Origin of the sequence: Kitasatospora sp. SC0581, assembly GCF_048159585.1 — a bacterium.
GTDB lineage: Bacteria > Actinomycetota > Actinomycetes > Streptomycetales > Streptomycetaceae > Kitasatospora.
In genome coordinates, this window is the sequence record NZ_JBLRWA010000032.1 from 1 (window position 1) to 87034 (window position 87034).

General features: G+C 74.5%; 54 protein-coding genes, 3 pseudogenes and 1 riboswitch. Of the genes and pseudogenes, 33 read left to right on the top strand and 24 right to left on the bottom strand.

Annotation, left to right across the window (positions count from 1 at the left end; all coding sequences use genetic code 11):
- A partial coding sequence (locus ACLWS4_RS31735) for an AAA family ATPase (protein WP_416875929.1) occupies positions 1-2808 on the bottom strand: 2808 nt, incomplete at its 3' end.
- Positions 2809-2824: 16 nt separating this feature from the next.
- Complete coding sequence (locus ACLWS4_RS31740; RefSeq protein ID WP_416875930.1) at positions 2825-4249, bottom strand: esterase/lipase family protein; 1425 nt, start codon at positions 4247-4249, stop codon at positions 2825-2827.
- A 460-nt stretch (positions 4250-4709) separates the two neighbouring features.
- Here ACLWS4_RS31740 and ACLWS4_RS31745 point away from each other — a divergent pair, with 460 nt between their 5' ends.
- On the top strand, positions 4710-6017 hold the full coding sequence (locus ACLWS4_RS31745; RefSeq protein WP_416875931.1) for a helix-turn-helix domain-containing protein: 1308 nt from the start codon (positions 4710-4712) through the stop codon (positions 6015-6017).
- Here the strand turns inward: ACLWS4_RS31745 and ACLWS4_RS31750 are convergent.
- Positions 5997-6635: an HAD family hydrolase gene (locus tag ACLWS4_RS31750; RefSeq protein WP_388046840.1), complete on the bottom strand. Its 639-nt coding sequence runs from the start codon at positions 6633-6635 to the stop codon at positions 5997-5999. The genes ACLWS4_RS31745 and ACLWS4_RS31750 overlap by 21 nt on opposite strands.
- A gap of 129 nt (positions 6636-6764) precedes the next feature.
- Here ACLWS4_RS31750 and ACLWS4_RS31755 point away from each other — a divergent pair.
- The 3 genes and pseudogenes from ACLWS4_RS31755 to ACLWS4_RS31765 all read left to right on the top strand — a co-directional run.
- Positions 6765-7256, top strand: a pseudogene (locus ACLWS4_RS31755) (transposase); the annotation flags it as partial.
- Positions 7257-7375: 119 nt separating this feature from the next.
- Complete coding sequence (locus ACLWS4_RS31760) at positions 7376-7648, top strand: transposase (protein WP_416875932.1); 273 nt, start codon at positions 7376-7378, stop codon at positions 7646-7648.
- A 130-nt stretch (positions 7649-7778) separates the two neighbouring features.
- A complete protein-coding gene (locus tag ACLWS4_RS31765) occupies positions 7779-8324 on the top strand; it encodes an HD domain-containing protein (RefSeq protein ID WP_416875933.1) in 546 nt (181 codons plus the stop codon).
- Between the two features lies 1 nt (position 8325).
- Here ACLWS4_RS31765 and ACLWS4_RS31770 read toward each other — a convergent pair whose 3' ends face one another.
- Both ACLWS4_RS31770 and ACLWS4_RS31775 read right to left on the bottom strand, forming a co-directional pair.
- On the bottom strand, positions 8326-8796 hold the full coding sequence (locus ACLWS4_RS31770) for an NUDIX domain-containing protein (RefSeq protein WP_416875934.1): 471 nt from the start codon (positions 8794-8796) through the stop codon (positions 8326-8328).
- On the bottom strand, positions 8793-9542 hold the full coding sequence (locus ACLWS4_RS31775) for an XRE family transcriptional regulator (protein WP_387973318.1): 750 nt from the start codon (positions 9540-9542) through the stop codon (positions 8793-8795). Before ACLWS4_RS31775 ends, ACLWS4_RS31770 begins: the two co-directional genes overlap by 4 nt.
- A gap of 289 nt (positions 9543-9831) precedes the next feature.
- On the opposite strand from ACLWS4_RS31775, the gene ACLWS4_RS31780 reads away from it, so the two are divergent.
- Genes ACLWS4_RS31780 through ACLWS4_RS31790 form a run of 3 tightly spaced genes read left to right on the top strand, consistent with a single transcriptional unit; the run spans position 9832 to position 13310 of the window.
- A complete protein-coding gene (locus ACLWS4_RS31780; protein WP_416875935.1) occupies positions 9832-11286 on the top strand; it encodes a hypothetical protein in 1455 nt (484 codons plus the stop codon).
- Positions 11287-11322: 36 nt separating this feature from the next.
- Entirely contained in the window at positions 11323-11829 is a 507-nt protein-coding gene (locus ACLWS4_RS31785; protein ID WP_416875936.1) for a LuxR C-terminal-related transcriptional regulator, read from the top strand.
- Positions 11829-13310 (top strand): LuxR C-terminal-related transcriptional regulator, encoded by a 1482-nt coding sequence (locus ACLWS4_RS31790; RefSeq protein ID WP_416875937.1) that lies wholly within the window; start codon positions 11829-11831, stop codon positions 13308-13310. Before ACLWS4_RS31785 ends, ACLWS4_RS31790 begins: the two co-directional genes overlap by 1 nt.
- 191 nt (positions 13311-13501) lie before the next feature.
- On the opposite strand, the gene ACLWS4_RS31795 is transcribed toward ACLWS4_RS31790, so the two are convergent.
- Positions 13502-14650, bottom strand: coding sequence for a helix-turn-helix domain-containing protein (locus ACLWS4_RS31795; protein WP_416875938.1), 1149 nt, complete (start codon positions 14648-14650; stop codon positions 13502-13504).
- 3 nt (positions 14651-14653) lie between these two features.
- Positions 14654-15058, bottom strand: a complete 405-nt coding sequence (locus ACLWS4_RS31800; protein WP_416875939.1) for an NUDIX hydrolase — start codon at positions 15056-15058, stop codon at positions 14654-14656.
- Positions 15059-15262: 204 nt separating this feature from the next.
- Between ACLWS4_RS31800 and ACLWS4_RS31805 the strand changes: the two genes are divergently transcribed.
- From ACLWS4_RS31805 to ACLWS4_RS31835, 7 genes are all read left to right on the top strand, one after another.
- The gene (locus tag ACLWS4_RS31805; protein ID WP_416875940.1) at positions 15263-16108 is read left to right on the top strand and encodes a TauD/TfdA family dioxygenase; all 846 of its coding nucleotides are present in this window, start codon (positions 15263-15265) and stop codon (positions 16106-16108) included.
- Positions 16109-16172: 64 nt separating this feature from the next.
- Positions 16173-16343, top strand: a complete 171-nt coding sequence (locus ACLWS4_RS31810) for an FxLD family lanthipeptide (RefSeq protein WP_387824863.1) — start codon at positions 16173-16175, stop codon at positions 16341-16343.
- 90 nt (positions 16344-16433) lie between these two features.
- The gene (locus ACLWS4_RS31815; protein WP_416875941.1) at positions 16434-19451 is read left to right on the top strand and encodes a lantibiotic dehydratase; all 3018 of its coding nucleotides are present in this window, start codon (positions 16434-16436) and stop codon (positions 19449-19451) included.
- Positions 19448-20707, top strand: coding sequence for a lanthionine synthetase C family protein (locus ACLWS4_RS31820; RefSeq protein ID WP_416875942.1), 1260 nt, complete (start codon positions 19448-19450; stop codon positions 20705-20707). Before ACLWS4_RS31815 ends, ACLWS4_RS31820 begins: the two co-directional genes overlap by 4 nt.
- Positions 20708-20722: 15 nt before the next feature.
- Complete coding sequence (gene fxlM, locus ACLWS4_RS31825) at positions 20723-22801, top strand: methyltransferase, FxLD system (protein ID WP_416875943.1); 2079 nt, start codon at positions 20723-20725, stop codon at positions 22799-22801.
- A gap of 5 nt (positions 22802-22806) precedes the next feature.
- Entirely contained in the window at positions 22807-23946 is a 1140-nt protein-coding gene (locus ACLWS4_RS31830) for a hypothetical protein (protein ID WP_416875944.1), read from the top strand.
- Positions 23947-24417: 471 nt separating this feature from the next.
- Positions 24418-24996, top strand: a complete 579-nt coding sequence (locus ACLWS4_RS31835) for a hypothetical protein (protein ID WP_416875945.1) — start codon at positions 24418-24420, stop codon at positions 24994-24996.
- Positions 24997-25196: 200 nt separating this feature from the next.
- On the opposite strand, the gene ACLWS4_RS31840 is transcribed toward ACLWS4_RS31835, so the two are convergent.
- Positions 25197-25631: a winged helix-turn-helix transcriptional regulator gene (locus ACLWS4_RS31840; RefSeq protein ID WP_416875946.1), complete on the bottom strand. Its 435-nt coding sequence runs from the start codon at positions 25629-25631 to the stop codon at positions 25197-25199.
- 125 nt (positions 25632-25756) lie between these two features.
- Between ACLWS4_RS31840 and ACLWS4_RS31845 the strand changes: the two genes are divergently transcribed.
- The 7 genes from ACLWS4_RS31845 to ACLWS4_RS31875 all read left to right on the top strand — a co-directional run bounded on the left by ACLWS4_RS31845 (position 25757) and on the right by ACLWS4_RS31875 (position 35180).
- The gene (locus tag ACLWS4_RS31845; RefSeq protein WP_416875947.1) at positions 25757-27241 is read left to right on the top strand and encodes an MFS transporter; all 1485 of its coding nucleotides are present in this window, start codon (positions 25757-25759) and stop codon (positions 27239-27241) included.
- Between the two features lie 359 nt (positions 27242-27600).
- Positions 27601-29250 (top strand): ABC transporter substrate-binding protein, encoded by a 1650-nt coding sequence (locus ACLWS4_RS31850; protein ID WP_388046822.1) that lies wholly within the window; start codon positions 27601-27603, stop codon positions 29248-29250.
- 1 nt (position 29251) lies between these two features.
- Positions 29252-30214 carry an ABC transporter permease gene (locus ACLWS4_RS31855; protein ID WP_241852957.1) on the top strand — a complete coding sequence of 321 codons (963 nt, stop codon included), beginning with the start codon at positions 29252-29254 and terminating at the stop codon, positions 30212-30214.
- Positions 30211-31068, top strand: coding sequence for an ABC transporter permease (locus tag ACLWS4_RS31860; protein ID WP_416875948.1), 858 nt, complete (start codon positions 30211-30213; stop codon positions 31066-31068). Before ACLWS4_RS31855 ends, ACLWS4_RS31860 begins: the two co-directional genes overlap by 4 nt.
- Positions 31065-32930 carry a dipeptide ABC transporter ATP-binding protein gene (locus ACLWS4_RS31865; protein ID WP_416875949.1) on the top strand — a complete coding sequence of 622 codons (1866 nt, stop codon included), beginning with the start codon at positions 31065-31067 and terminating at the stop codon, positions 32928-32930. The genes ACLWS4_RS31860 and ACLWS4_RS31865 overlap by 4 nt, the downstream gene beginning before the upstream one ends.
- Positions 32927-34117: an acyl-CoA dehydrogenase family protein gene (locus ACLWS4_RS31870; RefSeq protein WP_416875950.1), complete on the top strand. Its 1191-nt coding sequence runs from the start codon at positions 32927-32929 to the stop codon at positions 34115-34117. Before ACLWS4_RS31865 ends, ACLWS4_RS31870 begins: the two co-directional genes overlap by 4 nt.
- A 25-nt stretch (positions 34118-34142) precedes the next feature.
- Entirely contained in the window at positions 34143-35180 is a 1038-nt protein-coding gene (locus tag ACLWS4_RS31875; protein ID WP_416875951.1) for an LLM class flavin-dependent oxidoreductase, read from the top strand.
- On the opposite strand, the gene ACLWS4_RS31880 is transcribed toward ACLWS4_RS31875, so the two are convergent.
- Complete coding sequence (locus ACLWS4_RS31880; protein WP_416875952.1) at positions 35170-37878, bottom strand: BTAD domain-containing putative transcriptional regulator; 2709 nt, start codon at positions 37876-37878, stop codon at positions 35170-35172. The genes ACLWS4_RS31875 and ACLWS4_RS31880 overlap by 11 nt on opposite strands.
- 12 nt (positions 37879-37890) lie before the next feature.
- On the opposite strand from ACLWS4_RS31880, the gene ACLWS4_RS31885 reads away from it, so the two are divergent.
- The 3 genes from ACLWS4_RS31885 to ACLWS4_RS31895 all read left to right on the top strand — a co-directional run bounded on the left by ACLWS4_RS31885 (position 37891) and on the right by ACLWS4_RS31895 (position 43047).
- Entirely contained in the window at positions 37891-38397 is a 507-nt protein-coding gene (locus tag ACLWS4_RS31885; RefSeq protein ID WP_387976108.1) for a hypothetical protein, read from the top strand.
- A gap of 553 nt (positions 38398-38950) precedes the next feature.
- Positions 38951-41809 (top strand): AAA family ATPase, encoded by a 2859-nt coding sequence (locus ACLWS4_RS31890; protein WP_416875953.1) that lies wholly within the window; start codon positions 38951-38953, stop codon positions 41807-41809.
- Positions 41806-43047 (top strand): 3-deoxy-7-phosphoheptulonate synthase, encoded by a 1242-nt coding sequence (locus ACLWS4_RS31895; protein WP_416875954.1) that lies wholly within the window; start codon positions 41806-41808, stop codon positions 43045-43047. The genes ACLWS4_RS31890 and ACLWS4_RS31895 overlap by 4 nt, the downstream gene beginning before the upstream one ends.
- Positions 43048-43169: 122 nt before the next feature.
- Here the strand turns inward: ACLWS4_RS31895 and ACLWS4_RS31900 are convergent, their stop codons facing one another.
- The 9 genes and pseudogenes from ACLWS4_RS31900 to ACLWS4_RS31940 all read right to left on the bottom strand — a co-directional run bounded on the left by ACLWS4_RS31900 (position 43170) and on the right by ACLWS4_RS31940 (position 71672).
- The gene (locus ACLWS4_RS31900; RefSeq protein ID WP_416875955.1) at positions 43170-44795 is read right to left on the bottom strand and encodes a bifunctional 3-(3-hydroxy-phenyl)propionate/3-hydroxycinnamic acid hydroxylase; all 1626 of its coding nucleotides are present in this window, start codon (positions 44793-44795) and stop codon (positions 43170-43172) included.
- Positions 44792-45580 (bottom strand): arylamine N-acetyltransferase family protein, encoded by a 789-nt coding sequence (locus ACLWS4_RS31905; RefSeq protein WP_375875173.1) that lies wholly within the window; start codon positions 45578-45580, stop codon positions 44792-44794. Before ACLWS4_RS31905 ends, ACLWS4_RS31900 begins: the two co-directional genes overlap by 4 nt.
- 5 nt (positions 45581-45585) lie before the next feature.
- A pseudogene (locus tag ACLWS4_RS31910) lies at positions 45586-48786 on the bottom strand (type I polyketide synthase); the annotation flags it as partial.
- Between the two features lie 194 nt (positions 48787-48980).
- Entirely contained in the window at positions 48981-50717 is a 1737-nt protein-coding gene (locus ACLWS4_RS31915; RefSeq protein ID WP_416875969.1) for a type I polyketide synthase, read from the bottom strand.
- A pseudogene (locus ACLWS4_RS31920) lies at positions 50715-54338 on the bottom strand (type I polyketide synthase); the annotation flags it as partial. The pseudogene ACLWS4_RS31920 and the gene ACLWS4_RS31915, both read right to left, overlap by 3 nt.
- Complete coding sequence (locus ACLWS4_RS31925; RefSeq protein WP_416875956.1) at positions 54335-68044, bottom strand: SDR family NAD(P)-dependent oxidoreductase; 13710 nt, start codon at positions 68042-68044, stop codon at positions 54335-54337. The gene ACLWS4_RS31925 and the pseudogene ACLWS4_RS31920, both read right to left, overlap by 4 nt.
- A 458-nt stretch (positions 68045-68502) precedes the next feature.
- A complete protein-coding gene (locus ACLWS4_RS31930; RefSeq protein WP_416875957.1) occupies positions 68503-69219 on the bottom strand; it encodes an HAD-IA family hydrolase in 717 nt (238 codons plus the stop codon).
- Between the two features lie 171 nt (positions 69220-69390).
- Positions 69391-70497: a Gfo/Idh/MocA family protein gene (locus ACLWS4_RS31935; RefSeq protein WP_107418813.1), complete on the bottom strand. Its 1107-nt coding sequence runs from the start codon at positions 70495-70497 to the stop codon at positions 69391-69393.
- A gap of 8 nt (positions 70498-70505) precedes the next feature.
- A complete protein-coding gene (locus ACLWS4_RS31940; RefSeq protein WP_416875958.1) occupies positions 70506-71672 on the bottom strand; it encodes a DegT/DnrJ/EryC1/StrS family aminotransferase in 1167 nt (388 codons plus the stop codon).
- Between the two features lie 162 nt (positions 71673-71834).
- Here ACLWS4_RS31940 and ACLWS4_RS31945 point away from each other — a divergent pair, with 162 nt between their 5' ends.
- From ACLWS4_RS31945 to ACLWS4_RS31980, 8 genes are all read left to right on the top strand, one after another.
- Positions 71835-72275: a type II 3-dehydroquinate dehydratase gene (locus tag ACLWS4_RS31945; protein WP_074003444.1), complete on the top strand. Its 441-nt coding sequence runs from the start codon at positions 71835-71837 to the stop codon at positions 72273-72275.
- 143 nt (positions 72276-72418) lie between these two features.
- Entirely contained in the window at positions 72419-73324 is a 906-nt protein-coding gene (locus tag ACLWS4_RS31950; protein ID WP_241852958.1) for an ROK family protein, read from the top strand.
- A 76-nt stretch (positions 73325-73400) separates the two neighbouring features.
- Complete coding sequence (locus ACLWS4_RS31955; RefSeq protein ID WP_241852959.1) at positions 73401-74465, top strand: 3-dehydroquinate synthase family protein; 1065 nt, start codon at positions 73401-73403, stop codon at positions 74463-74465.
- Between the two features lies 1 nt (position 74466).
- Positions 74467-75321 carry a shikimate dehydrogenase family protein gene (locus ACLWS4_RS31960; RefSeq protein WP_416875959.1) on the top strand — a complete coding sequence of 285 codons (855 nt, stop codon included), beginning with the start codon at positions 74467-74469 and terminating at the stop codon, positions 75319-75321.
- Positions 75322-75433: 112 nt separating this feature from the next.
- A riboswitch (cobalamin riboswitch) is annotated at positions 75434-75640 on the top strand.
- Positions 75641-75716: 76 nt separating this feature from the next.
- Complete coding sequence (locus ACLWS4_RS31965; protein WP_416875960.1) at positions 75717-76739, top strand: ABC transporter substrate-binding protein; 1023 nt, start codon at positions 75717-75719, stop codon at positions 76737-76739.
- Positions 76736-77815: a FecCD family ABC transporter permease gene (locus tag ACLWS4_RS31970; RefSeq protein WP_074003446.1), complete on the top strand. Its 1080-nt coding sequence runs from the start codon at positions 76736-76738 to the stop codon at positions 77813-77815. Before ACLWS4_RS31965 ends, ACLWS4_RS31970 begins: the two co-directional genes overlap by 4 nt.
- A complete protein-coding gene (locus tag ACLWS4_RS31975; protein ID WP_416875961.1) occupies positions 77812-78627 on the top strand; it encodes an ABC transporter ATP-binding protein in 816 nt (271 codons plus the stop codon). Before ACLWS4_RS31970 ends, ACLWS4_RS31975 begins: the two co-directional genes overlap by 4 nt.
- Positions 78624-79367, top strand: coding sequence for a (2Fe-2S) ferredoxin domain-containing protein (locus tag ACLWS4_RS31980; RefSeq protein WP_416875962.1), 744 nt, complete (start codon positions 78624-78626; stop codon positions 79365-79367). Before ACLWS4_RS31975 ends, ACLWS4_RS31980 begins: the two co-directional genes overlap by 4 nt.
- Before the next feature lie 294 nt (positions 79368-79661).
- Here ACLWS4_RS31980 and ltrA read toward each other — a convergent pair whose 3' ends face one another.
- Entirely contained in the window at positions 79662-80942 is a 1281-nt protein-coding gene (gene ltrA / locus ACLWS4_RS31985) for a group II intron reverse transcriptase/maturase (protein WP_416875963.1), read from the bottom strand.
- A 628-nt stretch (positions 80943-81570) separates the two neighbouring features.
- Between ltrA and ACLWS4_RS31990 the strand changes: the two genes are divergently transcribed.
- Complete coding sequence (locus ACLWS4_RS31990; RefSeq protein WP_416875970.1) at positions 81571-81990, top strand: tyrosine-type recombinase/integrase; 420 nt, start codon at positions 81571-81573, stop codon at positions 81988-81990.
- Between the two features lie 24 nt (positions 81991-82014).
- Here the strand turns inward: ACLWS4_RS31990 and ACLWS4_RS31995 are convergent, their stop codons facing one another.
- The 5 genes from ACLWS4_RS31995 to ACLWS4_RS32015 form a co-directional block, all read right to left on the bottom strand.
- On the bottom strand, positions 82015-82395 hold the full coding sequence (locus ACLWS4_RS31995; protein WP_416875964.1) for a hypothetical protein: 381 nt from the start codon (positions 82393-82395) through the stop codon (positions 82015-82017).
- 87 nt (positions 82396-82482) lie between these two features.
- A complete protein-coding gene (locus ACLWS4_RS32000) occupies positions 82483-83844 on the bottom strand; it encodes a hypothetical protein (protein WP_416875965.1) in 1362 nt (453 codons plus the stop codon).
- A gap of 459 nt (positions 83845-84303) precedes the next feature.
- Positions 84304-84567: a hypothetical protein gene (locus tag ACLWS4_RS32005; protein ID WP_416875966.1), complete on the bottom strand. Its 264-nt coding sequence runs from the start codon at positions 84565-84567 to the stop codon at positions 84304-84306.
- Between the two features lie 5 nt (positions 84568-84572).
- Complete coding sequence (locus ACLWS4_RS32010; RefSeq protein ID WP_416875967.1) at positions 84573-85163, bottom strand: hypothetical protein; 591 nt, start codon at positions 85161-85163, stop codon at positions 84573-84575.
- A gap of 278 nt (positions 85164-85441) precedes the next feature.
- A partial coding sequence (locus ACLWS4_RS32015; protein ID WP_416875968.1) for a protein kinase domain-containing protein occupies positions 85442-87034 on the bottom strand: 1593 nt, incomplete at its 5' end.

Here is an 87034-nt window from a genome sequence, read left to right on the forward strand (position 1 = left end):
CGCCCCCACCGCACCGTCATGGCCGGTGAGGAACTCGCCGTCCTGGGTGCCGGTGGCGGGGTTCCAGATCCGCACCGCCCGGTCGTACCCGCCGGTGGCGAGGCGGGGGGTCCCGTCCGGCGCGGCGAACACCGCCACCGCCCCCACCCCGCCGTACCCGTATCCGGTGAGGAACTCGCCGTCCTGGGTGCCGGTGGCGGGGTTCCAGATCCGCACCGTCCCGTCGTTGCCGCCGGTGACGAGGCGGGGGGTCCCGTCCGGCGCAGCGAACACCGCCACCGCCCCCACCGCACCGTCATGGCCAACGAGTTGGAGGTGGAGCTGCCGTCGGCGGACTGCGCCGCCGACCAGTCTGGGCGGCCATGTCGCGGGACTGTGGGCGTGGGTTTCGGCGGGGGGCGGGGTGCCTTGGATGTAGGCGGTGCCCAGTCGGCGCCACCATCGGCGCCACCCGATCATGTCGTGGTCGTACTGGTCGGCGCCGGTCTCGTGGATGTGGTTCTGGAAGAGGACGGTTCCGGCGATGGCGGGCGGCACTTCGTTCGGGGGCAGACCGCGATACAGGGTGGCGGCGGTGATGCCGGCGAGGTCGAGGGTGTCAAGGACATCGGGGTGGTCGGCGAGCGTCTGCAGGGCTCCGGCGGTGTGGCCGAGCCGTGCGTGGGTGATGAGGTGGTGGCGGATATAGGGGCTGACGTCCCCGGGCCGCACGGCACCGCCGCTGGAAGTCCGGGTGGCGAGGCTGTGGCGGGCCTGCCGGGCCAGGGCGGTGGTGATGGCGGCATGGGCGGCAGGGCTGTCGGGGGTGGTGGTGAAGTGTTCGGTGAACGTGCGGTGGGCGAGGCGGTAGACGCTCTGGCCGTGTTCCTGGTCGAGGGCGAGGTAGGGCGCGGCGTCGCGGACCAGGCCGGGGATGCCGGCGCCGGTGTGGCCCGCGCCTTCGGGGGTGAGGGCGTCGGCGGTGCGGGCCCAGATGCCGTCCTGGTCGGGCAGGCCTCGGCCCTGGGCGAGGCCGAGGGAGCGTAGCAGGGGGGTGTAGTGGGGGTTGGTGTGGTGGAGGCGTTGCAGGGCTTGGGTGAAGAGTTGGCGGTGGGTGCGGCCGGTCAGCGCGGTGGGGTCGGCCAGGAGGGTGGGGTTGTTGAGGAGTTCGTGGGCGGCGAGGCGGACGTAGAGGAACTGCTGCGGTTCGGTGCCGTCCTGCTGCTGGTCGGTGACGAGTCGGCGGACGGCGGCCTCGATGGTCGCCTCGTCGGCGTCCAGGGTGCGCTGTTGCCGGGCGGCGTGGAGTTTGGCCCGCAGGTATCCGGCGAGGGCGTCCTGATTCTGCGTCACTTCGACGTACTCCAGGCCGGTCCCGTGAGAGTGGGAGCGGGGGCGGAGGGCGTCGAGGATGTCGGTGTCGTCGGGGGCTGGCTGGTCGGGGCCTTCCTTGGTGGAGCTACGGGTGCCGATGACGATCCGGACCCGGGGCAGGTCCGCGAGGTGGCGCAGGAGGGTGTCGGCGAGGACGAGGGGCTGTTCGGCCTCGTCGAGGGCGTCGAAGAGCAGGGTCAGTGGTGCCTGCCGGTCGCGGAGGCGTCCGAGGAGCCGGGCGACGAGGTCGGAGGGTGGCTGGCCGTCGGCCGCTTGCCGGGCGAGGTCGGGCAGGCCGGCTGCCTGGGCGACGAGTTGGACGGTGTGGGTGAGGGTGAGGCCGGAGAGGTGGACAGTGAGGTCGAACGGGTCGTCCGGGCAGGGGACTTCGGATGGCAGGGGCGTCAGGTGGCCGTGCCGGATCAGGACGTCGCGCAGCTGGGGGTTGGTGTGGTGGAGGATGTGGCCGAGGAGGGCTGATTTGCCGGAGCCGGCGGGGCCGGTGACGACGAGGGAGCCGCTTGCGGTGGTGGTGAGCCAGCGGAGGATCGTGTCGCGTTCCTCGGTGCGGCCGTGGAAGTACCAGGCGAGTTCGCCGAGTTCGGCACCGGAGGCCTTGGGGAGGAAGTGGCGCTGTTCGTCGGCGGGCAGGCGGTCGATGACGGCCTGGAGTTCGGCGATCTGGTCCAGGGGCGCGGAGACGGCGGAGGCGACGTCGGGGAGTGTGCGGACCAGTCGGTCGCGGTGGTCGTCGACGTTGATGGCGCGGTAGCCGCGGAGTTCGCGGGCGAGCTGGCTGCCGAGTTCGGCGAGGCCGATGGTCTTCTGTCCGAGGAAGGTGATGGTCAGGGCGTGTTCCAGGGCCCGGGTGAAGTCGCCGAGTTCGGCGTGGCCCTCGGCGGCGGTGGACAGCAGCAGGAACCGGTCGGCGTCGCCGTACTCGCTGATGAGGGTGCCGTGCACTTTGCGGGCGAAGTCCTTGGAGAAGCAGGCGTCCAGGACGACGACGGCCCAGCTGTCCTCCGCGTCGGGGTGCAGTCGCCGGCGGCCGATGGCGCGGGCGACGTCCTCCGGGTGGACGCCGTCGTCGATGGGGGCCGGGGTGCGGTGGTGGGCGAGGTGTTCGGCGCTGCCGTGGCCGACCCAGTAGAGCACCGTGTTGCCGCGGTGGGAGGCGGTGAGGCGTTTCCAGTCGCCGAGCCGGTCCTCGACCGCCTGCCGGTCCCGTTCCTTCTCCGGGGCCGCCCAGTGGTTGACGTGCAGGCCGTAGGGGGCGAGCAGGTCGGCGATCGCCCGCACGTGCTGCTCGGTGTCGAGTTCCACGTGGTTCCGGTAGGCGGTGAAGTTGACCGGGAACAGCTCGACGCCCCCGTCCTCGGGGACCGGTCCGGCCGTCGTGCGGCCCGGGCCGGGGGGCAGCTGGGAGGGCGGGGTGTTCGCGTGGGGAGTGGTCATGGGCGGATCTCTGGGGTCAGGCGTCGGGAGGGGTGACGAGGACGAGCTGGGTCAGGGGCGCGTGCCGGCCGGTGTTCAGGGCCACCCTGTACAGGTCCGGCGCGTCTGCGGTGAACCGCGCCGACAGGGCCCCGTCCGTGCGGTCCGGGTCGCGGCGCAGGGTCAGGGGGTGGCCGGGGCGGCCGGTGGTCGCCGAGCGCACGCTCAGGCTCGCCCCGGCCGGGGTGTCGAGGCCGGTGACGGTGAGGGTGAGCGGCTGTCCGAGCGTCCCGCCGAGGTGAGGGGTCTCCAGGCCCGGCCCGTCGCCGGTGCCGTCACCGAGGTCGGTGCCCTGCGGGCGCTCCAGCGCGATGCGGCGGATCTGCCGCAGGACCTCGTCGTGGGACATCAGTGTGCCGTGCTGGCCGAACACGTAGTGGACGGCCTCGGTGCCGGCCCGGGCGGAGGGCATGTGGACGGTGCCGTCACCGGAGGCGTCGCGGCGGGCGGGGATGCCGGTGGCCGGATCGCGGACGAGTTCGCCGTCGTCGCCGACGTCGAAGGCGTGGTGGCGGCCCGCGACGACCGAGAGGCCGGCGCGCTGTTCCTCCAGGGTCTGCACGGTCGGCTGGGCCTCACCGACGACCGCCCGGTGCCCCGGCAGCACGAACCCGCTCCCACGGTGGCGTGCGCGCTCGGCCAGGGAACGGGCGGCCAGGTCCCGGTCGCCGCCGAACCGGGCGACATCACCCGCGGTGAGGCGCTCCACCTCCAGACCCCGGTCCAGGCAGCGGTAGCCGGGCAGCAGGTCGTGGACACCGGGCAGGGTCGCCGCCATCGCCTGCACTCGCCGCACCAGCCGGCCCGGTTCGGCCTCGGCGTGCAGAGCGTTGAGCGCCAGGACGGACTTCGCCGAGCCCAGGAACGGCGTCCCGACGGTGACCACCGCCCGGGTGTCGGCCGCGAGTTCCACGTCTTGCTCCAGCGCGGCCCGCACCACCAGCCCGCCCATCGAGTGCGCCACGAACACCAGCCGCGGCCGCGCCGCGCCGGCCGCCCGCCACCCGGGCACCGCCGCCACCCGCTCCCGCCACGACTCCAGGTGCGCACGGGCCCTCCGGGCCAGCAGCGCGCCGTTGTAGGCGACCGCCAGCCGCCAGTCGTAGGGGAACGGCTCCACCGCCTCCGGCGCCAGCGTGACCTTCCGCAGGGCCTCGACCGCCCTGCCGTAGGGGTCAAGCCCCTGGAAGACGGGCAGCCACCACGGTTTGGCGAGCAGGCCGGTCGCACGGACGCGGGTCAGCGGTGCCCGCCGGGCGGTGTCGGCATCGGCTTCCCGCTCCTGGGCGTCCGCCCGCAGGGCAGCGAACAGGGCATCGCCGCTCAGCGCGTCGGTGAGCGTCGCCAGGTTGACACCCCACAACGGGCGGCCCATAGCGGTGTCCTCAAGGACGCTGCCCATGATGCCGGGCACCACCACGCACGCGTCCCGGGTCCGGTCGCCGAACACAGGCGGTGCCCCCGTGAACGGCGCCCCGCGCCCCAACCCGTCAGCCCCTGCCATCCCCATGCCGTCCGACGATAGAGCAGCGCACCCGCCCGGGTGCAGGCTTCACCGAAGAATCGCGCTGTCCGGCGTCGGCCGTTGGCAGTGCTGTGGAATGCAGGAGGTTCTGGCCGCTGCCCAGTGGGCGCGGTTCGAGTCGCTGCTGCCGGTGAGCAGCAGCCGGTACGGGATCTCCGGCGGGTGGTGAACGGGTGCTGCGGGCGATATCCCACACGTCATTCCTGAACGGGCCGGGGCCCAGCTCCGACCAGGCGGAAGTGGCAATCTGTGCTGAACCGAGCACACACCGCCAGCGTCCCGGGAACAATGGCTGGGGCCGATCCACAAGCGATCCCAAATCCCGAGGAGCGTCGCGATGTCCGAGCGACTACGGAACGACCTACGGCAGGCGCGCCGGGACTCCGGGATGTCCTGGGCGCACTTCTCCCAGGCAACGAGCTTCACACCGGCGTATCTGCGTAACGTGGAGAACGGGAACAGATCGTTGACCATCGACGTGGCCGCGGCCTACGACCGCGCGCTGCGAACCGACGGCAAGTTCGAGAAGGAGCTGGCCAACGCCAAGACTGCGCCGTCCGCCGTTCCGTGGGGTCAGGACGGAACGGCACTGACGGTCCTCGCCGACCTCGTGGACGGGAGAGCAGGCCGAGTGGATCGCCGGGGGTTCGTCAAGGCCGGTGCCGCAATGTCGGCATCAGCGGGAGGATGGGCCGGCGCTCTGGGCATCGCCCGCCCCAGCGCACCCGTCGAGAGCGCGCAGAGCGCCGGGGGCACGGCCCTGTTGGTCAACATGGCCGGCCGACTCGAGCTCCTGCGCAGGTTGGACGACGAGCTCGGCAGCGGGGAGGTCCGCAGGCAGGCCTCCGGGGAACTGTCGCTCGCGGTGACCCTCCTCAAGGCCGGCCGCTACCGGGGCACTGCCGCGAACCGCCTCCTCCGGCTCGCGGGTGAAGCCGCACGGCAGGTCGCCTGGTACACCTTCGACCAAGGCCGCCCCGATGTTGCCCAGCGGTACTTCGACGCGTCCCTCCGCGCCTCCGCCGAAGCAGGCGACGCAACCGGGGGCATCTACACCATCTCGTTCGCAGCCGTCCAGCTCTACTCCACCGGCCAGGCCGACCGCGCGGTGGCCCTCCTGGAGACCGCCCGCTCGCAGCTGCGGCGACACAGCACCCCCCGCATGGAGGCGATGCTGGCCGCCCGCACCGCCCGTGCGATGTCGAAGACCACTGCCAAGGCGGCAACCGGCCGCCAACTCCGCCTGGCACACGACATGCTGGACAGAGGCCCACAGGACGACGAACCCGAGTTCCTCTACTGGGTGACCAGGTCGGAGGTGGAGATGATCGCCGGTTCGTGCGCGCTCGACCTCGGCGACCCGGCCGAGGCGTTGCGCCGCTTCGAGGCCGGCATGCGGGCACACCCCAGCGTCGACGAAGAATTTCCCCGCAGCCATGCCATCTACCTGGCCCGCGCCGCCGAGGCCCACCTCGTCCTGAACGACCTCGATGCGGCCGTCGCCGCCGCCTGGCAGGCGGCCGCTTGCCTCGGTTCCGTCGACTCCGCCCGCTCCTCCTCCCAGCTCAAGGGACTGCGGGTCAAACTCGCCCCGCACGCCGCCTACCGGCCCATCGCGGACTTCCTACAGGCCGCTGCCGGGTAGGTGCAGCAGCTCGCGCAGACGCCGGGCCACCACGTCCTCGTCCAACCCGAGCAACGGCGTGAACCCGAGTCCGGCGGCGGCCTCAAGGTTCGACTCACTGTCGTCAACGAACAGGCACTCATCCGCGCCCACACCGAGCTGGTCCAACACGATCCGGAAGATCGCCGGATCCGGCTTGCGTACGCCGACGTCGGCGGAGAGCACCACCGCATCGAACGTACCGGCGAGGTCGAATCCGGAGTACGGGTCGAACGGCTGGCGGCCGAGCGAGTTCGACAGCACCGCCGTCCTGATCCCGGCTGCACGCGCCTGGCGAGCAACGCGGAGCACCGGGTAGGCGGGGAAGGCGTCGTGGAGGTACCGCGCCATCAAGCCGGCAGGCTCGACGCCGATCAGGCCGCCGAACCTCGAGTTCCACTCCTCCTGGGTGATCTGGCCGAGCTCGAGCCGACGGAACAGCTCCTGTCCCTCCGGTGAAGCCCACCCGCGAAGGAACGTCCCGCGGACGATCTTCTCCCGATCCTCGAACGCCTGGATCACCTCGACCATGTTGAAAGTCAGGACACCGAAGAAGTCGAATACCACCGCGCCGAACCCGGTCGCCGGAGATGTCGTCATCCCGGCAGCCTAGGCCGCCCGCCAGGCTCCGGGAACAAGCCCCCGTCAAACCCACGCAACGACTCGCCAACTCTGCGGCCAGTAAGTGTTGCTGACGCCTTGGCCGGGTGACCGCGAAACCTCCAGTCGATGCCCTCGAGGGTTGCGCGCGCGGGACTCGACCTGGTCGCGCTCATTGTCCACGGTGAACTTCGGCCACGGGCGCCCGGCGCGCGGGCCGCCGCCGAAGGTGCGGAACAGCTAGTAGTGCCTTGTCACGCGCTGCGCAGGGCTTGGGCAGGTCGGGTGTTCGGCGTTGCCGGTGTGAATCCGGACGAACTAACAGCGTTACACGATGAGTTGGAGGAGTTCGCGGCGGAGATACTCGCTCCGCTGCAGCGCTCGGACCAGCAGGACAAGGACTTGAGCCATCCGCGTGGTCTGTTGCTGGACGGACGGCACAAGTCGATGCAGCCGATGGCTGAGCGCCTCGGCATCGACCACCAGCGCCTGCAGCAGTTCATCACCACCTCGACCTGGCCCCTGGACGAGGTCCGCGCCCGTATCGCCTGCCGGGCCGTGCAGTCGCTGAAACCGGCTGCCTGGGTGATCCACGAGACCGGGTCCCGAAGGACGGCACGAGCTCGCCCGGGGTGGCCCGCCGGTACTCCGGGACACTCGGCCAGGTCGGGAACTGCCAGATCATACGGGCCGCCAGCCGGGCGGCGGCCCCAGCTTAAGGAAGACGGCACCCTGCCCACGTGCTGGCTGCCAATGGCCCGCCCACCTGGCCGAGCCTTCCCACTACTGGGTGTCCGACCTTCCCGCCGACACCGGTCGAGGATGTCGTCCGCCTGGCCAAGATCCGCTGGCGGATCGAGCACGACTACCGCGAGCTGAAGACTCCCCTGGGCCTGGACCACTTCGACGGACGCTCGTGGGCCGGCCGGCACCGCCACGTCACCCTCGTCACCGCCACCCACCTCTTCGTGACCCTGGTCCGGATTCGCCCAGAAGTGCCTGCTCGGGCATGACCCCCTACCAGGCCGTCAGAGCCCTCCAACAGCTCCTGGCGACCTGGAACGGCATATGCCCGACCTGCCACCAAACGATATCCAGGCCAATGCCAGCCCCGACCTGACAAAGCACTACTAGCCTTGAGCGATGAACCTGAGCCTTGCGTACCGGACCGCCGAATCGCTGCTCACGGACATCCCCCTGCGCTGGGCGCACTCCCGTCAGGTATTCGAGCAGGCCCGGCTCCTCGGCCCGACGCTCGGGGGCGACGAGGAGCTGGTGCGTGTCGCCGCAGTTCTTCACGATGTCGGGTACGCGCCCTCGGCGGTCGACACCGGCCAGCACATGATCGACGGCGCCCGGTACCTGCGTCGGATCGGTGTCCATGCCGAGGTCTGCTCGCTCGTCGCCTACCACTCGTCCTCGGAGTGGGAAGCGGCCGAACTGGGACTGTCGGCCGCGCTCGCGGAGTTTCGCCGACCGCCGTCGGACCTGCTGGACGCGATCACGTACTGCGATCTCACGAGCGGACCCGACGGCACCGTGGTCGACCCGGTGTCCCGGCTCGACGAGGTCCTTCACCGGTACGGCACCGGCCACGTCGTCCACCGTGCCGTCTCCGCGGCTCGCCCGGCGCTGCTGGCCATGGTCGACCGGGTCGCGAAGCGGCTGGCCGAGTCCGCCAGCGCCTGAGTCAGCCGAGGTGTGGGGCCGGCTCGTTCCGGAAGCCGTGGTCGAGGCGGAGCCTGGTCGTCGGGGCGATGTCCATCCCTTCGAGTTCCGCTCGCGGAACCCAGCGGACCTCGAAGGACTCGGAGCTGGCCGTGAGGCGGCCGCCGACCGGCCGCGCCCGGAAGCACAGGGAGAACTCCTGGCGCACTTCCCCGTCGGAGAACTCGATCACGTGCCCGGGGTCGCTGTACGTGCCGACGAGGCCGGTGACCTCGACCTCGATACCGGTCTCCTCCCGCACCTCGCGCACGACGGCCCCTGGAAGGTTCTCGCCGATCTCCAGAACCCCGCCGGGCATACCCCAGCGGCCGTTGTCGGAGCGCCGCTCCAACAGGAGATCGCCGCGCTCGTTCACCACGAACGCGGTGACGGCGGGCACGATTCGCTGGGCTTCCGGGGCCTTCGGATCGTCGAAGTAGTCGGTCCGGCTCACGATTCCTGCCTTGGTAGCGGAACAGCACCGGCCCAGACCTTCTCGAAGCTCTGCCGGTAGGTCGAGACCAGCTGGGCGCCGACGACGCGGCGCAGGTGGAGCACCGGGGTGAGCGGTGCGCTCACCCCGTAGATCTGGGTGTTCACCAGCATCTCGTCGTCGAACCAGTACAAGGAGTTGTGCAGCGTGGACCGGTGCGTCCGGAACTCGATGCCGGGCGTTCCGTAGAGCGGCCGGTAGAGCTTGATGACCTCGCGCACCTTGTACGCGACGCCCTCGCCGAGTTCCTCCTCCTCGCCCCGTCGCGCGACCTCCGTACTCTCCGGGTCACCGAGCAGCAGACGGACCCGGACGCCCGCCCGAGCCCGTTCGGCGAGCGCCCGGTGCCAGCGCGGGTTCTCGGCGAGATGGACGCCGGCATGGACGAGCACGCCGATGTCGGCAGCCGAGCGCTGGGCGAACTGCAACCACAACTCCGGTGGCACGGAGGAGCGGTGGGGGTATACATGGACGATCTCGGCGTCGGCCTCGTCCAGGCGCCGGGTCTCCGACTTCGCGTCCGGCCAGAGGTAGTCCTCGTCGGTCTGCAGCTTGGCCGCCGCCGCTTGGCGATGCCGCCTGTACGGTTCACGGCTTTTGAGGATCCAGCGCTCCACCGTCTTGGCATCGACTCCGCAGTGCTCCGCCAGTTCCCGCTCGGTGACTCCGCGGACGACCAGCGCGGACCGAAGGCGTTCGTTCGCCATGGCACCCCCGGATGGGACGTCTTGGGACGTATTGAGACTCCAGGAGAATACCGAGGACGTCCCAAGACGTCCAGCTCAGGCCTGATCATGTCCCCCTCCCCACCGGCATTCTGAGTCTCCGCCGGTTCGACCGGATCGAATCGGCCGGCTCGAATCCACCCGCTCATCTGCGGAGACTCGCCATGATCCCGTGCATCCTCAGCGCCGTCGTCAGCGACCTGATCGGCACCGCCGGCGTCCTCGCCGACATCCACGTCAGCCCCAAGGGGCTCGCTCTGACGGAGGCGGCGTGAACGCGACCGCCGACGCGAACAGCACCGAGGCGCCTCGACGGCCCCTGCCGCTGCCCGGCCTCCTCTCGGCCGTCCACATCCTCGACCCCCACACCCCCGGCATCGCGGGCCTGGCCTCCTACCTGGCCCGGAGGCACGCTCGGGTGACGGTCTCGCCGCCGCGCCCCGATTCCCGCCCCGACCTGCTCCAAAGGCTCGAACGGTGCGGTGTCGGCCTTCGGGCGGCCACTCCCGGGACGGCCTCGCTGATCTGGGGCGGGGACAACACCGTGGTGCACGAGGTCCTGGACCACGCCGTCGGCCGAGGCCTTCCGATACTGGGCTACGGGCGGGCCGTCGAGCTGCTGGCCGCGACGGCGCCGACCACGGTCGCCGTCGCCGGCAGCCACTCCACCACCATGGCCGCCGCCGCGCTCACCTGCGCGCTCGTCAGCCGCGACCCCGGGTGGATCCTCGCCGAGGCACCCAAAGGGGACTCCGCCGGCTACGACGGCGGCGGAGAGCTCCTGGTGGTGGACCTGTGCCCGGACAGCTCCGGCCACGACGCCTCGCCGCCCGGTTGGCGCTTCCGCTCCCTGGGCGAAGGCCTCACCCCCGCCGTGACTCTGGTCACCGCCGCGGACGCCGCACCGCCGAGCTGGTGGAACCAGCAGGAGGCGCTGGACCAGATGGAGGCCCTCGCCCGACGGAGCGAGACGGTGGTGCTGTGGGCCGCCCAGCCCGGTTGCCTGGAGCTCGCGGACCGGCTGCGCCGGCGCCGGGGCCCGAGCGTGGTGACCGTCGGCCGCGGCGCCGACATGGACGTGCAGGTCCTCGGGAGCTTCTGGACCGGTGAGGAGCACCGCGTCACCGTCCAGGCCGGCGGCGAGCGTCACACCTTCACCGTGCCGGTCGCGGGGACGAACTCCGCCATGGCCGTGGCAACGGCCTGGGCCGCGGGCTGGGCGCTCGGTGTCCCCGGCCACGAACTCGTCGACGGGCTCGGCGCGTTCGCCGGCGTCGAGAGGTCGCTGACCCGGCTCGGCACGAGCGGTGGAATCGACGTCGTGGAATCCATCGCCGTGCACCCGAGGGAGATCGAGGCCGACCTCCAGGGCGCGCGGATGCTCACCGAGGGTGCGGTGGTGGCCGTGTACGAGCCCTCCGGGCATCTGCGGTCGAACACGCTCGCCGGCCTGATCGCCGACGCCCTGACGGCCGCCGACCGGACGGTGCTGCTGCCCGTCCACTCGACGTTCCCCCGTCACCACAACCGCATCGACGGCGGCGAGAGCATCCTCACCGCCAGTCCCGCGGGCACGGTGATCCGCTACGAGCCCGGCCTGGACCAGCCGGGCCCCGAGTCGCTGGTCGCCTCCCTCGTCCGACGGGGCGACCTGGTCCTGACCATCGGCCCCCACGCCGCCCGCCGGATCGGGCCCTCCCTGCTGGCCGCCCTCGACCGCTCGTAGCCTCCCCTCCTCCCCCGCTTCTGCTGGAGATCCGCCATGCCCACCTCCCGCCCCGTCAAGCCCGACCTGTCCGAGGCCGACGTCCTCCTCCTGCAACAGCTGGCCCGCGGCGCCCTGTACGGGGCGATCAGCCGGGCCACCGGGATCGAGCGGGCCAGGGTCGGCGCTGCCATCCTCACTCTGCTGCCGAAGATCGGAGCGAAGTCGCGCTTCCACGCCACCGCCCTGGGCGCGGGATGGGGCCTGGTGCAGGAGGTGCACCTGATGAACCCCATCGGCAACCCGCTGTCGGCGCAGCACATCGCCGTCCTCGCCGGGCTGGTGGGCGGCGAGGACGCGACCGTCACCGCCGAGCGCCTGGGCCTGGCCGTGAACACGGTGAAGACCTACACCCAGACCGTCCTGAGGACGCTCGGGGCCCGGTCGCGGGAGCAGGCGAGCGCCGCGGCCGTTCTCGGCGACCTGGTACCGCTGCGGGCACTCGGCGTCGGTTGGCCGGCCGTGAAGCTCAGCAGGCTTCGGCAGCGGGCGAAGGCGTGCTGATGCGTACGGAAGTGGCGTCCACGGCGCCGGCCGCGCAGTTCGTCGCGGTGTTGGACAGGGTCGGTCTCGGGATGACGAACGCGGCGATCGGCACGGCCATGGATCTGAGTGTCGACACCGTCAAGTACCACCTGCGCCAGGCGTACGACCGGTTGGGGACGGCGAACCGGGTCCAGGCCTTCGCCTGGGCGTGGCAGTCCGGTCTGCTCACGCGTTCGGCCCCGACGGGTGCTCCGCCGGCCCTCACGGACGAGCAGACGCTGATCCTGCGGATCTGGGCGGCGGGCGGGAACCGCCTCGACGTCGCCCGCGCGCTGGAGGTCCGGGAGCGCGCGGCGGAGCTCTACGAGGACGCCGTGCTGGACGTCTTCGGCACGCGCAAGCGCGTTGTCGCCGTCCGCCGAGCACTGGAACACCAGCTGATCGACCCGGCCGGGGACACCCTGGCCGGGCTCACCACACCCATGGCGGCCGATTCGGGCCAGGGCCGCACCAGGCACCACCGGACGAAGGGAGCGGCCGGTGCGTCCGGACCCGTAGCGACGACCCCGGCAGAGCTCTGCCACCGTTCCGATCCGGTGGAGCGCGCCGTCGCGATGCTCCGGTCCACGCGCGGTCTGGTCGTACACCTCGGCGCACTTGCCGCCCTTCCGGAAGTGCCGTCGCTGGCGGAGGTCCTGGCCGGGGCCGCACCTCGCGGGGCCGCGCCGACCGTCGTCCGGCTGGTGCACCAGGCGCTGGCCCTCGGCCTCCCGTGCGCTCTGGTGCTTCCTTCAGTAGCGGTCGATCCGGACCGTGCCGTCGAAGTGGTCGGGCTGAGAGCGGCCTGGTCCTGCGCCGTACGCCAGGGCGCGCACAACGGCACCGCCGCCTACGTGGCCGCCGCCCACCGCCTCGGCGCCCCGGCCGACGACCTCCTGCTCGCGTGCACCGCCGATCAAGTACCCGTGGCCGGGGAAGCCGGCTTCCGCCGGGTCCTGGCGACCACGAGCTTCGTTCCGCGGACGGAGCCACGACGTGCCCCTGCGCCCGAGCTGAACGGGCTGGAGCGGCGGATCGCCGAACTCGCCGCCGAGGGGCTGACCATCGCCGAGATCAGCGGCCGGGTCCATGCCGGGGAGTACCTGGTCCGTCACCGCCTGGCCGACCTGCGCCGACGCGCCGGCGCCGTGGACGACGCGCACCTGGCCGTCCGCCTGATCACGACGGAGCTGATCGGCACCGAGCGGCTGCGCGCCGGGCTGCCCGACCGCGTGCCCGAGCTGGATCAGGCGGGGCGAGCCGTGCTCACGCTGATCTGCACCGGGACGATGAGCGAGGCCGGGGCGAACGCCGCCGGGCTGAGCCTGCGCGAGGCCCGCACCGTCGAGGCCAGGGTCGTCCGTGCGCTCTCGTGGCGCGGCAGCCGCACCCACGCCGCTGCCGTCGCCCTCGTCACCGGCCTCGTCGCCCTGCCTCCAACACCTCTATGGGTTGGCTGATCCGGACCGCCTCCGTCGCTGAGAGCCTCCCGATCCGGGCGGCTTCCGGCCAGTGATCCCGGTGGGGTGCCGCTCCGCACGCTGGGCGGCACCCCACCCCCGCCACCTCACGCTCTCGCTCCGGGCGTCTGCCCACCAGTCAAGGGATGTGGTCCGCCGTGCTCATCGCCGTCCCGCCGCCGGGCTGGAGATCAGGCCGCTATCTCGGCTCGCAGCCGTTCCAGGGCACCGCCCGCCCGCTCCTTGACTTCGGGCAGACGGCGGCCGGCCCGGACGGCGCGCTGGAGCTGGTGCGGCAGACGGTGGAGGGCCGCCCCGTCGACCGCGGCGCTGAGCTGTTGCGCCGCGCCGATCGGATCTCCCTTCCGCAGCAGCACCTCGCCGGCGGTGATCGCCGCGATGATCCGCCACTGGGCGGTCGCTCCGAGTCCGGCGGCCGGTGCCCGGTCCAACTGCCGGACCGCTTCGGCGACCCGGCCGGTGTTCATGAGACCGCGAAGGCGGACCTCGTGGAGGGTGAACTCCGAGAACAGAGCGGTGGGTGCCACGTCGTGCAGAAGCCGGCAGCCGTCGTCGATCGCGGCGTCGAAGACGGCGGCGTTCCCGGCGGCTCCGGCGGCGCGGGCGAGCAGGACGACGGCCTCGGCTCGTTCCGTGGCGGTGCGGGCGGTATCACGGGCCTGGCCGAGCCGGTCCAATGCGCGAAGGTGCAGGCCGGACTTGCGCAGTTCGTTGCCATGGTGGCGCAGCGCGTGGGCGTGCAGCGCCGGATCGCCGACCCGTCGGGCGACGCTGAGTCCCTTGCCGGTCCAGCGGGCCGCGGTGGCGAGGCGCTCCTCGGGCAGCACGTGTCCCAGCGCGACGCCGAGGCCGACCCGGGCCCTGGCGAGCAGGCGCAGGGTGTCGAGGTCCGCATGGCCGTCCGCGGTACGGGCCTCCAGTCGGGCGACCAGTGGCCACAGCTCGGCGACCGCGGTGGTGGCCTGGCCGGCCTGGCGGGCGATCTCGGCCAGGCGCAGCACGGAGTCGGCGAGCTGGATCACGAGTTGGTGGTCCGCGTCGGTGTCGTCGGTGATGCCGAGGCAGTGCGGCGGGAGGCCCAGGCGTTCGGCGATGTGACGCAGGGCGGCGATGTCGGTGATGGTGCGCGAGCCGGTCTCGATGCGGGAGACGTAGCTGGTGGAGTAGCCGAGGAGGTCCGCGAGTTCCTGTTGCGGCAGGCCGTGGAGTTCGCGGTAGAGCTGGAGGATCTCGGGCAGGGCTCGGCGGCGCAGGATGTCCTGGGCTCTGGGCGTGGTCCAGTGCCAGCGGATGCCACCGTGGGGGTCGATCCCGGCCACGGGTCAGGCCTGGTCGTGCAGTTCGTACCAGCGGGTGATGGAGTCCTTGTAGCCCTGCGGCATGACCAGGCCGGACACCTCGTCTCGGTGGAAAAGGCCGGCTTCCTTGTGCTCGTGGCTCACGACCGGGGGTCGGTGTGCGTCGGTGGCTGTGCACCCGTAGGTGACGATGAAGACCTTGCGACCGGGGATCGGCTCGTACATCCACACGTCGAGCAGCGGGCCGGCGGCCGCCGTCCAGCCGCTCTCCTCCTGGATCTCCGTGACCACCCGCTGCTCGGGCGTCTCCGTCCCCTCCAACTTCCCGCCTGGCAGCTCCCACTCCTGGCGCTCGTTCTTCAGCAGCAGTACCCGTTGCCGCGGGTCGAGCACGACGCCCTTGACGGAGATCGGGAACGTCGTTGGCACGTAAGGCTGTTCGGTCTGTCCGGGCATCGCTTCTTCCGGGGCGCTCAGGTGGTCACGGGCCCGTCGAAGGTAGCAGTCGCGCGGCTGGGCGGTGCCCCGCTGCCCGGTGATCCAGCTTTGACAATCTGTCACTTCCCATCCGGGCGATGGGGCGTGAAGAGTGTGTCGCCTCCCACCCACTCGGTCCCACGAGGGAGATCCACCATGCCGTCTTCCGACACCAACGTCACCAACGGCACCAACGGCGAGGAGTTCACCGCACGCCTGCTGGACGGAGCAGCCCACGAGCGCGCCGGAGCACTGCTGCGCGAGCACGGGATGCTGCGACTCGCCAGGCTGGGCGGGCGCGACGACGTGCTCCTCGCCGCCGGCCGGGTGATGTCCTCGCTGTGGAAGCACCGGGATGCCGACCCGGACGGGTTGACCGTCATCCGCGACACCGGGCGCCACGACGGACGACCGGGATTCGCCGGCCTCGGGCGTGGTGCCCTGGCCCTGCACACCGAGTGCGCGCAGCACCCGGATCCGCCCCGACTGCTTCTCCTGGCGTGCGCGCGGGCCGGTGCCGTCGGCGGCGAGAGCCTGCTGGTGGACGGCCAGGCCGTCTTGGCCGAGCTGGCCGCGTACCGCCCGGCCGTCATCGAGGTGCTCTCCACGGAACGATCCGCCTACTTCGGGGGATCAAACGGTCTGTTCGCCCCGGTTCTTCAGCAACTGCCCGGCGGCCGCTGGCGGTTGCGGCTGAGGCAAGACGACCTCGCCCGCTTCTCACCCGACGCCGAGGCGCACCTGCCCGCCCTGCGCCAGGCCATCGACCGGAACACCCGCCGGCTGCGCCTCACCCCCGGACAGGGCGTCGTGCTGGACAACCACCGCCTGCTGCACGGCCGCACCGCCTTCACGGGCGAGCGGCTGATACTGCGCGCACTGGGCGAACCGCACCCCGCGCTCGGCCTCCGGTCGGGCTTCCCCGCGCCATGGTCCATCGCAGGCCGCGCGGCTCAGCCGGCCCTCGACACCCGACACTGCCACCCCACCATCTCCTGGTGACGCGGGGCGCGTCCCGCGCCCCGGCTCCAGGTCCCACAAGGGAAACCCTCAAGGAGGAGCCATCATGGCTCAGAAGATCACGGCCGATTCCAGGGCCGCCGCGCCCGACGCCGTCGGCGACGAGTTCGACCTCGACGTCCGCACCGTCGAGACCACCGACACGGCCAGCCTGCAGGTCCTCACCGACGACGGCTGCGGCAGCACCTGCGGCGCCTGCACCACCGGCCTGCACTGACCCGACCGGCCGGTGCCCTGGGCGACGACGTCCCCGGGCACCGGCCGCCACCGCCATCTCATCCTGTCTCCGACTGCGAGGTTCGCGGCCATGCGCCCTCCCACTTCCTCGGTTCCCTACCGCGCCGCCGGCGTGGCGCTCGTGCGCGCCGTCGCCCGCCCCGATCTGCGGGTTCCCGCGTGGCCGGACCTTGACGGCGACGGCCCCTCGGCAACGGGCCGCCGCACGCGATGGTTGCGCGCGGTGTGGGCGGACCAGCAACTCGCCCAGGCCCTCGCAGTGGCCAGCCCGGTCCTCGCCCGTCGCGTCGCCCAGCTGACCGCCACCCCGTCGCCCGAGCCACGGGACGTACGGCGTGCCGCTCTCTCCACCGCCCGCTATCTGGCTCGCGCAACCGGCCGTCCCACCCCGTTCGGCTACTTCGCCGGCGTGCAGGCAGCGTCGTTCGGCCCGACCTGCGAACTGCGTTGGGGCCACGAGCACCACGTGGTCACCCGCCCCTCGGCCGCCCGGCTCGCCCGGGCGATCGGGCAGCTCGAGCGCTGTCCCACCCTGCTGGCCCGTCTGGACGTGACGGCGAACTCCACCGTCCAGGTACGCGGTGATCGTCTCGTCGTCCCCCACCGGCCGCTCGACCGCCCGGACGGCGGCACGGCTGCGGCCGAGACGACCCTGCGCCACACCCGTCCCGTCTCCTTCGCCCTCGCCGCCGCCCGCCGACCGATTCGCTTCCAGGAGCTGGCCGACAAGGTCCAGGCCGAGTTCCCCACCACGACCGTCGAGCAGATCACCGGCCTCCTGTCCGAACTCGTCGCCCACCAAGTGCTCATCACGAACCTTCACAGGCCGGCGACCGACACCGACCCGGCCTGTCGTCTCCTGGTCACCCTGGAAAACGCAGGCGCCGACGAGGTCGCCGAAGCGGCCGAGCCCCTGGCGGACCTACGCGCCGCTGCTGCCCCTGGGCACGGCATTCTCTCGTCGGCCGTGGACTTGCGGCTGGACGCCGACCTCGTCCTCCCGCGCGCCGTGGCCGACGAGGCCGCACGCGCAGCCCACCTGCTCGCCCGACTCAGCCCCGCTCCCAACGGCACCGCGGCCTGGCGGGCCTACCACCAGCGGTTCTACGAGCGCTACGGCCGCGGCACGCTGGTTCCGCTGCTCGACGTGGTGGCGGACAGCGGGATCGGCTGGCCCGACGGCTACCCCGGCGCCCGGCCCGCCGAGAAGCCGCGCTTCGACAAGCGCGACGAGGCCCTGGCCTCCCTCGCCCAACGGGCCGCTCTCGACAACGCTCGCGAGACTGTCCTCGACGAGGCACTGCTGGCCACTCTCGACCGGGGCCCGGACGCACCCCGCCTGCCTCCGCACCTGGAGATCGTCGCCCGTGTCCACGCCCTCAGCCAGGAAGCGGTCGAGAAGGGCGAGTTCCGGCTGGAGGTGGTCTCGGCGTCCCGGGCCGCCGGCGTCTCGGTCGGCCGCTTCCTCCACTTCCTCGAACCCGGGCACCGGGCGGTGTTCACCGATCTGCTGAGGAACCTGCCGACGCTGGACGAGCACGCCGTCACCGCGCAGCTCTCGTTCCGGCCGCTGGACGCGGCGACCGGACACGTCGCCCGCAGCGTGGCGACCGGCCAGCTGGTGATCAGTCTCGCCGAGCACCGCCGCGCTGCCGACGGCGTCCTCTGCCCCGAAGACCTGGCGGTGGGCTGCGACGGACGGCGCATGTACCTGACAGCACCGGAGCTCGGTGTGCGAATCGAGGCCGCCCCCACCCACGCCCTCAACCTTCACCACCACACCCCGCCGCTCGCCCGGCTGATCACCGAACTGTCCCGCGCCCAGACGGCGCAGGTCACCCGCTTCGACTGGGGCGCTCTCCACGCGCTACCGTTCCGGCCGCGGTTGCGACACCGGCGCGTCGTCCTCTCCCCCGCTGCCTGGCGGCTCACCGCCACCGAACTCCCCGCCGACGACGTCCCGCAGCGATTGTGGGACGGAGCCCTCGCCTCGTGGGCGGAGCTGCGTCGCGCCCCGCGGCACGTGCTGCTGGCCGCCGACAGCCAGGGCCTGCCCCTTGACCTCGACCGCCCCGGCCACCGCGTCCTGCTGCGTGACCGCCTGCGCTCCGTCCGGCACGCGGTCCTCATCGAGGAACCCGACCCGGCCGACCTCGGCTGGGCCGGCGGACGGGCTCACGAGATCGTGGTCCCCGTCACCGCCACCCACGCCCCGGCCTGGCCGTGCCTGCCCAAGCCCACCCCTGCCCGCGTCCTGAAGCGGGGCCACGGCGACGCCCCCGGCGCCTCCCGCGTGCTCCTCGCCTCCCTCTACGGCGACCTGGAACGCCAGAACACCGTCCTCGCCCGGCACCTGCCCGACCTCCTGAAGCGACTCGGGCACCCGGAGTGGTGGTTCGTGCGCTTCCGTGACCCGCGCCAGCACCTGCGGTTGCGCGTCGCCCTGCCCGACCCAAGCGACTTCGGCTCCAGCGACAGCGTGATCAGCACCTGGACCGCCGAACTCCACCAGGCCGGGCTGCTGTCCGAGGTCGTGTACCCGACCTCGTACACGGAGACCGGACGCTGGGGCGAGGGCCCGGCATGGGCCGCGGCGGAAGAGGTGTTCCGCGCCGACTCCGCCGCCGTCCTCACCCAACTGTCCCAGCCCGCAGGGCCCGGTCGGCAGGCGCTGCTCGCCGCCCACGCGGTCGCCGTGGCCACCGGGTTCACCGGTTCCGCCGCCGCCGGGCTGCGCTGGCTCGTCGACAACGTCCCCGCCCAGGCGCCGGCCCCCGTGCCCAGGCCGGTCTTCCGTGAAGCCGTGCGCCTGGCCGACCCGGCCCACGACTGGGCTGCGCTACGCACGGCGCCCGGCGGTGCCGCGATCGTGGATGCCTGGTCCGTACGCCACCGGGCGCTCGACTCCTACCGCTGCTTCTTCCCCGGCTCGCACACCGAAGGCGTGCTGGCGGACGACGTGCTCGGCTCCCTGCTGCACTGCAGCTTCGTCCGCGCGCACCGCATCGACTTCGACGACGAGGCCCAGGTCCTCTACCTGGCCCGCGCCGCCGCCCTCGCCCGCCTGTCGCGGGACGGTGACCGGTGACCATCCCTCACCCCTCTCTGCGGTTGTCCGACCGGATCGCCGAACTCCTCGCCGACCCCGAGGCCGTAGCGTCCGCCTGGTCGTCCCGCCCGCAGTGGCGCCAGTCCCTCGCCCACGGCGCCCCCGGCGTCGCCCTGCTCCACATCGAACGCGCCGCCACCGGCCGGGGCCCGTGGGAACCGGTACGCGCCTGGCTCGCGGTCGCCGCCGACGCTCCGGTCACGAACGGAGCTGACAGCTACCTGTACTACGGTGCTCCCGCACTCGCGCACACCCTCGCCTGCGCTGCCCAGGCCCGCCCCTGCTCCTACCAGCGCGCCCTCGCCCACCTCGACCAGGCTGTGGCGGCCGATGCCACCAGGCGCTGCGACGAAGCCCTCACCCGGCTCGATCGCGGCGACTTGCCGGCGCTGGCCGAGTTCGACGCGATCCGCGGACTGGCCGGCATCGGCGCCGTCCTCCTACGCCGTACCCCCGACGGCGAGACCGTCCGGCGGGTCCTCAGCTGCCTGGTCCGCCTGACCGATGACGTCGAGCACGACGGCAGGTTGCTGCCCGGCTGGTGGACCCCGCACGGCCCCTCCGGCAGGCCCGACGAGCGGTTCCCTGGAGGGCACGCCAACAACGGCCTCGCACACGGCGTCGCGGGTCCCCTCGCCCTGCTCGCCCTGGCTCTACGCCGCGGTGTGCAGGTCGACGGCCAGCGCCAGGCGATCGGCACGATCACCGCCTGGCTGGAGCGCTGGCGCGACGGCCACGCCTGGCCGCACTGGATCACCCGCGGCCAGCTGGACGCCGTCGCCCGCGGCCCGTTGCCCCCGCAGCGCCCGAGCTGGTGCTACGGCACCGCCGGCCTCGCCCGCGTCCAGCAGCTCGCCGCCCTCGCCCTCGGCGACCAACGCCTGCGCCACCAGGCCGAAACCGACCTCGCCAGCGCGCTCGCGGACCCGAAGGCGCTCGCCGCGACCACCGACCTGTCCGTCTGCCACGGCTACGCCGGGCTCGCCCACATCGCCCACCGCGCTGCCGACGACGCCCTCCCACACAACGCAGTCCGGCTGCGCTCGGCCGCCGCCCTGCTCCTCGACACCGCCCACCCGCCCCGTACCGACCCCGACACGCAGGCACGCCGGCTCCTGGCGACGGCGGGCCCCGCCTTCCTCGAAGGCGCGGCCGGCACGGCCCTCGCCCTGCTCGCCCCCGCCACCGGCGCCGCGCCTGCGACCCGCTGGGACGCCTGTCTCCTGACCGCCTGACCAAGGACCGTTTCGATGACCACCGGCTGGATCCAGCACGACCTCACCTTCCCCGACCTTGCCACCGTCGAACAGATCACCGCCCACCGCCTGGCCCCCGTCCTCACCTACGGCCAGAACTCCGGCGCGCTGAACGGCTGGTGGTACATCCGCAAAAAGGGGCTGCGACTGCGCTACCGCGCCGCCGACCCCGCCCTCGTCATCACCGCGCTCCTCGACGTGCTCGCCGAGGAGGGACTCCTCACGGGCTGGGCCACCGTGATCTACGAACCGGAAACCGAGGCGTTCGGCGGCCCCGACGCCATGGAGATCGCCCACCGGCTCTTCCACACCGACAGCCGGCACCTGATGGCCCGTACCGCCGAGCCCGACCCGCCCGCACTCGGCCGGACCGAGACCCTCGTCGTCCTCGTCTCCGCCATGCTCCGCTCCGCCGGCCTCGACTGGTACGAACAGGGCGACGTCTGGGCCAAGTTCGCCGAACTGCGACCCGAGCCGCCCGCCCTCGCACCCGTACGGGCAGCCCCCCTGACCGCCGCGATGCGCCGCCTGATGACCCTCGACACCCGCCGACTCACCCACCCTGGTGAACCGCTCGCCGGCCAATCCGACTGGGTCGACGCCTTCGAGAAGGCCGGACAGGACCTCGTCCGCCTGGCGCGCGACGGCCGCCTCACCCGCGGGCTACGCGCCGTCCTCACCCACCTGATGATCTTCCACGCCAACCGCGCCGGCCTGCCGGTCGAGCACCAATCCGCCACTGCTGCACGCGCGTTGGAAACCGTCTTCCATTCCGGCGAGGGCCCCACGCCCTCGCAGCCCACCATCCGCACAACCACTAGGGTCGCCGACGTGACTACTCTCAGCAACAGCGCCGTCACCTCCGCGGAGCAGCTGCGCAACAGCCTCACCGACCGTCTGCTCGCCCAGAAGCACATCACCAGCACCTCGGTGGAGCGTGCCTTCCGCACCGTTCCCCGCGAGCACTTCCTGCCCGGCTTCCCTCTGGAGGCCGCCTACGCCGACAACCCCACCTACATCAAGACCGACGGGTCCGGCACCCGGATCAGCGCCGCCTCCCAGCCCGCCATCGTCGCCCTGATGCTGGAGCAGCTCGACGCCCGGCCCGGCCAGCGCGTCTTCGAGGCCGGGGCCGGGACCGGCGTCAACGCCGCCTACCTGGCCACCATCGTCGGCCCCGACGGACACGTGGTCGCCGTGGACGTGGACGACGACCTCGTCGACGGCGCCCGCCGGCATCTCGGCGATGCCGGGATCACCAACACCGACGTGGTCCTCGGCGACGGCGCCCTCGGCCACCCCGACGGCGCCCCGTTCGACCGACTGATCGCCACCGTGAGCACCAGCGAGGTGCCCACCGCCTGGCTCCGGCAGGTCAAGCCCACCGGACGGATCGTCCTGCCGCTGCGTCTGCGCGGCACCGCCTCGCGCACCATCGCCTTCGAGCGCGGCGAGAACGGCTGGGTGTCCGTCGACGACCAGCTCGCCGTCTTCATGCCGCTGCGCGGCAGCATGGACGACGCCCGCCGCACCGTCGCCCTGACCCACCAGGGCGACGTCACCCTCCAGGTTCACAAGGACCAGAGCGACGCGGTCCACGCCGACCTGCTGCTCGGCGTCCTCGACACCGAGCGCCACGACGTCTGGACCGGCGTCACCATCCCGGCCGGCACCACCTACGAGTACCAGGACCTGTGGCTCGCCCTCACCCTCCCGAACTCCGTGATGCGGATGAGCGTCACCGGCACCGCCCGCGAACGCGGCGTGAACCCCATGTTCGGCTGGGGCGCCATGGCCACCGTGGACGCCGCTTCCATCGCCTACCTCACTCTGCGCCCCGGCCCACCCGACACCGACGGCCGCAAGACCTACGAGACCGGCGTCATCGGCCACGGCCCGACGGGCGCCGCCCTCGCCGACCTCGTCACCGACCAGATCCGCACCTGGAACACCGGCTACCGCAGCCGGAAACCGCGCTTCGAACTCCCTGACTCCCCCGCCACCACTGCCCCGGCCGCCGGCCGCTTCTTCCTGGACCGCCCCCACCACCCGATCACCGTCATCTGGGAGTAACCCGCATGCACCCGACCGGACCGATCGCCCGGCGGTTCCCGCTGGTCGCACGCCACCGGCCCGCGTGCCTGCCCCTGACCGCCCGTGTCGGCCGGCTCACCGAGCTGGCCGACACAGCCTCCCGGCAGGACGATCCCAGCCTCGCCTCCGCCGTCTTCAACCAGGCGGCCCTCCTCGCCTCCGACCTCGCCCTGCCCGGCTACGCCCGCGAGCTCTGCCACCGCCACGCCGCCCTCCACCTCACCCGCGGCCTGCTCCCCGCGACCAGCGCCATCCACTTCCTCGAACCCGTCGTCAACCTCGCCCGCCTCCACATCCGCGCCGGCCACCACCAGCACGGCCACCAGCTCCTCCTCGACCTCTACCGAGCCGTCACCACCGCCACCGAGACCACCCTCGACGGCATCACCATCCCCACCCGCCTCACCCAGACCACCGAGCAACAGCATGAAGTCCGCCGGTGGCTGTGGCGCGTCCTCATCGCCGACGGCACCCGCGCCCTCACCACCGCCGGCCGCTGGACGGACGCCCTGCGCCACATCGAGCAGCACCGCGGCATCGGCCGGCGCATCCTCGACGGCCGCCAAGTCGCCGTCCTCGCCCACGCCACCGCCAGCGACCTCCCCGGCGCCCTCGCCCTGCTGGCCGACACCGAGCCGGGCGCGCCCTGGGAGAACGCCGTCACCGCCGTCCTCACCGCCCTGTGCCGCCCCGGCGACCGGCCCGCCGTCGAAACCGCGATCGACCACTGCCTCGCCCTCGAACCCGATGAGGGCCTGGCCGTCTTCACCACCCGCCTCGCCCTGACCGCGATCGACACCGCCGGCCCGGACACCCCCGCCTCCCGAGACCTGATCGAGCAGCTCTCCCACCGAGCGGGTGAAACGGGCGACGGCTACGCACTGCGCGACCTCCTCACCCACCCCGGTGTCCGTGACCGCCTCGGACCCGGCCGGACAGCCGAACTCGCACAGACCCTCGCCGCCTGCGCACTCGGCTCCGCCACCCTCTCCGAGCCCCTCCGCGACCAGCTGGAGGCCGCCCTCGCCGCCGCCCAAGCGGTACTCGAAGCCTCCCCTCCGGACCCGGTCCCACCCGCAGGAAACCCGTTCGGGAAGCACACCCCCAGAACAGCACACAGCTGAAGCAGCCTTCGGAGCTGCATCAAACGGGCGAGAGTCACAGGACAGCAACTCACGGGACGGGCGCGAGGCTCTCACGAGCTACTACACATCGACGGTCTGACCAGGCATGCTGCCGAGTCGATCCCCGCTGGCGCCTGATCGTCCCTCCAGAAGGGACGGTTGAGGACCGGGAAGGGCTGATCCGCCGCGCCCCGGACGGCACCCGACCGGCCGGATCCGCGGGGCCGGCCCCGCCGCGGTAGGTGTAGGAGACGTACTCGGCGACGCCCTCCCGTACGCGAACCGGCCTCGGTCGTCGCGTGGCTGGAGGCCCTCATGGAACGGACGGTGTTTGGTCCGGAGCCTCGGGCGCGCGACGAAGACCCATTCCGGCACCCGGCACCTCCCGCTCCAGGGCCTCCTAAGTACATTTCATACATTGGGAGTTGATGCTACTTTCCATGTACTGATGCAACTCAGGGAGGGGTTGAAGTGAAGGTCACGTTCATCCAGGTGGAGGGCACGGCAGAAGAGCTGGACGCGTCCGACGTGGGAAGGCAGCTCATCGCCGCGATGGGAGTGAGCCCGACGCCCGCCAGCCGTCCCAGCGCAGGGGAGGACGCGCCGGTCGGGGGCAGCTGGCAGTCGCTGCCGATTCCCGGCCTCGCGGCCGAGGGCCAGGCGGAGGTGAGGAAGATGCTGACCCGGAACCCCGCCGCGGAGCAGTTCGTCGCGTTCCTCGAGGAGACGACGTCGTGGCCCAACGCCGCGCTGCACGGGGTCAAGCGGAAGACCCACCAGGAGGGAGAACCCCTCGACTACAGCGACTACCTGCGCCTGCGACGGCAGGGAAGCCAGCTCGGCGGGTTCGCGTACGTCTACGCCGACACCGGCGTGGTCAACCTGCGGCTCAACTACGACAGCGACGCCGCGATCCTTCACGGCATCGCACCGGACGCCTATCTCGTCCCCAAGGGCCACCGGGCCTACCGGGTGAGCGTGCAGATCACGGACGAGAACACGCTCCGCCAGGCACTCGAGCTCGCCGAGATGGCCTACAAGCTGACGTAGCCCAGGATCGTGGCGGTCAGGCCGAGCCCTGATCCGCCACCAACGTCCGTGTCCTATCCGGCAGTTCTTCGGGCGCCGCCGCGCCGAACGGCTGGGGTCAGGACCCGGCGGGCCGCCTCCTGCCGGTCGACGTGCAGTACCCGGGCGAGCCCGTCGAGCATGATGACGGGCTCGCCCTTCGCATAGTGGAGGGCCTGGCCTCAGAGGTCCCCGGCGCCCGCCGCCAGCTGCTCCCGGTCGTAGGAGTCGCGCGAGCGGGCGATGGCGTCGCGGTGGCGTTCCGCCCAGGCGGTGAGGCCCTTGAGGGAGGCGTAGAGTTCGGCGGCCATCTCGGTGCCGCGGTACTCCACCTTGGGCGGCACGGTCGCGTAGACGGTGCGTTCGATCAGTCCGTCGCGTTCGAGGTTCCGCAGTGTCAGGGTGAGCATGCGGCGGCTGATTCCGGGTACGGACCGTTCGAGTTCGGTGAAGCGGACCGGGCCGTGGCTGAGGTTGAGCAGGATCCCGATCGCCCACTTGCCGCTGATCCGGTTGAGCGCCTCCAGGACGGTGCACGCCTCGCGGGCGGGGGCCGGGTCGTCGAGGCCGCCGGTCTCGTCGATGTCCTCGATCACATCGTTGTTCCCCAGGAACATGAAAGTGCCTCCTTACGGTGGACTTGATGGTCACACATGATGGTCGCTGTAACAAGAAGTGCCCTCAGGGAGCGCGGGCGCCACCGGGCGCCCCTCCCGGGCCATTCCCCCGAAGGACTGCTCCGATGACCACGCAAGCCCCGCCGTCCCTCCAGCCTTCCAGGTCACGCTGGTTGGCACTGGGGCTCCTCTGCACCGGCAACCTGATGATCATCCTCGACGGTTCGATCGTGACCGTCGCCCTCCCGACCATCCAGACCGACCTCGGCTTCACCCAGTCCGGCCTGGCCTGGGTGGTCAACGCCTACCTCATCGCCTTCGCCGGGCTGCTGCTGCTCTCCGGCCGGCTGGGCGACCTGCTGGGCGGCAAGCGCGTCTTCAGCGCGGGCCTGGGCCTGTTCACGGTGGCCTCGCTGGCCTGCGGCCTGTCCTCCTCCTCGACGGCGCTGGTGGTGTTCCGGTTCGTCCAGGGGGTCGGCGGGGCGCTCGCCTCGGCCGTCGTCCTGGGCATGATCATCACCCTGTTCCCCGACGCCGGCGAGCGCGCCAAGGCACTGGCGGCGTACGCGTTCGTCTCCGCGGCCGGCGCCTCGCTGGGCCTGATCCTGGGCGGCGTGCTGACGCAGAGCTTCAGCTGGCCGTGGGTGTTCTACGTCAACGTGCCGATCGGCCTGGTGGCGCTCGTGCTGACGCAGAGCGTGGTGCCCGGTGGGAAGGGAGCGGGGCTGCGCGAGGGCGCCGACCTGATCGGTTCGGTGCTCGCCACCGGCGGTCTGATGCTGCTGGTCTACACGATCATCAAGGCCGAGGAGTACACCTGGGGCGACGCCCGCACGCTGGGCCTGCTGGCCGGCTCGCTGGTACTGCTGGTCGGTTTCGTGGTCCGCCAGGCGTACGCGGCCAAGCCGCTGCTGCCGCTGCACATCTTCCGCTCCCGGGCGGTCTCCGGCGCCAACGGCATCATGGTCCTGATGGTCGCCGGCCTGTTCGGCTACCAGTTCTGCACCGCGCTCTACTTCCAGAACGTCCTGGGCTACGACGCCCTGAAGACCGGGCTCGCCTTCCTGCCCGCGCCGGTCACCATCGCGATCGTCTCGCTGGGCTTCGCGGTCAAGCTGAACCAGAAGTTCGGGCCCCGCCGGGTGCTGGTCGTCGGCCTGCTGCTGGTGGCCGCGGCGCTCGCGCTGCTGGCCCGGGTGCCGAGCGACGGAAGCTTCCTCGCCGACATCGTGCCGCCGTTCGTGCTGCTCGGCCTCGGCTTCGGCGCGGCCATGCCGGCGCTGATCGGCCAGGCCATGTCGGTCACCTCGCCCAACGACGCCGGCATCGCCTCCGGCCTGGTGAACACCACCCAGCAGGTCGGCGCCTCGATCGGCACCGCCGTGCTCGCCACGGTGGCCGCCTCCCGCACCGCGACGCTGCTCGGCGAGGGCGACAGCAAGGTGGCGGCGCTCACCGGCGGCTTCCACCTCTCCTACGGGCTCAGCGCCCTGTTCGTGGCGGTCGGCGTCCTGGTGGCCGCCTTCGTCCTGCGCAGCCCCGCGGACGGCGCCGAGAACGCCCCCGAGTCGGACCTCAAGTCTGCGGACACCCCCGTACCGCACGTTTGACGGTCCCCGTGCGGCCGTTCCGGAGGGCCTCCCGGAACGGCCGCACCACCCTGACGGCGCGCACCGCCGCCGGGGCCGCACCGCACTCCGCACCACGTCGGAGCACCGTGTCGGAGCACCGCGTCGGAGCACGCCGGCCGAGCACGTCGGCCGAGCACACCCACGAGGATCCCGCCGCGAAACCCGCGGGCCCCGGGAAAGGGCCCGCTTAGGGGGACGGTCAGGGGGGTCGGATCCGGACGGAGCCAGCAGACTCGTCGCATCGTCCGCGGCCGGGTCCATCAGCGTCTCCCCCGCGGGGTGGGCGGGCCTCACGCCGCCCACCGTTCCCCGCCTCGCGCAGGATCGAGAAAGAACCCATGTACACCAGACGCCGTTTCCTCCGTCTCCCGGTCACCCTGACCGCCGCCGCCGTCATCGGCCCCGCCGTCCTCACGGCCTGCTCCGACTCCTCCGCCCCGCCCTCCGCGAAGAGCGCCGGCGGCGGCACCCTGCGCTACGGCGCCGCCGTCGAACCCGACAGCTGGGACCCGCACGCCGCGTCCACCGCCGTCACCGGGCGGCTGCTGCGCCCGGTGCTGGAGTCGCTGGTCGCGATCGCTCCGGACGGGACCGTCAAGCCGTGGCTGGCCGAGTCGTGGACGGTCTCGCCCGACGGCCTCACCTACACCTTCACCCTGCGCAGCGGCGTGACCTTCAGCGACGGCACCCCGTTCGACGCGGCGGCGGTGAAGGCGAACTTCGAGCACGTCACGGCGGCGAAGACGGCGTCCAAGCGGGCGGCCGGCCTGCTCGGCCCGTACAAGGAGACCGAGGTGGTCGACCCGCGCACGGTGGCCGTGCACCTGACGGCCCCCCACGCCTCGTTCCTCAACTCGGCGGGGAGCACCTTCCTCGGCTTCCACTCCCCCGTCGCGCTGCGCGACCACGCGGGCGACCTCTCCTCCGGCGGCGCGTTCGTCGTCGGCACCGGCCCGTTCACCTTCGAGTCGGTGACGCCGGGTCAGCAGGCGGTGTTCAAGCGCCGCTCCGACTACGACTGGGCCCCGCCGACCGCCGCCCACCAGGGGCCGGCGAAGCTGGAGAGCATCGTCGTGCTGCTGCTGAAGGAGGACGCCTCCCGGGTCGGCGCCCTGACGTCCGGTCAGGTCGACGCCGCCGAGCTGATCCCCGCCAACCGGCTGGCCGGCCTGCGCGGCCGCAACGGCGTCGAAGTGGTCCGCAAGGCGGTCCCCGGCGTCCCCTACACCTACTACCTCAACACCGCCCGCGCGCCGTTCGACGACCCGCGCACCCGGCAGGCCGTCCGGCACGCCATCGACTTCGCCGGGATCGTCAAGGGCGTCTTCCAGGGCGAGTACGAGCAGGCCTGGGGGCCGCTGGCGCCCTCCACCCCCGGCGCCGAGCCGTCGTTCGCCAAGCCGGCCTGGGAGTACAGCAAGGAGAAGGCGGAGAAACTGCTGGACGAGGCCGGCTGGACCGGGCGGGACGCCGACGGCTACCGCACCAGGGACGGCAAGCGCCTCAGCGCCGAGCAGCCGTACGTGCAGACCTTCGTCTCGGCCCAGAACCACACCTTCGACGTGGGCGTGCAGGACGCGCTGAAGCAGGTCGGCATCGAGCTGAAGCTGGTGCCGCTGGACTCCGCGGGCTCCATCGGGCGCACCGGCAAGGGCGACTACGACGTGTTCGCCTTCGCCTGGCAGGGCTCCGACCCGGTCCTGCTGGGCAGCCTCTACCACTCCAAGTCCCAGTTCGGGGGCGGCGGGGCGAACGGCAGCCGGGTCAAGGACGCCGAGATCGACGGCTGGCTGGACGAGGCCGAGGCGACCGTGGACGCCGAGCGGCGCGCCGAGCTGTACCGCAAGGTCCAGCGGAAGATCGTCGAGCAGGCGTACTCCTTCCCGGCCTACATCGCCACCATGGACGTCGCCCGGCACGGCAAGGTGAACGGGCTGGTCCTGGACGTCGACGCCAACACCGACTTCTACGGCATCGGGGTGGCCTGAGGTGTCGAACAGTGCCCGGCACGTGCCGCCCTGGGCCAGGTTCGTCGCCCGGCGGCTCGCGGCGGGGCTGGTGGTGGTGTGGGGGACGCTCACGGTGACGTTCTTCGCCCTCCACCTCGCCCCCGGCGACATCGTGGACGGACTGATCGGGCCGGGCGCCGCCGGCACCCCGGCCCTGCGTGACCAGGTGATCGCCGAGAACGGCCTGAACGACCCGCTGCTCGTCCAGTACGGCCGCCAGCTCGCCCGGTTGGCGAGCGGCGGCCTCGGCTGGTCGTACCAGCTCAACGAGCCGATCGAGCGGCTGCTCGGCAGCCAGCTCGGCCCGACCGTCGAGCTGGCGGTGTCCGCGCTGGTCACCGCGCTGGTGCTGGCGGTGCTGGCGGCCACCCTGACGGCCGGCCGGGGCCGGGCGGTGCGCGCCGCCGCCGGTGTCGCCGAGCTGCTGATGGTGTCGATGCCGTCGTTCTGGCTGGGCATCATCCTGCTGACGGTGTTCTCCTACCGGCTGCACGCGCTGCCCTCGATCGGGGCGGACGGGCCGGCGGCGCTGGTGCTGCCGACGCTGGCGCTGGCGCTGCCGCTGGCCGGAGTGCTCGCCCAGGTGATCCGCCAGGAGCTGGAGAGCGCCGACGGCCGTCCGTTCGTGCTGACCGCGCGCTCGCGCGGCCTGGGCGCGACGGCGGTGCTGCTGCGGCACACCCTGCGGCACGCGCTGCTGCCGCTGACCACGCTGGCCGGCTTCGTGCTGGGCAGCCTGTTCGGCGGCGCGGTGCTGGTGGAGAACATCTTCACCCGGCCCGGCCTGGGCCGGGTGCTGGCCAACGCGGTCGGCTCGCGCGACCTGCCGGTGGTCAGCGCCCTGGTGGTCATCTCCAGCGCGGCGTTCGTGGTCATCAACACCCTGGTGGACGTGCTCCACCCGCTGATCGACCCCCGGCTGCGCGAGGGAGGAGCGGCATGAGCACCGTGACCGCCCTCCTCGACCAGCCGGCCGCGGCCGCCGCCCGCCGGGGTGCGCTGCTGCGCTCGCCCGCCCGCCTGGCGCCGCTGGTCCTGCTGGCCGCGGTGGCGCTCGTCCTGGCCTTCCCCGGGGTGTTCGCCACCCACTCCCCCGCGGCGACGGACGTCGCGGCGGCGCTGCGCCCGCCCGGTGCCGAGCACTGGCTGGGCACCGACCAACTCGGCCGGGACGTCTGGTCGCGGCTGGTGCACGGCACCCGGCTGTCGCTGCTGATCGCGGTCGGCGCGACGCTGATCGGGGTGGGCGGCGGCGCGCTGCTCGGCCTGGTCGCCGGCTGCGGCGGACGGCGCGTCGACTTCGTCCTGATGCGGGTGGTGGACGTGCTGCTGGGCTTCCCCGAACTGCTGCTCGCGCTGGTGGTGGTGGCGGTTCTGGGCGGCGGCACGGTCAACGTGGCGATCGCCATCGGCATCGCCGGGGTGCCCCACTACGCCCGGCTGGTGCGCGGCCAGGCACGGCTGGTGCTGCGCTCGGAGTACGTGGAGGCGGCGCGGGTGCTGGGGGTGCCGGCCTGGCGGTCGGTGCTGCGGCACGTGCTGCCGAACGTCGGCGGCCCGCTGGTGGTGCTGGCCTCCATCGGGCTGGGCTCGGCCATCATCTCGGGCTCCGGGCTCAGCCTGCTCGGCCTGGGCCCCGTCCCGCCGGAGGCGGACTGGGGCTCGATGGTCGCCGACGGCAAGGACTTCCTCCAGACGGCCTGGTGGATCTCGATCTCACCCGGCCTGGCCGTCTCGGTCGTGGTGGTCTGCACCACGCTGATCGGCCGTTCGCTGCAGCTGAGGGCGGTGCGATGACGACGACAACGACAACGGAAGCGACCGGTGCGGAGGCGACGGCCGGGGACACCGGTGCGCCGGTGCCGGGCCCGCTCGTGCGGGTGGAGGGGCTGCGGGTGTCGTTCCCCGGCGCGCCGCGGCCCGCCGTGGACGGGGTGTCACTGGCCATCGGCCCCGGGGAGTGCGTGGCGCTGGTCGGCGAGTCCGGCTCGGGCAAGTCCGTCACCTCGCGTTCCCTCATCGGGCTGGCGGGCGCCAGGGCCAGGGTCTCCGCCCGGACCCTGGAGGTCGCCAGGGCGGACACCGCCGGCTTCGGCGAACGGCAGTGGCGCGCGGTGCGCGGCCGGCGGGTCGCCGTGGTCTTCCAGGACGCGCTGACCGCGCTGGACCCGCTGCGCACCGTCGGCGCCGAGATCGCCGAGGCGGCCCGTCTCGGCGGCACCGCCGGCCCGGACGTCGGCGCCCGGGTGGTGGAACTGCTCACGGCGGTGGGCGTGCCGGAGCCGGAGGCCCGGCGCACCCAGTACCCGCACCAGCTCTCCGGCGGGCTGCGCCAGCGCGCGCTGATCGCCTCGGCGCTGGCCGCCGACGCGCCGCTGCTGATCGCCGACGAGCCGACCACGGCGCTGGACGCGATCGTCCAGGCGCAGATCCTGGCGCTGCTCGGCCGGCTCAAGGCCGAGGGCCGGGGACTCCTGCTGGTCAGTCACGACCTGGCGGTGGTGGCGCAGTTGGCGGACCGGGTGCTGGTGCTGCGGCGGGGCGAGGTGGTGGAGAGCGGGCCGACCGGCCGGGTGCTGTCCGCCCCGGAGCACCCGTACACCCGGATGCTGCTGGACGCGGTGCCCTCGGGCCGCCCGCCGGCCCGTCCCGCCCAGGCCTCGGCCCCGGCCGAGGCTCCGGACACCGGGGCACCGGACGCCGAGGAGGCGGCCCCGGTGCTGACCGGGCGCGGGCTGGTCAAGTCCTTCGCCCCGGGCGGGCCGAGGGCCCTCGACGAGGTCGGGTTCACCCTGCGGGCGGGCGAGGCGCTGGGCGTGGTCGGCGAGTCCGGCTCGGGCAAGACCACGCTGGCACGGGTCGCGATGGGCCTGTCCCGTCCCGACGCCGGGGAGGTGCTGCTGCACGGGCGGCCCTGGTCGGCGCTGCCGGAGCGGCGGCGCCGGGCCGGGCGCTCGGCGATCCAGTTCGTCCAGCAGGACCCGTACGCCTCGGCGGACCCCCGGTTCACCGTGGCGCGGATCATCGGCGAGGCGCTGCCGGGACTGCGGCGCGCCGAGCGGGCCCGGCGGTGCGCGGAACTCCTCGACCAGGTCGGCCTGCCGGCCGAGCTGCTCTCCCGCCGGCCGCACCAGCTGTCCGGCGGTCAGCGCCAGCGGGTGGCCATCGCCCGGGCGCTGGCGGGCCGTCCGCGGGTGCTGGTCTGCGACGAGCCGGTCTCGGCGCTGGACGTCTCGGTGCAGGCGCAGGTGCTGGAGCTGCTGGACCGGCTGCGGCGCGAGCGGGGCATCGCCCTGCTGTTCATCACCCACGACCTGGCCGTGGTGCGGCAGGTCGCCGACCGGGTGCTGATCATGCGCGGCGGGTCGGTCGTCGAGGAGGGCGAGACCGAGCGGATCTTCGAGGCCCCCGCTCACCCGTACACCCGGGCCCTGCTGGACGCCGTCCTGCGGCTGCCCGGCGCGGACGGTGCGGACGGCGCGGGCAGTACGGGCAGTGCGGGCAGTACGGACGGCTCGGGCAGGACGCACGGCGCCGACGTCACGGGCCGCGACGACCCGGAGCAGGACACGGAGCAGGCCCCGGAGCGGAACACCGAGCAGGACACCGAACACGTCGCCGGGCAGGACGGCGAGCACGTCACGAAGTGGGAGACATGACTGACACGACGACGGACGCCGTCCCCGAGGCCGCCGAGGCGTGGCTGCGGCGGGCCGAGGAGGTCGCGGCGCTGCTGGCACCCGGCGCCGCCCGGCGCGACCGCGAGGGCACCCCGCCGGTGCGGGAGATCCGGCTGCTGAAGGAGTCCGGCCTGGTGACCCTGCTGGGGCCGGTCGAGTACGGCGGGGCCGGCCAGGACTGGTCCACCGCGTTCCGGGTGGTGCGCACCGTCGCGGCGGCCGACGCCTCGGTCGGCGAGCTGCTGGCCCACCACTACGTGTGGGTGTCGATCGCCGAGTTCATCGGCACCGACGAGAAGATCCAGCACATCGCCGAGGTGTCGGCCCGGGCCCGGTGGTTCTACAGCGGGTCCTCGAAGCCCCGCTCGGCGCCCCTGGTGATCCAGGACACCGGCCGCGAGATGCTGTTCCACGGGCGGCTGGAGCGCGTCCTGGGCCACCCGGTGTCGGACATCACCATCCTGGAGGGCTTCCTGGAGGACGGCGACACCCCGATCAGCGCGCTCGCGATGAGCGACCACCTGGGGCTGTCCTTCGAGCCCGGCGCCGAGGAGTTCGGGCTGCGGTCGCTGGCCGCCGGGACGGTGGTCGCCGACGGCGCGAACATCCCGTGGACCGGGGCGCTCGGCCACGTCGACAAGACCTTCGTGCCCCGGGTCTACAACACCTTCCTCACTCCGGCCTTCCAGCTCGCCCAGGCCAACGCGCTGATCGGCGCGGCCCGGGGCGCGCTGGACGCCGCCGCCCGGCACGCCCGCGAGCAGTGGTCGGAGGCGCCGCTGACCGAGGCCGCCGCCGCGGACGCGGCCCGGCACTACGGCGCCCTGGCCTCCGCGCTGTGGGCGGTGGAGGCGTTCGCCGACGCCGTCGGCGCCGAGGCGGACGCCCTGCACGCCCGGCGCCGCACGGTGACCGAGGAGGAGCGCGGCCGGCACGCCGTCCGGGTCGCGGCGCTGGCCGCGCAGGCCGGCGCGGCGGCCGACGCGGTCACCGCCGGCGTGCTCGGGGCGGCCTGCCCCGGCGGCGCCGAGGCCGCGGCCGGGCTGGACCGCTACTGGCGGGACACCCGGGCGCGGCGGGTGCACGAGGACGACCCGGGGCGCGCCCGCGTGGTGGGGCGCCACCTCCTGCACGGCGAAGTCCCCCGCCCCACCTGGTACGCGTGACACCCCGAGTAAGGAGCACCCCCGCATGACCAGCAGTTCCCCGACCGTCCCGCTGTCCGTCCTCGACATATCGTCCATCGACTCCGCCGGCAGCCCCGCCGAGACCCTGGTCGGCACCCGCCGGCTGGTGGCGGCCGCCGACGAGCTGGGCTACACCCGGTTCTGGGTGGCCGAGCACCACAACTCGCGCGGGATCGCCGGCTCCGTGCCGGCCGTCCTGCTGGCCGCGCTCGGCGAGCGGACCAGCCGGATCCGGATCGGCGCGGGCGGGGTGATCCTGCCCAACCACCCGCCGTACGCCGTCGCGGAGTCCTTCCGGACGCTGGCCGCGCTGTTCCCCGGCCGGGTGGACCTGGGCATCGGCCGCTCGGGCGCGGACCCGCTGCTCTCCCACGCGCTGCGCCGGGCGCCCGACGAGGACTTCCCGGCGGCGCTGGAGGAGCTGCTCGCCTTCGTCGACGGCGGCTTCCCGGACGGGCACGTCTACCAGCGGCTGGAGGCCCTGCCGGAGCCGCCGCAGCCGCCGCGGCCGTGGCTGCTGGGCGCCAGTGTGCGCAGCGCCGTGGACGCGGGCCGGCGCGGGCTGCCGTACGCGTTCGCCCACCACTTCTTCAACTCGCGCGGCACCGAGGAGGCGCTGCGGGCGTACCGGCAGAGCTTCCGGCCCTCGGCCCGGGCCGAGCGGCCGCACGCGATCGTCACCGCCTACACGGTGTGCGGGGAGACCACGGAGCACGCGCGCCGGCTGACGGCGCCGGCGCTGTTCCCGGTGCTGCGGCTGAACGGCGCCTCGCCGATCGCGCCGCTGCCCACCGTCGAGGAGGCGGCGGCGTACCCGTGGACGGAGGCCGAGCTGGCCTCCGCCGACGCGCTGCTCAGCACCCAGGCGGTCGGCGACGCCGAGGAGGTCCGCCGGGCGCTGACGGACCTGCTGGAGCGCACCGGCGCGGACGAGCTGATGGTGACCAACAACGTCACCGACGTCGAGGAGAAGATCCGCTCGCTGGAACGCGTGCGGGACCTCGCCCCGGCGCTGCCCGTCCCCGCCGGGGTCAGCCGGTAACGGCCGGGCGGCGGCGATGGGCGCGGGCGCCGAGGCTGTCGCGGATGCGGCGGTGGTGGGTGACCAGCCAGACCCGCTCGGGCTCCCCGGGCGGGCAGCGGTCCAGGGCGTGGTCGAGACAGCTGACCGCGAGCGCGTCGTCGCCCGCGGCGGCGGCCCGGGCGGACGCCCCGACCAGGGCTTCCCAGGCACGGCGCTCCATCGCCTCCACCGGGGTGCCGTCCGCCTCGGCGAGCGCGATGGCGCGGTCGTGGTGGAAGGCCAGCAGCCCGGGGCGGGGCACGTCCAGCAGGGCGGCCCAGTCCGCCGCCCGCAGATGGCGTTCGACCAGGACGCGGCCGGGCAGCTGGGCGAGCGCGACATCACGGCTGACGGCGTACCGGAAGGCGTACTCGACGTCTCCGGGGACGCCGCTGCGGCGCACCCGGCGCAGCAGTTCGCGCGACTCCAGGAGCTCCAGGCTGCGGCCGACCTCCTCGGGGTCGCGCTGGCTGACGGCCTCGACCGCGCCGCGCCACAGCGTGCCGCCGACGACGGCGGCGTCGCGCAGCACCGAGCGGGTGGTGCGGTCGAGGCCGTCGAGCTGGGCGGCGGCGACGGCGAGGACGGCCGGCGGGTGGTCGGCGCCGGCGTCCGCCGCCCGCGCGTAGGCCTGGGCGAACAGCGGGTTGCCGTCGGCGAGGGCCGCGCGGCGGTCGTCGGCGGGCGTCGGGTGGCGGCGGCCGGAGGCGGCACCGATCACGGTGGCGGTGGCCGCGGTGGACAGCGGTGCCACGTGCAGCAGGACCGAGCGGCGCTTGGCGCACCCCCAGGAGGGCCTGGTGTGGAGCAGTTCGGAACGGGCTCCGACGATCAGCAGCAGGGCGACCGGGCCGAGCCGGACGGTGAGGTCCTCGACGAAGGAGCGGACGAAGTCGGCGGCGCGGTGGAGGTCGTCCAGGACGACCACCAGCGGGCGCTCGGCGGCCGCCTCCTCCAGGAACTGCCGCAGCGCGCCGAGGACTTCCTCCCGTGGGACGGCGCCGCCGTCCGGCCCCTCGGCGGAGGCGGCCGGGGCGGGCAGGCCGAGGCAGGCGGCGAGCGCGGTGACGATCGGTCCGGTGTCGGCGTGCGGGAGGAGCCCGCGCACGACGTTGGTCAGTGCGGGCAGGACGACGGCCGCCGGGGCTCCGGCGCGGATGCCCGTGTAGGCGCGGACCAGGCCGGCCAGCGGTTCGTAGGGGGTGTGGGCGTCGAAGGCCGGGGTGCCCGCGTGGAGCACCCGGGGCGCCGGCGGTCCGGCGCCGTCGCGCAGCGCGGCGGCGAACTCCCCGATCAGCCGGGTCTTGCCGATGCCGGGCTCGCCCAGCACCGTGACCAGGTACGGCAGTTGGCGGCGGACGCTGTCCTGGTAGGCGCCGCGCAGCAGGTTCAGCTCGTGGGTGCGCTCCAGGAACGGCGGTTCGGCGGGGTGCCCGGACGGCCCGCGGCCGTCGCGGCGGGCGGGCGCGGGGCGGTGGACGCCGGGGACGCCGGGGACCGGGGCGAAGCCGAGGCCGGCGCCGCCGGTCTCGACGGTGGCGTCGGCGGCCCACAGTTCCCCGCGGGGGACCTGCAGCAGCAGGTGGTGGCAGGCGTCCAGGACCTCGCCGGTGACCTCCACGGGCTCGGGCGCGCTGTCGTCGTAGGTGACCACCACCTCGCCGGTGCCGACCACGAGGTGGGTGACCGGCCGGGTGGCGGCGGCCCCGCTGCCGGGCACCGGTCCGGCAGCGGTGGCCCCGGGGGCGGCCGGTCCGGGCGCCTCGAAGTGGCGGTGCAGGGCGAGGGCGGCGCGCAGGGCCCGCTCGGCGTCGTCCTCGTGGGCCCGGGGGACGCCGAAGACGACCAGCCACACCGAACCGAAGGCGCGGCGCACGTGTCCGCCGAAGGGCGCCATCTCGCGCCGGATGTCGGCGGTCAGCTCCTTGACGGCGTGGTCGACGCGCTCGGGGGCGAGGGCGCCGCCGTCGGCCGTCCACTGGGCGCGGACCATGACGACGCTGGCCGCGCGCCGCTCGACCCGTTCCCAGGACGCGCGGAAGGCGTGCTCGGCGGCCGGGGCGGCGGCGGTCCCGGCGCGGCCGGCGCCGCGGTCGTCGGCGCGGCTGTCGTCGGCGCGGTCGTCGGCGCGCGCGGGCGGGGCGGGGGCCGGCCGGGGGCGCGGCGGCTGCGGGGCGGCTGCGGCCGCAGGGCGGGGTCCGACCGGGGGCGGGAAGTCCGCCGCGCCGCCCGGGGCGGTGGTGAGCCGCAGCGCCAGGGCCGGGTCGTGGCTGAGGATCGCGCGCTGGAGGCGTCGCAGGTCGCGGCCGGGCTCCAGGCCGAAGCGGTCGGCGAGCAGGTCCCGGGTGCGCCGGTAGCGGTCCAGCGCCTCGGACTGGCGCCCGCAGTTGTAGAGGACGACCATCAGCTGGGCGACCAGGCGTTCCCGGGTCGGCTCGGCCTCCAGCATGGACTCCAGTTCGCCGATCAGCTCGCGGTCCCGCCCCATCGCCAACTCGGCCTGGATGCAGTCCTCGTGGACGGCGAGCCGGGTGCCCTGGAGGGCGGCCAGCTCGGGCCAGGTGAGCCCGGCGTCGCTCACGTCGGCGAGCACCGGGCCGCGCCACAGGCCGAGGGCGCGGCGCAGCAGTTCCGAGGCCCGCGTCCAGTCGCCGGCCGCCAGTCGGGCCCGGCCCAATGTGACAAGCTCATGAAATTCCGTGAGATCGAGCTGTTCAGGCTCGATTCTGAGCACGTATCCGGGCACAGTGGTATTCAGCGCGGGTTTCCCGTCCGCCGGCTCCCCGACCGCCTGGAATGCGCGGCGCAGCCCGGCCACCGAGTTCTGCACCATTTTCCGCGCCGTGGACGGACGGTCATCGCCCCAGAGTGCGGCGACTATCTCGTTGATACCCACCACGCTATTCGCGCGGAGCAGCAGAACACCGAGCAGGGCCCTCTGCTGCAGGCCGCGAATGGGCACGTCGGTGCCGTCGGAGAGCACTTCAAGCGGCCCCAGAACGTTGAATCGCACCCCTACCCCCTTGATTCCCTGCGATTCCGGAGAAAGCCATTCCGGAGAATGTGCCCGATGGTACATCAGATCGATCCGGGGCCTTCCGTTGACCGCACGTCGACTTCGATCTACGCTATCGATGGCGACCCCCCTGCCGGTATTCCCCGAGGCAAATTCGCCGCCGCCGACCGGCCGGGTTGATTCGACGTCGCGGTGATCGGGCAGGCGTGCGGGCCATGGGGGCGTCGTAACGGCGCCGGCCCGGTGGACCGGCCGGCGTCACCAGTGGATCCCCGTGGTCCGCATGGTCGAGACCCCGGCTCCGCTCCGTCCGCGACACCGCCTTCCGCGAGGACGCCCCCCGGGATCAGCACCGGCCACGGGCCCGGGAACACGGCGACCCCGCGCGACCCCGCGATCAACGCCGTCCGCGATCAACACCCTCCGCGACCACGGCCGCACCGGCATCGCGGCCGGCCTCCGCCACGCCTCCGGTCGGCCCCTCACCCGCCCACTCGTCCTCCTCCACGCCCCTGAGCAGGGACGATGAAAGATCGTCAGGACCCTGGACCAGCCCTGCCCACCCGGCCGCCCCGGCGCAGTGGCCCGCCCATGAGCGATCAGTTCCCGGGCGATGGGCGGGGTGTCCCCATGATGGGTTCGACCGGGAGCGGGTGGCCGTCGCCACCGCCCCGGGGGAGCCGCCGAGGACCGGCGGCCGGACGCCTACAAGAGACGAGGTCGGGGGTACCCGGTGCCTTCCCTGCTGGAACGTGACGCGCACATCGACAGACTCGACCACCTGCTCGCCGAATGTCTCGGCCGCGCGGGCCGGGTGGCACTGGTCGACGGACCCCTCGGCAGCGGCAAGAGCGAGCTGCTGCGGGTGTTCACCGCCCGGGCCGCCGAGCGCGGAGTCCTGGTCGTGGGCGCGGGCTGTTCCGCCCAGGAGCGGGACCTGCCCTTCGGGATCGCCGACCGGATCGCCCACTCCCCCGGCTGGCCCGCCAAGCACGCCGAGCGGCTGGCCGCGCTGGCCGACCCGGCCGTCCTCGCCGACCCGGCCGACAGTGCCGGCGGCACCGCCCTCAACGGCGCCGCCCTCAACGGCAGCAGCGCGGTCGGCGACCCGGCCGGCCCGCCGTCGCCGGCGCTGCTGCGCGCCTGCCGCGACCTGACCACCGCCCTGCTCGCGGCCGCCGCCGACACCCCGGTGCTGCTCTGCGTCGAGGACATCGGCCACGCCGACGAGGCGTCCCTGCACTTCCTGCGCCACCTCGTCCGCCACCTGCCGCAGAGCCGGGTGCTGCTGGTCCTCACCGACGGCAGCACCCCGTGGCCCGCGCGGCGCCGGCTGCACGCCGAACTGCTGCGCCACCCGCACGCGCACCGCCTCGCACTGGCCCCGCTGTCCCGGGCCGGCGCGCTGCGCCTGGTCACCGAGGGCCTGGGCGAGGAGGACGCCCGGCACCGCGGCCCCGGCCTGGTGGACGTGGCCGGCGGCAACCCGCTGCTGCTGCACGCCCTCGTCGAGGAGCACCTCGACCGCGCCGACGAGCCCGAACCGCGCTACGGCCCGGCCCTGCTGAGCTGCCTCCACCGGGCCGGCCCCGGCGTGCTGCGGGTCGTCCAGGCCCAGGCCGTGCTCGGCGAGGAGGCCCCGGCCGAGGACGTGGCCCGGCTGCTGGGCGAGCGGGAGAGCGCCGACGCGGTCGCCCGGACCCGCGCCACGCTCACCGCCGCCGGACTGCTGGACGGCGAGGGACGGCTGCGCACCGCGGCCGCCCGCGCCGCCGTCCTGGAGGACCTCGCCCCGCACGAGCGCACCGAACTGCGGCTGCGGGCCGCCCAGTTGGCCCACGAGACGGGCAGCCCCGCCGCCGAGGTGGCCCGGCACCTGGTCGAGGCCGGGCGGGCGCCCGCGCCGTGGGCGGTCGCCGCGCTGACCGAGGCGGCCGAGCACGCCCTGCTCGACCACCGTCACCGCACCGCCGTCGCCTGCCTGAGCCTGGCCCACAAGGAGGCCGCCGAGGAGAACGACCGGGCGGTGCTCCGGCACCGGCTGGCGCAGGCCGAGTGGCAGCTCAACCCCTCGGCGGCGGCCCGGCACCTGGTGCCGCTCACCGCCGCGGTCCGGGCCGGGCACCTCGGGCTCGCCGAGGCGCTCGTCCTCGTCCGGTACCTGCTGTGGCACGGCCGCGGCGAGGAGGCGCTGGCCGTCCTGGACCTGCTGCGCGCCCGGACCGGACCGGCCGGACCGGCCTCCCCCGCCGAGACGGGCGCGCTGCGCGACGTCGAAACCTGGCTCGCCTACACCCACCCGGGCCTGGCCCGGGGCCGCCGCGTCCCGGTGCTGCCCGCCGACCTGCGGCACACGGTCGCCCCGGACGTCGACCCGCAGCTGCGGGCCGCCGCCGCACTCGCCGGGGCGCTCACCCGGGGACGGGCCACGGAGACCGTCGACCACGCCCAGCAGGTGCTGCACGACGCCCACCTGCACGGCCGCACCGCGTGGGCCGAGGAGGCCGCGCTGCTCGCGCTGCGGGTGCTGCTCCAGGCCGGGCGCGCCGACACCGCGGCGGTCTGGAGCCAACGGCTGCTCGGCACCGCCGCGCGCCGCGAGGCCCCGACCGCGACGGCCCTGTACTCGGCGGCGCACGCCGAGGCGGCCCTGCGGCTCGGCGAGCCGACCACGGCGGCCGAGCACAGCCGGGCCGCGCTGACCCACCTCAGCCCCACCTCCTGGGGCATCGCGGTGGGCCTGCCGCTGGGCACGCTGGTCATCGCCGAGAGCCGCACCGGCGAGCACCGCTCGGCCGCCAAGCACCTCACCCACGCCGTCGGTGAGGCGATGTTCCAGAGCCTGTACGGGCTGCACTACCTGTTCGCCCGCGGCGAGCACTACCAGGCGACCCGGCACGGCCACGCGGCACTCGCCGACTTCCTGTCCTGCGGCGAACTGCTGCGCACCTGGGGCCTGGACGGCGCCGGGGTGGTGCCCTGGCGCACCCAGGCCGCCGACGCCTGGCTGCGGCTGGACAACCGGGACCGCGCCTGGCGGCTGATCCACGAACAGCTCAGCCGGGCCGACGCCGACCTGCCGCACAACCGCGGCCCGGCGCTGCGGCTGCTCGCCGCGGCCGGGCCGGCCGGGCGGCGCGGCCCCCTGCTCACCGAGGCCGTCGACCTCACCGAGGCCTCCGGCGACCGCTACGAGCAGGTGCGGGTGCTCACCGACCTGAGCCGGGTGCACCAGGGCTCCGGCAACAGGCGCCGGGCCCGGCTGCTGCTGCGCCAGGCCCTGCACGTGGCGAACATGTGCGCCCTGCAGCCGCTCGTCCAGGAGCTGCTGTCGGTCTCGGCGGACCTCGGCGAGAGCGGCCCCGCCGCCGACGCACGGGAGCCGGGCGGGGTCGACGCGCTCACCGAGTCCGAGCGGCGGGTCGCCTCGCTCGCCGTACTCGGCTACACCAACCGCGAGATCGCCGGACGCCTGTACGTCACGGCGAGCACCGTGGAACAGCACCTCACCCGGGTCTACCGCAAGCTCGGGGTACGCCGACGCAAGGACCTGCCCGCCGATCTGTGGGCCAACCTGAGGAAGACGGGATGACGACGCCGATGACCACGCCGACCGCCACCAGCCTGACGGTGCACGACGGCACCGGGCCCGACCTCGCCCGGGCCCTGGCGGGCCTGACCGCCGGCCAGCAACCGCAGTGGCCCGATCAGGAACGGGTGCGCGAGGTGCGCGCCGCGCTCGGCGCCCTGCCGCCCCTGGTGGAGCCCGCCGCCGTGGACCGGCTCCGGGAGCGCCTGGCCGAGGCCGCGCTCGGCCGGGCCCTGGTCGTCCAGGGCGGGGACTGCGCCGAGACCTTCGCTGGCAACACCCCCGAGCACGTGCGCGCCAACCTGCACGCCCTGCTGCACTGCGCGACCCTGTTCGAGGTCGCCTCCGGCCTGCCGGTGGTGCCGGTCGGACGCGTCGCCGGGCAGTACGCCAAGCCGCGCTCCAGCCCGACGGGCCCGGACGGGCTGCCCTCCTACCGGGGCGACATCGTCAACGGCCTCGCGGCGACGGCCGAGGCCCGCACACCGGACCCGCGGCGGATGCTCACCGCGTACGACGGCGCCGGCGCCGCGCTCGACGTGCTGGACTCGGTGGCCGACGCGACCCGCACCGAGCTGTTCGCCAGTCACGAGGCCCTGCTGCTCGACTACGAGGTGCCGCTGGTGCGCGACGGGTACGCGCTGTCCGGCCACTTCCTGTGGATCGGCGAGCGGACCCGCGAACTCGACGGCGCGCACGTCGCCCTGGCCCGCCGGATCGCCAACCCGCTGGGCCTCAAGCTGGGCCCGTCCACCACCCCGGAGCAGGCCGTCGCCTACGCCGAGGCGCTGGACCCGGACCGCGTCCCCGGCCGGCTGACGCTGATCAGCCGGATGGGCGCGGACCGGGTGTCCGACGTGCTGCCGCCGCTGGTGGAGGCGGTGGCGGACGCGGGACACCCGGTGGTCTGGCTCTGCGACCCGATGCACGGCAACACCGAGACGGCGGCCGGCGGGCTGAAGACCCGCCGCTTCGACCGGATCGCCGCCGAGGTGAGCGGGTACTTCGCCGTGCACCGGGCGATAGGCAGCCACCCCGGCGGCCTGCACCTGGAACTGACCGGCGACGACGTGACCGAGTGCCTCGGCGGTCGCGAGGACCTGCGCGAGGAGCAGCTCCCCGAGCGCTACCTGACCGGCTGCGACCCGCGGCTGAACGGGCGCCAGACCCTCGACCTGGCGCGCGTGGTGGCGGAGATCCTGCTGGAGCACTCCGCCCGGCGGGCGCCCGTGGCGGTCTGAGGACCGCCCACCCGGACCGACGGCCCGCTCCTCCACGCGGAGGGGGAGCGGGCCGTCAGCACGTGCGCGGGAGGGGGCGGGCAACTCCCCACGGGTTCAGGCAGGTTCAGGCGGACGGGCCGTCAGGCGGCGAGGTCGGTGCGGAGCGCTTCGAGGAGCGCGGCCAGCTCCGTCCGGTCCGCCGCCGCGCCGTAGACGTAGAAGTCCGGCCGGACCAGCACCGCGACCGCCCCGGCCTCGGCCAGGTACGGCAGGTACACCCCGTCGGTGTCGCCCACCGCGCCCGCCGGGGGCTCCTCGTCGGTGGCCGCGAGCACCCTCACCGCGTGGCCGCCGAGGTCGGCCAGCCAGGCGCGGTCCCCGGCGGTGAGCAGGCTCTCCGGCGGCTCGGTGGTGAGCAGCACGAAGCCGCGCCCCACCACGTCGTCGAAGAGCCCGGCGGGCCGGCCGGCCGCCGTCACCCGCCCCTGGACGACCAGGTCGCCGGCCGGGCCGCCGCCGTGCCGCAGGCCCGCCGTGAGCGGCTGGACCGGGGTGCGCGGCCGGGCCGCGCCGACCTCCGCGCCGCGCCGGGCCCGCTCCTGGGCGGCCAGCATGACGGTGTCGCGGTCGCGGGCCGCGGCCGGGTCGGTCTGGCAGATGACCCGGCCCAGGTCCATCGACATGGTGAGCGCGTGCCGCACGTGCTCGCGCCGCTCGGCGGTGTAGCTGTCGAGCAGCCCTTCGCCGGCCCGGCCGGTGAGCACCAGGTCCAGCTTCCAGGCGAGGTTGGCGGCGTCCCGGAGGCCCGAGCACATGCCCTGCCCGGCGAACGGCGGCATCAGGTGGGCGGCGTCCCCGGCGATCAGCACCCGGCCGCGCCGCCACTGGTCCGCGTAGCGCGCCTGGAAGGTGTAGACGGCGTGCCGCAGCAGGGTGGCGTTGCCGGGGTCGATGTCGAACAGCGAGAGCAGCTTCCAGACGTTGGCCTCGCCGCCGAACTCCTCGGGCGACTCGTGGTCGAGCCGCATGAACTCCCAGCGCCGGTGGCCCGGCCCGGCGGAGACGGCGGTGCGCGGCCGGGCCGGGTCGCAGACCTGGAGGTTGTTGGGGACGAACTCCCGGCCGTCGTGCGGGACGACGTCGCAGGTCAGCCAGTCGTTGAAGAACGCGAAGTCGGTGGCGGTCAGCCCGGCCTCCTCGCGCACCACGCTGTTGGCGCCGTCGCAGCCGATCACCCAGCGGGCGGTGAGCGGGCCGCCCGACGGGCCGGTCCGCGGTCCTTCGACCGTGAGCGTGACCGCGTCGCCGCGGTCGGCGAGCGCCGTCACCCGGTGGCCGCGCAGGACGCGCAGCGTGGGGTACCGCTCGCCGTGGGCGGCCAACGCGGCCTCCAGGCCCGGCTGGTAGACGGCGCTGGAGTCGGGCCAGCCGGAGCGGCCGGCGTCCTCGACGTCCACCCGGAAGAGGGTCTGCCCGTCGGCGTTGTGCCAGACGTAGTCCCGGGAGGACTCGACGTGCTCGTCCAGGGCCGCGCCCACGCCGGTGGCGGCGAGGATGCGGGCGGACTCGCCGTCGAAGGAGACCGCCCGCGGCATCGGGTACGGCCGGGGGAAGCGCTCCAGGACGGTGACCCGGTGGCCGCGGGCGGCCAGCAGCAGGGCGGCGGTCTGGCCGACCGGCCCGTAGCCGACGATCGCGACGTCGGTGTCGAAGCCGTCGCCGTCTCCCACAGCGGCGGCGGTCTCGGTGTGGACGGGGGTGCTCATGCGGTGGCCGCGTCCTTCCGCAGGATCTCGGCGAGCACCCGGGCGTGCTCCTCCGGGTCGGCGAGGCCGCGCAGCCGCTCGGTGCCGTCCTCGACGACGACCAGGCGGGTGCCGATCAGGATCCGCTGGCCGCCCTCGAAGGCCCGGCCGCGCACCACGATGCCGGAGCCGGCCAGGGCCCGGGCGAACCGGTCCAGCTCCGGTGAGGGGACCAGCCAGTCCGCAAAGGCGCGCGGCCGCGCGTGGAACCGGTAGACGGCGCGCCAGTCGCCGACCCGGCCCCGGCGCTGCACCACGTGGTGGCCGGTGTCCGCGCGCACGACGCGGAAGTCGGTGCCGAACTGCGGCTGCACCTCGTCGGGCACCACCCGCAGCGGCTCCAGGTAGGACGGGCCGACGAAGCCGACGTCGACCAGCCAGAGGTCGCCGTCCAGCCGGACGAAGCCGAGGACGTGCTCCAGGTCCGGCCCGAAGCTGTCGTCCACCTGCCGGATCCCGGCCGAGAACAGCCCGGTCTCGTAGCCGAGTTCGCGCAGCAGCGCGAGGAAGAGCCCGTTCAGTTCGTAGCAGACGCCGCCCCGGCCGCCGAGCACGACGGCGTCGAACACGGCGTCGACGTCGATGTCGACGCCCGCCCACAGGGCCTCGCCGCGGGCGGTGTTGAGCGAGGAGTCGTACGGGATGGCGATCAGGTGGCGCCGGTGCAGCTCGCGCAGGGTGTCGGCGGTGGGGTCGAGCGGGCCGTCGTAGTCGAGGGCCTTGAGGTAGGCGGCGGTGTCGAACACGGCGGTCACTTCCCTTCGGTCCGCTGCTCGGCGGGCACGGTCTCGGAGGCTTCGGTCTCGGCGGGCACGGTCTCGGAGGCTTCGGTCTCGGCGGGCACGGTCTCGTCGAGCAGGGAGAGGAGGTGGCCGGCGATCCGCTCCGGGGTGGGCTGGTCGAAGGCGAGCAGGGCGGGCAGTTCGAGCCCGGTGACGTTCTGGAGGCGGTTGCGCAGCTCGACGGCGGTCAGCGAGACGAAGCCGATGTCGAAGAAGACGGCGTCCGCCCCGATCTCGTCGGTGCCCTCGTGCCCGAGGACGGCCGCGACCTCCGTGCGGACCACGTCGACCAGCACGGCCAGGCGCTCCCCCGGGTCGGCGTCCGCCAGCCGGCGGGCGAGGACGGCGCCGGGCGCCTCCTCGGTGGTGGTGTCGGGCTCGGTCTCGGTGGCCATCGGGGAATCTCCTGCGGGGGTGGTCGTCACGGACACCGACTCCAGCCAGTAGTGCCGGTGTTGGAAGGGGTAGGTCGGAAGCTCGGAGGCGGGGAGGGTGCCGGCGCCCGCGTAGGAGGCCGACCAGTCGACCTCCACGCCGCGGACGTGCAGCGCGGCGGCCGAGAGCAGGACGCGGTCCCAGCCGCCCTCGTCGCGCCGCAGGGTCCCGGTGACGGCCGCCTCGCGCACGGAGGCCGCCTCCAGGGCCTCGACGATGCCGTGGGCGAGTACGGGGTGGGCGCTGACCTCGACGAACGCCCGGTACTCGGCGGCGGCGAGGGTGGCGACGGCCTCGGCGAAGCGGACGGTCTGCCGCAGGTTGCGGTACCAGTACCCGGCGTCCAGCTCCGGACCCTCCAGCCAGCGGCTCTCGACGGTGGAGAGGAAGGGGATCGCGGCGGGCTGGGGCTTCACCGAGCCCAGCAGCTCGGCGAGTTCGGCCTCGATGGACTCCACGTGCGAGGTGTGCGAGGCGTAGTCCACCGGGATCCGGCGGACCCGCACGCCCTGCTCCTCGTACCCGGTCACCAGGGTGTCGAGCGCGGCCGGGTCACCGGCCACCACCACCGAGGACGGACCGTTCACGGCCGCGATCTCCACGCCGTCCGGCAGCGCGCTCGCCACCCGCTCCCGGGGAAGGCCGACCGAGACCATGCCGCCCCGGCCGGCGAGGCCCCGGGCGATGGCCTGCGACCGCAACGCCACCACGGCCGCCGCGTCGTCCAGCGAGAGGATCCCGGCGACGTGCGCCGCCGCGATCTCCCCCTGCGAGTGACCGACCACCGCGTCCGGCACCACGCCCAGCGACGCCCAGAGGCGCGCCAGGCCGACGTTCACCGCGAACGACACCGGCTGCACCACGTCCACCCGCTCCAACGAAGCGGCACCCGGCACCTGGTTCACCACATCGAGCAACGACCAGTCGACATAGGACGTCAGGGCCTTGTCGACCTCACCGAGCGCCTCCGCGAAGACCGCCGACTCGGCGAGCAGCCGACGACCCATCCCCGCCCACTGGGAACCCTGGCCCGGAAAGACGAAGACGGTCTGCCCGGCGACGTCCGCCGTGCCGGTGACCAGGGCGGGCGAGGCGGCGTCGCCCGCGAGCGCGGCCAGGCCGGTGCGGTGACCGTCGAGCGCGTCGGCCACCACGACGGCGCGGTGCGCCAGCAGGGTCCGGGCCTCGGCCAGCGTCCGGGCCGCGTCGGCGGGTGCCGGGCCGCGTGCCTCGGTGTAGTCGAGCAGCCGCTCCGCCTGGGCGCGCAGGGCGCCGGCGGAAGCGGCGGACAGCAGCCAGGGGACGGCGGCGGCCTCGGGGGCGGGCTCCGCGGTGGGCTCGGCGGCGGGTGTCCGCGCGTCCGCAGTGGGCGCCTCCTCCAGGATGACGTGGGCGTTGGTGCCGCTCACCCCGAAGGCCGACACGGCGGCCCGGCGCGGGCGGTCGGCCGCCGGCCACGGCCGGGCCTCCGTCAGCAGCCGCACCTCCCCGACCGACCAGTCGACCTGGGTGGTCGGCGCGTCCACGTGGAGGGTCCGCGGCAGCACGCCGTGGCGCAGCGCCTCGACCATCTTGATCACGCCGGCGACGCCGGCCGCCGCCTGGGTGTGGCCGATGTTGGACTTCAACGACCCCAGCCAGAGCGGCCGTTCGGCCGGACGGCCCTGCCCGTACGTGGCCAGCACCGCCTGCGCCTCGATCGGGTCGCCCAACGGGGTGCCGGTGCCGTGGCCCTCGACGGCGTCGACGTCGGCGGCCGTCAGCCGGGCGTTGGCGAGAGCTGCCCGGATCACCCGCTGCTGGGCGGGCCCGTTGGGCGCGGTGAGGCCGTTGGACGCGCCGTCCTGGTTGACGGCCGAACCCCGGACCACGGCCAGCACCTCGTGCCCCAGCCTCCGGGCGTCCGACAGCCGCTCCAGGACGAGGACGGCCACGCCCTCCGCCCAGCCGGTGCCGTCGGCGGCGTCCGCGAAGGCCTTGCAGCGCCCGTCGGTCGCCAGGCCGCGCTGCCGGGAGAACTCCACGAACGGCGAGGGCTGGGACATCACCGCGACACCGCCGGCCAGCGCCAGCGTGGACTCGCCGCTGCGCAGCGACTGGGCGGCCAGGTGGACGGCGACCAGTGAGGAGGAGCAGGCGGTGTCGACGGTGATCGCGGGCCCCTCCAGGCCGAGCGTGTAGGCGACCCGGCCCGAGGCCACGGAGCCGGAGGTGCCGGTGGCGAGGAAGCCTTCGAGCCCGGCGGGCACGCTTCGCAGACCGGTGGCGTAGTCGTGGTACATGACGCCGGAGAACACGCCGACGGCCGTGCCGCGCAGGCCCGCCGGGTCCAGGCCGGCCCGCTCCAGGGCCTCCCAGGAGGTCTCCAGCAGCAGCCGCTGCTGCGGGTCCATGGCGAGCGCCTCGCGCGGTGAGATCCCGAAGAAGGCGGCGTCGAAGTCGGCGGCGCCGTGCAGGAATCCGCCCTCGCGGACGTAGGAGCGGCCGGCCCGGTCCGGGTCGGGGTCGAAGAGTCCGTCGAGGTCCCAGCCGCGGTCCTCGGGGAACTCGGCCACGCCGTCGCGTCCGTCGGCGACCAGCTGCCACAGGTCGGCCGGGGAGGCGACGTCGCCCGGCAGCCGGCAGGCCATCCCGACGATGGCGATCGGCTCACCGGCCACCGCCTCCAACGCGGCCTTCTCGGAGGCGAGTTGTTCGTTGTCCTGGAGCGCGGCCCGCAGTGCCTCGACCAGCCTCGCCGTCTGGTCGAGGGCGGCCGCGCCGTCGTTGGTGGTGGTGGTCATGTCAGCCTTTCGGATGGTGCGCCGGGCGCCGAGCGCGGACGAACGGGCGCGGGTCGGTGAGCGCGGTGCGTCGGCTCGGTGGGTCTGCGCGGTGGGTCCGCGCGGTCGGGTCGGGCGCGGTCGGGTGGGCGCGGTAGGTGGGAGGTTCAGCCGCGGCCGCGCAGGGCGCGGGCGACCAGGCCGTCGATGTCCAGGTCCGCGATGGCGGGCCCGTCCACGGGCACCGGTCCCGCGTCCGGGCCGGCCACGCGCGGCTCGGGGGTCACGGCCGCCGGACCGGCCGCCGGCTCCGGCAGCAGCTCGGACCGCAGGTGGCGGGCGAGCGCGAGCGGGGTCGGGTGGTCGAAGACCAGGGTCGCCGGGAGCCGGACGCCCGTCGCCCGGGCCAGCCGGTTGCGCAGCTGCACCGCGCCGAGCGAGTCGAACCCGGCCTCCTTGAAGGCCTGGGCGGCGGCGACGGCGTTCTTGGACGGGTGCCCGAGGACGGCGGCGGCGGCGGAGCGCACCAGGTCGAGGACCTCGCGGTGCTGCTCGCGCTCCGGCAGCGCGGCCAGCCGGGCGGCGAAGTCCGCCGCGTCGTCGGCGGGCGCACCGGTGGCGGCGGTGCGCCGGGGCGTGCGGACCAGACCGCGCAGCAGCGGGTTCAACTCGCCGCCCGCCGCCTGCCCGCGCAGCGCGTCGCGGTCCAGCCGGGTCGGGACCAGCAGCGCCTCCGGAGAACGCAGCGCGGCGTCGAACAGCGCCAGCGCCTCCTCCGTCGCCATGGCCTTGAGACCACCCCGGGCCAGCCGGGCCCGGTCCGCCTCGTCCAGGTGCCCGGTCAGCCCACTCGCCTGAGCCCACAGGCCCCAGGCCAGTGAGACCGCCGGCAGACCGCGCTCACGACGCCACCCGGCCAGACCGTCCAGGAACCCGTTCGCCGACCCGTACAGGCTCTGCCCGGCGTTCCCGAACACACTGGCGCCGGAGGAGAACAGGACGAAGGCCGCCAGACCCAGGCCCTCGGTCGCCTCGTGCAGATGCCAGGCCGCGTCCGCCTTCGGCGCGAACACCTCCCCCAGCCGCCCTGCGGGCTGCCCCTCGAACACACCGTCGGCCAGCGCACCGGCCGTGTGCACCACCGCCGTCAGCGGACGCCCCGCCGGAACCCGACGGACCAGGCCGTCGACCACCGAACGGTCCGACACGTCCGCGGCCACCACCTCCACCTCGGCACCCAGCGCCTCAAGCCCGGCCACCAGCTCCGCCGTACCCGGCGCCGCCGCACCACGACGACTCACCAGCACCAGCCGCCGCACCCCGTGCGACTCCACCAGATGCCGGGCCACCAATCCGCCCAACGTCCCCGTACCACCGGTCACCAGCACCGTCCCCGCCGGATCCAGGACGCCGTGCCCGTCAGCGGAGGCCGGAGCGGAGGCACGCGCCAGACGCGGCACCACCACACCGCCGTCGCGCCAGAGCGCCTGGGTCTCGCCGGACGCCAGCAGGCCGCCCACCACCGACGGGTCCACCGCCGCGGCGGGGAAGCCCGTTCCCTCGCCGCCGAGGAGCACGATCCGGCCGGGCTGCTCCTGCTGGACCGAACGGACCAGCCCCCACACCGCGTTGACCGCCGGGTCCGCGTCCGGGGGCCCGGTCACGACCGCCAGCGGCTCCCCGCTCCGGGCGGGATCGGTGAGCCCCTGGTGCAGGAACTCCGAGACCCGGCCGACCAGCGCCCGGGCGCCCTCGGGCCCCTCGGCCGTCCCGGTGGTCAGGTCCAGCACCGCCGGGGCGGCGACACCAGCCGCGCCGGCGGGCAGGACGAGAGGCGTCCAGCCCACCTGGTAGAGGTGGTCGGTACCGGCCCCGCCGAGGCCGGCCAGCCGGTCGACCGGCACCTGCCGCAGCGACAGGGAGCCGACCGAGGCCACCGGTCCGCCGGTCGGGTCGGTGAGGACGAGCGAGAACGCGTGCGGGCCGGTCTGCCGGGCGTGCACCCGCAGAGCAGTGGGACGCGTGGCGAACAGGGCCACGTCGTTCCAGGCGAACGGCAGCAGGACGTGGCCCGGCTCCGGCTCGGCGATGCCCAGGAAGTTGGTGGCCTGCAGGGCGGCGTCCAGCAGCACCGGGTGGATGCCGAAGTCCTCGGCGGCCCGGCCGGCGGGCAGGGACACCTCGGCGTGCACCTCGCCGTCGAGCCGCCAGACGGCCCGCAGCCCCTGGAACGCCGGTCCGTAGCCGAAGCCGCGGTCCGCCAGCCGCTCGTAGAAGCCGTCCAGGGCGACCGGCTCCGCGCCGACCGGCGGCCACGCGCCGGGGGCGACGGTGTCCGGCGCCTGCTCGCCGCCCAGGAACCCGGTGGCGTGCCTGGTCCAGGCACCGCCCTCGCCGTCCTCGGGCCGCGAGTACAGGGCGAACGGCCGCCGGCTGCCGGGGGCGTCGTCCTCCGGCGCGTCCACCCGCAGGTGCAGCTGCAGGGCGCCGCGCCCGGGGACGAGCAGCGGGGCCTCGATCACCAGTTCCTCGACGGTGGGCGTGCCCGCCTCGTCGCCGGCCCGCGAGGCCAGCTCCAGCAGCGCGGCCCCCGGGGCGAGGACGGTGCCGGCGACGGCGTGGTCCGCGAGCCACGGGTGGTCCTTCGGGTCGAGCCGCCCGGTGAGGAGCGCCCCGCCCTCGGGCAGTTGCACCGCCGCGCCCAGCAGCGGGTGCCCGACGGGCGCCAGCCCGGCGGCGCCCACGTCGGTGGCGGGGCGGGTCTCCAGCCAGTAGCGCTGGTGCTGGAAGGGGTAGGTGGGCAGCTCGGAGGCGGGGAGGAGGGCGGCGTCCGGGAAGGCCGTGGACCAGTCCACGGGCAGGCCGTGCACATGGAGTTCGGCGGCGGCGAGCAGGACGCGGTCCCAGCCGCCGTCCTCGCGGCGCAGGGTCCCGGTGACGACGGTCGGCGCCTGGACAGCCTCCTCCAGGGCCTCGACGACGGCGTGCGCGAGCACGGGGTGCGCGCTGACCTCGACGAAGGCCCGGAAACCGTCACCCGCCAGGGTCTCGACGGCCTCGGCGAAGCGGACGGTCTGCCGCAGGTTGCGGTACCAGTACCCCGCGTCCAGCTCCGGACCCTCCAGCCAGCGGCCCTCGACCGTCGACAGGAACGGGACGACGGCCGGCTGAGGCTTCACCGCGCCGAGCAGCTCGGCGAGTTCGGCCTCGATCGACTCCACGTGCGAGGTGTGCGAGGCGTAGTCCACCGGAATCCGGCGCACCCGCACACCCTGCTCCTCGTACGCGACGACGAGCGTGTCCAGACCCGCCGGGTCACCGGCCACCACCACCGAGGACGGACCGTTCACCGCCGCGACCTCGACCCCGGCGGGGAGCCGGTCGGCCACCTCGGCGAGCGGCAACCCGACCGACACCATGCCGCCGCGTCCGGCCAGACCACGGGCGATGGCCTGCGACCGCAACGCCACCACCGCCGCCGCATCGTCCAGGGAGAGGATGCCGGCGACGTGCGCCGCCGCGATCTCCCCCTGGGAGTGGCCCACCACCGCGTCCGGCACCACACCCAGCGACGCCCAGAGGCGCGCCAGCGCGACGTTCACCGCGAACGACACCGGCTGCACCACATCCACCCGCTCCAACGAAGCGGCACCCGGCACCTCGTTCACCACATCCAGCAACGACCAGTCGACATAAGCCCTCAGAGCCTTGTCGACCTCACCGAACGCCTCCGCGAACACCGCCGACTCCGCGAGCAGCCGACGCCCCATCCCCGCCCACTGGGAACCCTGACCCGGGAAGACGAAGATCGACCGGCCGCTCACCTCCGCCCGGCCGGAGACGACACCCGCCGCCTCCTCCCCCCGTGCCACCGCGTCCAGCGCCGCCACCGTGTCCGCACGGTCGGCGGCCACCACCACGGCGCGCTGCTCCAGCGCGGCCCGCGCGGTGACGAGGGTACGGGCGGTACGGGCCAGGCCGGTGTCCGGCTGCTCGGCCAGGAGCCGGCCCCAGGCGCCGGCCTGGGCCCGCAGGGCATCCTCGGAGGCGGCCGACAGCACCAACGGCAGTGCGGCACCGGTCGGTTCGGCCTCCGGCTGCGGAGCGTCCCCGGCCGGGGCCTGCTCCAGGATCACGTGGGCGTTGGTGCCGCTGACGCCGAAGGAGGAGACGGCGGCCCGGCGCGGGCGGTCGACCTCCGGCCAGTCGCGGCGTTCGGTGAGGAGCGCGACCGCGCCCGAGTCCCAGTCGACCTTCGAGGTGGGCGTGTCGATGTGCAAACTCTTCGGCAGCACGCCGTGCCGCAGCGCCTCCACCATCTTGATGACCCCGGCCGCACCGGCCGCCGCCTGGGTGTGGCCGATGTTGGACTTCAACGACCCCAGCCAGAGCGGCTGTTCGGCCGGACGGCCCTGCCCGTACGTGGCCAGCACCGCCTGCGCCTCGATCGGGTCGCCCAGCGAGGTCCCCGTCCCGTGGCCCTCGACGGCGTCGACGTCCGCCGCCGTCAGCCGGGCGTTGGCGAGGGCCGCCCGGATCACCCGCTCCTGCGAGGGCCCGTTCGGGGCGGTGAGGCCGTTGGACGCGCCGTCCTGGTTGACGGCCGAACCCCGGACCACCGCCAGCACATCGTGCCCCAACCGCCGGGCGTCCGACAGCCGCTCCAGCAGGAGGACGGCGACACCCTCGGCGAGCCCGGTCCCGTCGGCGCCGTCCGCGTACGCCTTGCAGCGGCTGTCGCGCGCCAGGCCGCGCTGGGTGGCGAAGTCGACGAACACCTCCGGCGTGGCCATCACGGCGACCCCGCCGGCCAGGGCCAGCGTGCACTCGCCGTCGCGCAGCGCCTGCGCGGCCAGGTGGACGGCGACCAGGGAGGAGGAGCAGGCGGTGTCCACCGTCACCGACGGGCCTTCGAGACCCAGGGTGTAGGAGACCCGGCCGGAGGCGACCGAGCCCGAGTTGCCGATCCCGAAGTACCCCTCCAGGCCCTCCGGAAGGTTGAGCACGTGGTGCGCGTAGTCGTGGTACATCAGGCCCGCGTAGACACCGACCGGCTGCCCCTTGAGCGAGGCCGGGTCGATGCCGGCCCGCTCCAGGGCCTCCCAGGAGGCCTCCAGCAGCAGCCGCTGCTGCGGGTCCGTCGCCAGCGCCTCGCGCGGGGAGATCCCGAAGAGCGCGGCGTCGAAGCCGCCCGGGTCGGCGAGGAAGCCGCCCTCCTCGGCGTAGGTCTTCCCGGCGGCGTCCGGGTCGGGGTCGTACAGGCCGTCCACGTCCCACCCCCGGTCGCGGGGGAACGGGGCCATGGCGTCGGTGCCGTCGTGGACCAGGCGCCACAGGTCGGCCGGGGAGGCGACGCCGCCGGGCAGCCGGCAGGCCATCCCGACGATGGCGATCGGCTCGGTGCGCCGGGCCTCGACGTCGCGCAGGCGGCGCCTGGTCTGCTGGAGGTCGGCCGTGACGCGCTTGAGGTAGTCGCGCAGCTTGTCGTCGTTCGACATGGGGTTCTTCCTCGTATCCGTCATCAGGAAAGGCCGAGTTCGTTGTCGATCAGGTCGAAGAGCTCGTCGTCCGAGGCGGCGCCCAGGTCGACGCCCTCGGCCTCGGGCTCCTCGCCCGACTCCGCCCAGCGGGCGGTGAGGGCCTCCAGCCGGGCGGCCACCTGGGCGCGCAGTCCGTCGGGCGCCCCGGACGCGCCGGCCGTCCCGGCCGTGGCCGCCAACGCCTGCTCCAGCCGGTCGAGTTCGAGCAGGACGGGCGGCACGGCCACCGAGCCCGCCAGGCCCAGCCGGTCCCGCAGGTGCTCGGCGACGGCGGCCGGGGTCGGGTGGTCGAAGACCAGGGTCGCCGGGAGCCGGACACCGGTGGCCTCGGTGAGGCTGGTACGGATCCGCAGCGAGGTCAGCGAGTCGAAGCCGACGTCCTTGAACGCCTGAGCGGGCTTCACCGTCTCGTCGATGCTCTGGCCGAGCACCTTGGCCGCGCTGGCCCGGACCAGGTCCAGGAGCAGCCGGAGCTGTTCGGCCTCGCCCACCGCGGAGAGCCTGCGGAACAGGACCTCACGGCCGTCGCCGGCCGGCGCTCCGGCGGTGGCGGCGGTGCGGCGGGGGGTGCGGACCAGGCCGCGCAGCAGCGGGTTCAGTTCGCCGCCCGCCGCCTGCCCGCGCAGCGCTTCGCGGTCCAGCCGGGTCGGGACCAGCAGCGCCTCCGGGGACCTCAGCGCGGCGTCGAACAGCGCCAGCGCCTCCTCCGTCGCCATGGCCGCCAGGCCGCCCCGGGCCAGCCGGGCCCGGTCGGCCTCGTCCAGGTGCCCGGTCAGCCCACTGGCCTGAGCCCACAGGCCCCAGGCCAGCGACACCGCCGGCAGACCCCGCTCACGGCGCCACCCGGCCAGACCGTCCAGGAACCCGTTCGCCGACCCGTACAGGCTCTGCCCGGCGTTCCCGAACACACTGGCGCCGGAGGAGAAGAGGACGAAGGCCGCCAGACCCAGATCCCTGGTCGCCTCGTGCAGATGCCAGGCCGCGTCCGCCTTCGGGGCGAACACTTCCCCCAGTTCCTCCGCCGACCGCGTCTCGAAGACGCCGTCGGCCAGCGCGCCTGCGGTGTGCACCACCGCCGTCAGCGGATGCTCCGCCGGGACCCGACGGACCAGGTCGTCGACCACCGAACGGTCCGACACATCGGCGGCCACCACCTCCACCTCGGCACCGAGCGCCTCGAGTCCGGCCACCAGCTCCGCCGCACCCGGCGCCGCCACGCCGCGACGACTCACCAACAGCAGCCGCCGCACCCCGTGCGACTCCACCAGATGCCGGGCCACCAACCCGCCCAGCGTCCCCGTGCCACCGGTCACCAGCACCGTCCCCGCCGGATCCAGAACCCCCTGCCCGTCAGCCGAGTCCTGGACGGAGGCACGCGCCAGGCGCGGCACCACCGCGGTCCCGTCGCGCCACGCGACATGGGGTTCACCGGACGCGAGCGCGTCGGCCACCAGTGAGGCGGGCACCGCCGAGCCGTCGGTGTCCACCAGGACGATCCGGCCCGGGTGTTCGAGCTGCGCGGTGCGGACCAGGCCCCGGACGGCGGCCGCCGCCGGGTCCCCGGCGCCGTGCGCGGTCAGGACCGCGAGCGGGCCGGCGGAGTCACCGGCCAGGTGCTCCTGGATCCCGCCGAGCGCGGCGCCGACGAGTGCCCGGGCCGCCCGCGGCACCGACAGCCCCTCGGGGACGCGGGTCAGGTCGAGCACATCGTCCCCGGACGGGCGGTCCGCCGCCCGCGGCAGGTCGGCGGGCGCCCAGTCGACGCGGTACAGGTGCTCGGCGGCGGTGTCCCGGGCGGCGGACAGCCGCTCGGGCGCCACCGGCCGCAGGACCAGCGCCCCGACGGCACCGACGGGCCGGCCGACCGGGTCGGTCAGTGCGAAGGAGACGCTGTCCGGGCCCTCCCGGCGGGAGTGCACCCGCAGCGCGGTGGCCCCGGACGCGTACAGGGCCACGTCGTTCCAGGCGAACGGCAGCAGTACCTCCCCCGGTCCGGCCACCGGCGCCGCGCCCAGGTTGGCGGACTGCAGGGCCGCGTCCAGCAGGGCCGGGTGCAGTCCGAACCGCCCGGCGGAGTCCGTCAGTTCCTCCGGCAGCGCGACCTCGGCGAACACCTCCTCGCCCGACCGCCAGGCGGCCCGCAGGCCCCGGAACGCGTCGCCGTACTCGTAACCCGCCTCGGCCAGCCGCTCGTAGAAGCCGTCCAGGGCGACCGGCTCCGCGCCGGCCGGCGGCCACGCCTCGTAGCCGAACTCCGGTGCGGTCTCGGCCGCCAGGAAGCCGGTGGCGTGCCGGGTCCACACGCCGCCCTCCGCGTCCTCGGGCCGCGAGTGCACGTGGACGGCCCGGCGGTCGTCGTCGGCGGTGGCCGGGTCGACCGTGACACGGACCTGGAGGCCACCGCGCTCGGGCAGGATCCCGGGCGCCTCGACGACCAGCTCGTCGAGTCGGCCGAGACCGGTCCGCTCCCCCGCCCGCAGGGCGAGTTCGAGGAAGGCCGCGCCGGGCAGCAGGACCGTCCCGGAGACGGCGTGGCCGGCCAGCCACGGGTGCGATCGGATCGACAGCCGCCCGGTGAACACCTCTCCCCCGTCCGGCAGTTCAACCAGGGTGCCGAGCAGCGGGTGCTCGGCGGCGGCGACCCCGAACGCGGTCACGTCACCCGTGGCGGCCACGGGCTCCAGCCAGAAGCGCTGGTGCTGGAAGGCGTAGGTGGGCAGTTCGGAGGGACGGACGGTGCCGGCTCCGGCGTGGGCCGTGGACCAGTCCACGGACAGGCCGTGCACGTGGAGTTCGGCGGCGGCGAGCAGGACGCGGTCCCAGCCGCCGTCCTCACGGCGCAGGGTCCCGGTGACGACGGTCGGCGCCTGAACGGCCTCCTCCAGGGCCTCGACGATGCCGTGGGCGAGCACGGGGTGGGCGCTGACCTCGACGAACGCCCGGAAACCGTCACCCGCCAGGGTCTCGACGGCGTCGGCGAAGCGGACGGTCTGCCGCAGGTTGCTGTACCAGTACCCGGCATCCAGCTCCGGGCCCTCCAGCCAGCGGCCCTCGACGGTGGAGAGGAAGGGGATCGTAGCGGTCTGGGGCTTCACGGAGCCCAGCAGCTCGGCGAGTTCAGCCTCGATCGACTCCACGTGCGAGGTGTGCGAGGCGTAGTCGACGGCGATCCGCCGCACGCGCACGCCCTGCTCCTCGTACGCGACGACGAGCGTGTCCAGACCCGCCGGGTCACCGGCCACCACCACCGAGGACGGGCCGTTCACCGCCGCGACCTCGACCCCGGCGGGGAGCCGGTCGGCCACCTCGGCGAGCGGCAGCCCGACCGAGACCATCCCGCCGCGTCCGGCCAGGCCCCGCGCGATGGCCTGCGACCGCAGCGCCACCACCGCCGCCGCGTCCTCCAGCGAGAGGATGCCCGCGACGTGCGCCGCCGCGATCTCGCCCTGGGAGTGGCCGACCACCGCGTCAGGGATGACGCCCAGCGACGCCCACAGGCGCGCCAGGCCGACGTTCACCGCGAACGACACCGGCTGCACCACGTCCACCCGCTCCAACGAGGCGGCACCCGGCACCTGGTTCACCACATCCAGCAACGACCAGTCGACATAGGGCTTCAAGGCCCTGTCGACCTCACCGAGAGCCTCCGCGAAGACCACGGACTCGGCGAGCAGCCGACGCCCCATCCCGGCCCACTGGGAACCCTGCCCCGGGAAGACGAACACCGACCGACCACTCACCTCCGCCCGACCGGACACCAGCCCGGCCGCGGCCTCCCCCTCGGCCAGGACCTTCAGGGCGGCGACGAGCGCGGCCCGGTCGGCGCCGACGGCCACGGCACGCTCGGTGAACCGGGTGCGCGCGGTGACGAGCGCCCCGGCGGTGGCGGCGAGGTCCGGAGCCGGCTGTCCCTCCGCGAAGGCCGCCAGCCGCGCGGCCTGCTGACGCAGCGCCGCCTCCGAGGCGGCCGAGACCACCCAGGGAACCACGTTCTCCCCGGCACCGACGGGCGTTGCGGCTCCGTCGATGGGCTCGGCGCCGCCGGCCGGCTCCGCCTGCTCCAGGATCACGTGCGCGTTCGTCCCGCTCACGCCGAACGCCGAGACGCCGGCCCGGCGCGGGCGGTCGGCCGCCGGCCAGGCCCGCTGCTCGGTGAGCAGGGCGATGCCGCCCGAGGACCAGTCGATGTGCGAGGAGGGCGCGTCGATGTGGAGGGTCTGCGGCAGCACGCCGTGGCGCAGCGCCTCGACCATCTTGATCACGCCCGCCGCACCGGCGGCGGCCTGGGTGTGGCCGATGTTGGACTTCACCGATCCGAGCCAGAGCGGCTGTTCGGCCGGGCGGTCCTTGCCGTAGGTGGCGAGCAGGGCGTGTGCCTCGATCGGGTCGCCGAGCGGGGTGCCGGTGCCGTGCGCCTCGACGGCGTCGACGTCGGCGGCCGTCAGCCTGGCGTTGGCGAGGGCTGCCCGGATCACCCGCTCCTGCGAGGGACCGTTCGGGGCGGTCAGACCGTTGGACGCACCGTCCTGGTTGACGGCCGAACCCCGGACCACGGCCAGCACCTCGTGCCCCAACCGCCGGGCGTCGGAGAGCCGTTCCAGCAGCAGCAGGCCCACGCCCTCGGACATCCCGAACCCGTCGGCGGCGTCGGCGAAGGCCTTGCTCCGGCCGTCGGCGGCGAGGCCGCGCTGCCGGGAGAAGCCGACCAGGCCTTCGAGCGTGGACATCACCGAGGCGCCGCCGGCCAGGGCCAGCGTGCACTCCCCGGCGCGGAGCGCCTGGGCGGCGAGGTGCAGGGCGACCAGCGAGGAGGAGCAGGCGGTGTCGACGGTGATCGCGGGCCCTTCCAGGCCGAGGGCGTAGGAGAGGCGGCCGGAGAGCACGCTGCCCGCGTTGCCGGTGACCAGGTAGCCCTCGTCGGCGGCGCCGCCGGTGCCCTGGGTGCCGTAGTCCTGGCCGTGGGTGCCGATGAAGACGCCGGTCGGGGTGGCGCGCAGGGCGGTGGGGTCGAGTCCGGCGCGCTCCAGGGTCTCCCAGGCGACTTCGAGCAGCAGGCGCTGCTGCGGGTCCATCGCCAGGGCCTCGCGCGGGTTGATGCCGAAGAAGGCGGCGTCGAAGTCGGCGATGCCGGGCAGGAATCCGCCGCCGCGCACGTAGGTGCGGCCGGGGGCGTCGGGGTCGGGGTCGTAGCTGCCGTCGAGGTCCCAGCCCCGGTCGGCGGGCAGGCCGGTGACGGCGTCGCCGCCGGCGGCGACGAAGCGCCAGAGGTCCTCGCCGGAGTCGAGGCCGCCGGGGAAGCGGCAGCCGACGGCGACGATCGCGATCGGGTCGTCCTCGGTCCCGGCGGCCTGTGCCGCGGGGGTGGCGGGGGCGGCGGGGGCCGGTTCCTCGCCGACGAGTTCGGTCGCGAGGTGGGCGGCGAGGGCCTTGGGCGTCGGGTAGTTGAACACCAGGGTGGCGGGCAGGCGCAGGCCGGTGGCGGTGCCGAGGGCGTTGCGGAGTTCGACGGCGGTGAGCGAGTCGATGCCGAGTTCCTTGAACGCCTTGTCGACGTCCAGTGCCGTGGCCGAGCCGTGGCCGAGGACGGCGGCGGCGGTGTCGCGGACGAGGGCGGTCAGCAGTTCGTCGCGGTCGGCGGCGGAGAGTCCGGCGAGCCGCCGGGCGAGGGTGCCGGCGCCGTCCGCGGCGGTGCGGGCGGCGGCCCGGCGCAGGGCGCGGGGTGCGCGGGCGGCGGGTGCCAGGTCGCGCAGCAGCGGCGGGAGGTCCTCGGTGCGGACGCCGGTGACGTCGAGCCTGATCGGCACCACGGCCGCGGGCTCGCCGGTGAGCGCGGCGTCCAGGAGGGCGAGGCCCTGGTCGGCGGAGAGGGGGCGGGTGCCGACCCGGGCCATCCGGGCGAGGTCGGTGTCGCTCAGGCGGCCGCCCATGCCGGCGGCCTCGGCCCACAGGCCCCAGGCGAGCGACACGGCGGGCAGTCCGAGCGAGCGCCGGTGGGCGGCCAGGCCGTCGAGGAAGGCGTTGCCGGCCGCGTAGTTGCCTTGGCCGGAGCCGCCGAGGACGCCGGAGGCGGAGGAGTAGAGCGCGAAGGCGGCCAGGTCGAGGCCGGCGGTGAGTTCGTGCAGGTGCCAGGCGGCGTCGACCTTCGGGCGCAGCACGCTGTGCCACTTGGCGGCGTCCAGGGCTTCGATGACGCCGTCGTCGACGATCCCGGCGACGTGGACGACGCCGGTCAGCCGGTCGGCGAGGGTGTCGACGACGGCGGCCAGCGCGGTGCGGTCGGCGGTGTCGACGGCCTCGGCGCGGACCAGGGTGCCGTGCGCGGCGAGTTCTTCGAGCAGGTCGGCGGGTACGGCGGAGCGGGAGAGGAGCACGAGTTCCGCGACGCGGTGGACCGCCGCGAGGTGACGGGCCACCAGGCGGCCCAGGCCGCCGTTGGCGCCGGTGACCAGGACGGTGCCGCCGGCCAGCGGGGACGGCGCGTCCTGCGCGGGGGTGGGCGAGGCGGCCGGGCGGCGCAGGCGGGCGACCAGCCGTCGCCCGTCGCGCAGCGCCAGCTGCGGTTCGTCGTCCGGTGCGGCGGCCACCGCCCGGGCGGCGTCGGCCGGGTCGTCGGCCTCGACGAGGACGAAGCGGCCGGGGTTCTCCGACTGGGCGGTGCGCACCAGGCCCCGGACGGGTTCCTGGACGAGTTCGCCGCGCCGGGTGACGACGACGAGCCGGGAGTCGGCCGTCCGGTCGTCGGCCAGCCAGGCCTGGAGCGCCCGCAGGACGTCGTGGCCGACGGCGTGGGCGCGCTCGGGCACGGTGTCGGAGGGGGCGCCCACACCGGCGGGCAGGACCACGAGGGGCGGCAGGGCGCCGTCCTCGGGCAGGTCGCCGTAAAAGGTCCAGTCGGCGGGCGTGTCGGCGGCCTCGGGTGCGGGGACCCAGTCGACCTCGAACAGGGCCGCGTCGTCCGCCGGACCGGCGGTGAGGCCGCGCGGGTCCACCGGCCGCACGGTGAGGGCCTCGACGTCCACGACGGGGGCGCCGGTGTCGTCGGCGGCCCGGATGGTGAGGGTGTCGGGGCCGACGGGGGTGACGACCACGCGCAGCGCCTCGGCGCCGGTGGCGTGCAGGCGCACGCCGGCCCAGGAGAAGGCGAGCCTGGGCACGTCGGCGCCGGGGAGGAGGCCGGCCTCGCCGAGCGGGTGGAGGGCGGCGTCCAGCAGGGCGGGGTGCAGGCCGTAGGCGGCGGTGTCGGTGGTGGTGTCGGGGAGGCGGAGCTGGGCGTAGAGGCGGCCGTCGGCGAGCCAGGCGGCCTCGACGGCGTGGAACGCGGGGCCGTAGGCGACGGTGAGTCGGTCGTAGAGGCCGTCCGTGTCGAGCGGGCGGGCTCCGGCGGGCGGCCAGACCGTCAGGTCGTCGGCGGTGGCGGGCTCCGGGCCCTCGGGGGCGAGCGTTCCGGTGGCGTTGGCGTGCCACGGCAGGCCGGGGCCGGTGCGGGTGAGCAGCCGGACGGCGCGGCGGCCGTCCTCGGCCTCGCCGACGTGGACCTGGAGGTCGAGGCCGCCGCCGTCCGGGACGACGAGCGGGGCGGAGACGGTCAGTTCCTCGACCGTGGGCGCGCCGAGCCGGTGGCCGACGTGGGCGAGGGCGTCGAGCAGCGCGGTGCCGGGCAGCAGCGTCGCGCCGCCGACCCGGTGGTCGGCCAGCCAGGGCAGGGTGCGTTCGGTGATCCGGCCGGTGAAGACGGCGCCTTCCTCGGTGCCGAGCAGCAGTTCGGTCTCCAGCAGCGGGTGGCCGGCCTTGTCCAGGCCGACGGCGGCGAGGTCGCCGGCGGAGCGGCCCGGCCGGAGCCAGTAGCGCTGGTGCTGGAAGGGGTAGGTGGGCAGTTCGGACGGGCGGACGGTGTCGGCCCCGGCGTGGGCCGTGGACCAGTCCACGGGCAGGCCGCGGACGTGGAGTTCGGCGGCGGCGAGCAGGACGCGGTCCCAGCCGCCGTCCTCGCGGCGCAGGGTGCCGGTGACGACGGTCGGCGCCTGGACGGCCTCCTCCAGAGCCTCGACGACCGCGTGGGCGAGCACGGGGTGGGCGCTGACCTCGACGAAGGCCCGGAAACCGTCACCCGCCAGGGTCTCGACGGCGTCGGCGAAGCGGACGGTCTGCCGCAGGTTGCGGTACCAGTACCCCGCGTCCAGCTCCGGGCCCTCCAGCCAGCGGCCCTCGACCGTCGACAGGAACGGGACGACGGCCGGCTGCGGCTTCACGGAGCCCAGCAGCTCGGCGACTTCGGCCTCGATGGACTCCACGTGGGCGGTGTGGGAGGCGTAGTCGACGGGGATCCGGCGCACCCGGGCGCCGCGCTCCTCGAAGGCGGCCACCACGGTGTCGAGGCCGGCCGGGTCACCGGCCACGACCACCGAGGAGGGGCCGTTGACCGCGGCGACCTCGACCCCGGCGGGGAGCCGGTCGGCCACCTCGGCGAGCGGCAGCCCGATCGACACCATGCCGCCGCGTCCGGCCAGACCACGGGCGATGGCCTGCGACCGCAGCGCCACCACAGCGGCGGCGTCGTCCAGCGAGAGGATCCCGGCGACGTGCGCCGCCGCGATCTCCCCCTGCGAGTGGCCGACCACCGCGTCCGGCACCACACCCAGCGACGCCCAGAGACGGGCCAGCGCGACGTTCACCGCGAACGACACCGGCTGCACCACGTCCACCCGCTCCAGCGAAGCGGCACCCGGCACCTGGTTCACCACATCGAGCAACGACCAGTCGACATAGGGCTTCAGCGCCTCCGCGGCCTCCTCCAGAGCCCGCGCGAACACCGCCGACTCGGCGAGCAGCCGACGCCCCATCCCCACCCACTGGGAACCCTGACCCGGGAAGACGAACACCGACCGACCACTCACCTCCGCCCGACCGGACACCAGCCCGGCCGCGGCCTCCCCCTCGGCCAGGGCCCGCAGCCCGCTCAGCGCCCGCGCCCGGTCGGCGGCGACCACGACGGCCCGCCGTTCCAGCGCGGCCCGGGAGCCGGCGAGCGCGCGGGCCACGGCCGGCGCCTCGGCGACGGGCCTGGCCTCGGTGAACCCGGCGATCCGTTCGGCCTGTTCGCGCAGGGCCTCGGGGGAACGGGCGGAGAGCAGCCAGGGCACCGGGGTGCCGGAGCCGGCGTCGGGTTCGCCGTCGAGTCCGGCGGGCACCGCCCGGTGCGCCGGCTCCTGGGCGGGGGCCTGCTCCAGGACGACGTGGGCGTTGGTGCCGCTGACGCCGAACGAGGAGACGGCGGCCCGGCGCGGCCGGTCGACCTCGGGCCAGGCCCGTTCCTCGGTGAGCAGGGCGACCGCGCCGGACTCCCAGTCCACCTTGGTGCTGGGCTCGTCGATGTGCAGGCTCTTCGGCAGCACGCCGTGGCGCAGCGCCTCGACCATCTTGATCACGCCGGCGACACCGGCGGCGGCCTGGGCGTGGCCGATGTTGGACTTCAACGACCCCAGCCAGAGCGGCTGTTCGGCCGGACGGCCCTGCCCGTAGGTGGCCAGCACCGCCTGCGCCTCGATCGGGTCGCCCAGCGAGGTCCCCGTCCCGTGCCCCTCGACGGCGTCGACGTCCGCAGGCGTCAGCCCGGCGTTGGCGAGGGCGGCGAGGATCACCCGCTCCTGCGAGGGACCGTTCGGGGCGGTCAGACCGTTGGACGCGCCGTCCTGGTTGACGGCCGAACCCCGGACGACCGCCAGCACCTCGTGCCCCAGCCGCCGGGCGTCCGACAGCCGCTCCAGCAGCACCAGGCCCACGCCCTCGGCCCAGGCGGTGCCGTCAGCGCCGTCCGCGTAGGCCCGGGCCCGGCCGTCGGCGGAGAGCGCGCGCTGGCGGGAGAACTCGACGAAGGAGGTGGGCCGGGCCATGATCGCGGCGCCGCCGGCCAGGGCGAGCGTGCACTCGCCGTCGCGCAGCGCCTGGGCGGCCAGGTGCAGGGCCACCAGGGAGGAGGAGCAGGCGGTGTCCACCGTCACCGACGGGCCTTCGAGGCCGAGGGTGTAGGAGATGCGGCCGGAGGCGACCGAGCCGGCGTTGCCGGTGCCCAGATAGCCCTCCAGGCCGTCCGGGACCTCGGCGAGGTCGGTGGCGTAGTCGTGGTACATCAGGCCCGCGTAGACGCCGACCGGCTGCCCCTTGAGCGAGGTCGGGTCGATGCCCGCGCGCTCCAGCAGTTCCCAGGAGGTCTCCAGCAGCAGCCGCTGCTGCGGGTCCGTCGCGAGCGCCTCGCGCGGGGAGATCCCGAAGAAGGCGGCGTCGAACTCGCCCGCGTCGTGCAGGAATCCGCCGTGGCGGGCGTAGGAGGTGCCGGGGACGGCCGGGTCCGGGTCGTAGAGGGCGTCGAGGTCCCAGCCGCGGTCGGCGGGGAAGGGGGTGATCGCGTCGGTGCCCTCGGCGACCAGCCGCCACAGGTCGGCCGGGGAGGCGACGCCGCCGGGCAGCCGGCAGGCGGCGCCGACGATGACGACGGGGTCCTCGGCGGGCGGCACGGTGCGCGGTACGGGCGCGGGCCGGGCGGCGGTGGCCGGACGGCCGGTCAGGGCGTTCAGCAGGAAGGCCGCGACGGCGGTCGGGTTGGGGTGGTCGAAGGCGAGGGTGGCGGGCAGCCGCAGGCCGGTGGCGGCGGTGAGGCGGCCGCGCAGTTCGACGGCGGTGGCGGAGGTGAAGCCGAGGTCCTTGAACGGGCCGTCCGGGCGGATCGGGTCGGGGCCGTCGCCGGCCAGCCCGGCGGTCTCCGCGAGGACGAGGTCGAGCAGCTCGCGCTGCCGGTCGGCGGCCGGGCGGCCGGCCAGGCGGCGGCGCAGCGCGGCGGCGGTCGCGGTGTCCGGGGCGCTCGGGCCGGCCGGGGTGTCGATGAGGTCGCGCAGCAGGGCCGGGACGTCCTGCGGGGCGAGGGCGTCCAGCCCTTCGGGGTCGAGCCGGAGCAGCAGCAGGGAGGTGTGGTCGGCCAGGTGGGCGGCGTCGAAGGCGGCGGCGCTCTCCTGGGCGGTGAGCCGGCCGAGGCCGGGCGGCACGGGGCGTCCGTCCCCGTCGGCGGGGCCGGTGATGAGGGCGAGGCCGGGCAGGCCGTGGCGGCTGCGGTGGTGGGCGAGGGCGTCGAGGAACGCCGCGGCGGCGGCCTCCCCGGGGGCGCCGGGGGTGCCGAGCGGTCCGACGGTGGGGGTGTGCACGACGAAGGCGGACAGCTCGGTGCCGGCGGTCAGTTCGTGCAGGTTGACGGCGGCGGCGAGGGCGGCGCCGAGGCCGGGGAAGGCCGCGCCGGGGGTGTGGACGACGGCGTTGAGGCGCGTGCCCGGGCCGGCCAGCCAGTCGGCGAGGGCGTCGCGGTCGGCGAGGTCGAGGGCGCTGAGGCTGGTCTCGGCGCCGGCGGCGGTGAGCCGCCCGGCGAGTTCGGCGGCGGCCCGGTCGGCGGGGCCGTGGGGGCTGGTGAGCAGGATCCGGCGCACGCCGCGTCCGGCCACCAGGTGGTGGGCGACGGCGGCGGCGGCCGGCCCGTCGGCGCCGGTGACCAGGACGGTGCGGCACGGGTCGAAGCGGGCGCCGGGCTCGCCGTGGGCGAGCGCGGCGGACACCCGGGCGGCGCGCGGGCGCAGCGCCACGCCGGAGCGGACGACGAGTTCGGGTTCGCCGGAGGCGACGGCGGTGGCCAGGGCGTCGGCGGCGTTCTCCTCCGCGTCGAGGTCGACCAGCAGGAACCGGCCGGGGTTCGCCACCCGGGCGGCGCGGACCACGCCGCGCAGCGCGGCCTGGACGAGGTCGGTGGCGCCGCCCGGTCCGGCGGCGCCCCGGGTGACGACGACCAGCGCGGTGTCGGCGAGCCGTTCCTCGGCGAGCCAGGCGGTGAGCTGCCCGTCGAGGGCGCGCACGGCCTCCTCGACGTCGGCGGCGAGCGGCCCGGGGGTGCGCAGGCCGGCGCCGACGCCGAGCACGGCGGCATCGGGCAGCGGGCCGGCCGCGGCCAGCGCGGCCGGGTCGGGGTGGGCGGCGGCGCCGAGGGCGTCGGCGAGGCCGAAGGCGTCGGCGCCGAGCACCGCCCAGGTGCCGGCGGCGGAGCGGGCGCCGGGGACGGAGGAGAGCGGCAGCCAGTCGACGCGGAACAGGTGCTCGTAGTGGCTGCCGCCGGCGGCCCGCAGCCGGGCGGGCGCGTCCAGCAGCACGTGCCGGGTGATCTTGCCGGAGGCGGTGCGCGGGATGCGTTCCGTCTCGTACAGCTCCTCGGGGACCTTGAAGTAGGAGAGCCGTTCCCGGCAGGCGGCCAGCAGGGCCTCCGGGTCGAGGCCGCCGGGGCCGGGCACCAGGAAGGCCACCGGCACCTCGCCGAGCACCTCGTGGGGCTTGCCGACGACGGCGACGTCCGCGACGCCGGGCACGCCGCGCAGCACCTCCTCGACCTCGGCCGGGTGGATGTTCTCGCCGCCGCGGATGATGAGTTCCTTGATCCGGCCGGTGATGGTGAAGTAGCCGGAGCCGTCCCGCCGGGCGAGGTCGCCGGTGTGGTACCAACCGCCGCGCAGCGCCTGCTCGGTGGCCTCGGGCTGGTTGTGGTAGCCGAGCATCACGCTCGGGCCGCGCACCCAGACCTCGCCCTCCTCGCCGTCGGCGGCGTCCAGGCCGGTCTCGACGTCGACCAGGCGCACGCCCAGGCCGGGGACGGGCAGGCCGCAGGAGCCCTCGACGCGGGCGCCGGTGGGCCAGTTGACGGTGATCGAGCCGCAGGTCTCGGTGGAGCCGTAGGCGTCGATGAGCGGCGCGCCGAACGCCTCCTCGAAGGAGCGCCGCAGCGCGGCGGTGGTCATGGCGCCGCCGACCAGGCACATCCGCAGGGCCGGCGCGGTGAAGCCGTCCTCCCGGGCGGCGCGCACCAGCTGCTGGTACATGGTGGGCACACCGGCCAGGAAGGTCGCGGACTCCTCGCGGACGGCCTCCAGGACGTCCCGCGCGGCGAAGCCGTCGAGGATGCGGGCGGTGGCGCCGACCGCGGTGACGCTCAGCACGCAGGCGATGTGGGACAGGCTGTGGAACAGCGGCAGCGGCCAGACCACCCGGTCCTCGGCGCTCAGGCCGGGCACGGGCACGTAGCAGGCGGCGACCGACCAGAGGCAGTTGCGCTGGGTGGACAGCACGCCCTTGGGCCGGCCGGTGGTGCCGGAGGTGTAGAGCATCCAGGCGGGGTCGTCGAGGCCGAGGTCGTCGCGCGCCGGGGTGGCGGGGTCGGTGCCGGCCAGGGTCTCGAAGGAGAGGGTGCCGGCCGGGACGGGGCCCTCGCCGGTGACGATCACCCGCAGGTCGGCCCGGCCGCGGGCGAGGGCGTCCAGGCCGGCGGCGCGGGCGGCGTCGGTGATGACGACGCGGGCGCCGCTGTCGTCCAGCAGGTGGGTGAGCTCGGCCTCGGTGGCGTGCGGGTTGAGCGGGACGCCGATGGCGCCGGCGCGCAGGATGCCGAAGTAGGCCTCCACCACCTCGACGCTGTTGCCGAGCAGGATCGCGGCCCGGTCGCCGGGCTGGAGGCGCAGGTCGGCGAGGTGGCCGGCGATCCGGCCGGTGCGGGCGTGGAGCTCGCCGTAGGTCACGCCGCGGACGGCGTCGCGGAACGCGGTCTTGTCCGAGCTGTCGCGGGCGTGCTCGGCCAGCAGTTCGGGCAGCGGCCGGATCAGCTCGGTGCGCAACATGCCGTCACTTCCTTGGGTCGGTTCAGGGTCGGTTCAGGGTTGGTTCGGGGTTGGTTCGGGGTTGGTTCGGGGTCTGTTCCGGTCGGCCCGGTTCGGGCCTCGGGCGGGGCATTCGATTTCCGCCCGGCACCGGGGGTGGGCGGCGGCGGAATGGGGCTTGCATTTCCTGGCCGGAATGTCGCGGTACGGGGCCGGCGCAATTGCCGGGCGGCCTTTCCGGGGCGGCCGTACGCGAATTCCCGCCGGTCACAGTCTCGTGCGGCGGGGGCTCCGGGCCGCCCCTATCCGACCCCCTATACGGGCCCTAATCACGGTGGACGGGGCAGGGGCGACGGGCACGGCCGCGGCTGAGCGGTAGGTGGGAACGGCGCCGCCCCGCCGGGCGTGGGCGCGGCGGGGCGGGGCGGGGAGGGCGGCCCGGCCGGTGGGGCGGCCGGGTGGGGCGGGCTCGCGGCCGGTCAGTGGGCCGGGACGGGTTCGGGCAGCAGGGCGAGCAGGTCGTCGGGCCGACGCAGCACCGCGTCGGGCCGTTCGGCGAGCAGCGCCGCCTCGTCGCTCTCGCCCCACAGCACGGCGATCGCGCCGACCCCGGCGCCCCGGGCGCTCGCCAGGTCGGTGACGGCGTCGCCGACCATGACGGTCCGTTCGGCCGGCACGTCGAGCAGTTCCAGGGCGCGCAGCACGATGTCGGGCGCGGGCTTGGCCCGGGGGACCTCGTCGGAGCCGAGCACGTGGTCGAAGTGGTGCAGCAGGCCGAGCTGGTCGAGCAGCGAGCGGGCCCGGGGGCCGCTCTTGCCGGTGGCCACGGCCAGCCGGATGCCGCGCCGGTTGAGGTCGACGAGCAGTTCCCGCACCCCGGCGTGCACGGTGACCTGGGGGGCGAGCCGGTAGCTCTCCCGGACGAAGGGCTCCTCCAGGGCGAGCGGCAGCCCCATGATCCGCATGATGTCCGGGAAGTAGCGGCCCAGGTGGCGGCAGTACTCCTCGAACGGCGGGTTGCCGTCGCCGACCACCTCCTCGTAGGCGGTGAGGAACGCCCGGCGCATCACGTCGAAGCTGTCGACGATGACGCCGTCGAGGTCGAAGACCACCGCGCGCAGCGGGGGGAAGGCGGAGAGCGCGTGGCCGTCGGGCCCGGTGGTCGGTGCGGTGGCTGCGAGCTGGTCGATCGGCATGGGATCTCCATGGGACGAGGGGCTGCCCGGACGGGTGACCGGGCCTGGCGCCCCGGGGCCGAGGGGATGGGCACGGCCTCCGGGGCCGGGGCACGGGGCTGCTCGGGTGGAGCCGCGGCTCGGCGGGGAACGGCGGGGACGGCGGGGACGGCAGTCGGACGCCGACGACGGTCAGACGGCGAGCGCCGCGGCCTCGTCGGCGAGCCGCGGCCGCGGGGCGCGGGCCGCCGCGTAGAGCCGCTCGATGACCGAGATGGTGTGGTGGGCGCGCTTCACGGCCGCGCCGCGCGAGGCCGGGTCGGCGAGCACAGCGGGCAGCTCGTCGAGCTGGCGCACGTACTCGGTGCCGACGTTCTCCCCGGGCAGCGGGACCTCGGTGGTGACGCCGTCGCGGGTCCGGGTGAGGCGCGGGACCCGGCGGTTCGGGCTGAAGCCGAAGGTGCACTCCAGGGTCGCGGAACCGGTGGCGCCCTCCACGGTGATCCGGGTGGTGTCGACGGACTCGTGGGAGGCCCAGCTCGCCCGCACCGCCACCGAGACGCCGGTGTCGGTGAGCAGGAAGCCGCGGGCGGTGTCCTCGACGTCGCCCGCGCCGTCCGGCCCCTCGGTGCCGCGCCAGCCGGCGCCGCGCCTGCCGTCGTTGACGAAGTCGGCGGAGAGCGAGCCGAGCACCGACGGGAACCGGACGTCGCCGCCGAGCACGGCCTGGGCCGTGTCCAGCAGGTGCCAGCCGAGGTCGACCAGGGCGCCGCCGCCGGAGAGCCGCCGGCTGGTGAACCACCCGCCGGCGTCGGGGACACCGCTGGCGCGGACCCAGGCGAGGTCGACGTGCCGGATCGGGCCGAGGTCCGCCGCCAGCTCGGTGAGGGCGGCGACGTCCGGCCGGTAGCGGGCGGCGCTGCCCGCCAGCAGGACGGTCCCGCCGGCGCGTTCGGCGGCGGCCAGCCGGTCCGCCTCGGCGGAGCTGAGGCAGACCGGCTTCTCCAGGAACACCGGGATGCCGCGGGCGAGCAGGCGTTCGGCCACGGGGGTGTGCAGGTGGTTGGGCACCGCGACGACCGCGAGGTCGACGTCGGGGCCGAGCAGGTCGGCGTCGGCGAGGAGCGCGGCGCCGGCCGGCACGTGCTCCGCGCCGCCGGGGCCGGGCTCGACGACGGCGGTGACCCGGTAGGCCGGGTGGGCCGTCAGGCGGGGCAGCCAGATGGTGCGGCCCGCCCAGCCGAGGCCGACGACGGCCACCCGCACCGGGGCGTCCGGCCCCCGTCCGGCGGTGCTCACCCGCGCGTTCACACCGCGGCCAGGGCGTCGGCGATGATCTGCGCGGTGTCCTCGATCGCCCGCTCGCTCGCGAGGAGGGTGCGGTGGTGCAGCCAGATGCCGTCGGCGGTGAGCGCCTCGCTGTTGGGGCAGGCCTTGGCCAGCGCGTCGACGGTGGTGTCGGGCGCGGCCGACTCCCAGAAGCCGTCCGAGCGGTAGATGGCGCGGAAGACCACGAAGGCGGGCAGGCCGCGCGCGATCAGGTCGTCGACCAGGGCGTTGCGCCGGTCCTCGCCGAGGCCGGGCACCCGGAACATCGCCATGTAGTGCGGGACGCGGTCGGCCCGCTCGTCGTGGCCCTGCGGCACCACGCCGGGGATCTCCGCCAGCAGGCTCTTGAGCAGCTTGGCGCGCTCCTCGCGGACGCTGATCTGGCCGTCCAGGCGGGCGAGCTGGGCGCGCAGCACGCTCGCGGAGAACTCGTTGAGCCGGAAGTTGGAGCCGGAGGTCTGGTGGTAGTACTTCCGGTCCGTCGGCGGGCGGCCGCAGCTGTGCCGCAGGAACGCCTCGTCGTACTGGGCGGTCTCCGGGAAGGTGACGGCGCCGCCCTCGCCGGCCGTCATCAGCTTGCCGTTCTGGAAGCTGAACGCGGCGATCGAGCCCAGCTCGCCGACCCGGCGGCCGCGCCAGCGGGCGCCGTGGGCGTGCGCGGCGTCCTGCACGATCGAGACGCCCGAGTCGGCGGCGAGCTTGTCGAGGGCGTCCAGGTCGGCGATCTGGCCGGCGATGTGGACGGGCATGATCGCCCGGGTCCGCGGGGTGATCGCGGCGGCGGCCGCCTCGGGGCTCAGGTTGTAGGTGTCGAGGTCGATGTCGACCGGCACCGCGGTGGCGCCGAGCCGCTGGGCGGCCTGGGAGGAGGAGATGAACGTGAACGCGGGCACGATGACCTCGGTGCCCGGGCCGACACCGAGCAGCTGGAGGGCGATCTCCAGCGCGTGGGTGCCGTTGGTGACGGCGAGCGCCTTGGCGGCGCCGTGGTAGTCGGCGAACTCCTGCTCGAAGGTGTCGACCTCCTTGCCGCCCATCCGCCACCACTGGCCCTGCTCCAGGGCCCTGAGCAGTCCTTCGCGCTCGGCATCGTCGTACTGGGGCCAGACCGGGAACTCCGGGGCCGGACGTCCTTGGGCACTCATGATTCCGCGCAGCCTTTCCTGTCGGGGGGACCGTGGAACGGGACGCTAACCCAGGAAATGCGGCCCGTCACCTCCCCTACGCACCCCCCTACAAAGCCCTTGTCCTGCAGTTCGGCAACCCTCTCCGGGTTCGTCCGGGGAATTCGCTGCTATAACCGGAATATGAGCGAACTGCTATTGCTGAACGGCCCCAATCTCGGGATTCTCGGCCGCCGCGAGCCGGAGGTCTACGGCACCGACACCCTGGCCGACATCGAGGCCGCGGTCGCCGCCGAGGTGGCCGGCCGGGGCTGGAAGGTGGTCTCCGTCCAGCGCGAGTCCGAGGGCCAGCTGATCGAGGCGGTGCAGGACGCCTGGGACGGCTCCGTCGGGGCGATCGTGAACCCGGGCGCGCTGATGATCGCCGGCTGGGGCCTGCGCGACGCGCTCGCCGCCTACCCGCGGCCGTTCGTCGAGGTGCACCTGTCCAACGTCTGGGCGCGCGAGTCCTTCCGGCACGAGTCGGTACTGGCGCCGATCGCCTCGGGCGTGATCGTCGGGCTCGGCGCGCTCGGCTACCGGCTCGCCGCGCAGGCGCTGCTGGCGAAGGTCCCGGCGTCCTGATGGGCTTCGCGACGGGCGCCCCGGCAGGGGGCACCACCACGACGCGGGCCGCGGCGGCGCCGGGCCCCGCGGTTCAGGCTCCGACGGCTCAGGGCCCCGCGGCTCAGGGCCCAACGCCGCAGGCCCCGACGGCCGCCCGGGGCGTGCTCGGCATCGACATCGGCGGCACCAAGGTCGCGCTGCGCGCCGAGGACGGTCCGCCCGGCGGGCCGGTCCGCACCGAGGAGGCCGTGCTGCGCTGGCCCGGTGCCCGGGTGGCCGGCGCCTACGCCGACTGGACGGCGCTGGCCGGTACGGTCGCTGACCTGCGCGAGCGCTGGGAGGGCGACTTCGCGGCGGTCGGGGTGGCCGTGCCCGCGACCCTCGGCCCGGACGGCCGGGTGCTCGCCTGGCCCGGCCGCCCCGACTGGCGCGGCTTCGACCTCGTCCCGGCACTGCGGCGGCTCTTCCCCGCCGCCGCCCTGGCCTGGGCGGACGACGGTGACCTCGCCGCGCTCGCCGAGGCGGTGCACGCCGGGTCCGGGCACGTGGTCTACCTGGGTGTCGGGACGGGCGTCGGCGGCGGTGTCGTGCACGGGGGCGCGCCGCTGCCGGGCCCGGGGCGCGGCTCCTGCGAGGCGGGGCACCTGATCGTCGACCGCCGGGGCCCGGTCTGCGACTGCGGGCGGCGCGGCTGCCTGCAGGCCACCGCCTCCGGTCCGGCGACCCTGCGGCGCGCGGAACTGCTGCGCGGCGCGCCGGTCGAGTACCCGGAGCTGCGGTCCGGGCTGGCCGAGGGCGCGCCGTGGGCGGTGGAGGCCGTCGAGGAGACCTGCGCCGCGCTGGCGGCCGCGGCCGTCTCGCTCGGCGAGCTGTTCCACCCCGAACTGACCGTGCTGGGCGGCGGGTTCGCCGACGGGCTGCCCGGCTTCACGGCGCGGGTGGAGGCGCACGCCGCCGCGCTGGCCCGCCCCGGCGGCCCGGTCCCCGCGATCCGGCCGGCCGTGCTCGGCGGGCTGTCCTCGCTGCACGGCGCCCTCGCGCTGGCGCGGCTGCAGCCCGCGGCCTGAAGCCGTGCCCGTGCCCCCCACCCACCGAGCGACACCGCACCGCACACCACCTCACCGACCAGCCCTGGGAGCCGAGTTGACCACGACAGAAACCCTCGTCCGTACGGACGGAGGGCTGCGGCGCATCGACGTGGAGCTGGGTGAGCGCGGCTACCCGGTGCTGATCGGCCCCGGCGCCCGCCACCGGCTGGCCGGGGTGCTCGCGGGGATCGGCGCCCGCCGGGTCGCGGTGGTCAGCGCCCGGCCCGCCGAGTGGCTGCCCGACACCGGCCTCGACACCCTGGTGGTGGAGGCGAAGGACGGCGAGGAGGGCAAGTCCCTCGCCTGGGTGGCCGAACTGTGCAGCCGCTTCACCGCGTTCGGCCTGGGCCGGGCGGACGCCGTGGTCTCCTGCGGCGGCGGCACCACCACCGACGCGGTCGGGCTCGCCGCCGCGCTGTACCACCGGGGCGTGCCCGTGGTGCACCTGCCCACCTCGCTGCTGGCCCAGGTCGACGCGAGCGTCGGCGGCAAGACGGCGGTGAACCTCCCGGAGGGCAAGAACCTGGTGGGCGCGTACTGGCAGCCGTCCGCCGTGCTCTGCGACACCGACTACCTCGACACCCTCCCGCCGCGCGAACGCGTCAACGGCTACGGGGAGATCGCCCGCTGCCACTTCATCGGCGCCGGGGACCTCCGCCACCTGCCCCTGCCCGAGCAGATCGCCGCGAGCGTCGCCCGCAAGGCCGCCGTGGTGGCCGCCGACGAGCGCGACACCGGGCTGCGGCACATCCTCAACTACGGCCACACCCTGGGCCACGCGCTGGAACGCGCCACCGACTTCCGGCTGCGCCACGGCGAGGCGGTCGGCGTCGGCACGGTCTTCGCCGGCCGGCTGGCGGGGGCGCTCGGCCGGATCGGCCCCGAGCGGGTCGCCGAGCACCACGAGGTGGTCGCCCACTACGGGCTGCCGACCGCACTGCCGCCGGAGGTCGGCACCGGGGCGCTGATCGCCCTCATGCGGCTGGACAAGAAGGCCGTCGACGGGCTCTCCTTCGTCCTGGACGGCCCGCGCGGCGCCGAACTCGTCAGCGACGTCCCCGAGCCGCTGGTCGCCCGCACGCTGGACGCCATGCCGCGCGCCGCCGCAGGGGAGGCCTGAGATGTCCCTTCACCCCGACCTGCCGACCCCCGACCTGCCGACCCCCGACGCGCCGGCCGCCCGCCCGCCGATCTCCGGCCGCACCCGGCTGTTCGCGGTGCTCGGCGACCCGGTCGCACAGGCCAAGGCGCCCGCCCTGCTCAACCCGCTGTTCGCGGCGAGCGGCGTGGACGCCGTGCTCGTCCCCGTGCACGCCCCGGCGGACCGGCTGGACGAGGTCGTCCGCGGGCTGAAGGCCGTCGCCAACCTGGACGGGCTGCTGGTCACCGTCCCGCACAAGCTGGCGATGTGCGGGCACGCCGACGAACTCAGCGACGCCGCCGCCCTGTTGGGCAGCACCAACGCGCTGCGCCGCGAGCCGGACGGCCGCTGGTACGGCGACAACTTCGACGGCGCCGGGTTCGTCCGGGGCCTGGCCGCCGCCGGGCACCACCCGGCCGGGCTGCGGGTGGCACTGGCCGGCGCCGGAGGCGCGGGGCTCGCCATCGCCGCCGCCCTGCTCGCCGAAGGGGCCGCCGCACTCACCGTGACCGATCCCGACCGGGGCCGGGTGGACGCCCTGCTGGAGCGGCTCGGCACCCGCTGGCCCGGCCGCGTGGCCGCCGCCCCGCGCCCGCCCTCCGGCGTCGACCTCGCGGTCAACGCCACCCCGCTGGGCCTGGACCCGGCCGACCCGCTCCCCTTCGACCCGGCCCCACTGGCGCCCGGCGCGCTGGTCGCCGACATCATCATGACGCCCGCCGAGACCCCGCTGCTGCGCACCGCCGCCGCCCTCGGCCTCGCCACCCACCCCGGCATCCACATGCTCGCCGAGCAGCTGCCGCTCTACCGCTCCTTCTTCCGTCTTCCGGGGTGATCCCCCGTCCCTCCGGAGCCGGCCGACCCCCGTGGCCGTTCCCTCCCCCGTCCCCGGGAACGATCCAAACGATCATCCCACCGGCCGGTCGCCACCGACCTGACCACGCCTGATAGCGTGCCATCGCCGTGGTGTTCGGGAAACCGGTCTGAGTCCGGTGCGGCCCTCGCCACTGTTGCCGCGGAGTTCCGCGGCCCTCGCTGACCGGCTTTCGCCAGCGGTCAGGGCCACTGGGCGGGCTGGTAGAGCCGCTCGGGAAGGTCGGTCGCGGCGTGTTGATGCGGAAGCCAGGAGACCGGCCACGGCGCGACATGTTCCACGAGGGTTTTGGAGAACACGTGCCCAGCGGTCAGCCGTACCCGCATCCGGTCCGATCCATACGTTCCACGCGCTCCATGCGTCCCGTACATCCCGTACGTCCCACAGGTCCGACACGCGTCGGCCGGGCCGTCGCGGCCCTGCTGTTCGTCGGCGTGCTCGGAGGCTGCGCGGGCGCCCCCGCGCCCGCCGCGTCCGGCGGGGCGACCGGAAGTGCCGCGCCGGTCAGCGTGGACAACTGCGGGACCACCGTGACGGTCGGCGCGCCGCCCGAGCGGCTGGTGACGCTCAACCAGGGTGCCACCGAGGTGGCCCTGGCCCTCGGCCTGCAGTCCCGCATGGCCGGTACCGCCTACCTCGACGACTCCGTCCCGGAGAAGTGGAAGGCCGCCTACGACTCCGTCCCGGTGCTCTCCAAGAAGTACCCGACGAAGGAGAACCTCCTCGCGGCCCGTCCCGACTTCCTGTACGCCTCCTACTCCACCGCGTTCACCGACAAGGTCGCGGGCACCCGGGAGGAGCTGCGCGGCCAGGGCGTCCCGTCGTACCTGTCCCCGTTCGGCTGCTCGGACAAGAACCAGGTGCCGCCGACGACCTGGCAGGCGGCATGGGGCGAGCTGAACGACGTCGCCAAGGTCTTCGGCGTCCCGGAGCGGGCCGCCGCGATCCAGCGGCAGCAGGAGCAGCAGCTGGCGCAGTTCACGGCGACGGCCGCGGGCAAGGGCCTGAAGGTCCTGTGGTTCGACTCGGACACCAAGACGCCGTACGTCGGCACCGGCCAGGGCGGCCCCCAACTCGTGCTCGACGCCGTGGGCGCCCGCAACGTCTTCGGGGACCTGCCCGGCAGCTGGCAGAACGTGAGCTGGGAGAAGGTCGTCGCGGCGGACCCGGACGCCATCGTGGTCGCGGACGCCGACTGGGACACCGCCCAGTCCAAGATCGACTACCTGGAGAACGACCCGGTCCTGAGCAAGCTCACCGCCGTGCAGCGCAAGGCCTTCGTGACGGTGCCGTTCTCCGAGTCGACCCCCGGCGTGCTGCTCGCCGACGGTGCCGCCCGGGTGTCCGACGGGCTGGGCCGACTGCACCCGGCTTCATGACCACCGCGCCCCACCCCGTCGTGCGGCCCGCTGGTCCGGGCCGCGCGACGGCGGCCCTGGCCGTCGCCGCGGCCCTGCTCCTGAGCACCCTGCTCCTCGGCCTGGCCGTGGGCTCGCAGCACGAGTCGGTCGGAACGGTGATCGAGGTCGTGGCGCGCCGTCTCGGGCTGGGCGACCCGCCTGTGACGCTGCTGGACGACCAGATCGTCTGGCAGCTGCGGCTGCCCCGGGTGCTGGGAGCGGCCGCCACCGGCGCCGGCCTCGCGGTCTGCGGCGCGGTGCTGCAGACGCTGACCGGGAACGACCTGGCCGATCCCTTCCTGCTCGGGATCTCGGACGGAGCCGCCGCCGGCGCGGTCACCGTGATCGTCCTCGGCGTCGGCGTGACCGGCGCCGTGGGCACCGGCGCGGTGGCGACGGCGGCCTTCGCCGGCGCCCTGCTCGCCGCCGCCGTCGTCCTGGCCCTGGCCGGCGCCCGAACCCGGTCGCTGCCCACCGCCCGGACCGTGCTCGCCGGCATCGCGGTCGGCCAGATGTGCGGGGCCTACACCTCGTTCGTGGTGATGGTCCTCGGGGACCGCGACGCGGCGCGCGGTGTCATGGAGTGGACGCTGGGCTCGGTCGCCGGCGTGCGGTGGCCCACCGCCGTCTTCCTGCTGGCGGTCGCGCTGGTGGGTGTCACGGTCCTGGCCTCCTCGGCCCGCGACCTGGACGCCTTCGCCTTCGGCGAGACCGCCGCCCGCTCCCTCGGCGTCCACGTCGAGCGCACCCGCTGGGTCCTCGTCGCCACCGCCGCGCTGGTGACCGCGTGCCTGGTCGCCAACACCGGCGTCATCGGGTTCCTCGGCCTGGTCGTCCCGCACGTGGTCCGCCTCGTCTGCGGCCCGCGCCACGCCCTCCTGCTGCCCGTGTCGGCGCTGGTCGGCGCGTCCCTCCTGGTGGGCAGCGACGTCGTGGCGCGCTCGGTCCTCCCCGACCGGGAGATCCCCGTCGGCGTCGTCACGGCCGGGCTCGGAGCGCCGTTCTTCGCCTGGCTGCTGTGGCGCCAGGGGCGGGCCGACGGGAGGGCGCAGTGACGACGACGCCTGTCGGGCTGCGCGCGGAGGGACTCGGTGTCCGCGTCGGCGGAGCCACCCTGCTGGACGCGGTCTCGATCGCCTTCCGCCCCGGCCGGATCACGGGCCTGCTCGGGCCCAACGGCGCCGGGAAGACCACCCTGCTGCGCGCGGTCGCCGGACTGACCCGGCCGAGCGCGGGCCGGGTCCTGCTGGACGGCGAGGACCTCCACGCGCTCACGGCCCGCCGGCGGGCACGACGGGTGGCCTTCATGGAGCAGCAGGCGGACACCCGGCTGTCGCTGCCGGTCCGTCAGGTCATCGAGCTCGGACGCACGCCGCACCGCGGCCGCTGGCCCGTGCCGACGGACACCGCCGCCGACGCCCACGAGCGGTCCGTGGTCGCCGACGCCGTCGCCGCGGCCGACGTCGGCCACCTGCTCGACCGGTCCTGGCCGACGCTGTCGGGCGGCGAGCGGCAGCGGGTCCAGCTCGCGCGGGCGCTGGCGCAGGAGCCGGACGTGCTGCTGCTCGACGAGCCCACCAACCACCTCGACCTGCGCCACCAACTCGGCTTCCTCGAAACCGTCCGCGGGCTGGGCATCACCACCGTGGCCGCGCTGCACGACCTCGAACTCGCCGCCGCCTACTGCGACGAGGTCGCCGTCCTGCTCGACGGCCGGCTGGTCGCCCACGGGCCCGGCTCCGAGGTGCTCACCTCGCGCACGATCGCGGAGGTCTACGGCGTCGACGTCACCGTGGAACGGCACCCCCGGCACGACAGACCGCACATCCGGTGGAACGGACTGCTCCACGAAAGGACGACGCCATGACCTCCCCCGCCCCGGACGCCTCCGCCCGCCGCAGTGCCGTGGTCCTGGTCGGCATGTCGGCCGGGGAGGCCGTCCGTCGTGACGAACTCCTCCGGGCGGCGGCCTCGCACCGGGCCTCGATCGCGTTCCTGCAGCTGGCGGACCCGTCCCTGTCGGCCGAGCTGACCAGGCTGGCCGACGCGGGCACCGAGACCGTGGTCCTGGTCGGCGTCCGCCTCACGGCTTCCGGCCCGGGCCAGTCCTGGCTCCGGCGGATCGCCGCGTACTGGTGGCGCGAGCGCGCGGGCCACCGTCCCGAACTCCTCGTCGCCACCCGCCTCGCCGACTCGCCGGACGCGGTCGCCACGGTGGCCGCGGCGACGAAGGCCGTCACCGGCGCGGAGCCCGGCCTCATGTCCGCGGCCTGGGAGGACGTGCCCGGCCACCGGCACCAGGTCATGGTGTGCCGCGGCCCGCGCTGCGCGGCCAAGGGCGTGGAGGAAGGACTGCGCGCCCTGGTCCAGGGACTGACCGAGCAGGGCCTCGGCGACGACGACGTGCTCGTCACCCAGACGGGCTGCCAGTTCCCCTGCAACCAGGCCCCCGTCATCAGCGTCCAGCCGGACGACGTCTGGTACGGGAACGTCGACCCGGCCGCCGCCGCCCTCATCGTCACCGAGCACCTCGCCGGCGGACGACCGCTCGAGTCCCACCGGCTCCCCCGCCACCGGAAGCAGCAGCCGGACCACCACGACGACTGACCGCGGCCACCGGCCCGGGAGCGGGGCGCACTCCGTTCCCGGGCCGCCGCGACGGGCCCGCCGGACGGGCCGTCACCACGTGGTCCCGAGACCGGTCCGCCCCGCCGAACTCCGCCAACCCGCCCGCCCCGGCGGTACACCGCTGCGCCCGCAGTGGGTCCTCAACCAGCTCCGAAAGCGCACCGCCGAACTCGCCCTGCCCAGAATCGGCCTGGTGAGTCGGCCCGGGGCGCGGTGCCGGGATTGCTCCCGGTCCGTTTCCCCGGACCGCTCTCCGAACCCGCCGTGCGCCTCTCAGCGCAACGGGCTCTCCACGGTTCCTTCCGTCAGGCGGGGTTCGCAGGAGGGCCAAGGGGACGGGATCTTGTTCCCCCGGTAGGAGCAACGGGAGACCGTCACACCCTGGATCCGGAAGTACTCGACCCCGTCTGCCGCGATCACCCACCGCCCGGAGGCGGCGAGGTGTCGGCGGACCTGTCCCCAGTTCCAGCCGTGACGTGCCCTCAGCATGTGGACGAGCCTCCACCAGGTGAAGGCGTCCAGTTTGCTGAAGGTCCATTTCGCCACGGCATGTCGGAAGTAGGTGGCCCATCCGCGCATGATCTGGGCAAGCCTGACCAGCACGGACGCGAAGTCCTGCTGCGATGTCCTGTGCGTCAGGGCACGGATCTTCGCCTTCAGCGTCCAGACGGGCCTGTGCGCGATGAAGGTGTAGACGTACCACTTGTCCGTCCCCCTCTTGCGCTTCCACCGGATGCGGAAGCCGAGGAAGTCGAACCCATCGCTCATGTGCACCACTTGAGACTTGGCCGGTGACAGCCGCAATTCGAGCGGGGCCAACGCAACGGCGACGTCTTCGCGTAGCGCCTCGACGTGCTCGCGCTCACCGTGCACCAAGATGACGAAGTCGTCCGCGTAGCGGACCAGCCGCCACGTCGGTCGTCCCTTGGAACGCCGGTACTCGCGCTTGCCTGGGGTCGACATCGTCCCGCCCGGCTTCCACGGCCCCATCACGTGCTCATCAAGCACGCTCAGGGCGATGTTGGCCAGCAGCGGGGACAGGATGCCGCCCTGCGGCGTGCCGGTCATCGTGTCCTGGTAGTCGCCGAGTTCGGTGAGGATCCCGGCTTTCAGGAACGCCTTGACCAGCGCCAGAACGCGCTTGTCCTTCACCCGGCGACGCACCCGGTCCATCAGCACCGTGTGGTCGATCGAGTCGAAGCACGCCTCGATGTCCGCGTCCAGCACCCAGCGGTAACCGCGGGTGCCGAAGTGGTGGATCTCGGCGATCGCGTCCTGTGCACGCCGTTTGGGCCGGAAACCGTACGAGCACGGCAAGAAGCCCGCCTCGAAGATCGGTTCCAGCACCAGTTTCAGCGCCGCCTGGACGACCCGGTCCACAACCGTCGGAATCCCGAGCTTGCGGACCTTCCCCGACCCTCCCGGTTTCGGGATCTTACGTTCCCGCACCGGAAGTGGTCGGAACGAGCCGTCCTTGAGACCGGCCCGCAGGGCGTCCAAGGACCCAGGCACGCCCACTTGTTCCGCGACATCGGCGACCGTGAGGCCGTCCACGCCGGCAGTGCGCGCACCCCTGGTTCCCAGCAACCCGGTCGAACGCCACGATCAGCGTCGCCGGGTCACACACGAAGTTGAACAAGTCATCGAACCGGCGGCCGGGATCGGCCACCGCCCAACGGTGAAGCTTGGCCTGCATCTCCGATACCCTCGCCCCAGGCCCGGTCGGACCAGAGCAAGGAGCATCGCCGCTCGGCGGTGCGTCTTTCGGCATTGCAGCGTCCCTCCCTTCTTGAAACCCACTGCCGCCCTTCCCCATGTGGCCGGCTTTCCCGGCCTCGGAGTACTACGGCGGCTCCGCCCCGTCCCGGACCGATCGGCGGTCGACGCGCCCAGCCCTACCCTCGCCACTGGAGGCGACGTGGAGGGCGAGACCCGGGACGGTTCCCGTGTTCACTGTGGTTCGCTCGACGAAGTAGGAGCCCGACTATGCCCCTGCGGCATCGCCACGAGTACGCCGCAGACCTTCCTCGTGGCCTCTCGGACGGCTCGTGCCCACCGTCCTGGGAGTTACCCGCCCAACCACTCGACGGGATACGCACCGCTCCCGGCCCAGATCCGCCAGGTTCGAGCCGGTGCCTAATCAAGGGGGTGTCACACGCCGGTTCCTCGCGTACTCCTCTCCATCCCGCTCGCCGAACCCGAACCGTCTGGCAGTACCGGCCCGTCCCGGCTTTGTCAGGGCTGCTTCCCACCCTCCCCGGCGTCACCCGGATCAGGCTGCCCCCAGCTCCACCGCCCTGCTGCGACAGGGTCAGCGGCGAAGGCCTCTCACCTCCACTCGAACCACAGCGCCTCACGGCGCACGCACGACCTGCGCCACACCGCGGCCAGCCTCATGATCGCCGAGGGCATCCCCATCGCGATCGTGTCCAAGACCCTGCGCCACGCCACCCTCGCGACCGCGATCAACCTCTACGGCCACCTCTTCAAGGACTCCGCCGACCAGGCCGTCAACGCCCTCGCCCGAGCCCTCGGCCAAGCCCAGCCGGACCGACTCCGAGCCGTTCCCCGTGGCGACGACGACCTGCCGCTGGCGGCGTAGCGGCAGCTGCGGCCGGAGCGCCGGTCAGGGCTGCCCGGGGCTCGCGTCAGTGACCGGGGGCTCGTCTTCCTCAAGGTCCGGACGGAGGTTGTCGAGGAGGCCGTGAGCTGCCCATTCCGGGAGGGTCATGGCCGACGGAACCGGGAGCCTGGCCTTGCGCCGGAGAGATCCCTCCTTGAAGACGGCCCCGGTGATCCAGGCGAAGACGTCGTCGTCGAGGAGGCCAGAGTGGGCGGCGGCCATGGCGGCCAGGTGCTCGGTGTCGGGGAAGACGGTGGAGACCTCGGCGGGCAGGCCGCCGTCGCTCGCCGCGCGGGCGATCGCGCGGCGGGTGGCGGTCACGTACCAGCCGGATCCCCACCATTCGCCGACGGATTCGGTGCGGGAGCCGTGCAGGGTGAGCATGCGCAGGACGGCTTCGGGGCCGAGCGTCTCATCGGCCTGCTGCCAGAGGTCGATCTGGCGGTGGATGGAGGCGAGGACGGGTGGTCGTCATCGTCCCGGAGGACATGTTGTTGCGATCCTCGGCCGTCCCTTGGTCGAGGCGTCCTGCGCCAGATCCGCGCGCCACGGCCCGGACGCGGCCATCTCCGCACCGCGCACGGCGGCCTGCCCGAGCACCTGCCCGGTCTCGCCGATCGCCCGGTTGAAGATCGGCAGCAGGGTCAGGCCGCGGTTGATCGCCTTCTCCAGCGGAGGCAGCAGCGCCTCCTGCGCGGTGTCCCGCAGCCCACGCAGGGCGGGCTGCACCGTGCCGGAGAGGAACCGTGCGAAGCGCTGCCCGGCCGGGGAGAGCTCGGTGAGCGCCTGCTCGGCGGCGCTGGCGGCCCCGGCGGCGGAGTTCAGCTCCTGGGACTGGTCCCGCACCGCGCGGGCCACGTCCCGTTGCGCGTCCGCTACCTGCTCGGCGGAACGTTGCTGCTGGCGCTGCGCTTCGCGAACAGCCTTGTCGAGGTCGTTGTGCGCGTCCTGGACCTCGCGCACCGCCTGGACGCGGGCACGGGCGGCCTGCTGCTCCGCGTCCTGGACGCCCCGGACCGCGTCCTGTTCGGCCTCCTGGGCGCGGGCGAGCTGCTCCTTCGCGGAGGTGACCTGATCGCTGCCCTCGACGCCCTGTGCATTGGCCTTCTTGACGTCCTCGGCGAGCCGCCGGTTGCGAGTGCGGACGTCCTCAAGCTGGTTGACCGCCTCCTGGTAGGAGATCTGCGCTTCGCGCCGGTCCGTCTCCGACGAGAACGGGGAGACGTTGACCTGGTTGAGCCGGGAACGGGCCTGCTCCAACGACAGCAGCGCCTTCTGCTCCTCCAGCGGCCCGCGCGCGGCGTCCCGGTTCAGGTCCTCCAGGGTCCGCGCTGCCTGCTGCCGGGCATCATTGAGTGCCTGTTGCGCCTGCGCGGCGGCCTGGTGCGCGCGGGTGACCGTGAGCTCCGCCGCCGCCAACTGCCGGTCGGCGGACGCGACCTGCGCCGCCGCCTGCTCCTGGACGTCGGCCAGCCGGCGCCGGGACTGCGCGACCTGCTCGGCGCCGCGAAGCGCCTGCTCGTCGCTGTCGCGCTGGGCGGCGCCGAGACGGCGCTGCGCGTCCGCCACCCGGTCGGCGGCGGCCTGCCGGACCTGCGCGGAGGCGGACGACGCCCCGGCGGACTGCTTGTCCGCCTGACCGAGGGCTTTGACGGCGGCGCCGATGCCGGAGAACGCGGCCAGCAGGGTGCCCGCGCCCTGGACGGCGGCGCCCGCCGCACCGGGAAGGGCGCCGAGCAGGCCGACCGCGGGCGCGGCGGCCGCGCCCATCGCGAACAGTCCGGCGGCGACCTGGGTGAGGGCCTGGCCGAGGGCGAGCGCCCCGGAGGCCATCGCGGGCAGGCGGGCCAGCCCGGCGACGGTGGCCCCGAAGCCCTGTGCCGCTTGGAGCAGCCCCCCGCCCCCGCCCCGCCGTCGCCACCGGCGGAGCCGCGGGCGTTGAGCGGGACGTCGACCGGCCGGGACGCGAGCGTGCGGAACGCCGCGAGGCGGGTGGTCGCGGCGGCGATGTCGACGTCGACCCGCACGCGCACCGACAGGCCGGCCAGAGCCTCCTTGACCCGGGCGCGCAGCCCGGCCGTCTCGACGTCCAGGTCGACCGTGACCTTGATGCGGGCGCGGGTGGCCTGCGCGGCGGCTTCGACGCGCGGGCGCAGCCCGGAGGCGTCTGGGTCCAGCCGGATCTTGGCCCGCAGGTTGCGCACCGCCGCGTCGACGCGCGCCCGGGCGTCCGTCGCGAAGCCCGACGAGTCGGCGACGACCTCGACCACGAGGCGGCCGGAGTCGATCTCCTCAGCCACGGTCGGCCGCCTTCCCGCTGCGGCGCAGCACGGCGACCGCCCGGGCCATCCCCTTGCCGTCCCACTCGCGGGCGCGGCCTGCGCCCAGGTAGGCCGGGCGCGGCAGCTCGACCGGCCGGCGCAGGCGGTGCTCCGCCGCCAGCACCGAGACCAGCTCGACCAGCTGCGCCAGCAGCTCCTGTGTCAGCCCCCAGCGGTCCCCACCGACCTCCGCCCCGTCCCGGCGCAGCAGGGCCTCTGCGGGCAGCCCCCGCATCAGGGTCAGGAGGCGTCGGGTGCCGAGGAATCCAGGGTCACCGGGCCGCCGCCAGACACCGCGGGCGTCGAGCCGGTAGTACCGCTGGAAGTCGGCTTCGAGGTCGTCCCAGCGCTCGAAAGCGACTCGGACGGCCCCATGAGTTCCCCCAGGCTGCCACCCGGGAAGTACTTCGCCCAGACGGCGCGCACCAGCTCGAAGATGTCTGGGTGGCTGGGGCGCTGCTCCATCAGCCGGGCGAACCCGTCTTCGCCGAGCAGACGGCGGCCCATCTCGGCGGCCGCGGCGAGCAGGTCGGCCGGGAGCGTCGGCTCCGAGCCGAGCACGTCCACGATCAGGCTCGCGGCCTCGGTCTGCTGGTCGCCCCGCGCCTGCGCGGCTTCCACCAGGGAACGCAGCAGCAGCGGCAGGTACGGGATACCGATCAGCGGCTCCCACACCGCGAGCGGCAGCTCGGCCGGCAGCATCGCCACAGTGGCGCCGCCGAAGATCAGCGGCTCCTCCCCGACGGTGTACTCGGCCTTGGCGGCACGCGCCTTCTCGGCAGCGGCGGCCAGACGGCGCTCACGGGCGGCGTCGAGGTCGATCCCGACCATGTCGGCTCCTCGGTCTGTCGGCAACGGAACGCCGCAGACCGTAGGAGGCGAAGGCAGTTAACGTCGCGCCGGGCCGCAAAGCGCAGCCAGGAGCACGACCGCGGCCCCGGAACCCGACCACATGGACGGCGCGCAAGACCTACCTGGACACAGCCGAGGCGCTTCAGGTCCGCTCAATCCGGGAGAAGGCCAGGGGTGGGGGCATGTGCTCAATACACGTGGCGCACACGCTCGGGGGCTCCTGCGATGCTACGTCGCAGGAGCGGGGCACCCGGTTGTCAGATCCCGGTCACGCAGAGGGTCATGGACTCGAGGTCCGCCTGCATGTATTTAGCTCCAGACCCGTTGTCGGCGGGCCATGAGCACCTGAGAACCTCGGGCGGCGCGAGCCGGGCGAGTACCTTGTAGTAGCCCTTCTTCTCGTTCTTACTTTCGAGGGCGCTACGGACCTTCATGAGCCCGCACGGCATCGTGTACCACCGGTTGCTGTCCCCAGTCCCGTCGATGGCTACGCAGTCCCCGGGCCGAGCGTTGCCCAGGTCCTCCTCGAACAGGGGGCTGTACACGCAGACCGCGCCCACGATCACGGCCATTGCAAGAAGCGGCGCGACTGCGGCCTGGGTGTACCGCTTTCGGCGGGATGCCGGAATGTCGGCTGTTGGTGTGCCAATACCGGCGATCACGGTGCCAGTGCGGGCGGAGGCTCCGGCCTGTCGGTGGACGGTGTAGAGGATTCCGCTCCTTGGGGCTGTGATCAGGACGTCTCCACGGCTCGATGTGACCTCGAGCAGCGGCTCGCCATTTTTGACCTTGTCCCCGACCTGTCGAAGCCAGCGGACAACGGTCGTGCGCTTCGCCCCACCACTCGCTCCGGGTATCCAGGGCAGGGTGATGGTGGAATATCCGGCCCGGGTGTCCCCCAACCGGGCCGCCAGGGGCGAGATATCGGGCATGGGGGTGGTGCGGTCTTCGGTCGGCGCTTGGTGGTCTCCCACAGTCGGCGGGTGGGGAGGGCCAACAATTGTGGTCAACTCGGCTGTCTTACCGGCCCGTTCGGCGATCATCGCGGTGACGTCTGACGGCAGCCACTCGGTAGTGTGGTGCTCCTGCCCGGCACAGTGTTCCAACACCTGCGCGACGCTGGGACGCCGCAGCGGGTCCTTGTCGAGGCATGACGCGACTAGTGGCACGAGCAGTGGCGGGAGGCCGGTGAGGTCGGGCTCGTCGTGGACGACGCGGTAGACAACGGCTTCGGTGGGACCGTCCCCGAATGGGCTGCGGCCGGTGGCTGAGTACATGAGTACAGCGGCCAGGCTGAAGACGTCGCTCGCCGGGGTGGCAGGTCGCCCCCGGAGCTGCTCGGGGGACATGAAGGACGGGGTACCGATCACGGCGGTGTGGGTGAGGCCAGAGGTGACGTCCAGGGCGCGGGCGATACCGAAGTCGATCACGCGCGGGCCATCTGAGGCGAGGATGACGTTGGCCGGCTTGAGGTCTCGGTGCACCACCGAACAGGCGTGGATCGCGGCCAGCCCCTCGGCGAGGCCCGCGCCAAGCAGGGTGACCGTTTCGGCGGGCATCGGGCCGTGCCGTGCTAGTGCTTCCCGGAGCGACGGGCCGGGGATGTATGCGGTGACCAGCCATGGCGGATCGGCCTCGGGATCGGCATCCACCACTTGGGCGGTGTAGAAGCCGCCGACGCGGCGGGCGGCCTCGATCTCATGGGCAAACCGCCGGCGGAACTGTGCGTCCTCGGCGAGCTCCGGACGGACCAGTTTCACCGCAACGGACAGGCCGCCAGGCGAGCGGCCCAGGAACACCTGGCCCATCCCGCCGCTGCCCAGGCGGGCCACCAGGCGGTAAGGTCCGAC

Coding starts and splice junctions, on each gene's coding strand:
- ACLWS4_RS32010 (WP_416875967.1), bottom strand. CDS start 85,163: ATGGTCGGGATCGACCTCGACGCCGCCCGTGAGCGCCGTCTGGCCGCC.
- ACLWS4_RS31775 (WP_387973318.1), bottom strand. CDS start 9,542: ATGGCGAACGAACGCCTTCGGTCCGCGCTGGTCGTCCGCGGAGTCACC.
- ACLWS4_RS31740 (WP_416875930.1), bottom strand. CDS start 4,249: ATGGGCAGCGTCCTTGAGGACACCGCTATGGGCCGCCCGTTGTGGGGT.
- ACLWS4_RS31960 (WP_416875959.1), top strand. CDS start 74,467: ATGTCCCTTCACCCCGACCTGCCGACCCCCGACCTGCCGACCCCCGAC.
- ACLWS4_RS31815 (WP_416875941.1), top strand. CDS start 16,434: ATGCGCCCTCCCACTTCCTCGGTTCCCTACCGCGCCGCCGGCGTGGCG.
- ACLWS4_RS31745 (WP_416875931.1), top strand. CDS start 4,710: ATGTCCGAGCGACTACGGAACGACCTACGGCAGGCGCGCCGGGACTCC.
- ACLWS4_RS31980 (WP_416875962.1), top strand. CDS start 78,624: ATGACCTCCCCCGCCCCGGACGCCTCCGCCCGCCGCAGTGCCGTGGTC.
- ACLWS4_RS31845 (WP_416875947.1), top strand. CDS start 25,757: ATGACCACGCAAGCCCCGCCGTCCCTCCAGCCTTCCAGGTCACGCTGG.
- ACLWS4_RS31850 (WP_388046822.1), top strand. CDS start 27,601: ATGTACACCAGACGCCGTTTCCTCCGTCTCCCGGTCACCCTGACCGCC.
- ACLWS4_RS31765 (WP_416875933.1), top strand. CDS start 7,779: ATGAACCTGAGCCTTGCGTACCGGACCGCCGAATCGCTGCTCACGGAC.
- ACLWS4_RS31810 (WP_387824863.1), top strand. CDS start 16,173: ATGGCTCAGAAGATCACGGCCGATTCCAGGGCCGCCGCGCCCGACGCC.
- ACLWS4_RS31925 (WP_416875956.1), bottom strand. CDS start 68,044: ATGTTGCGCACCGAGCTGATCCGGCCGCTGCCCGAACTGCTGGCCGAG.
- ACLWS4_RS31870 (WP_416875950.1), top strand. CDS start 32,927: ATGACTGACACGACGACGGACGCCGTCCCCGAGGCCGCCGAGGCGTGG.
- ACLWS4_RS31750 (WP_388046840.1), bottom strand. CDS start 6,635: ATGACGACATCTCCGGCGACCGGGTTCGGCGCGGTGGTATTCGACTTC.
- ACLWS4_RS31930 (WP_416875957.1), bottom strand. CDS start 69,219: ATGCCGATCGACCAGCTCGCAGCCACCGCACCGACCACCGGGCCCGAC.
- fxlM (WP_416875943.1), top strand. CDS start 20,723: ATGACCACCGGCTGGATCCAGCACGACCTCACCTTCCCCGACCTTGCC.
- ACLWS4_RS31965 (WP_416875960.1), top strand. CDS start 75,717: ATGCGTCCCGTACATCCCGTACGTCCCACAGGTCCGACACGCGTCGGC.
- ACLWS4_RS31970 (WP_074003446.1), top strand. CDS start 76,736: ATGACCACCGCGCCCCACCCCGTCGTGCGGCCCGCTGGTCCGGGCCGC.
- ACLWS4_RS31790 (WP_416875937.1), top strand. CDS start 11,829: ATGCGTACGGAAGTGGCGTCCACGGCGCCGGCCGCGCAGTTCGTCGCG.
- ACLWS4_RS31805 (WP_416875940.1), top strand. CDS start 15,263: ATGCCGTCTTCCGACACCAACGTCACCAACGGCACCAACGGCGAGGAG.
- ACLWS4_RS31785 (WP_416875936.1), top strand. CDS start 11,323: ATGCCCACCTCCCGCCCCGTCAAGCCCGACCTGTCCGAGGCCGACGTC.
- ACLWS4_RS31860 (WP_416875948.1), top strand. CDS start 30,211: ATGAGCACCGTGACCGCCCTCCTCGACCAGCCGGCCGCGGCCGCCGCC.
- ACLWS4_RS31840 (WP_416875946.1), bottom strand. CDS start 25,631: ATGTTCCTGGGGAACAACGATGTGATCGAGGACATCGACGAGACCGGC.
- ACLWS4_RS31830 (WP_416875944.1), top strand. CDS start 22,807: ATGCACCCGACCGGACCGATCGCCCGGCGGTTCCCGCTGGTCGCACGC.
- ACLWS4_RS31995 (WP_416875964.1), bottom strand. CDS start 82,395: ATGCTCACCCTGCACGGCTCCCGCACCGAATCCGTCGGCGAATGGTGG.
- ACLWS4_RS32000 (WP_416875965.1), bottom strand. CDS start 83,844: ATGGCCTCCGGGGCGCTCGCCCTCGGCCAGGCCCTCACCCAGGTCGCC.
- ACLWS4_RS31895 (WP_416875954.1), top strand. CDS start 41,806: ATGACGACGCCGATGACCACGCCGACCGCCACCAGCCTGACGGTGCAC.
- ACLWS4_RS31875 (WP_416875951.1), top strand. CDS start 34,143: ATGACCAGCAGTTCCCCGACCGTCCCGCTGTCCGTCCTCGACATATCG.
- ACLWS4_RS31885 (WP_387976108.1), top strand. CDS start 37,891: ATGAAATTCCGTGAGATCGAGCTGTTCAGGCTCGATTCTGAGCACGTA.
- ACLWS4_RS31865 (WP_416875949.1), top strand. CDS start 31,065: ATGACGACGACAACGACAACGGAAGCGACCGGTGCGGAGGCGACGGCC.
- ACLWS4_RS31940 (WP_416875958.1), bottom strand. CDS start 71,672: ATGAGTGCCCAAGGACGTCCGGCCCCGGAGTTCCCGGTCTGGCCCCAG.
- ACLWS4_RS31900 (WP_416875955.1), bottom strand. CDS start 44,795: ATGAGCACCCCCGTCCACACCGAGACCGCCGCCGCTGTGGGAGACGGC.
- ACLWS4_RS31945 (WP_074003444.1), top strand. CDS start 71,835: ATGAGCGAACTGCTATTGCTGAACGGCCCCAATCTCGGGATTCTCGGC.
- ACLWS4_RS32005 (WP_416875966.1), bottom strand. CDS start 84,567: ATGCGGGGGCTGCCCGCAGAGGCCCTGCTGCGCCGGGACGGGGCGGAG.